This window comes from Streptomyces sp. BK239 (genome assembly GCF_004217285.1).
Taxonomy (GTDB): Bacteria; Actinomycetota; Actinomycetes; order Streptomycetales; family Streptomycetaceae; genus Streptomyces.
Window position 1 is genome coordinate 795,555 of the sequence record NZ_SHKS01000002.1, and the last position, 115,343, is coordinate 910,897.

Sequence of the window (115,343 nt, forward strand, 5' to 3'; positions counted from 1 at the left end):
GGAGTTCCTCCAGGGCGGGGGTGTCGACGGCGGCGGATCCGCGCCAGCCGAACAGGAGCGGGGCGGTCCGGATGGAGCGGACCAGGGAGGCCGCGTCGCGGTCGGTGACGGGGACCAGGCGGTGGGCCATGTCCCCGAGCAGTTGGGAGGCGGCTCCGGCGAGACCGAAGGAGAGCACCGCGCCGGCCGCCGGGTCGATCACCGCGCGGACGACCGTGTCGACTCCGCGCGGTGCCATCGCCTGGACGACCGGGCGCAGTTCCTCGGCGCTGCCGAACAGCTCCGTCAACTCGGCGTAGGAACGCCGCAGTTGCTCCTCGTCGGCGAGGTCGAGGCGGACGCCGCCCAGGTCGGCGCGGTGACGGAGGTGGGGAGCGGTGGCCTTGAGGGCGACGGGGTAGCCGAGGGCGCCGGCGGCTCGTGCGGCCTCGTCGGGGGTGGGGGCGGGGACGGCGGGGCGCAGGTGGATCCCGTAGCGGCGGAGGAGCTCACGGGTCTCGTCGGCGCCGAGGGTGAGGCCCTGCCCGCGCGCGAGGAGCCCGTCGATCAGCTCGGCGGCTCCCCTCTCGTCGATGTCGTCGTACTCGGGCACCTTGCCGGGGTCGGCGGCCTCGCGGCGCCAGTGCGCGTACTTCACGGCTTCGGAGAGGGCGCGGACCGCGCGTTCGGCGGCGGGATAGGCGGGGATGAGGTGAGCGCCCTCGGGGGCTGCGGCCGGGGAGGTCGCGGAGCCCGGCGGCTGGGGGGCGGGGGGCACGGGCGCGTCGGGCGCGGGCGCGTCGGCTGTGTGACCTTCGGCTCGGGGCGGAGCGGGGTGGGCCTGTGGGTCCGTGGTCGCGGCGGCACGCGCGCGGGGGGCCGTGCTGGAGGCCGCCGACAGGGCCTCCGCGAGGCCGCCGAGTTCCACGTGCACGACGAGCACCGGCTTGGCGGGGCCGGCGGCCGCGGCCGTGCGCAGCGCCTCGGCCAGTTCCGCGTCCCCGGGTGACGCCTCGCCGATCGCGGGGATCGCCGTGACCACCACCGCGTCGCAGGCGTCGTCGGCCAGGGCGCGGGCCAGTGCCGCGTGGAAGTCCTCCGCCGTGGCCTGGGTGGTCAGGTCCCTCGGCCGCAGCGGGCGCAGGCCCTGCGAGAGGCACGCGTCGTACGTCAGCAGGCCGAGCGACTCGGAGTTGCCGAGGATGGCCACCCGGGGGCCGTTCGGCAGCGGCTGGCGGGCGAGCAGCAGACCGGTGTCGACGAGTTCGGTGATGGTCTCCACCCGGATCACCCCGGCCTGCCGCAGCAGCGCGGACACGGTCGCGGGCGGCAGCCGGGTGGCCCGTACCGCGTGGCCCTGCGGCGCGGATCCGGCGCCCTGCACGACCACGAGGGGCTTCGCCGCCGCCGTACGGCGTGCGAGGCGGGTGAACTTGCGGGGGTTGCCGATGGACTCCAGGTACATCAGGGCGACGTCGGTGTCGGGGTCGTCGTACCAGTACTGGAGGACGTCGTTGCCTGAGACGTCGGCGCGGTTGCCGGAGGAGACGAACGTGGACACGCCGGTGACGCCGGTGACGCCTCCGCCGCGCCGGTGCAGACGGGACAGGAGGGCGACGCCGATGGCGCCGGACTGGGCGAACAGGCCGATGCGGCCGGGCCGCGGCATCTCCGGCGCCAGTGAGGCGTTGAGCCGCACCGCCGGTGCGGTGTTGACGATCCCGAAGGCGTTGGGGCCGATGATCCGCATGCCGTACGCGCGCGCGTGGCGGACGAGTGCGCGCTGGCGCTCGCGCCCTTCGGGGCCGCTCTCGGCGTAGCCGGCGGCGAGCACGACGAGTCCCTGCACGCCGTGCTCACCGCACTCGGCGACGACCTCGGGCACGCGTTCGGCGGGGACGGCGACGACCGCCAGGTCGACGTGTCCGTCGATCTCCCCCACGGAGCGGTGGGCGGGTACCCCGTCGATCTCCTTGAGGTCCTCCGGGAACGCCTTGTTCACCGCGTACAGGGGCCCGGTGAAGCCCGCGTCCCGCAGGTTGCCGAGGACGCCGCGGCCGACGCCGCCGGGCGCGCGTCCGACGCCGACGACGGCGACCGAGCCGGGGGCCAGGAGCCGTCGCACGGAACGGGCCTCGGCGCGCTGCTCACGCGCGCGCTGCACCGCCAGGGAGCGCTCGGTGGGTTCGAGGTCGAACTCCAGACGGACGACGCCGTCCTCGAAGCTGCGCTTCTGGGTGTACCCGGCGTCCGTGAACACCTTGATCATCTTGCTGTTGGCGGGGAGCACCTCGGCGGCGAACCGGCGGATCCCGCGCTCGCGGGCGACGGCCCCGATGTGCTCCAGCAGCGCCGAGGCGACGCCCCTGCCCTGGTGGGCGTCCTGCACGAGGAAGGCGACCTCGGCCTCGTCGGCGGGTGCGGAGGCGGGCATGCCGTCGGCGCCGATGCGGTCATAGCGTACGGTGGCGATGAACTCGCCGCCGACCGTGGCCGCGAGTCCCACCCGGTCCACAAAGTCGTGGTGCGTGAAGCGGTGGACGTCCTTGGCGGACAGACGCGGGTAGGGCGCGAAGAAGCGGTAGTACTTCGACTCGTCCGAGACCTGCTCGTAGAAGCTGACCAGGCGCTCGGCGTCATCGACGGTGATGGGGCGGATGCGCGCGGTGCCGCCGTCGCGCAGCACCACGTCGGCTTCCCAGTGGGCGGGGTACTCGTGCCGGTCCGGCGCGCTCTGCATGGGGCCCAGAGTACGGCTCGCGTACGACAACGGCGCGAGGCAGTCTGTGAGGACGAAACCGTGGGGTCGAGGCCGCGATCCCACGTCCACCGGCAGAACGGGGCGACCCCGTTCCAAGGTGCTTCACGTGTGGAACACTGGTCTAGACAACCCTGAACAGCGAAGGGCAGCATCACATGGCTGAGCGCCGCGTCAACGTCGGCTGGGCCGAGGGCCTCCACGCCCGCCCCGCCTCCATCTTCGTCCGAGCCGCCACGGCCGCAGGCGTCCCGGTGACGATCGCCAAGGCGGGCGGCGACCCCGTCAACGCGGCGTCCATGCTGGCCGTCCTCGGTCTGGGCGCCCAGGGCGGCGAGGAGATCGTCCTCGCCTCCGACGCCGAGGGCGCGGACGCCGCCCTGGACCGGCTGGCCAAGCTGGTCTCCGAGGGTCTCGAGGAGCTTCCCGAGACCGTCTGAGCCATGCTCGCGGCACCCTTGAAGCCGCGTCGCCCCACCCGGGCGGCGCGGCTTCGCCGTTTGTGCCCCGTACCGGTCACTCGCCGGTCAGCCGCAATTTCGGCAATTTTCAGCGGGGGGAATCCCGTCCCTGCGATAGGTACAGAAAAGGCCGGCGGACGGGTTCGCGGACGCACGGAAAGCGCGACCGGTCAATTCCGGGCGCGCAACGTGAAAAGGCAGCGGAAATACGTCTCCGCCGAATATTGCCTCTTTGTATACGGCTCCCGTGTTAATGCCGGCGGCCTGACATGTTGACGGCGTGTTGCGAAGTCCTCACACGCTCCGCCCCGCCCCCGCCGGCGAAGCGCAGCCGGTGCGCGGCGGCGGCGCGCTCGGTGTGCAACGCCGTGATCGCCCGCGCGCGCTCCCCGTCGCCGCGAGCCACCGCGTCCACGATCGCGCCGTGCTCCGCCCAGGACTCCACCGGGTCGGCCGGCGTCTCCACCGTGTACATCCAGGCGATCTTGTGACGCAGCCGGGTCAGGGTGGAGGACAGGGCATGGCTGCCGCAGGCCTGGGCGAGCGTCTCGTGGAACCAGCCGCCCAGGGAGCGCAGATCCTCGCTGCCTCCCCGCCTGGCGCGCTCCTGGCCCAGCCGGACCAGGCCGCGCAGCACCTTCAGATGCGCCTCGGTGCGCCGCTGGGCGGCCCGGGACGCGCCGAGCGGCTCCAGCAGCAGGCGCATCTCCAGCAGGTCGGCGGCCTCCTGCTCGGTCGGTTCCGCCACGCACGCGCCCGCGTGCCGTCGCGTGACGACGAAGCCCTCCGCCTCCAGCGTGCGCAGGGCCTCGCGGACGGGGACGCGCGAGACTCCGTAGCGGCGGGCGAGGGGTTCCTCGGTGAGGCGGCTGCCGCGCTCGTAGACACCTGCGACGATGTCGTCCCGGATCGCCGTGCACACCGAGTGCGCCGGAATACGCATGACCGACCTCCGCCTTTGTCCCCGCGAAACGTCGACGAGTGACGTCCGTTCCGTGACTCTATTGCAATGTGCGGGAATTTCCGACGGCGGGCCGGAATCCATGGATATTTTTTGGACAGCGGAGGCGGTGAAGCGGGGAAAACGGCAAAAGCCCGGCCCCCGGGGGACGCTGTCGGTGCGTCCCCCGGGGGCCGGGCTGTGGGTTCGGTGCGCCGTGCGCGTCAGACGTTCACGCCGTGCTTGCGGAGGTAGGCGACGGGGTCGATGTCCGAGCCGTACTCCGGGCTGGTGCGGGCCTCGAAGTGCAGGTGCGGGCCGGTGACGTTGCCGGTGGCGCCCGACAGGCCGATCTGCCGGCCCGGGGTGACCTGCTCGCCCACCGAGACGCTGATGGACGACAGGTGGCCGTACTGGGTGTACGTGCCGTCGCTCATCCGGATCACGACCTGGTTGCCGTAGGCGCCGCCCCAGCCGGCCTCGACGACGGTGCCGAGTCCGACGGCGTGCACGGTGGTGCCGCTGGAGGCGTGGAAGTCGATGCCGGTGTGGCTGCCGGAGGACCACAGGGAGCCGCCGGACTTGTAGCTCGTGGAGACGTACGAGCCGCTGATCGGCGGGACGAAGGTGTTCAGGCGCTTGCGCTCGGCGGCGCGGGCGGCACGCGCCCTGGCCGCGCGCTCCTCCCTGACCTTCATGGCTGCCATGACGGCGGCCTTCTTCACCTCGGCGGCCTCCTGGGCCGCCTGCTGCTGGGCGGCGGCCTGGTCGTCGACCTGCTGGGCGACGGAGTCGCCGACGGTGACGACCGGGACGAGGCCGGTCTGCTCGACGGAGGGCGTGGGCTCGGCGGCGACGGCGGAGCCGGAGGCGACGGTGGCGATGACGCCCGTGGTGGTGAGTGCGGCGATGCTCGCCGCGCGCGCGGAGGTGCTCCGCATCCGACCGGGACGACGGTGCTTCCCGGTGGCGCAGGTGAACGCCATGAAGTTGAGCGGTCCTTTCCTTCCCTCTCGCCTACCGGGTTAGCTGACGGGTTCGGAGCAGGAAGGTCTCCTACGGGCCCCCTCGCGACTCGCGCGGGCGTCCGATTCACCCCAGGGACTTCACAGTTGGGTCCCCGGCTCCCCTGGCTCGCGCCGTACGGGGACTCGGCGATGACTGTCCGGTGCCGCGGATGCGGCGCAATGCCTGACGGACAGCCCGGACGAACCTAGACGGGGCCGCTGTCAATTCCCAAACGGAAGCCGCTCTTTGTAGCGCATCCCACAGGGCAGACGGGCAGTCACTCCCTCAATTCGGACATCGTCCGGACAAGACGGAGTCCCGGTGACACATCCGTCACCGGGACTCCACGCGCGCGTGCGGGTAGGTCAGTCGGCCGTGACGACCTTCACCTCGCCGATGCCGAGAGCCTCGACCGGCTCCTTGATCTGCGCCGCGTCACCGACGAGCACGGTCACCAGACGGTCCACCGGGAAGGCGCTCACGGCGGCCGCCGTGGCCTCCACGGTGCCGGTGGCGGCGAGCTGCTGATAGAGCGTCGCCTGGAAGTCGTCCGGCAGGTGCTGCTCGACCTGGTCGGCGAGCGTGGCGGCGACGGCCGCGGCGGTCTCGTACTTCAACGGCGCCACGCCGACGAGGTTCTGCACGGCGACGTCGCGCTCGGCGTCGGTCAGCCCGCCCTCGGCCAGCGTGCGCAGCACCTTCCACAGGTCGTCCAGCGCGGGGCCGGTGTTGGGGGTGTCGACCGAGCCGCTGATGGCGAGCATGGCGGCGCCCGAGCCGTCCGGAGCGGACCGCAGGACCTGCCCGAAGGCGCGCACGCCGTAGGTGTAGCCCTTCTCCTCCCGCAGGACGCGGTCCAGACGGGAGGTGAGGGTGCCGCCCAGGCAGTACGTGCCGAGCACCTGCGCGGGCCACACGCGCGCGTGCCGGTCGGGTCCGATACGGCCGATCAGCAGCTGCGTCTGGACGGCGCCGGGGCGGTCCACGATGACGACCCGGCCGTTGTCGTCGGCGGTGACCGGCGGCACCGGGCGCGGCTGCGCGGCGGAACCCGTCCACGCGCCCAGGGTGTCGCCCAGGAGCGCCGCCAGGTCGACGTCGGTGAGGTCGCCGACGATCACGGCGGTGGCAGTGGCGGGGCGGACGTGCTTCTCGTAGAAGGCGCGCACGGCCGCGGAGTCGATGTTCTCGACCGTCTCCGCGGTGCCCTGACGGGGGCGCGACATGCGCGCGTCGGCCGGGAACAGCTCCCTGGAGAGCTCCTTGGCCGCACGCCGGGAAGGGTTGGCCAGCTCGTGCGGGATCTCGTCCAGGCGGTTGCGGACGAGGCGCTCGACCTCGCTGTCGGCGAACGCGGGCGCCCTGAGGGCGTCGGCGACCAGCCCGAGGGCCTTGGCCAGCCGGGAGGCGGGCACCTCCAGGCTCACGCGGACGCCGGGGTGGTCGGCGTGGGCGTCGAGGGTGGCGCCGCAGCGCTCCAGCTCGGCGGCGAACTCCTCGGCGGAGTGCTTGTCGGTGCCCTCGGAGAAGGCGCGCGCCATGATCGTGGCGACGCCGTCCAGGCCGGCCGGCTCGGCGTCCAGGGGCGCGTCGAGCAGGACCTCGACGGCGACGACCTGCTGCCCGGGGCGGTGGCAGTGCAGGACGGTCAGCCCGTTGTCGAGGGTTCCGCGCTCGGGCGCCGGGAACGCCCATGGCTTGGCGTCGCCCGCCTGCGGCTGGGGGTGGAAGTCCATCGTGGCGAGCTCGGTCACTTGGCCGCCTCCTCGTCGTGGTCGTCGGCGGTGGTCGCGGCGCCTTCGGCGCTCTCCGTGCCCTCGGTGGGCTCGGTGGGCTCGTACACCAGCACCGCGCGGTTGTCGGGGCGCAGCCGGGCCTTCGCGACCTCGCGCACCTCCTGCGCCGTCACGTCCAGCACGCGCTGGACGGCGGTCAGGGCGAGCTGCGGGTCGCCGAACAGCACGGCGAACCGGCACAGTTCGTCGGCGCGGCCGGCGACCGTGCCCAGGCGGTCCAGCCACTCGCGCTCCAACTGCGCCTGGGCGCGCTCCATCTCCTCGTCCGTGGGGCCCTCCTCGGCGAACCGGGCGAGCTCCTCGTCGATGGCGGTCTCGATGACGGGCACCTCGACGTCGCCGGAGGTCTTCACGTCCAGCCAGCCGAGGGAGGGCGCTCCCGCGAGCCGCAGCAGGCCGAAGCCGGCCGCCACCGCGGTGCGGTCGCGGCGCACCAGGCGGTTGTACAGGCGGGAGGACTCGCCGCCGCCGAGGACGGTGAGCGCCAGGTCGACGGCGTCGCACTCGCGCGTGCCGTCCTGCGGCAGACGGTAGGCGGCCATCAGGGCGCGCGCCGGGACCTCCTCCTCGACGACCTCGCGCAGCTGCTCGCCGATGACGTCCGGCAGGGAGCCGTCCCGGGGCGCGGGCTTGCCGTCGTGGCCGGGGATGGACCCGAAGTACTTCTCGATCCAGGCGAGGGTCTGCTCGGGGTCGATGTCGCCGACGACCGACAGGACGGCGTTGTTCGGCGCGTAGTACGTGCGGAAGAACGCGCGCGCGTCCTCCAGGGTCGCCGCGTCCAGGTCGGCCATGGAGCCGATCGGCGTGTGGTGGTAGGGGTGGCCCTCCGGATAGGCGAGGGCGGTGAGCTTCTCGAAGGCGGTGCCGTAGGGCACGTTGTCGTAGCGCTGACGGCGCTCGTTCTTGACGACGTCGCGCTGGTTCTCCATCGACTCGTCGTCCAGGGCGGTCAGCAGGGAGCCCATGCGGTCGGCCTCCAGCCAGAGGGCGAGCTCCAGCTGGTGCGCGGGCATGGTCTCGAAGTAGTTGGTGCGCTCGAAGCTCGTGGTGCCGTTGAGGGAGCCGCCCGCGCCCTGGACCAGCTCGAAGTGCCCGTTGCCCTTGACCTGGGCGGAGCCCTGGAACATGAGGTGCTCGAAGAGGTGGGCGAGTCCGGTGCGCCCCTTGACCTCGTGGCGCGATCCGACGTCGTACCAGAGGCACACCGCCGCGACGGGGGTCAGGTGGTCCTCTGAGAGCACCACGCGCAGGCCGTTGGCCAGGCGGTGCTCGGTCGCTGTCAGGCCCCCGGAGCCTGCCTGGGCTGTGGCCGTGTGACCCATGGGCATGTACGTCCCTTCCGATCGCGGACGCGGTCGTCGAAACCGCGGTTTTCCTGCCGGTCCTGCCACTGTATGCAAGCGCGCGGAGCGTCGGCGAAGTTCCCGGACGACGTACGCCGAGAGCGAGATCGCGTAGCCTGCGGGCAGCCGTGGAGAAGGTGCCTCCCCCACAAGGCGCCGGGCCGACGCCCGGGTCCCGGCCCGCACTGTCAGTGCCACGGTCCACAATGGTCCGCGTCAGATCCCGTCACACGCCTCAGCACGCGAGCGCCCCGCAGGCGAGCGACCAGAACACAGGAGGAGCCGGCAGCGATGGCCCGCCGCAGCACGAAGACCCCGCCTCCCGACGACTCGTACGAGGAGAAGATCCTCGACATCGACGTCGTCGACGAGATGCAGGGCTCCTTCCTCGAGTACGCGTACTCGGTCATCTATTCGCGCGCCCTGCCGGACGCCCGCGACGGCCTCAAGCCCGTGCACCGCCGCATCGTCTACCAGATGAACGAGATGGGCCTGCGCCCCGACCGAGGCTATGTGAAGTGCGCCCGTGTCGTCGGCGAGGTCATGGGCAAGCTGCACCCGCACGGTGACGCGTCGATCTACGACGCGCTGGTGCGCATGGCCCAGCCCTTCTCCATGCGCGTGCCGCTGGTCGACGGCCACGGCAACTTCGGTTCGCTGGGCAACGACGACCCGCCGGCCGCCATGCGGTACACCGAGTGCCGTCAGGCGGCGGCGACGAGCCTGATGACCGAGTCGATCGACGAGGACACCGTCGACTTCGCGCCCAACTACGACGGCCAGGAGCAGGAGCCGGTCGCCCTGCCGGCCGCCTTCCCCAACCTCCTGGTCAACGGCGCCTCCGGAATCGCGGTCGGCATGGCCACCAACATGCCGCCGCACAACCTGGCCGAGGTGATCGCGGCCGCCCGCCATCTGATCCGGCACCCGAACGCGGATCTGGACGCCCTGATGCGGCACGTCCCGGGTCCCGACCTGCCCACCGGCGGCCGCATCGTCGGCCTGTCCGGCATCCGCGACGCCTACGAGACGGGCCGCGGCACCTTCAAAATCCGCGCGACGGTGTCGGTGGAGACGGTGACGGCCCGCCGCAAGGGCCTGGTGGTGACGGAACTGCCGTTCGCCGTCGGCCCCGAGAAGGTCATCGCCAAGATCAAGGACCTGGTCGGCTCGAAGAAGATCCAGGGCATCGCCGACGTCAAGGACCTCACCGACCGCGAGCACGGACTGCGCCTGGTCATCGAGATCAAGAACGGCTTCGTGCCGGAGGCGGTCCTGGAGCAGCTCTACAAGCTGACGCCGATGGAGGAGTCCTTCGGCATCAACAACGTGGCGCTGGTGGACGGTCAGCCGCTCACGCTGGGCCTGAAGGAGCTTCTGGAGGTCTACCTCGACCACCGCTTCGAGGTCGTGCGGCGGCGCAGCGAGTTCCGTCGCGGCAAACGGCGCGACCGCCTCCACCTGGTGGAGGGCCTGCTCACGGCGCTCGTCGACATCGACGAGGTCATCCGGCTGATCCGCTCCAGCGAGAACAGCGCCGAGGCCAAGCAGCGCCTGATCGAGCGCTTCTCCCTGTCCGAGGTGCAGACGCAGTACATCCTGGACACGCCGCTGCGCCGGCTCACCAGGTACGACCGCATCGAGCTGGAGGCGGAGAAGGAGAAGCTCAACGAGGAGATCGCCGAGCTGACCCGGATCCTGGAGTCGGACGCGGAGCTGCGCAAGCTGGTCTCGGCGGAACTGGCGGCGGTGACGAAGAAGTTCGGCACCGAGCGCCGTACGGTCCTGCTGGAGTCGTCGGGCACGCCGGCGGCCGTCGTGCCGCTCCAGGTGGCCGACGACCCGTGCCGGGTGCTGCTCTCCTCGACGGGCCTGCTGGCGCGTACGGCGAACGGCGAGCCCTTCGCCGAGGACGGGGACGTCCGGCGGACCAAGCACGATGTGATCGTCTCCGCGGTGCCTGCCACCGCGCGCGGGGAGATCGGCGCGGTCACCTCGGCGGGCCGTCTGCTGCGGATCAACGTCGTGGACCTGCCGCAACTCCCGGACACCGCCTCGGCGCCGAACCTGTCGGGCGGCGCGCCGGTCGCGGAATTCGTCTCCCTGGAGGGCGACGAGACGCTGGTCTGCCTCACCACGCTCGACGAGTCCTCCCCAGGGCTGGCGATCGGCACCGCGCAGGGCGTGGTCAAGCGGGTGGTGCCGGACTATCCGTCCAACAAGGAGGAGCTGGAGGTCATCACCCTCAAGGAGGGCGACCGGATCGTCGGCGCGGTGGAGCTGCGCACGGGCGAGGAGGACCTGGTCTTCATCACGGACGACGCCCAGTTGCTGCGTTACCAGGCCGGGCAGGTCCGTCCGCAGGGCCGCGCGGCGGGCGGCATGGCCGGCATCAAGGTCGCCGAGGGCGCCAAGGTGATCTCGTTCACCGCGGTGGACCCGGCGGTGGACGCGGTGGTCTTCACCGTCGCCGGCTCGCGCGGCACGCTGGACGACTCCGTGCAGACGACCGCCAAGCTCACCCCGTTCGACCAGTACCCGCGCAAGGGCCGCGCCACCGGCGGTGTGCGCTGCCAGCGGTTCCTCAAGGGCGAGGACTGCCTGTCCCTGGCCTGGGCGGGGCCCGCCCCGGCACGTGCCGCGCAGAAGAACGGCCTGCCGGCCGAACTGCCGGAGATGGACCCCCGCCGCGACGGCTCGGGCGTCTCCCTGGCCAAGACCGTGTCGGTGGTGGCGGGGCCGGTGTAGTACCGCGTCCCTTCCCTCGGGCAAGTGGCCGGCCCCCACCGGGGGTCGGCCGCCTCGGCGGTCGGCGGCCCGCCGTCTCAGGGCTGTGCGAGGCCGGGCTCGAGGCTTTCGACGTCCTCGAACGCCTGCGGCTCGGGATCCCGTACGTAGCGCAGGACGCCCCACATGGCGTGCTCGTCGGGTTGCCGGGCGTCGCTCACGCAGGCCTCCAGTTCGCCCGTGAGGGCGGTGGCGTCGATGCCGGCGCCGATCAGGACGAGCTGGGTGAGGCGTGGCTCGGCGGGTGGCCAGGGCTCGGGGTGGAAGCGCAGGAAGCGGCCCACGGCGTGCACGGCGTAGCGGTTGTGGGGGTCGTGCGGACCGAAGTCGACGTACCCCTTGATCCGGTACAGGCCCTCGGGGCGGCTGTCCAGGAACGACATCGTCCGGCGCGGGTCCAGGGGCGCTTCGCGGGCGAAGGAGAGGCTGTCGTAGGCGGCGTGCAGATGGTCGGCGTGGCCGGCCTCGTCCGTGTGGCGATGCAGGTCGTCGAAGGACAACTGCCCGACGCGCTCCTCGCTCGGCCGGCAGTCGAAGAGGAGCTCGGGGTCGATGCGGCCGTAGGTGGCCGGGACGACGGCGGCCCCGTCGGTGAGGGACCGGACGAGGCCGAGGACCCGGTCGGCGTCGGGCGCCCGGTCCAGCTTGTTCACCACGACCAGGTCGGCGAGGGCGAGGTGCCGGTCGATCTCCGGGTGCTTGGTGCGGGTCTCGTCGAACTCGGCGGCGTCGACGACCTCCACGAGTCCGCCGTACACGATCGCCGGGTGCTCGCTGGCCAGCACCATCCGGACGAGTTCCTGGGGCTCGGCGAGACCGCTGGCCTCGATGACGATGACGTCGACGCCGGTGGCGGGCCGGGCGAGCCGCTCCAGGTAGACGTCGAGTTCGCTCGCGTCGACGGCGCAACACAGGCAGCCGTTGCCGAGGGAGACGGTGGAGTCGCCGAGCGCGCCGGCGACGGCCATGGCGTCGATCTCGATGGCGCCGAAGTCGTTGACGAGGGCGCCGATCCGGCTGCCTCCGCTGCGGTGCAGCAGGTGGTTCAACAGAGTCGTCTTGCCGGAGCCCAGGAAGCCGGCGAGAACGACGACCGGGATCTGCTGCGGGGTTCGGCTCTGCGTCAACGTGCGACCTCTCTGACACCTGGGGGCATGCCGGGCCAGGATACGAGCCGGTGAAGACACCGCGAGACGATCGCCCGTCAGCAGCGTCCGGCCGCTTTCGGAGCGGTCCGGCTCACCCCGCGCCGGGAGTCGCCGCCGGCACCTCCACCGGCGCCGCCGGGCCCACGTACCGCGCGGCCGGGCGGATGATCTTCGAGTCCTGCGCCTGTTCCAGGATGTTCGCGCTCCAGCCCACCGTCCGGCCCGCCGCGAAGGTCGGAGTGAACATCTCGCGGGGCAGACCGCACAGTTCCATGACGACGCCGGCGTAGTACTCCACGTTGGTGTGCAGTTCCCGGCCCGGCTTCAGCTCGGCGAGGATCGCCTCGACGCGTCGCTCGACGTCGACGGCGAAGTCGACACGCGGGCCTCCGAAGCTCTGGGCGATCTCCCGGAGCATCCGTGAGCGCGGGTCCTCGGTGCGGTAGACGGCGTGCCCGAAGCCCATGATCCGCTCACCTGCGAGGACGCGGTCCCGGATCCAGGAGTCGACGCGGTCGGGCGTGCCGATCGCGTCCAGGGTGTCCAGGGCGCGGCTGGGCGCGCCGCCGTGCAGCGGCCCCGAGAGGGCGCCCACGGCTCCGACGAGACAGGCGGCGACGTCCGCGCCGGTCGAGGCGATGACCCTGGCGGTGAACGTCGACGCGTTGAAGCCGTGGTCGATGGTCGATATCAGGTACTGCTCGACGGCCCTCGCCTGCTCCGGCTCCGGCTCCGCCCCCGTGAGCATGTGGAGGTAGCCGGCCGCGTACGGCAGGTCCTCGCGCGGCTGCACGGGCTCAAGCCCCTTCCCCAGCCGGTACAGGGCGGTGAGCAGCGTCGGCACGGCCGCGGCCGCCACGACGGTGTCCTCGCGGCGCTGGTCCGCGTCGATGTCGTACACCGGGCGGAAGCCGCGTGCCGCTCCGAGGAGGGAGAGCGCCGTGCGCATCCCGGCGAGGGGGTTGCCGTTCGCGGCGGCGGCGATGGCCGGCAGCGCCCGCGTCACCTCGTCGGGCAGGCGGCGAAGGGCCGCGATCTCGGCGGCGAAGGCGTCGCCGCGCGGCCCGTCGGGCAATTCGCCGTGGACGAGGAGGTGCCAGACGTCCTCGAAACGGCGGGTGCGCGCGAGTTCCACGGCCGAGTACTGCCGGTAGTGGTAGAAGCCCTCGCGGCCTCGGACGTCGCCGACCTCCGTGTCGGCGACGACGACTCCGGCGAGTCCTCGCGGTACCTCGACGGGTGTGGCTGCGGACCTGTTGACGGACATGTTTTCCTCCCTGAACTTGATTCGACTGTCCATGATTGACTCAACAGTGTCAATATTGATTGAATCAATATAACGACCTCCTGGATACGGTGATCCCATGCGCGATCAAGAACACGGCCGGACCGGCGGTCCCGGCCGCCCCGAGCGGCGGCTGAGCACGAAGGAGGCCGCCGAACTGCTCGGCGTGAAACCCGAGACCGTGTACGCCTACGTCAGCCGCGGCCAGCTCAGCAGCCGGCGAGCGGCAGGCGGCCGGGGCAGCACCTTCGACGCCGACGAGGTCGAGGCGCTCGCCCGGCGCAACCGGCGGGACAGCGGTACGGGCCAGACGCCCGGCGCCGAACTGTCCGTGCGCACCCGCCTCACCCTCATCGAGGACGACCGCTACTACTTCCGCGGCGTCGACGCCGCCGAGCTCGCCGTCCGGCACTCCTACGAGGAGGTCGCCGAGTGGCTGTGGACCGGGCGGATGCACCGCGGGGCCACCTTCACCGCGCCGCCCGCCTCCATCGACGCCGCCCACCGCGCGGCCAACGCGCTGCCCGCCCACACCGGCCCCACCGACCGGCTGCGCGTCGCCGCGGTCGCCGCCGCCGTCGCCGACCCCCTGCGCTTCGACCTGTCCGAGGACGCGGTCCTGGGCACCGCGCGCACCCTCATCCCCACCCTGGTCGCCGCCCTGCCGCCAAAGAACCCCGCCCATCAGGACGGCCGGTCCATCGCGCACCGCCTGTGGGGCCGGCTGAGCCGCCTGCCCGCCACCGAGGCCTCGCTGCACGCTCTGGACACGGCCCTCGGCCTCCTCGTCGACCACGACCTGGCCGCCTCGACGCTCGCCGTGCGCGTCGCCGCGAGCGCCCGCGCGCACGCGTACGCGGCCATCTCGGCGGGTCTGGGCGTGATCGAGGGGCCGCTGCACGGCGCGGCCAGCGGGCTCGCCCACCGGTTGCTGCGGGAGGTGCTCGACCAGGGCTCGGCGGCGCCCGTGATCGCCGAGGAGCTGCGGGCCGGCCGCCGCATCCCGGGGCTCGGACACCGGCTCTACCCGGGCGAGGACCCACGCGCGCGCGTGCTGTTCGCCCTCCTGGAGGAGATCCCCGAGGCGGCGCCCGCACTGGCCGCGGCCCGGGACGTCGTGATCACGACCGCGCGGCACACCTCGTTGCACGCCAACGTCGACCTCGCGCTCGCCGTGCTCACCGTCTCCTGCGGCATGGCGGCCTCGGCCGGCGAGGCCGTCTTCGCCGTCGCCAGAACGGCGGGCTGGATCGCCCACGCTCTGGAGGAGTACGGCGAGCAGCCCCTGCGGATGCGCCCGAGCGGCCACTACGTCGGGCCGAAACCGACCCGTGCGCTGCCGGAATGACACTCGGGGCGTCACCGGTGGGTCCGGCGAGGAGCACCGGGCAGGCGAGTGCGACACCGGCTGACCTGGGGTCATGTGCAGGCCGCCGGGGCGGTGCGGGGCACGCGTACGTGCCGCCGCGCCAGGACACTCGGCGGACCGGGAAGTCGCTCCGGGCGAAGTCAGGTTAGGCTCACCTCTGTGAGTACGTGCACGTCTGTCGCGCGGGACCTCGACGAGCCCATGTCCGGGACCGCGCCCACGGCGAGGACCTGGCTCCTGGTGGAACAGCCCGGCCCCTGGGGCGCCAAGGCGCTCGTGTCGAGCCACCTCGACCCCGTGCTGGGCCGCGCCCTGGAGGCCGCGGCGAAGGACACGGGCGTACGCGTCGTGCTCATCCGGCGTCCCGGGCCGCACGCCGACTTCCGCACACCGCGGCTGCGCCGCGTGTACGCCGCCCACACGGTCCCCGGACGGGTGTGGATCCGCAGCGCCACGACCAGCGACCCGAGCCGGCTGCTGGACCTCGACTTCGCCGCCCTCGGCCGGGGCGAGGCCCGCTCCTTCGACGCGGCGCTGGACGGCCGTCCGCACACCGGCGGTCCGCTGGCCCTCGTCTGCACCAACGGCAAGCGCGACCGCTGCTGCGCACTGCTGGGCCGTCCGCTCGCCGCCGAACTCGCCGCCTCGGACGTGGACGGCGTCTGGGAGGTGACCCACCTGGGCGGGCACCGCTTCTCCCCCACGGCGCTCGTGCTCCCGTACGGCTACGCGTACGGCCGTGCCGAGGCGCACGCCCTCAAGGAGGTCCTGTACCGGGCGCAGGAGGGGCGGATCGTCGTGGAGGGAAGCCGCGGCTGCTCGGCCTGGGAGCGGCCCGGCCAGGCGGCGGAACTCGCCGTGCGCGCGGCGGCCGGCGAGTACGCGGCGCAGGCGCTCACCGTCGTCGCCACCCAGGGCGGGGCGCCGCGCTGGGAGGTGACGGTCGCGCACGCCGACGGGCGGCACTGGCGGGTCGTCGTGGCGCAGGGCGCGTCGCTGCCGCCGCGTCCGGAGAGCTGCGGGGCGTCCGTGCTGGGCTCCCCGGCGCGGATGGACGTGGAGTCGGTGCGCGAGCTGACGCCCGCCGGGGCGCTGGCGGGCTGACGCCGCCCCGCGTGTCCCCGGGCCCACCAGACGCCTTCACAGGGCCGCTCGGGAGTCGCCGCGGCGGCCGCTCGGCAGCCGCCCGGCGGAGACCCTCGCGAGATCCCCGCCACACACCCCTACGGCTGGACCGGCACGTCCACGTACCGTCATGGGTATGAGCCCCGCTCCCCCCGTTCGACGCCTGCGCCTCGGCATGCCCCGCCGCATGGTCTCGCAGGTGCTGCTCATGCAGCTCGCGATCGCCGCGGGCGTCGTGGTGCTCGCCACCGGGCTGTTCCTCGCCCCGCTCAGCGACCAGCTGGACGACCAGGCGATGCGCCGCGCGCTCGCCATCGCCCAGACCACCGCGGCGGTGCCCCAGCTCGCCGACGACCTCCGCGACACCCCGCCCACGGTCCACGGGCCGGTGCAGCGGGAGGCCGAGCGCATCCGCGAGGCCAGCGGGGCCGAGTACGTCGTGATCATGGATCTTCACGGCACGCGCTGGTCGCACCCCGACCCCGCGCAGGTCGGCGGCCATGTCTCGACGGACCCCAGCGAGGCCCTCGCCGGCCGGGAGGTCATGGGGATCGACAGCGGCACCCTGGGCCGCTCGGCACGCGGCAAGGTGCCCCTGAGGGACAGTGACGGCAGGATCGTCGGGGCGGTCTCGGTCGGCATCGAGTACGACAGCGTGCGCGCGCGGCTGATCCACGCCATACCCGGACTCTTCGCCTACGCCGGGGGCGCCCTTGCCGTGGGCGCCCTGGCCGCCTGGCTGATCTCCCGGCGGGTCCACCGGCAGACCCGTGACCTGGCCTTCTCCGACATCTCGGCGCTGCTCTCCGAACGCGAGGCGATGCTGCACGGCATCCGGGAGGGCGTCGTCGCCCTCGACCGCGCGGGCCGCGTCCGCCTCCTGAACGACGAGGCGCAGCGGCTCCTCGGCATCGGCGAGGAACGGGCGGTCGGCCGCACGCCCGACGAGGCGCTCGGCGAGGGCCGCACCGCCGACGTCCTGGCCGGCCGGGTGACGGGCACCGACCTGATCACCGTGCGCGGGCAGCGCGTCCTGATCGCCAACCGCATGCCCACCGACGACGGCGGCGCGGTGGCCACCCTGCGCGACCGCACCGAGCTGGAGCAGCTCGGCCGTGAGCTGGACTCGACGCGCGGCCTGATCGACGCGCTGCGCGCCCAGGACCACGAGCACGCCAACCGGATGCACACCCTGCTCGGACTGCTCGAACTGGAGCGGTACGACGACGCGGTGGAGTTCGTCGGCGAGGTGGTCGGCGACCACCGGGCGACCGCGGAGCAGGTCACCGAGAAGATCGAGGACCCGCTGCTCGCCGCCCTCCTCGTCGGCAAGGCGACCGTCGCCGCCGAACGCGGGGTGGCGCTACGGGTGTCGGACCGCACGCGGCTCCCGGACCGGCTGGTGGATCCGCGCGGGCTGGTCACCGTCGTCGGCAACCTGGTGGACAACGCGCTCGACGCCGTCGCCGGGACCGCGCACGCACGCGTGGAGGTCGAACTCCGCGCCGAGGGACGCACCGCCGTCCTCAGGGTGCGCGACACAGGGCCCGGAATCCCGGTGGAGCACCGCGAGTCGGTGTTCACCGAGGGCTGGTCCACGAAGAAGCCGCCCGCGCACGGCAAGCGCGGCATCGGCCTCTCCCTGGTGCGCAGGCTCGCCGAACGGCAGGGCGGCAGGGCCTGCGTCGACGAGGCGCTCGGCGGAGGCGCCGAGTTCACCGTGGTCCTTCCCGAGGCACTGGCCGATCCCGCCCCCGAACCGGCCCTCGAACCCGCCCTGGCCGCATCCGCGAAGGGCACAGCCGAAGAGGAGTCGCGATGATCGAGGTCCTGGTCGTGGACGACGACACCAGGGTCGCCCAGGTCAACGCCGCGTATGTCGAGAAGGTGCCGGGCTTCCACGTCGCGGGCGAGGCGCACAGCGCCGCTGAGGCGCTGCGTCAACTGGAGTCGCTGCCACGGCTGGACCTGGTCCTGCTGGACCACTACCTGCCCGACGAGACGGGCCTGGACGTCGTCCAGGAGATGCGCCGGCGCGGCCACCAAGCGGACGTGATCATGGTGACGGCGGCGCGGGACGTCACGACGGTGCAGTCGGCGATGCGCCACGGCGCGCTCCAGTACCTGGTCAAGCCGTTCAACTTCGCCGGTCTGCGAGCCAAGCTGGAGGCGTACGCCGAGCTGCGCCGCACGCTCGACGGCGGCGGTGAGGCCGAACAGGCGGACGTGGACCGCATCTTCGGCGCGCTGTCCGCCCCTTCGGAGCCGGGACTGCCCAAGGGGCACTCCCCCACCACGGCCGAACTCGTGCGCCAGTCCCTGATGAGCGCCCAAGGGCCTCTGTCGGCCCAGGAGATCGCCGACCGCACCGGGGTGAGCCGCCAGACCGCCCAGCGCTATCTGAAGCTCCTGGAGCGCACCGGGAGAGCCCGGCTGACCCTCAAGTACGGCGACGCGGGCCGCCCGGAACACCGTTACGTGTGGGTGACCCGCGCCTGAGGACAACAGAAGCCGGGGGTGATGGAGCTAGGCCGCTCCCGCTCCCGTCAGTGAGCGGACCTCGGTCTCCGCGTGCTTGGCCTCGTCCGGCCGCTCGCCCGAGGTCAGGGTGCCGAGCCAGCCGGCGAGGAAGCCGAGCGGGATCGAGACCAGGCCGGGGTTCTGCAGCGGGAAAACCTGGAAGTCGGCGGCCGGGAAGAGCGATTCAGGGCTGCCCGACACCACAGGCGACAACACCACGAGCGCCACGGCGGGGATGAGCCCGCCGTAGACGGCCCACACCGCGCCGCGGGTGGTGAAGTTCCGCCAGAACAGCGAGTACAGCAGGACCGGCAGGTTCGCGGACGCGGCGACGGCGAAGGCGAGGCCCACCAGGAAGGCGACGTTGAGGTCGCGGGCGAGGAGTCCGAGGCCGATGGCGACCGCGCCGACCCCGACGGCGGCGAACCGCGCGACCGCGACCTCACCGCGGGGGTCGGTGTGCCGGCGCCGCAGCGAGGCGTACAGGTCGTGGGCCACGGACGCCGATGAGGCGAGGGTGATCCCCGCGACCACCGCGAGGATGGTGGCGAACGCGACGGCCGCCACGACCGCGAACAGCACCGTGCCGCCCGTGGAACCGGCTCCGCCGCCCAGGTCCAGGGCGAGCAGCGGCACGGCGGTGTTGCCGGCCGCGTTCGAGGCGCGGACGGCGTCGGGGCCGACGATCGCCGCCGCGCCGAAGCCGAGGACGATCGTCATCAGGTAGAAGCCGCCGATGAGCCCGATCGACCAGACCACGGAACGCCGGGCGGCCCGCGCGGTCGGCACGGTGTAGAAGCGGGACAGGATGTGCGGCAGACCGGCGGTGCCCAGCACCAGCGCGAGCCCGAGGCTCATGAAGTCGCACCGCGCCGTCCAGTCCCCGCCGTACTTCAGCCCGGGGGCGAGGAACGCGGCGCCGTGCCCGCTGCGTTCGGCCGCCGTCAGCAGCAGCCGGTCGAAGTCGCCGTGGAAGCGCAGCAGGACGAGCACGGTGAGCGCGATGGTGCCGCCGAGCAGCAGGACCGCCTTCACGATCTGGATCCAGGTGGTGGCCCGCATCCCTCCCAGCGACACGTAGATCACCATGAGCGCGCCGACGCCGATGACGGTCCAGGCCCGCGCCGCCTCGCCACTCTGGCCGAGGAGCAGCGCCACCAGGCTGCCCGCGCCCACCATCTGCGCCACCAGATACAGAACGGACACCGTGACCGAGGAAGTTCCCGCCGCGATCCGTACCGGCCGCTCGCGCATGCGTGCCGCCACGACGTCGGCGAGCGTGAACCGCCCGCAGTTGCGCACCAGTTCGGCGACGAGGAGGAGCACCACGAGCCAGGCCACGAGGAAGCCCACCGAGTACAGCAGGCCGTCGTAGCCGAAGAGGGCGATGAGTCCGGAGATGCCGAGGAAGGAGGCGGCCGACATGTAGTCGCCGGCGATGGCGAACCCGTTCTCCATCGGCGAGAACAGCCGCCCGCCGACGTAGAACTCCTCCGCCGAGCCGTGCCGGTCGCGGCTCACCCAGGTCGTGATGCCGAGGGTGACCGCGATGAAGGCGCTGAACAGGGCCAGCGCCAGCGTCTGGTGGTTGCCGGTCACGAGGCACCGCCCCGCGCCCCGCGCGTCAGTTCCTGGGTGTCCCAGCGCAGTTCGAGGGCCGCGCGGTCCCTGCGCAGCCGTGCGTGGCGGGAGTAGGCCCAGGTGAGCAGGAAGGTCGTGAGGAACTGGCCGAGGCCGGCGAGCAGCGCGACGTTCACCGCGCCGGCGACGGGCCGCGCCATGAGACCGGGCGCGGTGGTCGCGGCGACCACGTAGGCCACGTACCAGAGGAGGAATCCGGCGGTCGCGGGGACGACGAACCGCCGGTAGCGGCCCCTCACCTCCTGGAAGGCCTCGCTGCGCTGTACTTCGAGGTAGACCTGTGCGGCCGCCTCGGCGGCGTCCTCACGCGCCCGGCGCGCGGCAGGGACGCCGGTCGCGGGCGGGGGCGCGGTGGGGGCGCCCGCCTCGGCCCAGGCGGAAGCGAGCGCGTCGTACCAGGGGTCGTCGTAGCGCACGTCCGCCGGCGCTTCGTCGAACGCCAGACCGTGGCCCTGCCGATGGTCGCCCGGACTTTCGGAACCGTCCCCGCTGCCGAGGGCACGTCTGTTGCTTGACTGCATGCCCAAGGATGGACAGAACGGGAAGATCCCTGACTTCTCTTCCCCGCGCTCTTCACTCCATCAGGTGACCAGGAGCCTGAGCGCCGCCCCGGGACGACGACGAACCGGGGCGTCGCGGGCTAGGCGTCGATGCGGGAGCGGTCCAGGGTCGCCGCGGAGCTGGAGATGAACTCCTTGCGCGGCGCCACGTCGTTGCCCATCAACAGGTCGAACACCTGCTCGGATGCTTCCAGGTCGGAGAGGTTGATCCGGCGCAGGGTGCGGTGACGGGGGTCCATCGTGGTCTCGGCCAGCTGGTCGGCGTCCATCTCGCCGAGGCCCTTGTAGCGCTGGATGGAGTCCTTGTAGCGGATGCCCTTGCTCTGGAACTCCATGAGCTTGTCGCGCAGTTCGCGGTCCGAGTACGTGTAGACGTACTTGTCCTGGCCGCGCTTGGGCTGGATCAGCTCGATGCGGTGCAGCGGCGGGACCGCGGCGAACACCCGGCCGGCCTCGACCATGGGCCGCATGTAGCGCTGGAACAGGGTCAGCAGCAGGCACCGGATGTGGGAGCCGTCCACGTCGGCGTCGGTCATCATGATGATCTTGCCGTAGCGGGCCGCGTCGATGTCGAACGTGCGCCCGGAGCCGGCCCCTATGACCTGGATGATCGCGCCGCACTCGGCGTTCTTCAGCATGTCGGTCACGGACGACTTCTGGACGTTGAGGATCTTGCCGCGGATCGGCAGCAGCGCCTGGAACTCGGAGTTGCGGGCGAGCTTGGCCGTGCCGAGCGCGGAGTCGCCCTCGACGATGAACAGCTCGCTGCGGTCGACGTCGTCGCTGCGGCAGTCGGCGAGCTTGGCCGGCAGCGAGGACGACTCCAGGGCCGTCTTGCGGCGCTGAGCGTCCTTGTGCTGACGGGCCGCGATACGCGTGCGTGCGGCGGCGACGGCCTTCTCCATGACGACCCGCGCCTGGGCGGCGGCATCGCGCTTGGTGGAGGTCAGGAACGCCTTGAGCTCCCGGGCGATCACCGTGTTGACGATCCTGCGGGCGGCCGAGGTGCCGAGCACCTCCTTGGTCTGGCCCTCGAACTGCGGCTCTGCGAGCCGGACGGTGACGACGGCGGTCAGGCCCTCCAGTGCGTCGTCCTTGACGATGTCGTCCTCGGCGACGCGCAGCATCTTCTTGGTGCGTAGCACCTCGTTCATCGTCCTGGCGACGGCCTGCTCGAAGCCGGCGACGTGGGTGCCGCCCTTGGGCGTGGCGATGATGTTGACGAACGACCGCAGCGTCGTGTCGTAGCCGGTGCCCCAGCGCATCGCGACGTCTACGCCGAGCTCACGGGTGACCTCGGTCGGCGTCATCTGACCGTGGTCGTCCAGGACGGGCACGGTCTCCTTGAAGGTGCCCTGCCCGGTGAAGCGCAGCACGTCGCAGACGGGCTTGTCGGTGGCGAGGTACTCGCAGAACTCGCTGATGCCGCCGTCGAAGCGGAAGGACTCCTCGCCCTTGCTGCCGCCCTCGCCGAGGCCGTACTCGTCGCGGACGACGATCGTCAGGCCGGGCACCAGGAACGCGGTCTGGCGGGCCCGCTGGTGGAGCGTGTCCAGGGAGAGCTTGGCGTCCTTGAGGAAGATCTGCCGGTCGGCCCAGTAACGCACGCGCGTGCCGGTGCGGGTCTTGGGGATCCGCTTGGTCTTGCGCAGGCCGCCCGCGGCCTCGAACTTCGCCTCCGGTCCGCCCGTGGCGAACGCGCCGGGGACGCCGCGGCGGAAGCTGATCGCGTGCGTGCTGCCCCCACGGTCGACCTCGATGTCCAGGCGGGCGGAGAGGGCGTTCACCACGGAGGCGCCGACGCCGTGCAGACCGCCGGAGGCGGCGTAGGAGCCGCCGCCGAACTTGCCGCCGGCGTGCAGCTTGGTCATGACGACCTCGACGCCGGAGAGGCCGGTCTTGGGTTCGACGTCGACCGGGATGCCGCGGCCGTTGTCGCGTACCTCCACCGAGGCGTCGTCGTGGAGGACGACCTCGATGTGGTCGCAGTAGCCGCCCAGGGCCTCGTCGACGGAGTTGTCGATGATCTCCCACAGGCAGTGCATCAGGCCACGGCTGTCGGTCGATCCGATGTACATGCCCGGGCGCTTGCGTACGGCCTCGAGCCCCTCGAGGACGAGCAGGTGCCGCGCGGTGTAGTTGGAACCGTCCCGGTCTGCTCCTGCCAGCAGCGCAGTGGACGGCACGGACGTATCGGCGGTCACGCGGTTCGCTCCTCGCTGAATTTCACGGTGGGCCCTTGTGGGTAAGGGCGCGGCTTCGGTCGCCGCCAAGAGGGTACCGAGGCCTGGTAGAGCCGTTGTAACGCCACCCTCGTCCGAAACTCACAGTAGTCCAGACTCGCATGGATGTTCGATCCCTCGATGGGGTGAAGTACATATCACGTTCCCTTCGAGGCATGAACCATTTAGGCTCCGGGCACGTCCTCATGAGCAAACCGGCAATCCAGCCGGGAGGACCGGACCATGACCGACAGCGCGAAACCGTAAGACACATCAGACACGCAATACGGCACATTCGCCGCCAAACCGGCAGCAGACGGCCGCCTCGGAAAGAATTTTCCGAGGAGAAGCCACGAGCGGGAACGTTTTGGGGCTGGTTGGATGTTGACCCTGGTACGACAGCTCGTCGAGCTAGAGAAGAGGCGACGTGACTACTGTTCTGACCCCCGCGAGCCCGCTGACGGCCGCTGACCGCTGCGACCGCTGCGGCGCACAGGCGTACGTGCGCGTCGTCCTGCTCAGCGGCGGAGAACTGCTCTTCTGCGCCCACCACGGCCGCAAGTTCGAGCCGGAACTCAAGAAGATCGCCGCTGAGATACAGGACGAGACGGAGCGGCTGACGACCGTTCCCGCATCCGCCTCCGAAGATGAGCGCTGACAACCGACGCGTTCGACGACGAGCCAGATCCGGCTAGGCCGGCACGCGGGCGGCCGCCCCTGATCGCCAGGGGCGGCCGCCCGCACTCGTGTTCCCCGCTTCAGCGGGCCGCGCCTTACCGGCCCACGGCTGCGCCCCCGGCGGGCGTGGAGCCGGAGCCGGTGGCCAGAGCCTCCTTCCAGGCCCGTACGACGTCGGACACGCGCGTGTAGACGCCCGGGTTCCCCGCCTCCCCGCAGCCACTGCCCCAGGAGACGAGCCCGATCAGCCGGCCCTGCGCGATCAGCGGGCCGCCGCTGTCGCCCTGGCAGGAGTCGTGCCCGCCCTTCGCCTCCCCCGCGCACACCATCGTCTTCGCCATGTACTTGCCGTCGCGGCCGCCGGGGTAGGCGGACTCGCAGGAGCTGTCGGGCAGGACGTGCACACGGGCCGCTCTCAGGCTGTGCGGGTAGGAGCCGCCGCCCGTGGTGTCGCCCCAGCCGTAGACCAGGGCCTCCGTGCCGGGCTGGTAGGCCGGGTCGCCCGCAGGGGCCATGGCGACGACCGAGGCCTGCGGCAGGGATTCGGCGAGCGTGAGGACGGCGAAGTCCCCGGAGTTGCTCTCACTGTCGTAGGCCGGGTTCACCCAGACGCCTTTCACGGCGATCTCCCGGCCCGCGCCGGTGGAGAGGTCGGTGCGGCCCTCGACGACCTTCAGATCGCGCGCTCTGGGCGCTCCGAGCACCTCCTGCCCCATACAGTGGGCGGCGGTCAGCACGGCGGACGTGCCGACCACCACGCCTCCACAGAACTGCCCGGACCTCGTACCTCCGAACCGGTCACGGCTGGACAGCGCGACCGTCCACGGCGAGGTGGACACATCGACCGGGAACCCACCCACGACCACCCCGTCGGCGGCCGCCGGCACGGCTGTCACCAGGGGTATGGCCATCGCCGCGGTCGCCAGGACCAGCGGCCGGGTCAGCGCCCGGACCAAGGGACGACGCATGCGCGCTCCTCACTCTGAAGTGATCGATGAACACCCAGGGTGATCCAGCGCGCGCCGACGCGCACCCGCGCGCCGCACGGCAGGCCGAAGGCCCGGTTCCCCAGGGGAACCGGGCCTTCGGCGCCGGGCTGTGACGATCGACGCCGGCCGGGCGGCGTCGGTCGCCGTCTAGTCGAGGTAGTCGCGCAGCACCTGCGAGCGCGACGGGTGGCGCAGCTTCGACATGGTCTTCGACTCGATCTGGCGGATGCGCTCACGCGTGACGCCGTACACCTTGCCGATCTCGTCGAGGGTCTTCGGCTGACCGTCGGTGAGACCGAAGCGCATGGAGACGACGCCGGCCTCGCGCTCGGAGAGGGTGTCCAGGACGGAGTGCAGCTGCTCCTGGAGGAGTGTGAAGCTGACCGCGTCGGCCGGGACGACGGCCTCGGAGTCCTCGATGAGGTCACCGAACTCGCTGTCGCCGTCCTCGCCCAGCGGGGTGTGGAGCGAGATGGGCTCACGGCCGTACTTCTGGACCTCGATGACCTTCTCCGGGGTCATGTCGAGTTCCTTGGCCAGCTCCTCCGGGGTGGGCTCGCGGCCCAGGTCCTGGAGCATCTGGCGCTGCACGCGCGCGAGCTTGTTGATGACCTCGACCATGTGCACCGGGATGCGGATGGTGCGGGCCTGGTCGGCCATGGCGCGGGTGATCGCCTGACGGATCCACCACGTGGCGTACGTGGAGAACTTGTAGCCCTTGGTGTAGTCGAACTTCTCGACCGCGCGGATCAGACCGAGGTTGCCCTCCTGGATGAGGTCCAGGAAGAGCATGCCGCGGCCGGTGTAGCGCTTGGCCAGGGAGACCACCAGACGGAGGTTTGCCTCCAGGAGGTGGTTCTTGGCGCGGCGGCCGTCCTCGGCGATGATCTCCAGCTCGCGCTTGAGCTTCGGGGCGAGCTTGTCGGCGTTGGCGAGCTTGTCCTCGGCGAACAGGCCGGCCTCGATGCGCTTGGCGAGCTCGACCTCCTGCTCGGCGTTGAGCAGCGGGACCTTGCCGATCTGCTTGAGGTAGTCCTTGACCGGGTCGGCGGTGGCGCCGGCCGCGGCGACCTGCTGCGCGGGCGCGTCGTCCTCGTCCTCGTCGGAGAGGACGAAGCCGGCGTTCTCGGTGCCCTCGGGCTCGTCGCCGGCCTTGGGGGCGGCTTCCTCGAGGACCTCTTCCTCGATGAGCTCGACGTCGTCCTTCTTCGCGGCGGTCTTCTTGGCCGCCGTCTTCTTGGCGGGGGCGGCCTTCTTCGCGACCGTCTTCTTGGCGGTGGTCTTCTTGGCGGCCGCCTTCCTCACGGGGGCGGCTTCCTCGGCGGGGTCGTCCACAGCGGGCGCGGCCGGGACGGCCGGGGCTCCGGCGGTGGCCTTCCTGGTGGTCACCGTCTTCGCCGCGACCGTCTTGGTGGCGGTGCGCTTGGCCGGACTCTTCGCTGCGACGCTCTTTCGGGTGCGCTTGGGCTCCGCGGCACTGACCATCAGCGTCACACCCTCTTCCTCGAGGATCTGGTTGAGGCTGCGCAGTACGTTCTTCCACTGAGTGGCCGGAATCTGGTCAGCTTCGAAGGCCCGACGCACATCGTCGCCGGCGATCTGCCCCTCAGCCTTTCCCCGCTCAATGAGCGCCATGACAGAGACGGACTCGGCGATCTCCGGCGGGAGCGTACGGGATGTGCTGGCCGACACGAACAACCTCTCGGAACGTTGGAAAACGACTTCCGGCCCCGTCCACTGCGGACAGGAGCCGACCACCGGCCTCGGGGACGGGCCGACGGTGCGGGCGGGGGGCCGGGAAGATGCACAGCGCCTTGTACGGCGTCCGTATTCCCTCCGCGGCTGTCACCTCTTAGGTCATCGCGTTGTTTCCATGAGCGTTACGCCTAATCTTCGTGGCCCGAGTCACACCGCGTAAGCGCTCAAAAACGGTCAGACGCGGGCACTTAAGGTCACCCGCGACGTCTACCCACGCGACCGCCGTCCAACCGGCCTCTTCGCGCCGTCGGACCCCGCGGTCCCGGAGGCGGGCACTGCGGGGTCCGACGGACGGGGCGGGGCGCCGGCCGGGAAGAGGGGCCGGGAGACGACGGGAGACGAGACCCCGACCACACCGCCCGCGGGGCGGGTGCGGTCAGTGCTCGCGCGGCGCCGGCACGACTCGCTCGACCTCGGGGTGGACGGTGAGGAGCTGGCGCATGGCCACCTCGGCGCCGGTGCCGTCGCCCGCGGCGAGGGCGTCGACGATTCTGCCGTGGTGCGACAGGGACGCCTCGTTCGGCCGGTCACAGCCGGTGACCGGTCCGCCGGAGACCTGGAGGGCGGCCGACACGATTCCGGAAAGGTGCTCCAGCATGCGGTTGCCCGCGATCTGGATGAGCAGGGAGTGGAACTCGGCGTCGGCACGGGAGTAGGTGAGCGCGTCGCCCTGACTCATGGCATGCCCCATGATCTCGACCATGTCGGACAGCCGCCGCTGGACGTCCTCGCGGCCGTGCCCCGCGGCGAGGCGGGCGGCGAGCGGCTCGATCGTCCAGCGCAGCTCGGTCAGCTCGCGCCGCTGGTCGTCGCGCTGCGGACCGAAGGCCCGCCATTCGATGATGTCGGGGTCGAGGAGGTTCCAGTCGCTCACGGGACGCACGCGCGTGCCGACGTTCGGCCGGGCGCTGACCAGGCCCTTGGCCTCCAGGACACGGAGCGACTCACGGACGACGGTGCGGGACACCTCGAAACGCTGGCCGATCTCCTCCGGCACGAGCGGGCGGTCGGCGCCCAGGTCACCGGAGACGATCATCTGGCCGAGCTGCTGGACGAGTTGGCCGTGCAGCCCGCGGCCGCGGCTGCCCGCGGCACGCCGGCCCACACGGCCCAGCTCGGGGTCCGCGCCCTCCCAGACGGGAGCTCCGACGCGCTCGGTGACGGGCGGCTCGGCATAGGGGTAGCGGTCGAGTTCGCCCGGGCCGGCCAGACCGGAGTCGGCGGAGCGGGCGGCGGTCATCATGGTGTGCGCAAGGGTACTCACGGATCCTTTGTCGGCGCTGCCTCCAACTGCCTTGAGGGCTTTGGTGAAAAGCACACGAAAGGGTGATCGCTCACCCCGTCGGAATTGACGCCTTATCGGAAAGAAATGGGCTTTCTGTGGGGAAGTTGCGCACACGTCGGGATCGGGTGCGCACGGTCCGCGGTCATCGCGCGCGGCTCCGCACGGTCGTGAGCAGGTAGGCGCCGAGCAGGCAGGTCAGCGACAACGCCAGTGCGCCGCCGAAGGGTTGACCGATCACGCGGACCACCGCGGCGAGGTAGCGCTCGCCTCCGAAGGGCCACTGGAGCAGGAACACCTCGCGCATCCGCACCGAGAGCCCGGCCGCCGTCCGCACGGACACGCCGTGGACGACCTTGTGTACGACGGGTACGACGACCACCGGCACGGCCGCCACCGCGGCGAGCCCGGCCGTGGTGGAGCGGAAGACGCCGGCCGCCAGGACTCCGGCCCAGGCGCAGCCGACCACGAGCCCGATCCAGCTCACGCTCAACTGGGCCCAGTCCGCGGGAACCTGTGCGTGCTCCCGCCCGTAGAGGAGGTAGAGCACCTCGGCGTCGCAGCCCACGGTGAGGAAGGCCAGCGCCAGCGCGGTGAACGCGGCGACGGCCAGCTTCGCGGTGAGCATGCCCAGCCTGCGGGGGACGGTGCCGCGGTCGGCGGCCAGCGCGGGGTGGCGGAACTCGTCGCCGAAGGCGAGCGCCCCGAGCAGTCCCGCGCCGAGTGCGGCGGGGGGCAGCGGCAGTTCGACGGGCCAGGCGGCCAGCAGACGCGCCTGCGAGGTGTGCCCGGCGCGCGCCAGGAACACGGCGGTGACGGCGGAGAGGAGGAGAACGACGGCGCCGGTGACGAACCCCGTGCCGACGCCGGCGGCGCGGCGGAGTTCGTAGCGGAGGGGGCGAAGGGGGCTGGGGGCGGGGCGCACGGAGATGGGGGGCGGCAAGGTGACACCGCGGCCGCCGGGGTGGCGGCGGGCGGCGGTTCTCGGGGAGTGCTGCGCCGGGGGGCGGATGGCGCCGTGGGCGGAGTCGGGTGAGCGGCCGGTGCTGTCGGCGTCGGTCGTGGTGGAGGGGGTTGCGGCAGGCGTTTCGTCGGGCGACGCGCCGGATGGTCGGGTCGCCGCCGGGGCGTCGGCGGCCGGCACGGCGACCAGGGAACGGCCTGGGGCGCTCGTGGCGGCATCGGGGCGGGCGTCGGGGCTCTCGTCGGCCGGGGCGGCGGTCACGGCGGGGGCCGAGGCGCGTGCGGAAGGGGCGTCGGACGACGGGCGAGCCAGGGATTCGGCGGTTGCTGCGACCGGGGTGTCGGCGATCGGAGCGTCGGCCAGGACGCCTTCGACTGAGGCGTCGGCCGGGTCGGCGGCCGAAACGCCTGAGGCTGAGGCGTCGGTCCGGGCCGCGGACTGGGCGGCTGTGGCCGCGGCGCCGGTCGAATCGTCTGCAGGGCGGGTGCGGGCGGTCGACGGAGTCGCCGGGCGGGACGGTGCCGGCAGAAGTTCGGCGAGCTCCGGGTCGGCCGCTCCGGCTCCTGGGCCCATGTCGCCCACTTCATCCGCGAGTTGATGGACGAGAACGCCGTGCCGGAAGGCGGTGTCGCCGACGGCGGCGCAGGTGCTGCCGTACACCGACAGCCGGTTGCCGTCCTCCTGGACCACCTCGACGGAACGGTGTCCGGTGCGGGCCTCCTTGGTCAGGAGGGCGGCGAGACGGGCCGCGTGGGGGCTGCGTACGGCGACGCGTGGACGCAGCCGGGTACGGGCGAAGTCGCCCACCTCCTGGTCGGCGACGAGCCGGCCCTCGTCCAGCGTGACGACCCGGTCGGCGATGCGGATGGCCTCCTTGGGGTCGGTCGTGGTCGACAGGACCGTGCCGCCGTGGTCGGCGTGGGCGCGCAGCATGCCGTGCAGCCAACGGCTTTCGCGCTCGGAGAGCCCCTCGGCGGGCTCGTCGAGCACGAGGCTGTGCGGGTCGGCGAGGAGCGCGCAGGCGAGTCCGAGGCGGCGGTCCATGCCCCGGGAGAGGGTGCCGAGTCGTTCCTCCCGGAGGCTGACCAGCCCGACCGCTTCCAGGACTTCGTCGGCCCGCCGGGCGGGGACGCCGGCCGCCGCGCACAGCATGCGCAGATGACCGCGGACGGTGCGGCCGGGATGCCCGGGCACGTCGCCCAGCAGGACGCCGACCTCGCGTGCGGGGTGAGCGACGCGGTGCAGAGGCCGGCCTCTGAAGTAGGTGATGCCACAGCCCTGTTGGAGTTCGAGCATGAGTCTCAGCGCCGTGGTCTTCCCCGCGCCCGGCGTGCCGAGCAGAACGGTGACGCGCCCCGGGCGCGCCTCGAAGGACACGTCGTCGAGGGCGGGCGGGAGCTCCTTGCGCGGTTCGCTGGTCAGTCCGAAAGCCTGGATCACCCGTAGCAAGATAGCGCGTTATGTCCGTTTTCTTCGGTGCGACTCCCGTGTCACACCTCGGGCCGCAGCATCGGCGGATTGAGCAGGGTCGCACCGCCGGCGCGGAAGAGTTGGGCGGGGCGGCCACCCTGCCGCGTGGTGGTGCCGCCCGTCGGCACCAGGAAGCCCGGAGTGCCGGTCACCTTGCGGTGGAAGTTGCGCGGGTCCAGGGACACCCCCCACACCGCCTCGTAGACGCGGCGCAGTTCCCCGACCGTGAACTCGGGGGGGCAGAACGCCGTGGCCAGCGAGGAGTACTCGATCTTGGAGCGGGCGCGCTCCACTCCGTCCGCGAGGATCCGGGCGTGGTCGAAGGCGAGCGGCGCGACCGGTTCGCCGTCCCGGCCGTGACCGCCCTGCTGGAGCAGTTCATCGACGGGCGCCCAGCGGGCGTTGCTGGCGTCGCCGCCGGCTCTGGGAGCCGGCAGGTCGGGGGCGAGCGCGAGGTGGGCGACGCTGACGACACGCATCCGGGGGTCGCGGTCGGGGTCGCCGTAGGTGGCGAGCTGTTCCAGGTGGGCGCCGTGATCCTGGGCGGGGGCGGAGGGATCGTGCGCGTGCAGTCCGGTCTCCTCGACCAGTTCGCGTGCCGCCGCCTGGGAGAGGTCCTCGTCGGCCCGTACGAAGCCGCCGGGGAGAGCCCACCGGCCCTGGAACGGCGGCTCACCCCTGCGGACCGCCAGAGCGCACAGGGCATGGCGGCGCACGGTCAGTACGACCAGGTCCACGGTGACGGCGAAGGGCGGGAACGCTGACGGGTCGTAGGGCATGCGGCGATCATAGTCGTCTTCCTGACGATAAACAGGCCACGCTCCCCATTTGCAGTCCGTCGGGCGCTTCCTCGACGCGTGCGGTTCCGTCCGTCAGGGCGGGTGTGTCCCCGGGTGTGCTCCCGCGCTCACCCCGTGCCCTCCGGGCAGTTGTCGCGCCGCCGGGCGGCCTTGCCCAGGGGGCGTGTGCGCGGGTGTGCGGCGGGGCGCCCTGGGACGGGGCGATCCGCGCCCGGGCGTTGCGCGGCCGCACGCTCCGAGGAGGCGGGGCGGGGTCGGCGGCGTCGGCGGTCGGGCCGGGGGCCGCTCCGGGGGCCCTCCCCGTCCTCGGGGCCGTCGTCTTCCGGTGCGGTCCGCTGGGCGCGGTCCTGCCGTTCGGTGCGCAGGAAGCTCCGTACAGACTCGGGGTCGAGACCCTCGTTGCAGGCCTGGTGCAGGAGCCGGGCGAAGAGGTAGCCGGGGTCGGCGCCGAGAGCCATGGCGAGGGCCTCCCGGGCTTCGAGTTCGTCGCCGGCGGACCAGGCGACCCAGCCCGCGAGGGTGAGGGGCGCCGCCGCGTGCTCGCCGTAGGGGCCGACGCAGCGGCGGGCCAGGGCGCGCCAGAGACGCAGTGCGGGGGTCGCTTCGTCGCCCTCCATCCACTGGGCGGCACGGTCCCGGGTGGTGCGGTCCTGGAGGCCCAGAATCAGCGCGGCCGCCTCGTCGGCGGAGAGCAGCCGGTCATCCCGCCGGTCCGCTTCCAGGGCGTCCGCCACCGGAGGAGCCGCCGCCAGGCGGCGCATGATCAGTTCGGCCAGCTCGATCGTCTCGTCGGCCACGATCGCGCGATTGTCGTCCTCGACGATCCTGGGCACCATCGCCATGCTCGCGGTGTCGAGCGCGACCTCCTGCTCCAGCGCCGTGCCCGTCTCCAGCGGGAGCAGCCGGGCCCGCAGCTCGCGCAGGGTGCCCCGGACCTGGATGCCGGCGTAGGTGGCCGCGGCGGCCACCACGGACGTGCCCGGGAGGCCCATCGGGGCGCCCTCGGGTGGGCAGCAGCCCTTGCCGCCGCAGCAGTACGACCAGAATCGGCCGTCGGAGATGCACAGCGCCTCGATCACGGGGACGTCCAGGTCCCCGCACTCCTCGCGCAGCCGCTGGGCCAGCGGACGCAGCCGTTCCATGATCTCGCGCCCCGTCTCGCCGTCGCCCGGCTCCTGACAGAGGTAGGCGACCATCTGCGCGGGCCGGGTTCCGCGGCGTTCGCTGCCCCGTACGAGGCCCTGCGCCAACTGACGTGCCGCGGCCCGCCAGTCGTCCGGGTTGGGTGGGATGCCCAGGCGGGCCCGGCCACCGAACCTGCCCCGCCCGCCCCGGTCGTGCAGGGCGACCAGGACGATGCTGTCCTCGGGCCGGTATCCGAGCAGGTACGGGATGGCGTCGGCGAGTTCGGCCGGGGTGCGCAGGGTCACGTGGTGGGGTGCCAGGGTGTCCCCGTCGCCCATCGGGCCTCCGTGGAACGGGACATGGCTTCCGGTCGTTTCGCTGTGATTCGTCATGCCCAGACGATCTCGCGGATCGCGATCCTCCGCTTCGACCTGTGGATAACTCCGGTCAGGGTCACGTCACAGCGGTTCCCGCCCCTGCCCTGTGAGCGCGACGGCCTTCGGCCGGACGTTCAGCGGGCGGCGCTCCCGCTGTCGGCGGCGTCGGCGCGGGCCTGTTCGTCGATGCGCCGCTTGGCTTCCTTCCAGTCGATCGGCAGCCGTTCGACCGGCGTCTCCCAGAAGGTGAACGTCGACTCGCGCATCGTGGAGCGCAGCCCGGCCATGATGCTCCTGTGGGGTTCCGCCCGCGCGTACGCGTACAGGGCATCGCGGCCCTCCCACGCCGACAGCGTGAAGAACACTCCCTTGGTCAGCTGGGCCTCCAGCGACGCCCCGAGGACGCCGGGCGCCTTGCGGACCTGCCTCCAGGCCGACAGGGACTTGAGGAAGAAGCGCGGCACGTCCTTCAGGGACCGCACCTCGAACCGAGAGGCCATCACGAAGGCGGTGGTGTGGGGTCGGGCCGGGTTCGGCTTCACCCAGGGAAGAGTGGGCACGGTAGTCTCGCCTCCACATTTGGTGAGTGACACTATCCATATTAGAGAGTGCCACTTCCCAATGACAGGGGAAGGAACGGAAAACCTGTGCGCATCTCAGAGCTGAGTCGTCGCAGCGGTGTGCCCACCGCGACGATCAAGTACTACCTGCGAGAGGGCCTGCTGCCGCCCGGTCGCGCGACCGCCGCCACGCAGGCGGAGTACGACGAGCACCATGTGCGCAGACTGCGGCTGATCCGCGCCCTGATCGGTGTGCGGGGACTGTCCGTCAGCGCGGCCCGCCATGTGCTGGACGCCCTCTCCGGGTGCCCGACCGACATGCACTCGCTGCTCGGCCTCGTCTTCGGACTGTCGCCCACCGGGAAGCCCGGCGAGGAGAGCGTCGAGAAGAGCGCCGACGAGGACTCCACCGACTCGGGCGGCTCCGAAGCGGGCTCGCTGCTGGCCGAGTTGGGCTGGGACGTCACCGAGCACAACCCGGCCCGGCACGTCATCGACCAGACACTTGAGACGCTGCGCTCCCTGGGCGTGGACTACCACTGGCAGTCGCTCCTGCCCTACGCACGGCTCGCGGAGCAGACCGCCGTCCTCGATCTGGACCAGCTGCAGGAGCCGCTGGACCCGCTCGAGAAGGCCGAGCGCGCGGTGCTCCTGACGTTCCTCCTGGAACCCGCGCTGCTCGCACTGCGCCGGCTCGCCCAGGAAGCCGAGTCCCACACCAGGTACGCCAAGCCCGGACCGAGTGAGTGAAAGGCACTCGACCACACCCGTTGGCTTCCCATGTCACCGGCGCGGGCGTCGACGCTCAGGCCCCCTTGCGACACCGCCAAGGTCACTCCTGCGGCCGCTCAGCCCGCGGTGGCCAGGACCAGCGGCAGTACCGGTCCGCTGCCCGCCCGGCGCAGCAGGCGCGCGGCGACAGCGAGGGTCCAGCCCGAGTCCGTGCAGTCGTCGACGAGCAGCACGGGCCCGGGGGCGAGGGTCAGCGCACGCGACAGTTCCTCGGAGACGGTGAAGGCGTCGGTCAGCGCCCGTAGCCGCTGGGCGGAGTTGCTGCGCCGCGCCGCGTGCGCGCCGTCCGGCCCGACGTGGCTCAGGGTGCCCAGGAAGGGCAGGCGGCCGACCCTCGCGATGCCCTCGGCGAGGGAGCCGACGAGTTGCGGGCGGGACAGCGACGGCACGGCGACGACGCCGACCGGCCGGGCGGAGGAGTCCGGGCCTCCCGACGCCCATCCTCCCGGGGAGCGCGCCCAGTCGGCGAGGACCGCCACCGCGGCCCGCAGGACGTCGTCGGGGACCGGTCCGTCCGGCGAGTTCTCCGCCAGCAGCGGGCGCAGCCGGTTGCCCCAGCCGATGTCGGAGAGCCGGCCCAGGGCCCGCCCGGTGGAACACTGCTCGCCCGCCGGGATGCGCCCCTTGAGGTCGACGCCCAGGGCGGGCATGCCTGTGGGCCACATCCGCCGCGGCTCGACTTCCACTCCCGGACGGTCCAGCTCCTTCACCGCCCCCGTGAGCGCGTCGGCGGACACGGCGGCGTCGGCCCAGGCGCCCACGCAGGTGTCGCACCGCCCGCACGGGGCCGCGCCCTCGTCGTCCAACTGCCGGCGCAGGAACTCCATGCGGCACCCGGTCGTGCTCACGTAGTCCCGCATGGCCTGCCGCTCGGCAGCCCGCTGCTCGGCGACCCAGGCGTAGCGCTCCGTGTCGTAGACCCACGGCTCGCCGGTGGAGACCCACCCGCCCTTGACCCGCTTGACCGCGCCGTCCACGTCGAGGACCTTGAGCATGGTCTCCAGACGGGTGCGCCGCAGGTCGACCAGGGCCTCCAGGGCCGGCACGGACAGCGGCCGGCCCGCGTCGGCGAGGGCCGAGAGGGTCTGGCGGACCTGCGCCTCGGGCGGGAAGGCGGTGTCGGCGAAGTAGCGCCAGATGGCCTCGTCCTCCTTGCCCGGCAGCAGCAGCACGTCCGCGTGGGCCACACCGCGCCCCGCACGCCCCACCTGCTGGTAGTAGGCGATCGGCGAGGAGGGCGAGCCGAGGTGCACCACGAAGCCCAGGTCCGGCTTGTCGAAGCCCATCCCGAGCGCCGACGTCGCCACCAGCGCCTTGACGCGGTTCCCCAGCAGGTCCGCCTCCGCCTGCAGCCGGTCCGCGTTCTCCGTGCGTCCCGTGTACGACGCCACCCGGAAGCCGCGCTGCCGCAGGAACGCGGTGGCCTCCTCGGCCGCCGCCACCGTCAGCGCGTAGACGATTCCCGAGCCCGGCAGCTCGTCCAGGTGCTCGGCGAGCCAGGCCAGCCGGTGCGCCGCGTCCGGCAGGCGCACCACCCCGAGCCGCAGGCTCTCACGCTCCAGCGGGCCGCGCAGCACCAGGGCCTCGCCGGCGCCGGTTCCCAACTGCTCGGCCACGTCTGCCGTGACCCGCGCGTTGGCCGTCGCCGTCGTCGCCAGCACGGGCACCCCGGGGGCCAGCTCGGCGAGCATCGCGCGCAGCCGGCGGTAGTCCGGGCGGAAGTCGTGCCCCCAGTCGGAGATGCAGTGCGCCTCGTCGACGACCAGCAGACCGGTCGTCGCCGCGAGCTTGGGCAGCATGTGATCGCGGAAGTCCACGGAGTTCAGCCGCTCGGGACTCACGAGGAGCACGTCGGTCTCGCCCCGCTCGACCTCCTCGTGGATGGTGTCCCACTCCTCCGGATTGGCCGAGTTGATCGTCCGCGCCCGGATGCCGGCCCGCGCCGCCGACTCGACCTGGTTGCGCATCAGCGCCAGCAGGGGCGAGACGATCACGGTCGGCCCGCCACCGCGTCGGCGCAGCAGTGCTGTGGCGACGAAGTACACCGCGGACTTGCCCCAGCCGGTGCGCTGCACCACCAGGGCGCGCCGCCGCTCCCGCACCAGCGCGTCCACCGCCTGCCACTGGTCCTCCCGCAACCGCGCCTCCCCCGGGGAGGCGCCGACGAGCTCGGCGAGGATGGCATCGGCTTCGGCGCGCAGCTCCGTAACGTCCATGCCCCCATGCAACCCGACGCCACGGACAATCGGCCACTTCACCCGACTACCGTGCGCAACCGGCCGGGTGCTCTCACGGCTCTCCCGCACCACCTTCCAGCGTCCGGACCGGGGGAAACTCACCTCCCACACGGGGTTAACTGAGCGTGTACGGCGGGCACACGCGTCACGGCGCACCTCATTGGGTAGGGATATATGACTCGCACCGCCGCATAACGGTCGGTGGCCCCAATTGCTCGTTGCCGCATCCAAGTTCGACAGGAAGAATTGAGTTCCGCTCCCCGCACGGCTCGTCCGTGGTCCGGCAGGGCCTTGCTGCGGTGTGCGCTCCCCCCGAATCCGACCCGCCCCCTGTGTGGGCCGTAGCCGAAGGGAGGCTCGTGACCTTCGGATTCGCTCCGTCCTCGGCGGCATCATCGTCATCGTCCACGTCCACCGCTTCCGCCAACCGCTTGCTCGAGCCTGCTGAGTGGGCCGCGGCGGGGATTCCGCTGCTGCGCAACCCACGCGAGGTCGTCAGCGGGCTGCACGCGCGGCACCGGCCCCGGCCGGCCACCGCGGTCGTGGCCGTGCTCGATCCGGACGAACGGTTGCTGGCCAGCGCCTCGTTCACCCGCCGCCAGGCTCCCGCCGACGGCTGGATGTTCCGCAACGCGCTGCTTTCGCAGCTGCGCCGGGTCATCCCGCACGACCTGCGCCGCCGCACCCCGGTCCGCACCGCCGTGCTGCTCTACTGCCGTGACGGCGACGCCCGCTGGACGGAGGAGGACGGCGCGTGGATGTGGGGCCTGCGTGACGCCTGCACACTGCACGGTCTGCGCTGCGGCTCGTACATCACGCTGACCCGGGACGGCTGGCAGGTCCTCGGCGAGGGCCGCGGCGGCCGCCGCCCCAACGCGGACTCCTCTCCGGAGCCCTTCGCCCTGTCCGAGGCGCCGCCTCCGCTGCCCCGCACAGGCGGCGCCGCCTCGGAGGTCCTGCGCCGCGCCGCGGCCCGCTGAGCGCAGACGCCGGCGCGGTCCGGACGCGACACGGGCGCCCCGCCCTCGTACCAAGCAGCGACCCGCACCCGGAAGGCCGACCGTTGTCACGGCCACCTTCCGGGCAGAGGGAACGGCTTGTGCAGGCAGGATCGCCTTGCGGCGGGACGCAGACCCGTTGCCCACGCCCGGCGCTCACCGTCGCACGGCGCTGCTCACGGCAACCCCGCACGATCCACCGCCGACCCGGCGGACCGGACGGAGCCACCGTGATCGGCTACGCGGCTGCCCGAGTCGCCCTCGACCGGACGCCGCGCCCCGTCCACCGGCTGAGACATGATCCCCCGTCAACCGGGCGCGTCCGGTGGCGCCTTGGAGGCAGCCGCGACCGCGACGCCTCCTCCGCCCCGCTTGCGCACCCCGGTGTTCACGCCCGGCGTGGCCGCAACCGGTTCGCCTCAGACGCCCGCGCCCAGCACGGCGTTGATCTGCTGCGGGTCGCCGCAGACGATCAGCAGCGTGCCGGCCCGCTTGTGGGCGAGGGGCAGAGCGGTGGCGGCCACCGCGTCGGGTCCGCCGTTGACGGCGACCACGACGACGGGCCGTACGGCTGCGCGGTCCACGGCGGCGGCAGCGGCGTAGAAGACGTCGTCTCCCGCGTCCTGCTGCGCCCAGTAGGACGCCTCGCCGAAGCTCAGCTCGTGGGCCGCCCAGGGGTGCTGCTCGCCGGTGGTGAGCACGAGCACCTCACCCGGGGCCCGCCCCGAGTCCAGGAGCAGGTCCACGGCCTCCTCGGCGGCGTCCAGTGCACCTTCGGCCGAGGCCGGGATGAGCTGGATCTGAGGAGTCGCCGGAGCGGCCGGCGGAGCGGCGTGGGCGGCCGGGGCCGAGGGCCCGGGCTTGACGGCGTCACGCTGTGCGCGCTGCGCGGGCGGCGTGGGCCGGACGGGACCAGGACGTCCCGGACGCGACGGAGCCGCGGGACGGGGACCAGGTACGGGTCGAGGGGTCGGCGCGGTGCGGCCGCTGGCCGGAGTGGCGCGGGGACCCTGGGCACTCTCGTGAATCTGAGGCTCCTCGGGAATGAGAGGCATGGGCTGTTGTCTATCAAACGTTGGTGCGGCTCGCGCCAGCAGGTGGCACATCAGTGCGAGCGGAATCGTCAGAAGTCGAAGCCGAGCTGACCCTCGATCTCCGGAACGCTTCCGTCCGCCCAGCTGCGGGTCTTCTTGAGGTGCCGCCACTGGGGCAGCGCATCAAGATACGCCCACGACAACCGGTGGTACGGGGTGGGTCCCCGTTCCGCCAGTGCGGCCTTGTGCACGGGTGACGGATACCCGGCATTGTCCGCAAAGCCGAAGTCTGCATGGTCGATGCCCAGTTCGGCCATCATTTTGTCGCGCCGAACCTTGGCGATCACCGATGCCGCCGCGACCGCGACGCACGACCGGTCCCCCTTGATGACGGTGCGGACCTTCCACGGAGTGCCGAGGTAGTCGTGCTTCCCGTCGAGGATCACCGCGTCGGGGCGTATCGGCAGAGCGTCCAGTGCGCGCACCGCGGCGAGCCGCAGCGCGGCCGTCATCCCGAGGTCGTCTATCTCCCCCGGAGAGGCGTGACCCAGGGCGTAGGACGTGACCCACTCCTCCAAGGCCACGACGAGCTCGTTGCGGCGCTTGACGGAGAGGAGCTTGGAGTCGGTGAGGCCGACGGGCGGCCGGCGCAGTCCGGTGACCGCCGCGCAGACGGTGACGGGTCCGGCCCAGGCGCCTCGACCCACCTCGTCGACACCGGCAATGACCTTCGCTCCGGTCGTGGCGCGAAGGGAGCGCTCGACGGTGTGAGTGGGTGGTTCGTACGGCATGGCGACCTTAGGGTACGCCGCCGGGATCCCCTCGCGACACCCCGGTTTCCCCACACGCGCGTGGAAGGCGGCGGGAGCCCTCCACAAACCACCCCAACTCCCCTCCAGGGCATCACAGTTGCCCAGCCGATCACACCCCGGCCACCGCCCTCGGCCCGCCCATCGACGGGACGCCGGGGAGGCAGTCGCCCGGCCTTTCCCGCGGCGATCGCCCCGACGGCGGGGCGAGTTGGCGGACCCGCCGCCGACCGCCCGCGCTCCACGAAGATCTGACCGCTTACCCGACGCCACCGCCCCCAGTCCCCGAACAGAACGAACACCACCGCACCCCACAGCGCCCGCAACAACGACACCGACCGCATGACCATTCCCCGACGCTCCGCATCACTTCTCACCGCTTCGGACATCACCGCCGGTGCGGCACTCGCAGCGCGCGCAGCGGATACTCGAAGAACGGATACCGATCACGCAGAGTTCCCATTGAACACGGAGAGTTGTCGCCTATCCGGTCCGAGGCGTCCATCCGGGCAGTTGCTCCACCTGTTCCACCCAAGCGCCGGGAGGGGCCCCGGCCTTGTCCGACGCCAGCACACCGCCCACGATGGCGCAGGTCGTGTCCACGTCCCCGCCCACCTGGGCAGTCGTCCAGAACCCGTTCTCGTAGTCGCCGAGAGCCCGGGCGGCGGACCACAGCGCGAAGGGCACGGTGTCGTGCGCCGTCGTGCGCCGGCCGCAGCCCAGAACGGCCGCCACGGTGCTCGCGTCGCCGTAGTCGAGCATGTCGCGGGCTCGCCGCAGACCGGCGCCGACGGCGCTCTTGGGGACGAGGGCGATGACGCCGTCGAGGAGGGCCTCCGGAGCGGGCGGACCGCCCGGAGCGCCGACCAGCGCGGCCGCCGCGGCGACCGCCATGGCCCCGACCACGGCCTCCCGGTGCTGGTGCGTGGGGTAGGCGGAGATCTCCGCCTGGTGGGTGGCCTGTTCGGGATCGTCGGCGTACCAGGCGCCCAGCGGGGCGATCCGCATGGCGGCGCCGTTGCCCCAGGAACCCTGTCCGTTGAAGAGGGCGGCGGACAGCTCACGCCAGTCGCCGCCCTCCCGGACCAGCCTGAGGAGCCGGTTGACGGCGGGGCCGTAGCCGCGGTCGAAGTCGTGGTGCTCGGCGAACGAGCGGGCCAGCGCGTCTTGGTCGATGCGGTGGTGGGCGGCCAGCACGGCGACCACGGAACAGGCCATCTCCGTGTCGTCCGTCCACTGCCAGGGGCCCGGCGGCGGTTCCCGGCGCTTGAGCAGCGGATAGTTCACCGGCACGAAGAACTGCGAGCCCAGTGCGTCCCCCACCGCGAGCCCACACAGGGAAGCCAGAGCGCGCTCCAGGCGCCCCTCATAAGAGAAGTCAACGGTCATCGCTCTGCCACTCTAATTCGTCACCGCAAAATCGTCACCGAGGAATCCGGCACCACAGCGCAGCTCCACCGATCCCGGCCCTGCCCCTCAGCCCAGGTCAGCGCAGGCCGAAACGCCACCGGAAGCGCCGCTTCGCGGGGGTCCGCGACTGCGGCGACATGTCGAGCCCGAGGGCCGCCCCGTACCCGACGACGCTGTCCTCGGGACCGTTCTCGAATCGCTTCATCAAGCGTTGCACCGGCCATATGACGGCCCCTTCAGGCAGCCGAAGCCTTACGTTGATCTCGCCTTCCGGATCGCCGTCGTCCGCCTCCCAGCTTCCGCCAAGGGCGCGCCGCACAGTCTCACCCACGTAGCAGCCCAGGGCGAACAGTCGGGACCCCAGGCCGGTGGCGAGGAGCCCGCCCTCGACCGCCGTTCCCGCGTCGCTGTGGTCGATCATGAACTGTTCGACGTCGCGCAGACTGGCCGGCGAGAAGTCGGCGCGGTAGCCCGAACTCTTGAGCGCTCGCGCGACCCATCGCGCGCTCGCGTCCACATCCTCAAGCAGAGCGTTCACCGGTGCCGTCCTCGCGCCAAGCAGGGCCGTCAGAAGGGGCCGGGGTGCGGCCCATGGGAGCGACTATCCGGAGATCCCGTACGGCTCCGGGTCTCGCCAGCGGGCGAAAGGGCGGTTCAGGGTGTATTTGCCGTCGTCTCCGAGAACGAGCATCCGCATCTCGGCGTTCCCGGGGTTCGACAGTGACTCGAATTCGGCGACGGTCCAGTGGAACCAGCGCATGCAGAACAGGCGCATGGCGAGGCCATGGGTCACGATCAGGACGTTCGGCGGGTGGTCGGGGTCCTCGAAGCTGCGGAACAGGCTCTCCAGGAAGCCGCCGACCCGGTCGTACACGTCGGCCCCGCTCTCCCCCTGCGCGAACCGGTAGAAGAAGTGCCCGTAGGCGTCGCGATAAGCCTTCTGCAGACGGACGTCGTCGCGGTCCTGCCAGTTGCCCCAGTCCTGCTCCCGCAGCCGGGGCTCCTCACGCACCCGTATGCGGTCCGGGTCGAGGTGGAAGGCCTTGAGGGTCTCGTGCGTGCGTCTGTAGGGCGACACGTACACGCTGACGCGCTCGCGGCCGAACAGTTCCCGCAGGGTCTCGCCCGTCTTCTCCGCCTGCCGCACACCCCGTTCGGTCAGGGCCAGAGCGTGGTCGGGTTCACGCTCGTACACGCTGTCATCAACATTGCCCGTTGACTCCCCGTGCCGGACAAGGACGATGCGCCGTGGTCGTGCCATGCCAAAACCCTAGATCGGATGGCGGCCGATCGAGCACTTGTAAGCCCTTCATACAGCGTAGGTCACACGAAGTCTGCACCGTGTGACATCGCTGAACGCTCGCGTGGGCGGCCGGCGATCAGACCGTCCAGGCCGGTTCGAGCCGCACGATGTCGCCGGTGAGCGAGGAGATGTCCGCCTCTGTCTGGGCCCGCAGCGCGAGTCGCTCGATGCGTTCGGTCCGGTACTTGCCGTGCTCGGCCTCGGAGCGCCACATCGACAGCACCAGGAACTCGTGTCCCGGCGCCTCCGCGAACAACCCGCGGATCATGCCCGGCGAACCGGCCATCGCCGGGTTCCACACCTTCTCCTGCATCAGCGTGAAGTGCTCGGCGCGCTCCTCGCGCACCCTGCACAGAGCGACCCGGAGCAGGTCGGAGTCGGTGAAGCGGGGCTCGAAGCCCGTCTTCACGTCGAAGCGGTAGTCGAAGAGCCGCACCTGGGCGTCCTTGAAGGTGCCTGCCTGGGCCGTCGCGAGCCGGTCGTGGGAGCGCGCCATGAAGGAGTCGTAGAAGGCGCGGCTCTCCCAGAAGGCGAAGACGTGCGCGACCGAGGGCCGCGCCCTGCTCCAGCCGCCGCCCTGCCCCCGGAACCCCGGCTCGCCCAGAAGCCCCGCCCATTTCCGCTGCCCCCGTTCGAAACCGCGGCGGTCCACCACGGTGCAGCGAATCCACTTGACCAGCACCGCGCCATGGTAAGGCCCCAGGACGTGGCGTCGGTCACGTTCGGATGGGAAGCGGCCGTGCGGGCGCTCGCACGCGCGTGGCAGGATGGACAACCGGCCCTGGTGATCAGGGAGTTCAGGGCGGCACACCCGCGACGGGGAGGGAAGTGACGGTGAACGGCCTCAACAAGGCGATCGGCAAGGTCGAGACGGCGGTGAAGTGGGACCCGAGTCCGGCGGGGGAGCCACCCACCGACCTGGATCTCGTCGCCGCGACCTACCTGAGCGAGGACCCTGAGGCGGAGCCCGCCTACGTGGTGCACTTCGACAGCCGCTCCCCCGACGGCACCATCTTCCTCAACCGGGACAGCAGGGACGGCAAGGGCTTCGGCTGGGACGAGGTCATGACGCTGGAGCTGGACCGGCTCGACGCGCGGTACGTGCGCGTGGTGGTCGGCGTGGTCATCCAGCAGCGCCCCGCGCACCGCACCTTCGTCAGCGTGATCAACCCCGCCGTGCGCATCCGTGAGGGTTACACGGACCTGGCGACGGACGACTTCGGCGGCGTCCTCGGTTCGACGGCCGCGACGATCGCGGAGTTCGTACGCGTGCCCCCCGTCGGTTGGACGTTCCGCCCCGGAGTCCGGGGCTACGAGGACGACCCGACGGACTTCAGCCGCATCATGGGCCGTACGCGACGCGCCTGAGCCCGCGCCACCTCACTACCTGAACCGCGCGAGGGCGGTGGAGCCGTACATCGGCTCCACCGCCCTCCGCCAGGTCACTCACCCCTGGCCGGCGTGCCCGTGATCAGCTGCAGCCGCTGGTCGAGCCGCAGCCCTCGCAGATGTAGCAGGAACCGGCGCGCTGCATCTTCGTGCCGCAGGAGAAGCACAGCGGGGCGTCGGCCTGGATGCCCAGCTGCATCTCCACCAGCTCGGCGCTGGTGTGGGCCTGCGTCGGGGCGGGCTTGGCCGCCTCGGACTCGGCCTTGGGCGTGGCGACGGCCTTCAGGTCCGTCTGGCGCGGAGCCGACTGGGCCAGACCCTCGACGTCGACGTCCTCCTCGGCCGGCTCGTACGAACCGGTCTCCAGGTGACGCTGACGCTCCTCGGCGGAGTGGATGCCGAGCGCGGAGCGCGTCTCGAAGGGCAGGAAGTCGAGCGCCAGACGGCGGAAGATGTAGTCGACGATCGACTGGGCCATCCGCACGTCCGGGTCGTCCGTCATGCCGGCCGGCTCGAAGCGCATGTTGGTGAACTTCGAGACGTACGTCTCCAGCGGCACACCGTACTGGAGGCCGACGGACACCGCGATGGAGAAGGCGTCCATCATGCCCGCGAGAGTCGAGCCCTGCTTGGACATCTTCAGGAAGACCTCGCCGAGACCGTCGTCCGGGTAGGAGTTGGCGGTCATGTAGCCCTCGGCGCCGCCGACCGTGAAGGAGGTGGTGATGCCGGGACGGCCCTTGGGGAGGCGCTTGCGGACCGGGCGGTACTCGACCACCTTCTCGACCGCGGTGCGGATCGCGTCCTCGGCCTTCTCCGTGATCTCGGCCTTCTCCTTCTCCTTGGTCTTCGCGGAGAGGGGCTGGCCGACCTTGCAGTTGTCGCGGTAGATCGCGAGCGCCTTGACGCCGAGCTTCCAGGCCTCGAAGTAGATCTCCTCGACCTCCTCGACGGTCGCCGACTCCGGCATGTTGACCGTCTTGGAGATGGCGCCGGAGATCCAGGGCTGGATCGCGGCCATCATGCGCACGTGGCCCATCGGGGAGATGGCACGCTCGCCCATGGCGCAGTCGAACACCTCGTAGTGCTCCGGCTTGAGGCCCGGGGCGTCGATCACATTGCCGTGGTCGGCGATGTGGGCGACGATCGCCTCGATCTGCTCCTCCTGGTAGCCCAGGCGGCGCAGGGCCTGCGGGACGGTGCCGTTGACGATCTGCATCGAGCCGCCGCCGACCAGCTTCTTGAACTTGACCAGGGCGAGGTCGGGCTCGACGCCGGTGGTGTCGCAGGACATCGCCAGACCGATGGTGCCGGTCGGGGCGAGCACGGACGCCTGGGAGTTGCGGAAGCCGTTCTTCTCGCCGAGGCGCAGCACGTCCTGCCAGGCCTCGGTGGCGGCCGCCCACACCGGGCTGTCGAGGTCGTCCATGCGGGTGGCGGCGCCGTTGGCGTCGGCGTGCTGCTTCATGACGCGCTTGTGGGCGTCGGCGTTGCGGGCGTAGCCGTCGTAGGGGCCGACGACCGAGGCGAGTTCGGCGGAGCGCCGGTACGACGTGCCGGTCATCAGGGAGGTGATGGCGCCGGCGAGGGCGCGGCCGCCGTCGGAGTCGTAGGCGTGGCCGGTCGCCATCAGCAGGGCGCCGAGGTTGGCGTAGCCGATGCCCAGCTGGCGGTACGCGCGGGTGTTCTCGCCGATCTTCTGGGTGGGGAAGTCCGCGAAGCAGATGGAGATGTCCATCGCGGTGATGACGAGCTCGACGACCTTCTGGAAGCGCTCCGCCTCGAAGGACTGGTTGCCCTTGCCGTCGTCCTTGAGGAACTTCATCAGGTTCAGCGAGGCGAGGTTGCAGGACGTGTTGTCCAGGTGCATGTACTCGCTGCAGGGGTTCGAGCCGTTGATGCGGCCGGACTCCGGGCAGGTGTGCCAGTGGTTGATCGTGTCGTCGTACTGGATGCCGGGGTCGGCGCAGGCCCACGCGGCGTCGGCCATCTTGCGGAAGAGCGACTTGGCGTCGACCTCCTCGATGACCTCGCCGGTCATGCGGGACGTCAGGCCGAACTTGCCGCCCTGCTCGACGGCCTTCATGAACGTGTCGTTCACGCGGACCGAGTTGTTGGCGTTCTGGTACTGGACGGACGTGATGTCGTCCCCGCCCAGGTCCATGTCGAAGCCCGCGTCGCGCAGTGCGCGGATCTTCTCCTCTTCCTTCACCTTGGTCTGGATGAAGTCCTCGATGTCGGGGTGGTCGACGTCGAGGATGACCATCTTGGCGGCACGGCGGGTGGCGCCGCCCGACTTGATGGTGCCGGCGGAGGCGTCGGCACCGCGCATGAAGGAGACCGGGCCGGAGGCGTTGCCGCCGGAGGAGAGCAGTTCCTTGGAGGAACGGATCCGGGACAGGTTCAGGCCGGCGCCGGAGCCGCCCTTGAAGATCATGCCCTCTTCCTTGTACCAGTCGAGGATCGACTCCATGGAGTCGTCGACGGCCAGGATGAAGCAGGCGGAGACCTGCTGGGGCTGCGGGGTGCCGACGTTGAACCAGACGGGGCTGTTGAAGCTGAAGATCTGGTGCAGGAGGGCGTAGGCCAGCTCGTGTTCGAAGATCTCGGCGTCGGCGGGCGAGGCGAAGTAGCTGTAGTCCTCGCCGGCCTTCCGGTACGTCTTCACGATCCGGTCGATCAGCTGCTTGAGGCTGACCTCGCGCTGCGGGGTGCCGACGGCGCCCCGGAAGTACTTGCTGGTGACGATGTTGACCGCGTTCACCGACCAGAAGTCGGGGAACTCGACGCCACGCTGCTCGAAGTTGACCGAGCCGTCGCGCCAGTTGGTCATGACGACGTCACGACGCTCCCACGCGACCTCGTCGTACGGGTGTACGCCGGGCGTGGTGTGGATGCGCTCGATACGCAGCCCCTTGGTGGCCTTGGCGCCCTTCGCTCGGGAACCTCGTGCCGGACCGCTCGCCGTCTCTGTCATGCCGCCTCCCTGTACAGGCAAAAACGCCCTGAAATGCCACGATGTTCCCGTGGCACGGTGTTGTGTCTGTGATGTCGCGGGCGCCCTCGCCTGTCGCCCGTGACACGTCTTCGTCCGCCGCCGCCCGGCCGGCCCGGGGTGTCCGCCCGGTTCCGGCCCGTCGGTCAGTCGGCGGCGTGCGCGGGCTCGGGGACCTGGACGGTCCCTCCGGGTCCCGCGTCGTCTTCCCGGCTCCCCGTGACAGCGCCCTTGTCGTCCGCACGGTCGTCGTCGTCCGCGGCGGCGCGCCCCGTCTGCCTGAGTTCCGTGATCGCGGTCTCGAAGTCCTCGAGCGAGTCGAAGGCCCGGTAGACCGAGGCGAACCGCAGATAGGCGACGAGATCGAGTTCCTGCAGCGGACCGAGTATGGCCAGGCCCACGTCGTGGGTGGTCAGCTCGGCGCTTCCGGTGGCCCGCACCGCCTCCTCGACCCGCTGCCCGAGCTGGGCGAGCGCGTCCTCGGTGACCGGCCGTCCCTGGCATGCCTTGCGGACGCCGTTGATGACCTTGGTGCGGCTGAACGGCTCGGTGACTCCGGACCGCTTGACCACCATGAGCGAACACGTCTCCACGGTCGTGAAACGACGGGAGCAGTCCGGGCACTGGCGGCGCCTGCGGATCGACGTGCCGTCGTCGGTCGTACGACTGTCGACGACGCGGCTGTCGGGGTGCCTGCAGAAGGGGCAGTGCATGGAACTCCAACCCTCCTCACAGCAGACTCAATAGCCTCGCCGGGCCTCAGGAGCCCCGCGAAGCAGCTCCAGCATAGGCGATCCGCGACCATCCGAAGACCCGGGGGACCACAACACTTGGGCTGCTGCCGCAATCCAACCACTACATATGGGGCTTGGCCCATACGACCAGGCAGTAGCGCGTGTCGCAGGCACACGGTCTCACCGCACGCGTTCTCGCTGTCACGCGCAGCACCCGGCGACGCACAGGCACGCGCACGCGTACACGTGCACGCCCGTGTCGCGGGCGCGCTTGCGGGGATAGCGTGAGCGCCACAAGGGGGAGAGGTGGGACTCTCGGGCAGAGCCAGGCCTGATCCCCGGCCCGAGGAAGGACCGATGGCAGACTGAAGCGACACCCCCGAGGAGATGTCGTCGGCCCGGCGGTGAAGAGTACAACGGCGAGCGCGCTCAGACCTGCCGGGAAGCACGTCAGCTATACACCCAGACACATGATCAAGTCAGACAGTCCACACTTTTTCACTCGAACGTGTGTTTGGCGCAACCTTTCGAAAGCAACTACCGTTGTCCAGCAGGGAGACAACCGAGAGGGGCCGACGTGACCACCACCGCAGACAGTGCCACCATCACTGCCCAGGACCGCTCCCAGGGCCGAATCGATCCGGTGCACGCGATGAACGAAGCCACGAATCCCGAGGGGCACAAGCGCTCCCTGCCGGGCCGACCTCCAGGCATCCGGGCGGACAGCTCGGGGCTCACCGACCGGCAGCGCCGGGTGATCGAGGTCATCAGGGATTCCGTGCAGCGGCGCGGATACCCGCCGTCCATGCGGGAGATCGGCCAGGCGGTCGGACTGTCCAGCACGTCGTCGGTCGCACACCAGCTGATGGCGCTGGAGCGCAAGGGTTTCCTGCGCCGCGACCCGCACCGCCCCCGCGCGTACGAGGTGCGCGGCTCGGACCAGGCGGCCTCCGTCCAGCCCACCGACACCGCAGGCAAGCCGGCCGCTTCCTACGTCCCGCTGGTCGGACGGATCGCGGCCGGCGGCCCGATCCTCGCCGAGGAGTCCGTCGAGGACGTCTTCCCGCTGCCCCGGCAGCTCGTCGGCGACGGTGAGCTCTTCGTCCTGAAGGTCGTGGGCGACTCCATGATCGAGGCCGCGATCTGCGACGGCGACTGGGTCACCGTCCGCCGCCAGCCGGTCGCGGAGAACGGTGACATCGTGGCCGCCATGCTCGACGGCGAGGCGACCGTCAAACGCTTCAAGCGCGAGGACGGCCATGTGTGGCTGCTCCCGCACAACGCGTCCTACGAGCCCATCCCCGGCGACGACGCGACCATCCTCGGCAAGGTGGTGGCCGTACTGCGCCGCGTCTGAGACGGCGGCGGACGGACCTCCTCGATCCGCCTCCCTGACTGGGCCCCGGAATCCCTGCGCCGATTCCGGGGCCCTGTGCCGTTCGGGGACCCGTCCCCTGTCACCCCACGCCGTCAGCCGGGTCTCGCTCTGTTCGGGGCAGGTCGAACGCCGTCAGGCCTCAGCCACCTTCGCCGCCGCGTCGATGGCGGCGAGCGACTTGCGAACCTGGTTGCGGTCCGTCGTGTACCAGAAGTCGGGCATGGACGCTTTCAGATAACTGCCGTAGCGGGCCGTCGCCAGCCGCTGATCCAGCACGGCCACCACACCACGGTCCGCCGACGCGCGCACCAGCCGCCCCGCGCCCTGAGCCATGAGCAGCGCGGCATGCGTCGCCGCGACGGCCATGAAGCCATTGCCGCCCGCGTCCTCGACCGCCTTCTGGCGGGCGCTCATCAAGGGGTCGTCCGGACGCGGGAACGGGATCTTGTCCATCACCACCAGCTGACAGCTGGGACCCGGCACGTCCACTCCCTGCCAGAGGGACAGCGTCCCGAACAGACACGTCCTCGGGTCGGCCGCGAAGTTCTTGATCAGCTCACCGAGGGTCTCCTCGCCCTGGAGCAGGATCGGGAACTCGGGGATGCGCGTGCGCAGTTCCTCGGCCGCCAGTTGAGCGGCCCGCATGGAGGAGAACAGCCCCAGGGTGCGCCCGCCGGCCGCCTGGATCAGCTCCGTCAGTTCGTCCAGCATGTCCCCGCGGTCTCCGTCCCGCGCGGGGCGCGCCAGGTGCTTGGCGACGTACAGGATGCCCTGCTTGCGGTAGTCGAAGGGCGAGCCCACGTCGATGCCCTTCCACGGCGGCACGTCCTCGCCTTCCGTGCCCTCCGGCGCCAGGCCCAGGGAGGCGCCCACACCGTTGAAGTCGCCGCCGAGCTTCAGTGTCGCGGAGGCCAGGACGACGGAGCGATCCGCGAAGAGCTTCTCCCTCAAAAGGCCCGACACGGACATCGGGGCGACGCGCAGAGAGGCCCCGAAGCGGTCGTGCCGCTCGTACCAGACGACGTCGTACTCGGAGCCGTTCACGATGCGCTCCGCCACGTCATGCACGCTCTCCACGGAGGCGAGCGCCTGCTTGCGGACCGCGTCCTCGTCCTGGACGGACTTGTCACGGGTCGCGCCGATCGCGGAGATGACGGTGCGCGCGGCGTCGCGCAGCGCCATGAGCGCGTAGCCGAGATCCTCCGGGATCTCCTCCAGGCGGCCCGGCAGCGCCAGCTCCATCAACCGCTCGAAGCCCTCGGCCGCCGTCTGGAGCTGGTCGGCGGCCTTCTCGTCGGCCAGCTTCGCCGCCCGGCGCACCGCCCGGTTGACCTGGCCCGGCGTCAGCTCGCCGGTGGCCACTCCGGTGACCCGCGAGACCAGCTCGTGCGCCTCGTCGACGATCAGCACCTCGTGCTGCGGGAGGACCGGGGCGCCCTCGATGGCGTCGATCGCCAGCAGGGCGTGGTTGGTGACGACGACCTCGGACAGCTTGGCCCGCTCACGGGCCATCTCCGCGAAGCACTCGGCGCCGTAGGCGCACTTCGAGGCGCCCAGGCACTCCCGGGAGGACACCGACACCTGGCTCCAGGCGCGGTCGGAGACGCCCGGCGTCAGGTCGTCGCGGTCTCCGTCCTCCGTCTCGTCCGCCCAGTCGCGCAGCCGCAGCAGGTCCTGGCCCAGCTTGCTGGTGGGGGCGGCTGCCTCGAACTGGTCGAAGAGTCCCTCGTCCTCGTCCTGGGGCATGCCTTCGTGCAGGCGGTGCAGGCACAGATAGTTCGAGCGGCCCTTGAGCATCGCGAACTCCGGGCGGCGGCGCAGCAGCGGATGCAGCGCGTCGACCGTGCGCGGCAGGTCCCGCTCCACGAGCTGGCGCTGCAGAGCCAGAGTCGCGGTGGCCACGACGACACGCTCCCCGTGGGCGAGGGCGGGCACGAGGTACCCCAGGGACTTGCCGGTGCCGGTGCCGGCCTGCACCAGCAGGTGGGTGCCGTCGTCGATCGCCTCCGCGACGGCTTCGGCCATGGTCACCTGGCCTGGGCGCTCCGTGCCGCCGACGGCGGCGACGGCGGCATGCAGGAGTTCGGGGAGTGAGGGCTTCGTCATAGCGCGACCACCCTACGGCGCGGCACTGACAAACGTGTGGTCGCGCAGGTGGACGGAGGTGCGGACGGGGACGGAATCAAGGTCGGGCGCTTCCCGGATCGAGGGGACGGAGGAGGAAGGAGACAGAGGGGAGCGGGGGGAGGGAGAAAGGGAGGGAATGGGTCGAAGGGGCGGGCCGAGGGGAGATGGGAGGCCCGAAACGCTCGCTCGAGCCGCCCGAAAAAAAAGTTGCGGGACATCGGGCCACCGGGAACCCGGCAGCGCACCGGACCGTTCCACCTGTGACGATACAATCACTCAGCGTCACACATAGAGGAGGGCGGCCGGTCTCTGATCATGAGGGCCGCCCGTTTGTCGGGGAGGTCGATCTCGGTGGAGAAGCGGAAGCCGGCGTCGAGGAAGGCGGCGATGGAGGGGATGTTGCGGAGGTCCGGTTCGGCGATGACACGTGCGCAGGCGGGCCGCCTGTCCAGTACGAGGCCGACGACGGCCCTGAGCAGACGGCCACCGAGGCCCCGCCCGCGGTCGGCGGCGCCCCCGATGAGGAGGTGGACGCCGGTGTCGTGCGGCCGGGCGCGGTAGTGCATGGACAAGGGGTCGAGGTCTGCCCTGTAGATCTCCCAGTAGCTCATCGGTGTGCCGTCCAGTACGCCGAGACAGGGGACGCTGTGCCCGTGGCCGGCCGACTGGCGGCGCAGGTGGGCCTCGGTCACGGACTCGGGCCCGGCCAGTTCCCAGAAAGCGGCGACCGCGGGGTCGTTCATCCACGCGGAGATGAGGGCTAGGTCGCGCTCGGGGTGTACGGGTACGAGGCGGAAGTCACCGGCGGGGGTGACGGCAGGCCCCCAGTCGCCGATGCGGTCGAGCGGGTCCGACACGTCGAGGCGGGACATCGCGCGGCTCCTCTCGTCAGCGGGTGTCGGCAGGTGCGTTCGACAGGGGTGTGTTCATACGTGCAGGGGGTTGGCGATGGTGACGTACACGGACTGGGTGTCGACCGGGCCGACGAGCTCGTCGAGACCGTGCAGCCGGGTCAGCAGATTGGCCTTGCAGCGCAGGACGGGTGAGTCGAGCAGAAGGCCGGGCAACGAGCTGCGCATGCGGCCGGGGCCGCACGCCGCGCCGGTGAGGAAGTGGCGGAAGGCGGCGAGCAGCAGGCGTTCGTCGGCGAGCCGCTGGGAGCCGAACGCGCCGATGAGACCGAAGACGTTGTTGATCGCGAGGTAGTAGGCGAAGCGCTCGTCGGTGACCTCGTCGGAGACGAAGGTGTCGCTCGCCGCGCCGATGCCCGGCAGCCGGTGCTCCAGGTCCCCGTGGTGGGACGCGCGGAAGTAGTAGCCCTGATTGTCGCGGTACCGGCCGCCTCTCGGCCAGCCGTCGCGGTCGAGCAGAACCAGCGTGTTCTGCTGGTGCGCCTCCAGGGCGATGCCCGCCTCCCCGTCCAGCCAGAGCACGGGGCGGACGACGTGCTCCAGGTACCTCAGGAACCATTCGACGGCGACGGCTGGGCGCTGACGAGCGGTACTGCCGGTGAGACGTGCGATGAGTTCGGCGAGTCGGGAAGGAGGGAGGTCGCGCTCCCGGTCGGCGCCCTGTCCGACATTCGGCCGATGGGCGACGAGACCGGCGACGCATGCAACGTCGTCGCCGGGGCTGAACGGGTTGTGCCGGATCACCGCGTCGAGTCCGGTCACCGGGAGACCGTCCGACCCGTCCACGGCGATCCAGGCCGGGTCGCGGACGATGTCGAAGCCCGGGTGCGCCGTTTGCCACTGCCGACTAAGGCCGGCACGCAGGAGCCGGTGCACCTCGACACCTCGGTGGAGTTCCTTGCGGAGGTTGTGGCGAAGGGAGTTGGTGATGCGCAGCCCCAGCGACAGTTTGAGCATGGCCGGGGCGTCGGAGCTGTGGACGGTGCGCACGGAGGAGGTGGGTTGCCAGGGCGAGCCGTGGGCGCCGAGGTCACGAAGGAGTCCGGAGTCGAGCAGGGCGGCGACCTCCGGCCGGTGACGGACCTCGCGCGCCTGCCAGGGGTGCAATGGCAGGGCGGTGTGGCCGGCGGGCAGCGCGAGCCCGGCGCCGGCGAGCCGGAGGGTCAGCCGGTCGGCGCTGACGGGACGTCCGCGCTCGGTCCAGGCGGAGTCGGTGGCGAGGACGGAGGGGGCGACGGCGAACCAGTGCAGGGCGAAGGAACCGTGCGATTCGGGTGAGTACAGGAGCGCTTCGGCGTCGGAGAGGCCTTCTCGGCTCTTGGGTGTCGGGTGGAGGGGGTGTCCGAGCAGCAGCGCCTGCTCGGCGGAGAGGAACAGGTGGGGCGGGTCGGCGGGGCGTTCCCTGCGCGCGGTGACGAACGCCTCGGTGCGGCGTACGGAGTCGGCGACCCGGGAGACGAGGTCGACGGCGTCGCGGGGCGTGCCCGCCGTCGGGGCCTCGCGGGTCAGCAGGGCTGCGAGGGTGACGGCGTCGACGGGCGGGGCCGGTTCCGGAGCGGCGGCCAGGTGAGGGGGGCCGAAGCGGTGCCAGCCGGTGGGTGACCAGTAGCGAACGGGGACGAGCAGCGCGGTGCCGGAGGCGGGCAGCGGAACACGCAGCACTCCGTCGACGGGGGCGGACAGGCCCTTCTCGCGGACCCAGCAGCGCAGCAGGTTCTCGGCGGCGGCCGCCTGGGCCGCGGTGTGCGGGTCGGGATGGTCCAGGAGGTCGGCGGCGGCCTGGGGCGACGGTTCGTGCAGGGCGGCGAGTGCCTGCTGGTGCGGGACGAGTCCCTGCTGGTGGGGGGCGAGTCCCTGCTGGTGAGGGATGCGGACGGGTTCGGACGAGGGTGACGGAGCGAAGGAGGTTGACGTCTGTGTGGCGGAACTGGTGGAGGTCAGCGCCGGCGAAATGGCGTGCTGTGGGGGCGTGTGCAAGGTCGCTCCTCGTCGAGTGGGGGGTGAGGCCGATGGTTCACGCGGGTCGGTGGGGACCGCCCGGGGCGTGCCTAGGCAAGCGCGCGGGCGACCGCCTCCAGCGCGTCCGCGAGCCGGTCGAGCAGGGCGTCCACCTGCTCGTCGGTGATCGTCAGGGGCGGGAGCAGGCGGACGACGCCGGAGTTACCTGGGCAGCGGTCGACGATCAGTCCGCGTTCGAGGCACTCGTGCTGGACGGCGACGGCCAGTTCGGAGGCGGTGGCGTGAGGACGGCCGACGGAATCGGCCAGGGGCCTCGGTCTGACGGATTCCGGCAGGGCCCTCGACGCGTGCGCCGGCGGGCCGAGGTCCGGCATCGAACCGCCGATCAGCTCACTGGCCCCACCGAACCCGCTCGCATCCCCGCCGGCCCGGCCGCCCGACCGTCGTGTGCTCCGATCCCCGGGGCCCACTGGAGCTGCCATCTCGACGCCGATCACGAGCCCTCGGCCGCGCACCTCGCCCACGCAAGGGAAGCGCCGGGCGAGCGCGCGCAGTTGGTCCAGCATGCGGGCGCCCAGGACGGCCGCGCGGCCCGCGAGGCCATGGGTGCGGACGTAGGCGAGGGTGGCCGTGCCGGCGGCCATGGCGAGTTGGTTGCCACGGAAGGTGCTCAAGTGGACGCCGGGTTCGCAGACGTCGAGGTCCTCGTGGTGGACGATGACCGACAGGGGCAGGCTGCCGCCGATGGCCTGGGAAAGGACCATCACGTCGGGGACGATCCCGCTGTGTTCCACCGCCCAGAAGGCGCCGGTCCGCCCGACGCCCGTCTGGACTTCGTCGGCGAGGAGGGGGACGGACCGGTCGGCCGTGATCTGCCGTACGCGCCGCAGCCAGGCGTCCGGCGCGGGAACGACCCCGGCGTCACCCTGGACGGCTTCGATGATCACCCCGGCCGGGGGCTGCCGTCCCGGCCCGGAGTCGTCGAGGGCGGACTCGGCCCAGCGGGCGGCGAGTTCGACGCCGCGTTCGTCTCCGATGCGGAAGGGACAGCGATCGTCCTGCGGGCGGGACGACCGAGGCCCCCCTACGCCGGCGTCGGCATCGAGGGAGCCCGCGCTCAGATCGTGGCAGGTGTCCGTGAACCCCAGGATGCGGCTTCGGCCGGTGGCGGTGCGGACGAGTCCGAGGGCGGTGTCGACGGCGTCCGCGCCGGTCGGCCCGCAGAACCGCACCCGGGCGCGGTCGGCGAGGCCGGGCGGCAGGGTGTGGAGCAGTTCGGTGACGAAGGCGTCCCTGACGGGGGTGGCGAGGTCGGGCGCGTGCAGGGGCGCGCCGGAGTCGAGGACGTTGCGGATGGCCTTCAGCACGACGGGGTGGTTGTGTCCGAGCGCGAGAGTGCCGCCGGAGAGGCAGTCGAGGTAGCGGCGGCCGTCCGCGCCCTCGATGGTCAGTCCGCGGGCCCGCACCGGCACGATCGGCAGGGCGCGTGCGTAGGTGCGAGCCGCCGACTCGCGCGGGGGCTGCCGTCGAAGCACGCCCGAGCCGGCGGGACGCCCGCTCACGCCGGCGAGAGCCTCGCCGCCCACGCCGTCGTCCTCGGGAGCATCGCCCACGCCGGCGTCCTCGGGAGCATCGCCCACGCCGGTGGAGCGACCTCCGGGTGCCTGCCCCCCAGGCGCAGGCTCGGTCACGGCCACGGCCACGGCTCTCCGTCCTCCCGCCCCCCGCATCCCGTCACACCGAGGGCAGTTGGCCCCCCTTGGCTACCAACCCCGGACGGTGCGACGGGTTACGGGTTGCTTCAAGATCCGTGCCGTGACGGAACCGTTGCCGTCCCGTCGGAAGTCCCCCACGGCGAGCGCATATCGTGTGAGGCCGTTCCACAAGGCCGGGAGGCCCGCGTGAACCCTGGGTGAGATCTCGGGAGTTCTCGAGGTGGGGACGGCCACCGCTCCAAGTTCATTGACAGCAGGGGGAGTCAGACCATGCGATCCATACGCCCGTCGTCCGGGATTCGACGGGGGAGGAACGCCCGCCGCAGAACCTCCCCCATGCTGGGCGCCGTGGCCCTCGTCTCGGCGCTCGCGCTCACCGCGACCGCCTGCGACTCGGGTGAGGCCGACGCGGGAGGCCGCGCGAGCGCGTCGGCGTCCGCCTCGGCCGCAGGCGACGGGAAGATCACGATCCCGGACGACATCAAGGACCGGCTCAAGGAGCACGGGATCGATCTCGACAAGTGGCGCAACGGCGCCTGGAAGGACTGGAACAGGGACGACTGGCTGCGCGAGGCCAAGGACTACGTCAACCCGATCATCAAGGGCCTGTGGGACCCGGACCGGATGCGCAGGGCCGAGGAGCCGGACCGTGCCGTCGACGACAGCGACCTCTCGGGCGACCAGGGCGTGACCGACCCGACGCCGGCGGCGGTGGAGGCGGCGGCCGTGCCGACCACGTACCACGCGAACACGCCCGAGGCGGGCAAGCTCCTCTTCGACTCCCCCGAAGGCACGAGCGTCTGCTCGGCGACGGTCGTGGAGGACCCGGCCCACCCGGGGAAGTCCAACCTGGTGTGGACGGCGGGGCATTGTGTGCACGCCGGCAAGAAGGGCGGCTGGTACCGCAACCTCGCGTTCGTGCCCTCGTACAACGACGCGGGCATGTCGGCGAAGCAGTTGGAGACGGCCTCCAAGAAGCAGGTCGCGCCCTACGGGGTCTGGTGGGCGGACTGGGCGCAGACCTCGGACCAGTGGATCGCGCAGGGCGGGCCGACGGGCGGTGACGGCGCCTCGTACGACTTCGCGGTGATCCATGTGACGCCCGAGGAGGGCGACTCGGGCAAGTCGCTGGAGGAGACGGTCGGTTCGGCGCTGCCGGTGGACTTCGCGGCGCCGGCGGTGCCGAAGGTGCGGAGCATCACCGCCACCGGCTACCCGGCGGCCGCGCCCTACGACGGGCAGCGGCTGTACCGGTGCGAGGACAAGCCGGGGCGGCTGTCGCTCAACACCACGGATCCCACGATGTACCGCATCGGCTGCACGATGACCGGGGGCGCCTCCGGCGGCGGTTGGGTGGCGACCGGATCGGAGGGCGAGCCGGCGCTGGTGTCCAACACGTCGATCGGCCCGGTGAAGGCGGGCTGGCTCGCGGGCCCGCGGCTCGGCGGGGTGGCCAAGGGCGTGTACGACTCGGTGAGCAAGAAGTTCGCCGGTCAGTGATCGCGGCGCGGTAGCCACGACGAGGGCCCGCCCCTGCGGAGAGCAGGAGGCGGGCCCTTGTGCGAGAGGCGTCAGGCGAGCTGGGCGGGGACGTACGGCGTGAGGTCCGCCGCCAGTTCCTCGTGCACCCGTGCCTTCAGCAGGGTGCCCTCCGCCGTGTGCTCCGCGGAGATCACCTCGCCTTCGGTGTGGGCACGGGCGACCAGCTTGCCGTGGGTGTACGGCACGAGCGCCTCGACCTCGACCGACGGCCGGGGCAGCAGGTCGTCGATGAGGGTGAGCAGTTCGTCGATGCCCTTGCCGGTACGGGCCGAGACGGCGATGGAACGCTTCTCGATCCGCATCAGCCGCTGGAGCGTCAGCGGGTCGGCCGCGTCCGCCTTGTTGATCACGACGACCTCGGGCACGTCGATGGCGCCGACGTCCCGGATCACCTCGCGCACGGCGGCGAGCTGCTCCTCCGGGTTGGGGTGCGAGCCGTCCACCACGTGCAGGATCAGGTCGGACTCGCCGACCTCCTCCATGGTGGAGCGGAACGCCTCGACCAGGTGGTGCGGCAGGTGCCGGACGAAGCCGACGGTGTCGGCCAGCGTGTAGAGGCGGCCGCTCGGGGTCTCGGCCCGGCGCACGGTCGGGTCGAGGGTGGCGAACAGGGCGTTCTCGACCAGGACGCCCGCGCCGGTGAGGCGGTTGAGCAGCGAGGACTTGCCGGCGTTGGTGTAGCCGGCGATGGCGACCGACGGCACCCTGTGACGCTTGCGCTCCTGGCGCTTGATCTCGCGGCCGGTCTTCATCTCCGCGATCTCCCGGCGCATCTTGGCCATCTTCTCGCGGATCCGGCGCCGGTCCGTCTCGATCTTGGTCTCACCGGGACCACGGGTGGCGAGACCGCCGCCCTTGCCGCCGCCCATCTGACGGGACAGCGACTGACCCCAGCCTCGCAGCCTCGGCAGCATGTACTGCATCTGCGCGAGCGCCACCTGCGCCTTGCCCTCTCGGGACTTGGCGTGCTGGGCGAAGATGTCGAGGATCAGGGCCGTACGGTCGATGACCTTGACCTTGACGACGTCTTCGAGGTGGATCAGCTGGCCCGGGCTGAGCTCACCGTCGCAGATGACGGTGTCGGCGCCGGTCTCGAGCACGATGTCGCGCAGCTCGTCGGCCTTGCCGGAGCCGATGTAGGTGGCCGCGTCGGGCTTGTCGCGGCGCTGGATCACGCCGTCGAGCACGAGCGCGCCCGCGGTCTCCGCGAGGGCGGCGAGCTCCGCGAGGGAGTTGTCCGCGTCCTCCGCGGTCCCCGAGGTCCAGACGCCGACGAGCACGACCCGCTCCAGGCGGAGCTGACGATACTCGACCTCGGTGACGTCCTCGAGTTCGGTGGAGAGGCCCGCGACGCGGCGCAGCGCCGCCCGCTCGGAGCGGTCGAACTGATCGCCGTCCCGCTCTCCGTCGATCTCGTGGCTCCAGGCGACGTCCTCTTCCATCAGGGCATCGGCCCGAAGACCCTCGGGGTGGCTGTGCGCGAAGCGCTTGGTGTCCTGGGAAGGGGATGAAGAGGAGGTCATTGGGTCCTTACGTCGTTGGGGATGCCGTTGTGGCCGTCTGCACGGCGGTCACTGTTGACAACGCACGAGTACCCCGGGAGATTCCCGTGTCCCGTGCCGCGCCGACCTGACGATGTTCGCACGGTACGGCCCGTCTCGTCATCGCCTTATTCCGGGGTTCAGGCGGCGGGTGGCGCGGGCTTCCAGTCGGGGTGGCCGGGCATGGGCGGGGTCTTCTCGGCGTACAGCCAGTCCTTGAAGAAGGCGCCGAGGTCGCGTCCGGAGATCCGTTCGGCGAGACTCCGGAAGTCGGCCGTGCTCGCGGTGGCGTCGCGGTGCTCCTGCACCCAGGCCCGTTCCACCTGCTCGAACGCCTGCTCGCCGATCTCCTGGCGGAGGGCGTACAGCACGAGGGCCGCGCCGTCGTAGACGTTCGCGCGGAAGATGCCGATCTTCTTTCCGGGCTCGGGCGGCTTGGGTGCTCCGGGCGGGCCGCCTGCGGCACGCCAGCCGTCGGAGGCGCCGTAGGCCGCCTTCATACGCGCCTCAAGCGTGCGGCCGGCCTTCTCCTGCGCGTACAGCGCCTCGTACCAGGTGGCGTGGCCTTCGTTGAGCCACAGGTCGGACCAGGTGCGGGGGCTGACGCTGTTGCCGAACCACTGGTGGGCCAGCTCGTGCACCATGATCGACTCGATGTACCACTGGGGGTAGGCCGGCTCGGTGAACAGGCCTTTCTCGAAGAGGGAGAGGGTCTGCGTCTCCAGTTCGAAGCCGGTGCTGGCCTCGGCCATGAGCAGGCCGTACGTCTCGAAGGGGTAGGGGCCGACCCTGTTCTCCATCCACGTGATCTGCTCGGGGGTCTTGGCGAGCCAGGGTTCGAGGAGGTCGCGGTCCCCGGCGGGGACGACGTCGCGGAGCGGCAGCGCGTGCGGTCCCTCGCGGTGCACGACGGTGGAGCGGCCGATGGAGACCTGGGCCAGTTCGGTGGCCATGGGGTGCAGTGTGCGGTACGTCCATGTGGTCGCGCCCGCGGCCCTGTGCACGCCGGTGGGCACGCCGTTGGCGACGGCCGTGTAACCGTCGGGCGCGGTGACCCGGATGGTGAACAGCGCCTTGTCGGAGGGGTGGTCGTTGGACGGGAACACCAGGTGGGCGGCGTCGGCCTGGTTGGCCATCGCGAGGCCGTCGGAGGTGCGCAGCCAGCCGCCGTCCCGGTCCGCGCTCACCGGGTCGCTGGTGTGCCGCACGGTGACGCGCATCCAGTCGCCCCGGGGCAGCGGGTTCTGCGGGGTGATCACCAGGTCCTCGCCGGCGCTCGCGAAGGCGGCGGGTTTGCCGTCGACCTCGACGGAGGAGACCTCGCCGTGGGCGAAGTCGAGGTTGATCCTCTCCAGTGCGGCGGTGGTCCAGCCGTCGATGACGGTGACCGCCTGGAGCGGCTCGCTGTTGCTGCCGGAGTAGGTGAACGACAGGTCGTACGAGGCCACGTCATAGCCGGGGTTGCCCAGGTGGGGGAAGAGGCGGTCGCCGACGCCGAGCGGGGTTGCCGGGGCGCTCGCGGCGACGAGGCACACGGCGACCGCCGAGGCGAGGAGGGCGGGCTTGAGCCTGCGACGCCGGGAGGGGGCGGGGCGCGGGCCCGGTGACGCGGGGAGGCCGGTGTGGGCACGAGGGGTGAGCAGCATGCCCCACCGCTATCAGCGCGCGCGTGCGCCTCGGCGACGGCGCGCGACCGGCCCACCCGAACGGGTTGTCCGGGTGCGATGGAGGCCACCGGGGCGGACGCCCGCCACCTCACGCCCCAACAGCGGACGCCCGCCACCGTCCGCCCCCGGCGAAGCGTCACAGCGGACGCCCGCCACCACACACCCCTCGGCGCGTGTCCGCCTCAGGACGCCGGCGCGTGGTGCGGGGTGCGGCTCACGTCGTACACGCCGGCGACGTTGCGCATGGCGCGCATCAGGGTCGGCAGGTGCGCCGCGTCGGGCAGCTGCAGGGTGTAGGTGTGGCGTACGCGCTGCTGGCTGGGGGGTTCGACGGTCGCGGAGACGATCTCCGCGCCTTCCACGGCGATCGCCTCGGTGAGGTCGGCGAGCAGATGCGGGCGGCCGAACGACTCGGCGACCAGGGTGACACGGCACTCGGTGGTGTCCCCCCAGCGCACGTCGACCTCCGTGCGCCCCGCCTTCGCCAGCCGGGCCACGGCGGCGCACTCGGCGCGGTGCACGGTGACCACTCCCCCGCGCACGGCGAAGCCGGTCACCTCGTCGGACGGCACGGGCGTACAGCAGCCGGCGAGCCGCACGCCGGCGTCCGGGCGGTCCGCGACGGTGATCGCGGTGTCGGGCCGCGCCCCGGGCTCCCCGGAAGCCGCACGCCCGCCCGCGGGCCGTTCGGTCGCAGGACGCCCGGCGCCGCCCCCCTCGCCGTCCGTCCCGTCGGCCCCGCCGGGCACGGCCCCGTCGACGGGCTCCCCGGACCCGGTGTCCGCCCCGGGGTGCGCCGCCAGCCACCGCTGGATGGCGATGCGGGCGGCCGGGGTCTGGGCGTGCTCCAGCCACTGACTGGAGGGCCCTGAGGCCGGGTCCTGGCCCATCAGGAGCTGGACGGTGTCGCCGTCGCGCAGGACGGTGCTCAGGGTCGCCAGGCGGCCGTTGACGCGCGCCCCCATACAGGCATGGGCGTCGTCGCCGTACTGCGCGTAGGCGGCGTCCACGCAGGTGGCTCCCTCCGGCAGGCCGAGGGTGCCGCCGTCGGGACGGAACACGGTGATCTCCCGGTCCTGGGCGAGGTCCTCGCGCAGGGTGGACCAGAAGGTGTCGGGGTCGGGCGCGCCCTCCTGCCAGTCGAGGAGCCGCGAGAGCCAGCCCGGCCGGGTGGGATCGACGCGCTCGCCGTCGCCGGCCGGGCCCCCCTCTGCCCGGGAGCCCTCGGCCGCGCCCCGCTCCGTCCGTCCTGCCTCGCCGCCCGAGTCCTCGGTGGGCTGGGCGTAGGGGTTGCCGAGCGCGACCACGCCGGCCTCGGCGACCTTGTGCATCTGGTGGGTGCGGATGAGGACTTCGGCCACCTGGCCGTCCGCGCGGGCGACCGCCGTGTGCAGCGACTGGTACAGGTTGAACTTGGGGACGGCGATGAAGTCCTTGAACTCCGAGACGACCGGCGTCATGCAGGTGTGCAGTTCGCCGAGGACCGCGTAGCAGTCGGCGTCCTCGTTGACGAGGACGAGCAGCCGGCCGAAGTCGCAGCCGCGCATGCGCCCGCGCTTGCGGGAGACGCGGTGGACGGAGAGGAAGTGCCGTGGCCGGATGAGGACTTCGGCCTGGATGCCGGCGTCGCGCAGGACCGTGCGCATGGCCTCGGCGAACTCGGTGAGGGGGTCGTCCGCACGGGAGGCGTTGTCGGCGATCAGCTCCCGGGTGTGCGCGTACTCCTCGGGGTGCAGGATCGCGAAGACCAGGTCCTCCAGCTCGGTCTTGAGGGCCTGCACGCCGAGGCGTTCGGCGAGCGGGATGAGGACCTCGTGCGTGACCTTGGCGATGCGGGCCTGTTTCTCGGGGCGCATCACGCCGAGGGTGCGCATGTTGTGCAGGCGGTCGGCGAGTTTGATCGACATCACGCGGACGTCGTTGCCTGTGGCGACGAGCATCTTGCGGAAGGTCTCGGGCTCGGCGGCGGCCCCGTAGTCGACCTTCTCCAGCTTGGTGACTCCGTCGACCAGGAAGCGGACCTCCTCGCCGAACTGCTCGCCGACCTGATCGAGCGTCACATCGGTGTCCTCGACGGTGTCGTGAAGCAGCGAGGCCGTCAAGGTGGTGGTCTCCGCGCCGAGTTCGGCGAGGATCAGCGTCACGGCGAGCGGGTGCGTGATGTACGGCTCGCCGCTCTTGCGCATCTGACCGCGGTGGGAGGACTCGGCCAGGACGTAGGCGCGGCGCAGCGGTTCGAGGTCGGCGTCGGGGTGGTGGGCGCGGTGCGCCTCCACGACGTGGCTGATGGCGTCGGGGAGGCGGCCGCGGGAGGTGGGACCGAGCAGCGCGGCCCGGCCCAGGCGGCGCAGGTCGATCCGGGGGCGGCTGCGCCTGCGGGAAGCGGCAGGCGCTACCGGGCCTGGGGTCGCGGGGTTCGTGGCCTCCGCACTCATGGGCACCTCCGGCTGCGTGGACCGGCGGACGGAGTGCCCCAGGGCGGACACGGCTCAGGGGGCTGGCGTCTCCCCCGTCCGGGCCGGTGCTTGATGCTACCGAGCCCATCACGCCCAACTGGCCGCCTCTCGCCGAGCGTGAAACGGATCACCCATTCGAGCGACGATTTCGAGGTTTACCTTTTACGCCAGCCGACTTTGAGCCTGTCGTGCTTTCCAACTCGTGACAGCGTCCAGGGCGGCGGTCTCGCGCCCCGGCGGGCCCTGCCGCCTGCGATGCCAAGCCGACGGCCGGCTCAACGGGCGGCGGTTTCCAGCCATTCGGGTTCGATCTCGCCTTCGGCGACGATGACCGCGGGTCCGGTCATCTCGATCTCGCCGTCCGGCTGCTCGGTGATCACGAGGCGTCCGCCGGGGACGTCCACGGTGTAGGTGACGGGGGATCCGGTCGCGGTCGGGTCGGCGCCGTCCCGGCGCGCGGCCGCCACGGCGACGGCGCACGCGCCCGTGCCGCACGACCGGGTCTCGCCGGACCCCCGCTCGTGCACGCGCAGCGCGACGTGCCGCGGGCCGCGGTCGACGACGAACTCGACGTTCACGCCGTCCGGGTAGGCGGAAGCGGGGCTGAAGGGCGGCGGGGAGAACAGGTCGCCCGCGTGGGCGAGGTCGTCGACGAAGGCCACGGCGTGCGGGTTGCCCATGTTCACGTTGCGCGCGGGCCAGCTGCGCTCGCCGACGCTCACGGTGACGTCTCCCTCGGGCAGGCGCGCCCTGCCCATGCCGACGGTGACGTCGCCGTCCTTGGCGATGTGCACGCTCTTCACTCCCCCGCGCGTGGCGATCGCGAGGTCGCCCTCGGGGACGAGACCCGCGTGCTGGAGGTAGCGGGCGAAGACGCGGACGCCGTTGCCGCACATCTCGGCGACGGAGCCGTCGCCGTTGCGGTAGTCCATGAACCACTCCGCCTCGGCCGCCATCTCCTTCGCCTCGGGATGGGCGGCGGAACGCACGACGTGCAGCAGCCCGTCCCCGCCGATGCCCGCACGGCGGTCGCACAGGGCGGCGACGGCGGCCGGGGGGAGGTTCAGGGCGTTCTCGGGGTCCGGGACGATCACGAAGTCGTTCTCGGTGCCGTGCCCCTTGAGGAAGGCGATCCGCGTGCTCATTCCTCGATCGTACGGGGTGGGTACGACACGGCACGCGGGACGGGCCTCAGCGCAGCCTGGCGACGCGCAGGACCGCCAGGACCACCACGGCGGCCACCAGGACCACGTAGGCGAGGACGACGCGCCAGTCGGGTCGGCGGCCCGAGCCGCGCGGGGGGAGCCCGGGCCAGGTGTGGCCCACGCGGCGGGCGGCCGTCATGCCCCACCCGGCCGCGCAGAAGCAGATCAGCAGCCCCAGCATGGCGATCACGGCCCCGCTGTCACCGAAGTCGAAGGCGAGGGGGAACGCGAACATCAGGGAGCCGGTGGCGGCCAGGGCCACGATGGGGGCGAGCTGCCAGATCCGCAGGCGGCGCTGCGGGCGCAGTTCGACCTCGACCTCGGGGCCGCTCGCGAACATCTCGTCGGGCTCGGGACCGTCCTCGGTCACGCCGTCCAGAGTGTCGTCCACACCGCTCCCGGCGTCGTCCGGCCCGTCGGGGCTCAGACGCACGTCCTCCGGCTCCGGTTCCACCGGCTCGGTGGTCAGGTGCTCGGTGCCTTGTGCGGTGTCACGAGGGCCGGCCTCCATCGCCACGCGCCCTCCCAGTTCGGACTCCACTTGGTCGATCGAAGCTCGATGATGGCACGCTGCCGGGGGCCCGGATGACGGCCTGAGCGTCCCGATGCCATGACGTGATCAGGCTGTGACCGGTCGTTCGAGCAACGTCAGTGCGAGCCGCGGAAGTTCCGTGCGGTCCGCGGCGGCCCCACTCAACCAGTGCACCCGCGGGTCGCGCCTGAACCACGAATCCTGACGGCGCGCGAAGCGCTTGGTGGCTCGCACGGTCTCGGCGCGCGCCTCGTCCATCGTGCACTCGCCGGCCAGCGCCGCCAGGACCTGCTGGTAGCCGAGTGCGCGCGACGCCGTACGCCCCTGGCGCAGGCCCCGCGCCTCCAGCGCGCGCACCTCGTCCACGAGTCCCGCGTCCCACATGCGGTCGACGCGGCGGGCGATGCGCTCGTCGAGTTCGGGGCGGGCCACGTCGACGCCGATCTGGACGGTGTCGTAGACGGAGTCATGGCCCGGCAGGTTGGCCGTGAAGGGCCTGCCGGTGATCTCGATCACCTCGAGGGCGCGGACGATGCGGCGTCCGTTGCTGGGCAGGATCGCCTGCGCGGCCTCGGGGTCGGCGGCGGCGAGGCGGGCGTGCAGCGCGCCGGAGCCGCGCAGAGTGAGTTCCTCCTCCAGCCTGGCGCGGACCTCGGGGTCGGTGCCGGGGAACTCGAGGTTGTCCACGGCGCCGCGGATGTAGAGCCCGGAGCCGCCGACCAGGATCGGCCAGCGCCCCTCGGCGAGCAGCGCGTCGATCCGGGCGCGGGCCAGCCGCTGGTACTCGGCGACGGAGGCGGTGACGGTGACGTCCCAGACGTCCAGGAGGTGGTGCGGGACCCCGGCGCGTTCCTCGGGCGTCAGCTTGGCGGTGCCGATGTCCATGCCGCGGTAGAGCTGCATGGAGTCGGCGTTGACGACCTCGCCGCCGAGCCGCTGGGCCAGGAAGACGCCCAGATCGGACTTTCCGGCCGCTGTAGGGCCGACGACCGCGATGACGCGAGGGGTGGAGGATGCGCTGCTCACCGTGACAGTCTCCCAAACCTCGCACCCTGCCCCCGAACGAGTGAGGTGACGGGGCCGGTCCGGCGTCGTTCCAGCCCGCACCGGGCGACGCGGGAAGCCGCCCGCGCGAGTACCGTATGGAGTGATTGCGGGCGTTATCGCACATCTCGTTCTGCTTCTGCGGAGAAGGTGACCCATGGGTCTTCTGCACAACCTGAAGTCGAAGCTCGCCCCGGCCAAGGACAAGGTCTCGGACCTGGCGCACCGGCACGAGGGGAAGATCCATCACGGGATCGACAAGGCCGCCAGGACCGTCGACGAGAAGACGAAGGGCAAATACAGCGACAGGATCCACTCGGGCACCGGCAAGGCGAAGGGCGCCATGGACCGGCTCGCCCACAAAGACGGACCCCGCGCGCACAAGGACGGGCCGGGAGCGGGCGACACGTTCACGCCGCCGACCACACCGCCGCCGCCGAGCTCCTGAACCTCACCCGCTCGCCTCGGAAAAGCGTCAGGACCAGGCGGCGACCACGTACCCCACGCCGTACGGGGCGTCCTCGTACAGCAGCGTGCCCGTGAGACCCGCGGCCTCGGCCGCGCCCGCGAGCACCTGCCACGGGGCCCGGCCGGAGGCTTTCAACTCGCCTGCCACATGGACGTCGAGCGCCTTGAGCGCCTCGACGTCCGCCGTGCCGAGCGCCCGTGCGACGGCGGCGTCGAACGGGGCGGCGCGCTCGTCGAGGTAGCCCGGCGCCTTCACGGTCCGGCAGGCGCTGGCGTCGCCCATGACCAGAAGGGCGATCCGTCCCGACCGCGCGCCGATGTCCCTGCCGACCTCGACGCAGCGCTCGGCGGCCAGGGGCTCGCCCACGCCGAGACCCTCGACGGGGACGTCGGGCCGTCCGGCGTGCTCCAGCAGCCAGGCGCCGACGGCGAGGGACGGCGGCAGCTCCGCCGCGGGGCCCGTGTCGGCGACGGCGCGGCCCAGGCGTACGGAGAGGTCCACGCCGAAGCCGCGGAAGGAGCCGTGCGCGCCCTCGGGATGCGCTCCTCGTCCGGGCTCGTCGGCGGGGCCGACGATGACGAGGCGGTCCGGCCGGGCGGCGGCGAGCACGCCCACCGCTTGGGCGCACGCGGCGCGCGCGTCGTCCAGCTCGGACGCGGCGCCCGCGGCCACCTCGGGCACGAGCAGGGGCGGGCAGGGGCAGACTGCGGCGGCGACCAGCATGATCAGTCGCAGCCGCAACCGCTGCCGGCGGCCACCGGGAGCGGCGCGGGGGCGCCGATCCCGGGCAGGCCGAGCATGACGCCGGCGGACCGGGCGGCCTTCTCGGCGTGGCGCTTCTCCCAAGCGTCGCCCGCGCGCGTGCGGCGCACGTCCAGGACCGCGCCCTCGGCGAGGAGGTGGTGCGGGGCCGCGTAGGTGACCTCGACGGTCACGACGTCGCCGGGGCGCACCTCCTTCTCCGGCTTGGTGAAGTGGACCAGACGGTTGTCGGGGGCGCGTCCGGAGAGGCGGTGGGTGGCGCCGTCCTTGCGGCCCTCGCCCTCCGCCACCATGAGGTCGAGCTTGCGGCCGACCTGCTTCTTGTTCTCCTCCCAGGAGATCTCCTCCTGGAGGGCGACGAGACGCTCGTAGCGCGCCTGGACGACTTCCTTGGGGATCTGGTTCTCCATGGTCGCGGCGGGGGTGCCGGGGCGCTTGGAGTACTGGAAGGTGAACGCCTGCGAGAAGCGGGCCTCGCGCACGACGTGCAGGGTCTGCTCGAAGTCCTCCTCGGTCTCGCCGGGGAAGCCCACGATGATGTCGGTGGTGATCGCCGCGTGCGGGATGGCGGCGCGCACCTTCTCGATGATCCCGAGGTAGCGCTCCTGCCGGTAGGAGCGGCGCATCGCCTTCAGGACGGTGTCCGAGCCGGACTGCAGCGGCATGTGCAGCTGCGGCATCACGTTCGGGGTCTCCGCCATGGCCGCGATGACGTCGTCGGTGAAGTCGCGCGGGTGCGGGGAGGTGAAGCGGACGCGCTCCAGACCGTCGATCTTTCCGCAGGCCCGCAGCAGCTTGCTGAACGCCTCGCGGTCGCCGATGTCGGAGCCGTAGGCGTTGACGTTCTGGCCGAGCAGGGTGATCTCGCTGACGCCCTCGCCGACCAGGGCCTCGATCTCGGCGAGGATCTCGCCGGTGCGGCGGTCCTTCTCCTTGCCGCGCAGCGCGGGGACGATGCAGAAGGTGCACGTGTTGTTGCAGCCGACGGAGATGGACACCCAGGCCGCGTACGCGCTCTCCCGGCGGGTCGGCAGGGTCGAGGGGAACGCCTCCAGGGACTCGGCGATCTCGACCTGCGCCTCCTCCTGCACGCGCGCGCGTTCCAGCAGGACCGGCAGCTTGCCGATGTTGTGCGTGCCGAAGACGACGTCCACCCAGGGCGCCTTCTTGACGATGGTGTCGCGGTCCTTCTGGGCCAGGCAGCCGCCGACCGCGATCTGCATGCCGGGACGGGAGGCCTTCTTCGGCGCGAGCCGGCCGAGGTTGCCGTACAGCCGGTTGTCGGCGTTCTCGCGGACCGCGCAGGTGTTGAAGACGACGACGTCCGCGTCCCCGTCCGATCCCTCGGGGGCGCGCACGTATCCGGCGTCCTCGAGCAGCCCGGACAACCGCTCGGAGTCGTGGACGTTCATCTGGCACCCGTAGGTGCGGACTTCGTAGGTCTTCACGCCCTCTGCCCGGGTCCGGTCGCTGCTGCTGGTCATGGGACAAGGGTAGGCGCTCACGAACGGTGCCCCGGATCGCCGTTCGCCGAAGGGGCCGGCTGGGCCTCAGGGGTCGATCAGGCCGGCGCGGATCGCGTAACGGGTGAGCTCCAGGCGGTCGCGCATGCCGAGCTTCTGGAGCAGGTTGGCGCGGTGCCGTTCGACCGTCTTGGCGCTGATGAAGAGCAGCGCGCCGATCTCCTTGGAGGTGTGGCCCTCGGCGACGAGCTTGAGGATCTCCTCCTCGCGTTCGGTGATGGGCCGCGCGGGGAGGCCGTCGACGCCGTCGCCGCGGTGCAGGCGGTCCAGGTAGGAGCGGACGAGGGCCCGCTCCGCGCCGGGGTAGATGAACGGTTCGTCGCGCATGACCGCACGGCACGCCTCGACGAGGTCGCGGTCGGCTACGGACTTCAGCACGTAGCCGCCCGCGCCGGCCTTGAGCGCCTCGAAGAAGTACTGCTCGCTGTCGTACATCGTGAGGATCAGGATGCGCAGGCCGGGGAGGCGGCGGGAGAGCTCGCGGGCGGCCTGGAGGCCGGTCGTGCGGGGCATGGCCACGTCGAGGACGGCGAGGTCGATGTCGCCGGCGCGGGCCCGTTCGACCGCCTCCGTGCCGTCCCCGGCCTCGGCCACGACCGCCAGGTCGGGCTCGCCATCCAGGATGAGCCGCACCCCTCGGCGCACCAGGGTGTGGTCGTCGGCGAGGAGGACGCGGATGACGCGGCCGTCGGGCTCGGCGTCCCGCGGGGACTGCTGACGGGTCATCAGGGGGCTCCGGAGGTGGCGGCGGTGGGCGGGGCGCCGGAAGGGCGGGCACGCGCGCGTGGGTCCGCCGCGTCGCCCGCGCCGGGCGTCCGGGCCCGGAGCCGCACCCGCGTCCCCGCGTCGTCGCCCGAGCCGACGGTGAGGTCCGCTCCGATCAGCAGGGCACGTTCGCGCATGCCCCGGATGCCGGTTCCCTCCTCCGTCGTCGGGCCGAGGCCGGCGCCGTTGTCCCCGACGAGGAGTTCGACGCCGTCGGGGGCCGGGCGGAGGCTGAGTTCGGCGCGGTCGGCGCCGGAGTGGCGAGCGGTGTTGGTGAGGGCTTCCTGGGCCACGCGGTAGAGCACCAGTTCCGTTTCCGGGGTGAGCGGCGGCAGGCCGGGCCGCAGGTCCGAGCGCACCGTCAGGCCGTGGGCGGTGAACTCGGCGGCGAGCGAGCGCAAGGCGCTGGGCAGGCCGAGTTCCTCCAGGACGCCGGGGCGCAACCGACGGGCGATGCGGCGGACCTCGTCAAGGCCGGCTCGGGTGGCCTCCTGTGCCTGGCCCACCTCCTCGCGCAGGTCGTGCGGGGCGCGGTCGGCGACGCGCTTGAGCTGGAGCAGTACGGCGGTCAGGGTCTGGCCCACCTCGTCGTGCAGTTCGCGGGCGACGCGGCGGCGTTCGCGCTCCTGTGCTGAAAGGGCCCGGCCGGCGCTCGCGGCCCGCTCGGCGCGGAGCCGGTCGAGCATGGCGTTATAGGTGGCGATCAGCTCGGCCGTCTCCACCGGGCCGGAGACGACGGGCCTGGGCCCGGGGTGCAGCAGGTCCGCGTCGGCCATCGACCGGCCGAGGCGTGCGAGCGGGGCGAGACCGACGCGGAGCACGACCGCGTTGACGGCCAGCAGCGCGGCCAGGCCACCCACGACGACGAGCACCTCGGCCGGCAGGACGGGCGTGGAGACGGTGACCGGACCCAGGAGCATCGCGGCGGCCACGACCAGCCCCACTGCGTTGAGGGCGAAGATCCGCCAGAACAGCGACACGTGCGTGATTCCCCCTCTTCCCTCGGGTACCCGTAGCACCGCCCTGACCAGTCTCCGCGCGGGTCGTCGGCGTCGTCCATCCGTCATGACACCCATGTCGCCACCGTACGGCGGGATGGCAGCATGGGCGGCTCCGTGCACCCGTGACCGGCGGCTCCGCGGGCCGTCGGCCGGGACGATTCGAACGTCGACGGGCATCGAACGCCTTCGAGCCTCGCACTCGAGCATCAAGGAGTAGAGAAACGTGTCTGCCCCCCGTCTCCGGACGACGCCGCTGCCAGGGATAGGCGTCCAGTACGACCTCGTGACGCGGGAGCAGCGCCACCTGTCCGTGGTGGCGCACCGTGACGGCGCCCGGACGCTGAGCGTGTACAGCGCCGACGACCCGGACTCCTGCGCCCAGTCGCTGCGGCTGACCGTCGCCGAGGCGGGCTCGCTGATCGACGCGCTGATGCCGTCGCACCACAGCGCGAGCCTGCTCTACACCACCGACCTGGGGCTGGTCGCCGAACGGGTCGAGGTGGCCGCCACCTCGCGCTGGAACGGGCGGGTGCTGGGCGACACCCGGATGCGCACGGAGACGGGAGCGTCGATCGTGGCGGTGCTGCGGAGGGCGGAGGCGATCCCTTCGCCGGCGCCGGACTTCCGGCTGGCGGGCGGGGACACCCTCATCGTGATCGGCACCCGTGAGGGCGTCGACTCGGCCGCGGCGATACTCGGTCGGGAGTGAGAGGGTGCACTCTTCCGCAGTCCTGTTGATCGAGTTCGGTTCCATCATCCTGGGTCTCGGCCTGCTCGGCCGGTTCGCGGCCCGGTTCCGGTTCTCCCCGATCCCGCTGTATCTGCTGGCCGGTCTGGCCTTCGGCGAGGGCGGGCTGCTGCCGCTCGGCGCGAGCGAGGAGTTCGTGGCCATCGGCGCCGAGATCGGCGTCATCCTGCTGCTGCTGATGCTCGGCCTGGAGTACACGGCGAGCGATCTGGTCTCCAACCTGAAGGCGCACTATCCGTCCGGGCTGGTGGACTGCGCCCTGAACGCGGTGCCGGGCGCGTTGGCCGCCCTGCTGCTGGGCTGGGGTCCGGTGGCGGCCGTGGTGCTCGCCGGCGTCACCTGGATCTCGTCGTCCGGGGTGATCGCCAAGGTGCTGGGCGATCTGGGCCGGGTCGGCAACCGGGAGACGCCGGTGATCCTCAGCGTGCTGGTGCTGGAGGATCTGGCGATGGCGGTCTACCTGCCGATCGTCACCGCGCTGGTGGCCGGGGTGGGGCTGGCGGCGGGCAGCGTGACGCTGGCGATCGCGCTGGGCGTCGCAGGTCTCGTGCTGTTCGCGGCGGTGCGCTACGGGCGGCTCATCTCCCGTTTCGTGTCCAGCGACGACCCCGAGAAGCTGCTGCTGGTGGTGCTGGGGCTGACGATCCTGGTCGCGGGTGTGGCGCAGCAGCTCCAGGTGTCGGCGGCGGTGGGCGCGTTCCTGGTGGGCATCGCGTTGTCCGGGGAGGTCGCCGAGGGGGCGCACACTCTGCTGAGCCCGCTGCGGGACCTGTTCGCCGCGGTGTTCTTCGTGTTCTTCGGGCTGCACACCGACCCGGCCAGCATTCCGCCGGTGCTGCCGCCCGCGCTCGCGCTGGCCGTCGTCACCGCCGGCACGAAGATTGCCACCGGTTACTGGGCGGCCCGGCGGGCCGGTGTGTCGGTGAAGGGACGCTGGCGCGCGGGCGGTGCGCTGGTGGCGCGCGGGGAGTTCTCGATCGTCATCGCCGGGCTGGCCGTCACCGCCGGCATCGAGCCCTCGCTCGGCCCGCTGGCGACCGCCTATGTGCTGATCCTTGTCGTCCTCGGTCCCCTCACCGCCCGCTACACCGAACCGCTGGCCCTGTGGTGGTCGCGGCGGCGCGGCGACCCCGACCGGGGTGTGCCGGAGCGTGCGCCCGAGGTGCGGGAGGAGACACCTGTCGGCGACTGAGACGGGCCCGCGCGCGACGAGCGATCACCTCGTCGAGGCCGATGCCGTGGACCAGGGCGGTGCCGTAGGCGACGTGGACGACGTCGGCCAGTTCGTGCGCGAGCCGGTCCAACGGGCCGTCCACCGCCCACTTCGGCCGCTTCTCATGCACCCATTGTGACGACGGCCACTGACAACGCCTCCCGCCCCGACTCCGGGGCCCGCCCTCGCCCCCCTGTGACCCTCGCCCTGGTCACCGTCGCCTCCCGCCTGGCAGGATCGCGCGCATGTCCAAGGTGTTCCCCCGTGCCGGCCGGGGCCGCGTTCTGTCGGGTGCGGCCGGCGTCGTCGTGCTCGGGCTTCTGCTGTGGTGGCTGCTGCCGCTGGGCGAGGAGCCGCCGAGCGGCGCGGTCACCCTCAGCACGGGCACCACGAGCGGCGTCTACTACGAGTACGGCAGCCGCCTGCGCAACGAGCTCGCCGAGGACATGCCGGACCTGGACGTGGACCTGACCGCGAGCAACGGCTCGCAGGAGAACGTCGCGCGCGTGGCGGCGGGCCAGGCCGACTTCGCCATCGCCGCCGCCGACGCCGTGGAGACGTACGAGGCGCAGCACGCCGACGCCACCGCCCGGCTGCGCGGCGTGGCCCGGCTGTACGACGACTATGTGCAGCTGGTCGTGCCGCGCGACTCCGCCGTCCGCTCCGTCGCGGACCTCAAGGGCAGGACGGTCGCCACGGGGCTGGCCCGGTCCGGGGTGCGGCTCATCGCGGAGCGGGTGCTGCGGGCCGCGGGGCTCGATCCCGCGAAGGACATCACGGCGATGGCCGAGGGCATCGACACCGGGCCCGAGCAGCTGCGGCAGGGCAGGATCGACGCGTTCTTCTGGTCCGGCGGGGTGCCGACGGCCGGTCTGCAGGACCTCGCCAACCGGTTCACCTTCCGGTTCGTGCCGATCGGCCCCGAGCTCGTGGCCAAGATGCACGAGCAGGACGACGCCACCGGTTACTACCGGGCGACGAACATGCCCGAGTCGGCTTATCCGACCATCCAGAACGGCGCGACGGTGCCGACGATCGCGGTCTCCAACCTGCTGATCACGCGTACGGACGTGGATCCGAGGCTCACCGAGTGGCTCACCAGGACCGTGATCAAGAGCCGGGACGGCATCGGCCGGCATGTCCACTCCGCGCAGCTGGTCGATCTGCGCACCGCGATCTACACCGACCCGCTGCCCCTGCACGAGGGCGCCAAGCGCTACTACAAGTCGGTCAAGCCGTAGCACGCTCTCGCTGAACGCACCTCGTTCTCACGACGTGGGAGGCCTCAGGCCGTCGGCCGTGACCTGGGCACCGACACCGTCACCCTGAGGCCGCTGGGCTCGTGGTGCTCGTAGGTCAGGGAGCCGCCGCCGGCCGCGAGAAGGGTGCGGGAGATGGACAGGCCGAGTCCGGAGCCCTTGATGTTCTGGTGGCGGCCGCTGCGCCAGAAACGGTCACCCACGCGCGTGAGTTCCTCGTCGGTCAGCCCGGGGCCGTTGTCGGTGACGACGACGGTCGTGGCGTCCCCGTCGCAGGCGACCGCCACCTCGACGCTCTCACCCTCGGGCGTGAACTTCACCGCGTTGTCGATCACCGCGTCCAGGGCGCTGGAGAGCGTGACCGGGTCGGCCCAGGCGGTGGTGGGCGGGCAGTCCCCGACCAGGCTCACGCCCTTGGCCTCCGCGGTCGGCGCCCAGGCCGCGACGCGCTCGGCGGTGAGCGCGCCGATGTCGGTGACCCTGAGGTCGGCCTCGGTGTGCTCGGCCAGCGCCAGGTCGAGCAGGTCGTCGAGGACCTGGGCGAGGCGCTTGCCCTCGCTCTGCACGGAGGCGATCTCCTCGTTGCCCTCGGGGAGTTCGTAGGCCAGCAGTTCGATGCGCAGCAGCAGCGCCGCGAGGGGGTTGCGCAGTTGGTGCGAGGCGTCGGCGACGAAGGCGCGCTGCTGTTCCAGGACGTCCTCGACGTTGTCCGCCATCTCGTTGAACGACCGGGCCAGCCGCCGCAGTTCCGGCGGTCCGCTGGCGACGGCGACCCGGGACTTCAGGCGGCCGGTGGCGATGTCGTGGGTGGTGGCGTCCAGGACGCGGACCGGCCTGAGCACCCACCCGGTCAGCCGGAGGGCCGCGCCGATGGCGAGGAGCATCGCGGCGATCTCGCCGGCGCCGATGACGAGCCAGCCGTGCAGGATCCGTGAGCGCATCGCCCCGGTGGGCGAGTCGGTGACGACGACGGCGACGACATCGCCGTCGCGGATGACCGGTGACGCCACGACGAGCCGGTTGCGCTGCCATGGCCACACCTGTCGGGGGTCATGGCTGCGGCGGCTGAGGAGCGCCTCCTCGAAGGCGTCCCGCACCTCGCCCGACTTGGGGAGGTACCAGTCCCTCGGCGCGTGGGCCATGGGGGCGTCGGTGCCGTAGAAGACGCCGGCACGGATGCCGTAGACGTCGTAGTAGCTGGCCAGCTCGCGGACGAGCGCCTCGCGCCGTTCGTCGGGGGACGTGGGCTCGGCGGCGCTCGGCGCGGTGACGAACTGGGCGAGGGCGGCGAAGCGGGCCGTGTCGTCGATGCGGTCGACGACCACGTCCTGCTGCTCGGCGCGGGCCACGCTGACGGCGAGCGGGACGCCCAGCGCGAGCAGGACGGCCGCCATCAGGACGATGAGCAGGGGGAGCAGCCGGGTCCGCACACCGTCCCCGCTAAGCGGCCGGGGCGACGAGCCGGTACCCGACGCCGCGCACGGTCTCGATCAGGGCGGGCATGCGCAGTTTGGCGCGCAGCGAGGCGACGTGCACCTCCAGGGTGCGCCCGGTCCCCTCCCAACTGGTGCGCCAGACCTCGCTGATGATCTGTTCCCGGCGGAAGACGACGCCGGGGCGCTGGGCGAGCAGCGCGAGCAGGTCGAACTCCTTGCGGGTGAGCTGGATCACCGAGCCATCGACGGTGACGCGCCGGGTGGGCAGTTCGATGTGGACGGGGCCGAGGCGCAGTTCGTCCTCGCCGGCCTCGGCCGGGTCCTCGGGCGCGGTGCGCCGGCTGACGGCGTGGATACGGGCGAGGAGTTCGCCGGTGTCGTACGGCTTCACCACGTAGTCGTCGGCGCCGAGGTTGAGGCCGTGGATGCGGGAGCGCACGTCGGAGCGGGCGGTGACCATGATGACCGGGGTCGAGGTGCGCTTGCGGATCTTGCCGCAGACCTCGTAGCCGTCCTGGTCGGGCAGCCCCAGGTCGAGCAGGACGACACCGAAGCCGGGGCCTTCCGGGACGAGCGCCTGGAGCGCCTCCTCGCCGCTGCGCGCGTGGGTGACGTCGAACCCGTGCCGCTTGAGGACCGCTGACAGCGCGGCGGCGACGTGGTTGTCGTCCTCGACGAGCAGCAGTCTCACCCCGGCCTCCTTCGGTTCATCGGGCGTACGATCTGATTCTGTAGAAAGTCGTACGAAGTGGACGTGTGGTTTCAGCACACCACCGGCGCGGCGCACACGCGCGTGCACGGTGGAAGTCACGCTGATGGACGAGGACGCCGTCAAGTGGGTTCCGGTTGCGTGGAGCTTCCGTTATCCGCCCGATACGCGCCCAGGTCACAAGTGCTACGACACGTGTCCGATTGCTATCGGATCGTGATGCTCAGATTCCCCTCAGATGTAATGACGCTGGTCGCGAGTGGTTACTACTGTCCTCCGAAACCGAGGAGGACGGAGCCTTAGAGCGATGACCGAAGTATCGGTGGCCAAGGAAGACGCGGCCGCGCCCGGCGAACTGGTCGTCCTGAAGAGCGTCAACAAGCACTTCGGCGCGTTGCACGTTCTCCAGGACATCGATCTGACGATCGAGCGCGGTGAAGTGGTCGTCGTCATCGGACCCTCCGGGTCCGGCAAGTCCACCCTGTGCCGCACCATCAACCGCCTGGAGACGATCGACGCGGGGACGATCACGATCGACGGGAAGCCGCTGCCCCAGGAGGGCAAGGAGCTGGCCCGGCTGCGCGCCGACGTCGGCATGGTCTTCCAGTCGTTCAACCTGTTCGCGCACAAGACCGTGCTGCAGAACGTGATGCTGGGCCAGATCAAGGTCCGCAAGGCGGACAAGAAGAAGGCGGAGGAGAGGGCCCGCGAGCTCCTCGACCGGGTCGGCGTGGGCACCCAGGCCGACAAGTACCCGGCCCAGCTCTCCGGCGGTCAGCAGCAGCGCGTCGCCATCGCGCGGGCCCTGGCCATGAACCCGAAGGTCATGCTCTTCGACGAGCCGACCTCGGCCCTCGACCCGGAGATGATCAACGAGGTGCTGGAGGTCATGCAGCAGCTCGCCCGGGACGGAATGACCATGATCGTCGTCACCCACGAGATGGGCTTCGCGCGATCGGCCGCGAATCGCGTCGTCTTCATGGCGGACGGCCGGATCGTCGAACAGGCCACGCCCGACCAGTTCTTCAGCAACCCGCGCAGCGACCGCGCCAAGGACTTCCTGTCGAAGATCCTGCACCACTGACGGCGCGCCGCCCGGCACACCGCCCCGGCGCATCCCGCGCCACCCCGACGACGATCCGCGCCACAGCACGTGGAACACCGGTCCGCGTCACCCGGCCCGGACCACCGGCCCTCGTCATCCGCCTTTCGACGGCCCGCATTCCTTCGTCTCCCGAAGGCATCATCCAAAGGAAGTTCACCATGAAGCTTCGCAAGGTCACCGCCGCCTCGGCCGCCGTCCTCGCCCTCACCCTGAGCGCCACCGCGTGCGGCGGCGGCGACAAGGACTCCGGGTCCGGAGGCGACAAGGTCAAGGTCGGCATCAAGTACGACCAGCCCGGCATCGGCCTGAAGAAGCCCGACGGCTCCTTCTCCGGCTTCGACGTGGACGTGGCGACGTACGTGGCCAAGGAGCTCGGCTACGAGCCGAAGCAGATCGAGTTCGTCGAGACCAAGAGCGCCGACCGCGAGAACGCCCTCTCACGGGGCGACGTGAAGTTCATCGTGGCCTCGTACTCGATCAACGACAAGCGCAAGGCCAAGGTCGACTTCGCCGGCCCCTACCTGCTGGCGCACCAAGACCTGCTGGTCAAGGCCGACTCCAAGATCGCCAAGGGAGCGGACCTCAACGGCAAAAACCTGTGCTCGGTCACCGGATCGACCTCGGCGCAGAACATCAAGGACAAGATCGCCCCCAGCGCCAACCTGCGGCAGAACCCGGGCTACTCGGAGTGCCTCGCCGCCCTCCAGAGTGGTTCGGTCGACGCGGTCACCACCGACGACTCGATCCTCGCGGGCTACGCCGCGCAGGACAAGTTCAAGGGCAAGTTCAAGCTGGTGGGCGAGCAGCTCAGCAACGAGAACTACGGCATCGGCGTGAAGAAGGGCGACAAGGCCACCGTCGACAAGATCAACGCCGCGCTGAAGAAGATGGTCGACGACGGCTCGTGGCAGAAGGCCGTCGACAAGAACTTCGGCCCGGCCGGCTACAAGAACGAGCCCGCCCCGAAGATCGGCGTCGTCGTCAAGTAACCCGGCGCCCGCCGCCTCAGGAATCCCGCGCCCGACGTGGGGTTCCGCGGGCGGGCCGCCCGCCGTCGCGATCACGGCGGGCGGCCCGCCACGCCCTCCACGTACGCCACCCACCCGGAAGCGCGGGAGATCGTGTTCGACTTTCTTGAAGGCTACGACGTCCTCGGGGCGTTCTGGGTGACGGTCAAACTGACCGTCTTCTCCGCCGTCGGCTCCCTTATCTGGGGCACCCTGCTGGCCGCCATGCGGGTCAGCCCCGTACCGATGATGCGCGGCTTCGGCACCGCCTACGTCCACATCGTCCGGAACATCCCTCTGACCGTCATCATCGTCTTCACCTCGCTCGGCCTCGCCGACATCTTCGGTATGACGATGGGCGCGTCGAACGACTTCGAGCTCCAGGGCTTCCGGCTCGCGGTGCTCGGGCTGGTCGCCTACACCGCGGCCTTCGTGTGCGAGGCGATCCGCTCCGGCATCAACACCGTGCCCCTCGGCCAGGCGGAGGCGGCGCGCGCGATCGGTCTGGGCTTCGTCCAGACGCTCACGCTCGTCGTGCTGCCGCAGGCGTTCCGCGCCGTCATCGGCCCGCTGACCAACGTCCTGATCGCCCTCACCAAGAACACCACCGTGGCGGCCGCGATCAGCGTGCCCGAGGCGGCGTTCCTGATGAAGGGAATGATCGAGAACGAGGCCCAGACCCTGGCCATCGGCGCCGTCTTCGCGTTCGGCTTCGTGGTCCTGACCCTTCCCACCGGCCTGCTGCTCGGCTGGCTCGGCAAGCGACTGGCGGTGAAGCGATGAGTTCCGTCCTGTACGACTCCCCCGGCCCCCGCGCCAAACAGCGCAACGTCATCCTCTCCGTCCTCTTCGTCGTCCTGCTCGCGGCGGCCCTGTGGTGGGTCTGGACGAAGATGGACGACAAGAAGCAGCTCGAATGGGCGCTGTGGGAGCCGTTCACCACCTCCGAGGCGTGGACGACGTACCTGCTGCCCGGCCTCGGCGACACCCTGAAGGCCGCAGCCCTCGCCATGGTGATCGCCCTCCCGCTGGGCGCGTTCTTCGGCATCGCCAGGATGTCCGACCACCGCTGGGTGAGCGTCCCGGCCGGCGCGGTGGTCGAGTTCTTCCGTGCCATCCCGGTGCTGCTGCTGATGCTGTTCGCCAACGAGTTCTTCGTCCGCTCGACGAACGTCAGCAGCGAGGACCGGCCCCTGTACGCGGTCGTCACCGGCCTGGTGCTCTACAACGCCTCGGTCCTCGCCGAGATCGTGCGGGCCGGCATCCTGGCCCTGCCCCGGGGGCAGACGGAGGCCGCGTACGCCATCGGTCTGCGCAAGGGGCAGACGATGAGCAGCATCCTGCTGCCGCAGGCCGTCACCGCGATGCTCCCGGCCATCGTCAGCCAGCTGGTCGTCATCGTGAAGGACACCGCGCTGGGCGGCGTGATGCTCGGCTTCACCGAGCTGCTCAGCGCGCGCAGCACGCTGGCGGCCAACTACGCCAACGTGGTGCCCAGCTTCGTCGTGGTCGCGATCATCTACATCGTGCTGAACTGGCTGCTGACCTCCTTCGCCTCCTGGCTGGAGGGGCGGCTGCGGCAGAGCAAGCGCGGCACGGGCGCGGTGCTGGCTGCGGACGACGTCGAGGACAACCCTGCCGCGGTCCCGGGCACCGCGGGCACGGGCGCGGGCGGCGGAGGGATGTGACACCCGCTCACCGGATGTGACCTGTGAGGGCTCCTAGGCCCTAAGGAGGCAGTGGCGTGCGCGCCGCTGCCTCCTTCGCTTGACGCGGGAACCGGCAATAGGTTGCATACGTTCTGTGATCGTGCACCCTGCTCCTACCTCTTGTTCGCTTACGTCCCCGAGGACACCGTCGCAGGCAGGGGGCATCGCACCGTGGACCCGGTGATCATCGTCGGAGCGGGGCCGGTCGGGCTCACGCTGGCCCTGGCGCTGGCGCGTCAGGAGGTGCCGTCGATCGTCCTGGACGAGGGCCCCGGCAAGGACGAGCCGCGGCTGGCGCGCACGGTCGTGCTGCGCGAGGACACCGCCGCCCTGGTGGAGCGGCTCACCGGCGCGTCCCTGGCCGGGGCCGGCGTCCGTTGGTCCGGATGGCGGGCGATGCGGCGCAAGCAGGTGACGCGCGAGATCGTCTTCGGCGACGGGGAGCCGGCTCCCCTGCACATCGCCCAGCACGTGCTGACGGGCGTCCTGCGCACGGCCCTCGCGGACGAACCGCTGGTGCGGATCGCCGTGGACAGCCGCCTCGACACCGTCGAGCAGGAGTCCTCCGGAGTCAGCGCCCACACCCGCGGTCCTGGCGGCACCTGGTGGCGCGGCAGTTACCTGGTCGGCTGCGACGGCCCCCGCTCCACGGTCCGCAAGCTCCAGGACATCCGCTTCCCCGGGCGCACGGCGGTCGAGCGGCACGCCGTCGCCGCGCTGCGCACCGAACTGCCTTGGGAAGACGAGGCGCTGGTGCACCGGGCGCCGCCGTGGCGCATGTCGGGCCCCTCCGCCGGAGAGGTCCTCGGACGTCCGCTGCCGGACGGCGTCTGGCGGCTGGACTGGCTGCTGCCGCCCGGCAACGACCTCGTCACACCCGAACTGCTGGTGGCGCGGGTCCGCGAGACCCTGGCGGGCTGGAGCGGCGGCTCGACCCCGGCGTACGAACTGCTCGACACCGGCGTCCACACGGTCCACCACCGGCTGGCGCGCCGCTGGCGCGCGGGACGGGTCTTCCTCGCCGGGGACGCGGCGCGTCTGCTCGGAGCGCTGGGCGCCCAGGGTTTGGACGAGGGGCTGCGCGACGCCGACAACCTCGCCTGGAAGCTGGCGCTGGCCTGGCACCACGGGCCGCGCGAGGCGCTTCTCGACAGCTACCAGACGGAACGGCGGGCGGTGGTCGCCGCCCGGCTGCGCGCCGCCGACCAGGCGCTGCCGCTGCTGCGCGGCGGCAAGGGCATAAGGGCGTACGTGCCGGGCGCGGCGCGGGGTCACGACGCACTGCTCACGGAAGGCCATGTGGGGCGCGGCGCGCTGGGCGCTCCGGGCACGTACGCCGACTCCCCGCTCTCGCCCCTCCGGCTGGAGGGCGAGACGCCGGTGGACACTCCGGCGGGGTCACCGGTCGAGGACGTGCGGGTGACCGCGGAGGACGGTTCCTTCGTAAGGCTGCGGGACCGGCTCGGGCGTGGCGCCCTGCTCGTGGTGCTGGTCGCGCCGGGCACGGGCGTCTGGGAACGCAAGCACTGGGTGGGTGCGGGCGTCATGCCCCGTCTCGCCGCGGCGGTGACGGCTCTGCCGAGCCCGGCCGAACTGCTGGTGGCCGAGAGCTACCCGGGGGCGGCCGCGCACACCGTGCTGCTGGTCCGCCCCGACGGGCACCTGGTCACCGCGCTGAGCGGGGTCCGCCCCGCCGAGCTGCACGCGGCCGCGGAAGCGGCGGTGGGCGGGGCGGTCGGCCCGGAGACGAAGGGGCAGGGGGAAGCGAAGGGGCAGGGGGAAGCGGAGGCTCGGAGCGAGGCGGGAGCGGGAGCGAAGTGAGGGCGGGAGCGAAGTGAAGGCACTCACCGTCACCCTGGGGTCCACATGGTGACAGTGAGTTGACCGGTGTGCACCGGCGTGGTCTACTCCGAATCGTGACCGACACCGATGTGCGCCTGTGGCGGAGGGTCCATATGGACCTCGTCCGCTATGCGGGCTGCGTGTGTCGTCCGTCCTGCTGACTTCGCATCCCCTTCTTCACCGGCGCGCGCCGTCGAGCGCTCTCGCGCTGCCGCGCGCCGTCCGCGAACGCTTTCAGGACGGTACTCGTGTCTGCCTCTCTGTCTCCCATTGTCTCCTCCACCCCACTGTCTTCGGCCGTGTCCGCCCCCGTCCCTTCTTCCGCGTCCACCGCCGGCGCGGGAACCGGACCGACGCAGGCGGAACTCCTGGACTTCGTCCGCAAAACGGCCGCCGACGCCGAGCTGATCGCCTCACTCCCCCTCGATCCCGAGGGCCGCACCTGGGTGCGCCTGGAGGGGCCCGGCGGCAGTGAGGCCTGGCTGATCGGCTGGCCGCCCGGCACCGGCACCGGCTGGCACGACCACGCCGACTCGGTGGGCGCGTTCCTCACCGCTCGCGGCGAGCTGCGGGAACACGCGCTGGCCGTGCGGCTGCCCACGGACGGCTGGCAAAGCCTGGAGCTGTCCGAGGGCGTGGACCGCGAACGCCGGCTCGGAGCAGGCCAGGGCCGCGCTTTCGGACGCCACCACGTCCACGAGGTGCTCAACGCCTCGGCCGACGAGCACGCGGTCTCCGTCCACGCCTACTACCCGCCGCTCCCCCGCATCCGCCGCTACAGCCGCACCGGCCAGGTGCTGCACCTGGAGCAGGTGGAGCGCCCGGAGGACTGGCAGTAGGCACCCCGGGCGAACGGGCACCCGGCGTCAGCGAGTTCGAGGGCAGGGCTACCGCCCCTCGCGGGGCCCGCGTCAGAGCTCCCCGTCCTCCCCCAGGAACTCCGTGTCCTCCCCCTCCTCCTCGAGCGCCTGCCGGACCACGCGCAGGGCCATCCCCTGCGAGTAGCCCTTGCGCGCGAGCATCCCGGCCAGGCGGCGGATCCGTTTGTCGCGGTCGAGGCCGCGGGTGGACCGCAGTTTTCGGGCGACGAGTTCGCGCGCGGTCGTCTCCTCCTGCTCGGAGTCGAGCTGGGCGACGGCCTCGTCGATCAGTGCGGGGTCGACGCCCTTGGTGCGCAGCTCCTGCGCGAGCGCCCGCCGGGCCAGCCCCCGGCCGTGATGGCGGGACTCCACCCAGGCGTCCGCGAAGGCGCTGTCGTCGATCAGTCTGACCTCCTCGAACCGCGACAACACCTCCTCGGCCACGTCGTCCGGGATCTCCCGCTTGCGCAGGGCGTCGGCGAGTTGCCTGCGCGTGCGCGGGGTCCCGGTGAGCAGGCGCAGGCAGATCGCCCGCGCCCGCTCAGCCGGGTCCCCTGAAGACGCCTCCCGCTCGGCCCTCGACGAGGAGGGAGCGCCTTCGTCCTCGGCGGACGGTTCCCCGAAGCCGCGCCGACGGCGTCCGCGCCCGCCGCGCGGACGGGAACCGCCCTCGCCGTCCCCCGCTCGGCGGCCGTCGAAGGAACGGCCCTCGCCGTCCTCGCGCCCGCCCCCGTGCGGGCCGTCCCATGAACCGCCGTCCGGCCAGGTCTCACCGACCCCGGCGGGTCCGCCGGGGTGCGCGTCGCTCTCGGCCCAGTCCGTTCGTCGTGTCACGGCTCAGCTCTTGGCAGTCGCGGCCTTGTTCCTGGCGGTTTTGGCGGCGGGAGCGGTGACGGCCTTGGCGGCGTCGTCCGCCGGCGCGCCCGTGGCGGCAGGGGTGTCCGCGCCCGGCTCGGCGGCGGGATCCTGCGGGCGCACGCCGACGCCCAGCTTCTCCTTGATCTTCTTCTCGATCTCGTTGGCGAGGTCGGGGTTGTCCTTCAGGAAGTTGCGGGCGTTCTCCTTGCCCTGGCCCAGTTGGTCGCCCTCGTACGTGTACCAGGCGCCGGCCTTGCGGACGAAGCCGTGCTCCACGCCCATGTCGATCAGACCGCCCTCGCGGCTGATGCCCTGGCCGTAGAGGATGTCGAACTCGGCCTGCTTGAAGGGCGGCGCGACCTTGTTCTTGACGACCTTGCAGCGGGTGCGGTTGCCGACCGCCTCGGTGCCGTCCTTCAGGGTCTCGATGCGACGGATGTCGATGCGCACCGAGGCGTAGAACTTCAGCGCCCGGCCACCGGTCGTGGTCTCCGGGGAGCCGAACATGACGCCGATCTTCTCGCGGAGCTGGTTGATGAAGATGGCGGTGGTCTTGGACTGGTTGAGCGCGCTGGTGATCTTCCGCAGGGCCTGGCTCATCAGGCGGGCCTGCAGACCGACATGGCTGTCGCCCATCTCGCCCTCGATCTCCGCGCGCGGGACGAGCGCGGCGACGGAGTCGATGACGATGAGGTCGAGGGCGCCGGAGCGGACCAGCATGTCCACGATCTCCAGGGCCTGCTCGCCGTTGTCGGGCTGCGAGAGGATCAGGTTGTCGATGTCGACGCCGAGCTTCTTCGCGTACTCGGGGTCGAGGGCGTGCTCCGCGTCCACGAAGGCGACCTGGCCGCCGGCCTTCTGCGCGTTGGCGACGGCGTGCAGGGTCAGCGTGGTCTTACCGGAGGACTCCGGTCCGTAGATCTCCACGACGCGGCCGCGCGGCAGGCCGCCGACGCCGAGAGCCACGTCGAGGGCGGTCGAACCGGTCGAGATGACCTCGATGGGCTCCATCGACCGCTCGCCCATGCGCATGACCGCGCCCTTGCCGAATTGCCGTTCAATCTGTGCGAGAGCGGCGTCCAGGGCCTTCTCGCGGTCGGTTCCTGCCATGGGTTCCACCCGGTTTGCTTGAGTCGATCGCTTCACGTCAAAGACGCTAACGCCTGCCACTGACAATGCGCCCCGACGCTGGTCCGGCCTGTGGATAACTCGGGCACTCATCCCCTCGAACCGGGACGAAGTCCCCGTCGAGAGGCTCGCCGGAGCCTCCATAAGAATGGATGTTCGATTTTCGTGTCAAGCGCGACCCACGCCCCCGAGCGGCGCCCCTCGACTCCCGACATAACCCCCGGTGCCCGCCTGCGCCGGGAGGCTCCTCGCCCCCGTCGGCCCTCCCCCGCCGCCGCGGTCAGCCGGACCGTTCCCCCCGGCCGCCCGCGCGTTCCCTCGTCGCCGTCCACGCCTTCCGCGCCCGGTCGAGCAGCCCCGGCCCCTCGCCCCGGCGGCGGTGCCCGTGGACACGCGGGTCGTCCGTCACGTCGTACCGCTTCACATAGGCGCCCAGGAAGGCCTGGAGCGTGGCGACGGCCGGGATGGAGATCAGCGCGCCGACCGCGCCGAGAAGCGCGGTGCCGGCGATGACCGAGCCGAAGGCGACGGCGGGATGGATGTCGACGGTCTTCGACGTCAGCTTCGGCTGCAGCATGTAGTTCTCGAACTGCTGGTAGACGACGACGAACACCAGCACCCACAGCGCGTACCAGGGGTCGACCGTGAAGGCGATCAGCATGGGCAGCGCGCCCGCGAGATACGTGCCGATGGTGGGGATGAACTGCGAGACCACGCCCACCCACACCGCGAGCACGGGCGCGTACGGGATGCCCAGGGCCTCCAGGAGGATGTAGTGCGCGATGCCGGAGATCAGCGCCATCAGCCCGCGTGAGTACAGGTAGCCGCCGGTTTTGTCGACGGCGATCTCCCACGCGCGCAGCACCTCCGTCTGCCGGGCGGGCGGCAGCACCGAGCACAGGGCGCGCCGCAGCCGGGGCCCGTCGGCGGCGAAGTAGAACGAGAACAGCGCGATCGTCAGCAGCTGGAAGAGACCGCCGAGGACCTGGGTGGAGACGTCCAGGACGCCGGCGGCGCTGTTCTGGGCGTACTTCCGCAGCCAGTCGGAGTGGAGCAGGCCCTCCTGGATGTCGACGCGCCGCAGTTCGGTGTGGAACGTGGTGTTGATCCAGCTGATCACGGAATCCAGGTAGTCCGGGAAGTCCTCGATCATCTTGATGATCTGCCCGGCGAGCATCGAGCCGAGCAGCGTGAAGAAGCCCGCGAACGCGATCAGCAGACCGAGGAAGACCAGGAAGGCCGCGAGGCCCCGGCGGACGCCGCGGGCGGCCATCCGGCTCACCGCCGGTTCCATGGCGAGGGCCAGGAAGAACGCGATGAGGATGTTGATCAGCAGGCCGATGAGCTGGTGGAAGGCCCAGGTTCCCAACTGGAACAGGGCGACCAGGGCGAGCGCGAGCACCATCGCGCGCGGCAGCCAGCGCGGCATGCGCGCGCCCGGCGCGGTGTCGGCGCCGACGCCGGGCCCAGGCCCGGCGGGCGGCGCGTTGTCCGACGGGGCCGCGGGTGGGGCGACCTGCCCGTTCTCGTCAGTGGGTGCCACGGCTCAAGTCTCGCCCACGGCACCGACAACCGGGGACCCCGGTGCGATCTTCACCTCGGATTCGGCACAACCGGCACGGCCGGCTGGGATCAGCGCTTCTCCTGCGGCACGTTCATCACCGCGCACACCACGCGCCACACGTCCTTGGCGTCCCAGCCGGCCGCCAGCGCCTCGTGCACGGTGCGCCCGCCGAGCTCCGTCATCACGTGATCGCGCGCGAAGGTGTCGGCGTACCCCGCGCCGAAGTGCTCGTCCATCCGCTGCCAGAAGACCGTCAACCGCATGGTTGCAGAGTAAAGCCCTCACCCGTTCACGTTGGAGGCACCGCCTCCCGGGGCGATCAGTCCCGTTTCGTAGGCGAAGACAACGGCCTGGACCCGGTCGCGCAGATCCAGCTTCGACAGGACGCGGCCGACGTGGCTCTTGATCGTGGTCTGGCTGAGATGGAGACGGGAGGCGAGTTCGGCGTTGCTGAGGCCCGTGGCGAGCAGACGGAGCACCTCCAGCTCACGCGGGGTCAGGGTGGACAGGTCACGGTGGGGGGCGACGGCCTGAGGTTCGTCGTGCTCGGCGAAGCGCTCGATCAGGCGGCGGGTGATCGTGGGTGCGAGGAGAGCGTCGCCGGACTGCACCAGACGCAGCGCGGCCACCAGGTGCTCCGGGGAGACGTCCTTGAGCAGGAATCCGCTGGCGCCGGACGTGAGGGCTGCGTAGACATAGTGGTCGAGGTCGTATGTCGTGAGGATGATGACCCGGGTCTCCTCCAGGCCCTCACTGCCCAGGATGCGCCGGGTGGCCTCGATACCGTCCATCTGCGGCATCCGGATGTCCATGAGAACGACGTCGGGCCGCGTGCGACGGACTGCCGCGACGGCCTCGGCACCGTCAGCCGCCTCAGCGGCCACCTGGATGCCGTCCGCGGCCAGAATCATCTTGAAGCCGGTGCGCACGAGGGCCTGGTCGTCCGCGATGACCACGCGCAACGGCGGCTTGTCCGCCGTCATCCCGCGCTCCGCGGGATACGGGCCGTGACCCGGTAGCCGCCGGTGTCTGTCGGTCCGACCGTCAGCCGGCCTTCGTAGACGGCCAGTCGCTCACGCAGGCCCAGGTGGCCACGGCCGTTGCTCTCCGTCGGTGAGCAGCCCTTCTCACCGCCCGTGTCCGTGACCTCGATCTGCAGACCGGTGTCGGTGTAACCGATGGAAAGCGTCGCCTCCGCGCCGCGTGCGTGTTTGACGGTGTTGGTCAGCGCCTCCTGCACCACGCGGTACGCCGCGAGGTCCACGCCCGGCGGCAGCGGTTCCGGCGGCAGCGACAGCACGACGCTCACGGGCGTCCCGGCAGCACGTACCCGCGCGACCAGCGCGTCGAGCTGCGCCAGCCCGGGTTGGGGCTCCAGACCGTCGGGCTCGTCCTGATCGGCGGCTGCCAACAGGCCCATGACGTGCCGGAGTTCCGCCATGGCGGCCCGGCCTCCCGCCTCGACGGCCAGCAGAGCCTCCTTGGACTGCTCCGGCATCACGTCCATCACCTTGCGTGCCGCGCCGGCCTGGATGACCATCACGCTCACATTGTGAGTGACGACGTCATGCAGCTCGGCGGCGATACGGGAACGTTCCTCCTCGACGGCCCGGCGCGTGGCCCGCTCCTGAGCCTCCTGCAGTTCGGCGACCCGGAGCCTGCCGGACGCCAGACGCAGGTGCAGGAAACGAACGAGGCTGGCCAGCATCCCGGCCACCAGCAGCACGAAACCCGGGCTGGACCATCCCGGGACCACTGGATCGGCATGCCGGAAGGCGAAACCGGACAGTACGGCCGCGATCACCAGTACGGCGATCGACAGGATCCTGTATCGGCTGTGGACGACGGCGCTGTACGCGGCGATGACACAGGCCAGGACGGTGATCCAAGAGGCCGAGCTGCCGATGGCCAGGCTTGCGCCCAGCACCGTCGTGAAGACGGCCAGCGGGTAGCGGCGCCGCAGGACGAGCGGCAGTGTCGACAAGAGGACCAGGGCCCAGGGCACAGGAGAAAGGCCTTCCTCCACAGGCGCCTGATCGGGGCCGGGCGGCGGCGGGGACGGGATTCCGGTGCCGACCTCGATCTTGGGTGGGTCGACGGACGCCGGTCCGTTGCCGGGATAGCGCACCGCGACGAACACAGCGACGGCGGTCAGGACGATGGCCAGCACCGCATCGGCGCGCGCCGCCCGTCCGGACAGCGTGACCTTCGCCTCGGGGCGTAGCGCGTCCATGAGCTGTCGCTGCCGGCCGCGCCAGTCATCCGTCTCCATCCGCACATTGTGCTGGGTTCCGCACTCGGCCCACGTCCGTCCGGCTGACCACGGCCCCCTCCTCGGGTCCTCATCCTCAAGGAGGAGTCCGCGGCCGGATCGTCCGAAGGAACGGGCGGGTATCGGTTCCGCGGCCGACGCGCACCGCCGTTGCCGCCCCCTAGGTTCACAGGGCCGGCAACAGCACGCGCCTCTCGCGACCGTAAGGACGGGCCTCCCGCATGAACCAAGTGATCGAACTGGAGGGCGTGGCCAAGCGCTACGACAGCGCCGGCGCGCCCGCCCTCGGACCGCTCACGCTGAGCGTCGCCAGGGGCGAGGCCCTTGCCGTGACAGGTCCGTCCGGCAGCGGCAAGTCCACGCTGCTGAACCTCGTCGCCGGCCTGGACAAGCCGACGGACGGCGCCGTGATCGTGGCGGGCCGACGGATCGACCAGCTGAGTGAGCACGCCCTGGCCAGGTTCCGCCGCGCGCACATCGGCATGGCCTTCCAGTTCTTCAACCTCCTCGACGACCTCACCGTCGCCGACAACATCCAGCTCCCGGCACAGCTGACCGGCACCAGCCGTCGCGAAGCCGCGTCCCGCGCAGGCGAACTCATGGAGATGCTCGGCATTCAGAGGCACGCCCGCGCCTACCCTGGCCGGCTGTCCGGAGGCGAACGCCAGCGAGTCGGTGTGGCCAGGGCGCTGATCAACCGGCCCGAGCTGCTGCTCGCCGACGAGCCGACCGGTGCGCTCGACACCGCGTCGGGCCACGACGTCCGCGACCTGCTGACGGACCTGCACCGCGGGGGCCAGACCATCGTGCTGGTGACACACGACCTGTCACTGGCGGAGGCGGTCGCGAGCCGCACCATCCACCTCGTGGACGGTCGCCTCGCCCTCGACACGTATGCGAAGGCCGTCCGATGAGCCTGTTCGGCAGCGGCGCGCTGAGCCGGGTCGTTCGCTCCGGGGTGAGCCGGCGCCGTGTGCAGTCCGTGGTGATCGCCGTCGCCACGATGATGGCGGTGGCTTCGGCCGTGGTCGCCGGGTCGCTGATGGTCGCCGCGGCCGCGCCCTTCGACCGTGCCTTCGACAAGCAGCGAGGCGCGCACATCACCGCGCAGTTCGATCCGGCCAGGGTGAGCACGGCGAAGCTGGCGGAGACCGGGAAGCTGGACGGCGTCACAGCGAGCGCGGGGCCGTACTCCGCCACGGCGTTCCGCCCGGTGGCTCAGACGGGCTTCCGGCTTCCGACTCTCACCCTTGTCGGGCGGTCCGGTACGGACGACGCCGTGGACCGGGTGGAGCTGAAGTCCGGTCAGTGGGTGCGGAGACCGGGCGAGATCGTGCTCAGCACGTCCTTCGAGGGGCCGGGCATCGAGATCGGCTCCACTCTCAGGACGTCGGACGCCGCGGGCTCCCCGGCCCTCAAGGTGGTCGGCTTCGCCCTGTCGGCCGGCAAGACCGCCGGCTCCTGGGCGACGCCGACGCAGGTGGACGCGGTGGCGTCGCAGGGGCACCCCCTCATGCGTCAGATGCTCTACCGCTTCGACTCCGCGGACACCACGGCACAACTCCTCGCCCACCGGGCGGTCCTCGCCTCCGCCACGGGCTCCGGAGCGCTGCTCGGTACGCAGTCCTGGCTGGACACCAAGCGTGCCGCCGACCAGGCCGCGGCGGCGACCGTTCCGTTCGTGACGGCTTTCGGTGTGCTCGGCATCGTGATGTCGGTGATCACCGTGAGCAGCGTGATCAGCGGTGCGGTCGGCACCGGTCTGCGCAGGATCGGCATCCTCAAGGCCATCGGCTTCACTCCGCGCGAGATCGTCCGCGCCTACGTGGCCCAGGCGATGATCCCGGCCGTCGTCGGCATCGTTCTGGGTGTCCTGCTGGGCAACCTCCTGGCCGTGCCGATGCCGGCGGACACGCAGTCGGTGTACGGCACCGTCTCGCTCGTGGTGGCCTGGTGGGTGGACGTCGCGGTGCCTGCCGCCGCCCTGCTCGTCGTGGGGCTCGCGGCTCTGATTCCCGCGCGGCGGGCCGGAAAGCTGCACACGGTCGAGGCCATCGCGGTCGGCCGGGCGCCGCGCACGGGGCGCGGACAGCGGGCGCACCGGGCGCTGGGCCGGCTGCCGCTGCCGCGACCGGTGACCTACGGTCTCGCGACCCCCTTCACGCATCCGGTCCGCGCCCTCGCGATGCTGCTCGCGGTGGCGTTCGGCACGATCGCGGTGACCTTCGCGGTGGGGCTGACCTCGTCGCTGGGCGCGATCAGCGCCTCGCAGGATCCCGAGAGCCGTGCCTCGGTCACGGTGACGACGGTCAGGATGAACACCCTTGCTCCCCCGCCGCCTCCCCCCGCAGGCGGCGCGGGGAGCCGGCCTCCCGTGGCCGGCGGCATGCCGGACCCGTCCAAGGCCAAGCCCGCTGACCCGGCGAAGGTGAGATCCGCCATCACGTCCCAGACGGGCCTGGACTCGTACTACGGCAAGCTCCAGACCGAGGTCGTCGTTGCCGGCGTCTCCGGGTCGGTTCAGGCGAGCCTCTACGAAGGCGATTCCCGCGACGGCAGCTACGAGATGCTCTCGGGGCACTGGCTCACCGGTAAGGGGCAGGTCGTGGTGCCCTCCCGCTTCCTGCAGCGGACCAGCACCAAGATCGGCGACACCGTGCGGGTGACCTACGAGCAGCAGAGCGCCGACCTGAGGATCGTGGGCGAGTCCTTCGACACTTCGGGCAACCAGCTGGAGATCCACGCGAACATGTCGGACTTCCCGGCGGCCACGCCCAGCACGTTCCTCGTCAAGCTGCCGGCCGACGTCTCGGCGGACGACTACGCCCACAAGCTCGCGTCGGTGGTGCGGCCACTGGGCGGCGACGCCACGACCATCCCCCCGGACGAGCAGAAGGGGGTCATCCTCGTCATGAAAGCGATGGCAGTGCTGCTCACCCTCATGCTGGTCGCCGTGGCGGGCCTCGGCGTGCTCAACTCCGTCATCCTCGACACCCGGGAACGCGTTCACGACCTGGGCGTCTGCAAGGCGATCGGTATGACGCCGCGGCAGACCGTCAGCCTCGTGCTCGCCTCGGTGACGGCGATCGGTGCACTCGGCGGGCTGCTGGGCGTGCCTGTGGGATACGTCCTGCACGGATTGGTCATGCCGGTGATGGCACACGCCGTGGGCACCACCATGCCGTCGTCCGTGCTCGATGTGTACGGGCCGGCTCGGCTGCTCATGCTGGGCCTCGGCGGCGTCGTGCTCGCCGTGCTGGGTGCGCTGGTCCCGGCCGGCTGGGCGGCCAGGACCCTGACGGCCACCGCGCTGCGCACCGAGTAGCACCCGCGGTCGGTCGGGCGAAGACACAGGTCTCCGCGCAGCCGGGACGGCTCTGACGAGCCGGTTTCACTCCTCTCGCCGACGCGGCCGGCACCGCGTCAGGGTCGGATCACGGCGACGACGTCCCCGACGCCGATGGCGCCGGGCGTGGTCACGGTGCCCAGGGCGTCCAGGCGCATGCCGTGCGCTTGGGCGACGGTCCTCAGCACGAGCGGGGAGTGCGGCAGGTCCTGCTGGGACTCGTTGACCATGACGCAGCGCTCGCTGGAGCGCACGAACGTGACGCACGCCGTGGTGCCGATGCGGACCTCGGCACCGAGCCACTGGTCCTCGACGAACGCGGGTGTGCCCGGGGGTGTGCGGATGAGGAGGTTGGGCCGGAAGCGGCGCTCGTCGACCGGAATGCCGGCAAGGGCGGTGCGCATCCAGTCGAGGGTGGCGGTGCTCAGCACGCTCAGCGGCAGCTGGTCGAAGTGTGAGACGGCCCCCTCACGGGCCACCTCGACGTCATGACGCTGGAGGTAGCGGCGTAGGTAGGCGGTGGCATCGGCCACCGGTACCCCTTCGGGGTCGAGCAGTTCGGGCTCGGCCAGGGTTCCCGCTGCCGGGTAGCGGGAACCCAGCCGCAGCAGGCCGGGCATCCTTCGGAACCGGCGCGTGTTCTTGCCCGAGCCGAACCTGCCCTCGGCGTCCCGCACCGCATACAGCCGGTCACCCAGCAGGCCCCGCTCGTCCACGCCGACCGACTCCAGGCGCTCTCCGCCCGTGGACTTGATCGGGTATCGCCAGATCCGCTCGATGGTTCCCAGTCTCATACGCACCCCCATCCGGCCGACGGCCGGCTCGGCACTTCGTGAACACTCAGTTGGCCCGTGGCGCCGGCACGGTGATCACTCCGTGGCATCGTCGGGCCCGGCACCGGCGCCGGCTGTGGCCAGGCGCAGGGACTCCGCCACGGCGGCGGGGATGTCGTCCACGGGGAACAGCACGTGCCGGACAGTCCCTTCCGGGCCGAGGACGAGAATGAGCCGCTTCAGCCGCAGTCGGCCCGCGCCCCGGAACGTCGGCAGCCGCAGGGCCGCCGCCAACCGTTGCCCGGCATCGGAGAGCAGAGGAAAAGGCACCGCTTCGGCGCGTGCGAAGTCCGCCTGTTCATGGGGAAGCTGGGTGCTCACCCCACGCACCTCCACCCCCGCCCGCTGGAAGTCGGGCCAGGCATCGGTGAACAGCCGGTTCTCCAGCGTGCAGCCGACGGCCCCGGGGATCGGCTCGTCCCACTCGATCCCTGTGCCGGGATACGTGAACAGGACGGTTGCCCCACGGTCGGGCGCGACGACAGGCAGGTCGCTGCCGTGCGTACTCGGCAGCACGAGCCCTTGCGGCACGCGCGTGCCGACCTGGGCGTGTACGCGAGCGTGTTCCCCTCCGTCTCGTGCCGCCGTCCCGGTGACCGTTCCGTCACCGAGCACCCACCGGTCACCCCAGTCCTGCATCGCGACCAGCAGCGGCAACAGCGCCGATCCGGCGTCGGTCAGCAGGTATTCGTAACGCTCCGGGCGACGCTGGTAGAGGCTACGGCGCAGCACACCATGATCGACCAGCCGGGCCAGGCGCTCGGCGAGAACCTTGCGCGAGAGACCGAGTTCCGCGGCGAGTGCGTCGAAACGGACATGTCCGCGAGCGATCTCACGCAGCAGCAGCACGTTCCACCAGTCGCCCATGACGACGGCGGTCTGAGCGATTCCGCAGGTCTCGTCCACCCGGCGCGTTCTCATGCCCACATACTAAGTTTCTTTTCGGAACTCTCTCTGTTCTTCGCCGAATGCTGCCGGAAGACCGTCAACCGCGTGACAGCGGTGTCCCGCGCGCGGGGGTGGCCCCGGCCGGGACCGCCTGCCGGGACCGCTTCGCGGCCTACGGTCTGATCCATGGCCGACTCCGGAGCATCCCCACTCCCCCCGACGACCCCGGCGCGTTCCCCGCTCTCCCGCGCCGAGCACTTCGTCTGGCTCACCGCGCGCGTGCTCGAACAGCGCCTCTTCGCCTACCACTTCCTGCACGGCGGCGCTGACCCCGTGGAGACCGCGCTCGACGCCTACCGCAACGAGGACGGCGGTTACGGCCACGCGCTCGAACCCGATCTGCGCGGCCCCGTCAGCCAGCCCCTGCACACCGCGCGGGCGCTGCGCGTCCTGGACCGTCTCGGGCGCTGCGACGGCCGGCGCGTGGAACACGTGTGCCGCTACCTCACCGCCGTGTCGACCCCCGACGGAGCCCTGCCCGCGGTCCACCCCAGCCAGCGCGGGTATCCCGCCGCCCCGTTCGTCCCGATCGTGGACGACCCGCCCAGCGCACTCCTGGCCACCGGCCCGGTGGTGGGCCTGCTGCACCGCAACGAGGTGTGGCACGCATGGCTCTTCAGAGCCACGGACTTCTGCTGGCACGCGGTGGACTCCCTGGAGACGTCCCATCCCTACGAGATCGAGGCGGCCGTGGCCTTCCTGGACTCCGCCCCCGACCGCCCGCGCGCGGAGGCGGCCGCCGACCGGCTGGGCCGCCTGGTCCGCGAACGCAGGCTCGCCGTGCTCGACCCGGACCGCGCGGACGCCTACCCGGTGGCGCCCGGCTACGCCCCCGGCGAGCACCACTTCCCCCACGACTACGCCCGTACACCGGGCTCCCTGGCGCGCGCGTGGTTCACGGACGACGAGATGGCCCGCTCCCTGGACTTCCTCGCCGGCGACCAGCGGGACGACGGCGGCTGGCCGATCCGCTGGCGCGCGTGGGAGCCGGGCACCGCCCTGGAGGCCCGCCCCATGGTGACGATCGACGCCCTGCACACGCTGCGGGCGCACGGCCGCACGATCGACTGACAACCGGACGATCGGCTGACATCCGGACGCACGGATCACCCCACGCGCACGATCGCCTCGCGCGGCCGCCGGCGACCCCGGCGACCGCTCAGCCGCCCAGTGCCCGCACCCCCGCGGTCACCGCCACGGCCGCCGCGACGACCAGCAGGAACGGTGCGCGCAGGACGACCGCCACGGCGGCCGCGGCGAGCCCCGCCGCCCTCGCGTCGAGCACGAGCGCGTGCCCGTCGGCGAAGGTCTGCTGGGCTGTCAGAGCGGCGAGGAGGGCGACCGGGAGCAGTGCGGCGAGCCTCCGGACCAAGGGCCGTTCCAGAGCGCCCGCCGGGACGAGCAGCCCGGCGAGCTTGACGGCGTAACAGGCGACCGCGGTCACCCCGATGGCGATCCAGACGTTCACCGCTCCCCCTCCGCGTCGCGCTCCGCGGTGGCGCGCTCCGACGTGTCACGGCCCTGCCGCGCACCGCGGCGGCCCTCGGCCCACAGGGCGACCGGCGCGGCGAGCGCGGCCACCAGGACGGGCACCCCGGCGGGCAGCAGGGGCAGCAGGCCGAGCCCCAGCACGACCGCGAGAGCAGCCGTGAAGCGCTCGGTGGCGGTCTTCAGCATCGGCGCGAGCAGCGCCAGGAAGACGGCGGGACCGGCCGCGTCGAGCCCCCACGCGTCCGTGTCGCCGATGGCCTCGGCGCCCAGGGCGCCCAGCAGCGTGGTGAGGTTCCACAGCACGTAGAGGCTGACGCCGGTGACGGCGAACCCGAGGCGCGCCCCGCGCCGGTCGCGCTGCGCCAGCGAGACGGCGGTCGTCTCGTCGATCACCCACTGTGCGGCGAACGGGCGCACCGCGCGCGGGAGGGCCAGCACCTGCGACAGCCGCAGGCCGTAGAAGGCGTTGCGCACGCCGAGGAAGAAGGCGCCCGCGGCCGCCGTGAAGGGGTTGCCGCCGGCCGCCAGCGCGCCGACGAGCGCGAACTGGGACGCTCCGGTGAACACCAGCAGGCTGAGCGCACAGGTCTGCCATGCCGTGAGCCCGCTGCCCGCCGAGGTCACCCCGAAGGCGAATCCGGAGAGTCCGACGGCGATGCCGACGCCGAGGGCGTCCCGTACGACAGCGGCGTCCGGTCTGCCTCTCCCGCCGGGTCCTGTGTTCGCGCGCGCTGTCGGTGCCACTTGTCCTGTCCGAGCTGTCTGTTCTGCCACCCGTCGGACGGTAGGAGCAGCCGGCGCCGCACGTCTTGTACGTTCTTGCGCTCGCGTACGTCCTCGGGCTCGACTACGTCCCTGTGCTGCCCGGCATCCTGGCGGCCGCGCTGGTACGCGCCAGGGGGCACGCCCACGATCCGTGTGAAGTGCCGGTTGAGGTGGGGCTGGTCGGTGAACCCGACGGCCACGGCCGCCTCCGCGGGCGGGATCCCGGTGTCCAGCAGCCGCCTCGCCCGACGGACCCGGGCGTCCGTCAGCCAGGTGTGCGGCGGCATCCCGTAGGCGTCCCGGAACGCCCTCAGCAGGGCGAAGGGGCTGGTCCCGAGATCCTGCGCGAGGTGTTCCAGGGTGGGCGGGCCGGTCATCCGCTCCTCCAGCACGGCACGCGCGCGTGCGGCGATCCGCCCTCCGGCCGTGCGCACCGCCCGCTGCGGCGCCGGTCCGCCGTTGAGCCGCAGCAGCCGGGTCACGGCCACCCGCAGCAGCGTGTCGGCGGCCAGCGCGTCACCCTCGTCGGCGGCCCGCAGCACCCGGTGCACCAGCGCCGCGGCGTACGGGTCGTCGAGCACCGGGCTCACGAACCCCGGCGCGCCCTTCAGCGTCGTCGTCTCGGCCGCGATCGCCGCCACCACCTCCGGTGACGGATACACCGCTCCGTACCGCCAGCCCTCGGGCACACCGGCCCGCCCGGTGTGCGGGGTGTCCGGGTTGACCAGCGCGAGCGCGCCGGCTCCGGCGTACTGGTCGCTTCCTCGGTGATGGAACACCTCGACCCCGTCGGCGATGGCGGCGATGACGAAGTGCTCGTGGGTGTGCCGGACGAACGTCTTGCGGACATAGCGGGCACGGAGCAGGTCCACCTCGGGCAACTCCGCGTACCGCCAGTGCCGCGCCACCTCTCCGGAACCCGCCATACCCCCATTCTGCGCGACCGCCCGCCGCCCGACGGGATCCGGGCGGCGGGACGGGCCGCAGGTCGGCGCCGTTGTCAGTGCTCGGGTGCAGGATGGACGCATGGTCAGCGACGCACACCGAGCCATGGACGGCTTCTCCCCCGCGACCCGCGGCTGGTTCACGGGCGCCTTCTCCGCGCCCACCGCGGCCCAGGCGGGCGCGTGGCAGGCCATCGGCGAGGGCTCGGATGTGCTGGTGGTGGCTCCGACCGGGTCCGGCAAGACCCTGGCCGCGTTCCTCGCGGCCCTGGACCAGCTGGCCTCGACGCCCCCGCCGGCCGACCCGAGGAAGCGCTGCCGCGTCCTGTACGTGTCACCGCTCAAGGCCCTCGCGGTCGACGTCGAACGCAATCTGCGCAGCCCGCTCACCGGCATCCGCCAGGAATCCGTGCGGCTGGGACTGCCCGAACCGGAGATCAAGGTCGGCATCCGCTCCGGGGACACGCCCGCCGCCGAGCGCCGCGCGCTGTCCACCCGCCCGCCGGACATCCTGATCACCACTCCGGAGTCGTTGTTCCTGATGCTGACGTCGGCCACGCGCGACGCGCTGACCGGCGTGGAGACGGTCATCTTGGACGAGGTCCACGCCGTGGCCGGCACCAAGCGCGGCGCCCACCTCGCCCTCTCCCTGGAGCGGCTCGACGAGCTCCTGCCGGCGCCGGCCCGCCGGATCGGCCTCTCGGCGACGGTCCGCCCGGTCGACGAGGTGGCCCGCTATCTGTCCCCGCGCCGCAAGGTGGAGATCGTCCAGCCCGAGTCGGGCAAGGAGTTCGACCTGTCCGTGGTGGTCCCGGTCGAGGACCTGGCCGAGCTGGGCGGCTCCCCGGTCGCCGACGGCTCCGAGGGCGCGGAACGCCCGTCGATCTGGCCGCACGTCGAGGAACGCATCGCCGACCTCGTCCAGGCCCACCGCTCCACGATCGTGTTCGCGAACTCCCGCCGGCTCGCCGAGCGCCTGTGCAACCGCCTCAACGAGATCGCCTACGAACGGGCCACCGGCGAACCGCTCGACGAGCACCACGCGCCGGCCGAGCTGATGGGCGGCTCGGGCGCGGCGCAGGGCGCGCCGCCCGTCCTCGCGCGCGCCCACCACGGCTCGGTGTCCAAGGAACAGCGCGCGCTCGTCGAGGAGGACCTGAAAGCCGGCCGTCTGCCCGCCGTGGTCGCCACCTCCAGCCTGGAACTGGGCATCGACATGGGCGCCGTCGACCTGGTCGTCCAGGTGGAGTCCCCGCCCTCGGTGGCGTCCGGGCTGCAGCGCGTGGGCCGCGCGGGCCACCAGGTCGGAGCCGTGTCGACCGGTGTGGTCTTCCCCAAGTACCGCGGCGACCTGGTCCAGGCCGCGGTGGTCACCGAGCGGATGCGCACGGGCGGCATCGAGTCCCTCAAGGTCCCGGCGAACCCCCTGGACGTGCTCGCCCAGCAGCTCGTCGCGATGACGTCCATGGACACCTGGCAGTTCGACGACCTGCTCACCCTGGTCCGCCGGGCCGCGCCCTTCGCCTCCCTCCCGGAGTCCGCCTTCACGGCGGTCCTCGACATGCTCGCCGGCCGCTACCCGTCCGACGCGTTCGCCGAGCTGCGCCCGCGCGTGGTGTGGGACCGGGTCGCCGGCACGATCACCGGCCGCCCCGGCGCCCAGCGCCTGGCCGTGACCTCCGGGGGCACGATCCCCGACCGGGGCCTGTTCGGCGTCTTCCTGGCCGGAGCCGACCCCAAGAAGGGCGGCGGCCGCGTCGGGGAGCTCGACGAGGAGATGGTCTACGAGTCCCGGGTGGGCGACGTCTTCACACTCGGCACGAGCTCCTGGCGCATCGAGGACATCACCCGCGACCGCGTCCTGGTCTCGCCCGCGCCCGGCGTCCCGGGCCGGCTCCCGTTCTGGAAGGGCGACCAGCTGGGCCGGCCGCTCGAACTCGGCCGCGCGGTGGGCGCGTTCCTGCGCGAGGTCGGCTCCCTGCCCGAGGAGGACGCCCGGCTCCGTCTGCTCACCGCGGGCCTGGACGCCTGGGCCGCCGACAACGTGCTGTCCTACCTGGACGAGCAACGCCAGGCCTGCGGCCATGTGCCGGACGACCGGACCATCGTCGTCGAACGCTTCCGCGACGAACTCGGCGACTGGCGCGTCGTCGTGCACTCGCCCTTCGGCGCCCAGGTGCACGCCCCCTGGGCGCTCGCTCTCGGCGCCAAGCTGTCCGAGCGGTACGGCATGGACGCCCAGGTGATGCACGCCGACGACGGCATCGTGCTGCGCCTGCCGGACGCCGACCTGATGAGCCTGGACCTCCTCGACCGGGAGCCCACAAGGGCCGGCTCCGAATACGACGCCGAGCAGGCGCCCGTCGGCGCGGCGGACGTCGTCTTCGACAAGGGCGAGGTCGACCAGATCGTCACCGACCAGGTCGGCGGCTCGGCGCTGTTCGCCGCCCGGTTCCGTGAGTGCGCCGCCCGCGCGTTGCTGCTGCCGCGCCGCAACCCGGGCAAGCGCACACCGCTGTGGCAGCAGCGTCAGCGCGCCGCCCAACTGCTTCAGGTGGCGAGCGAGTTCGGCTCGTTCCCGATCGTCCTGGAGGCGGTCCGCGAGTGCCTCCAGGACGTCTTCGACGTCCCGGGCCTCGTGGAGCTGATGGGCGACCTGGAGTCGCGCAGGGTGCGCCTGGTCGAGGTCACCACCCCCGAGCCGTCCCCCTTCGCCCGCTCCCTCCTCTTCGGCTACGTCGCCCAGTTCCTCTACGAGGGCGACTCCCCGCTCGCCGAGCGCCGCGCCGCCGCGCTCTCCCTGGACTCGCGTCTGCTGGCCGAACTGCTCGGCCAGGCCGAGCTGCGCGAACTGCTCGACGCGGAGGTCCTCACCGAGCTGGAGCGGGAGTTGCAGTGGCTCACCGAGGACCGTCGTGTGAAGGACGCCGAAGGCGTCGCGGACATCCTGCGCCTGCTCGGCCCGCTCACCGGAGCCGAACTGGCCGAACGCGGCGCCGACCCCGCGTGGGCCGAGGAACTGGCGTCCGCCCGCCGGGCGATCAGGGTCCGCATCGCCGGCGCGGACCACTGGGCGACCATCGAGGACGCGGGCCGGCTGCGCGACGCGTTGGGCACCGCCCTGCCGGTCGGCGTCCCGGAGGCCTTCACCGAGCCGGTGAAGGACCCCCTCGGCGACCTCCTCGCCCGCTACGCCCGCACCCACGGCCCGTTCACCTCGGCCACAGCCGCCGCCCGCTTCGGTCTGGGCGTGGCGGTCACCGAGGGCGCGCTCCAGCGGCTCGCGGCCGGCGGACGCGTCGTCCAGGGCGAGTTCCACCCCGCGGGCATCGGCCAGGAGTGGTGCGACGCGACCGTGCTGCGCAGGCTGCGCCGGCGCTCCCTGGCCGCCCTGCGGCACGAGCTGGAACCGGTCCCGCCCCCGGCCTTCGCCCAGTTCCTCCCCCAGTGGCAGCACATCGGCAAGGGCCACGCACTGCGCGGAGTCGACGGTCTGGTCCGCGCGGTCGAACAGCTCCAGGGCGCGTCGGTGCCCGCGTCCGCCCTGGAGAAGCTGGTGCTGCCGTCCCGGGTGACGGACTACACCCCGGCGATGCTCGACGAACTCACCGCCTCCGGCGAGGTGGTGTGGGCCGGGGCCGGGTCCCTGCCCGGCAAGGACGGCTGGGTCTCGCTGTATCTGACGGACGCGGCCCCGCTGCTCCTGCCGCCGCCCCACCCGCTGGAGCTGACGGAGTTGCACCGCCGTGTCCTGGACGCCCTCTCGGGCGGCTACGGCCTGTTCTTCCGTCAGATCGCCGACCAGGTCCGCGCGAGCGGCCACCCCGAGGTCACCGACCCCCAACTCGCCGACACTCTCTGGGATCTCGCCTGGTCCGGCCGGCTCACCAACGACACCCTGGCGCCGATGCGCGCCCTCCTGGGCTCGGGCCGCACCGCCGGCTCCACGGCGCACCGCGCCAAACGCGCCGTCCCCCGAGGACGGTACGGCTCGCTGACGGCCGCCGCGCGTGCCGCGTCCCGCAGCGGCCCCCCGACCGTCGGAGGCCGCTGGTCGCTTTTCCCGGCGCAGGAGGAGGACCCCACGGTCCGCGCCCACGCCCTCGCCCGCACACTCCTCGACCGGCACGGAGTGGTCACCCGTGGCGCGGTCGCCGCCGAGGGCGTCGAGGGCGGCTTCTCGGCGACGTACCGGGTTCTGTCCGCCTTCGAGGACAGCGGCCAGGCCCGGCGTGGATACGTCGTGGAAGGCCTGGGGGCCGCGCAGTTCGCCATGGACGGCGCCGTGGACCGCGTCCGCGCGGTGGCCAACGCCCGCGACCGCGGCGAGACCCTGCCCGGCCCCCCACTCGGGTCCGGCGCTTCCGGCGGCGTCGCCGGGACGACCGACGGCTTCGCCTTCCCCGACGCCTCCCCGTCCGACGATCCCGGGTGGGAGCTGCTCGGCCCGGACGATTCCTCCGGCCCCTGGGTCACGTCCACCTCGCCGGACGACCTCGTCTCGCCGCACGACTTCGACTCCCCCGGCGCGGGCGGCCCCAGAGGCGGCTCCGGGCCCCCGTACGGCGCGCCCTACGGATCCGGATCCCGCCACTCCGCCCAGCGGGCCTCCGGCTTCGCCGACCGCGGTCGGCGTACGCCCTCGCCCGCTTCCCGTGCGGTGGTTCTCGCGGCGGCCGACCCCGCGAACGCCTACGGCGCCGCCCTGTCCTGGCCCGAGCCGCCGACCGGCGCCGGGCACAAGCCGGGCCGCAAGGCGGGCTCCCTGGTGGTTCTCGTCGAGGGCGAGCTGACCCTCTACATGGAGCGCGGCGGCAAGACCCTGCTGGCCTGGCCGACCACCGCCGAAGGCCAGGACTCCCCGGCCGACGACCCCCGTCTGCAGGCGGCGGCGCAAGCCCTGGCCGAGGCCGCCCGCGCGGGCTCCCTCGGCACGGTCACAGTGGAGCGCGTCAACGGCGCCTCGGCGCTGACCTCCCCCCTGGGCGCCCTCCTGGAGCAAGCGGGCTTCATCGCGACCCCCCGGGGACTGCGGCTACGGGCATGACGAACAGCCCCGCAGCCCCTCTCCCCGTGCCACCCTTGACCCATGCCCGAAGGTGACACGGTCTGGCAGACCGCGCGGCGACTGCACGGGGCCCTCGCCGGCAAGACGCTGACCCGCTCCGACCTGCGGGTGCCGAAGCACGCCACCGCCGACCTCACCGGACGCACTGTTCTGGACGTCACCGCGCGCGGCAAGCACCTCCTCACCCGCGTCGAGGGCGGCCTGACGCTCCACTCGCACCTGCGCATGGACGGCTCCTGGCGGGTGTACACGAACGACCAGCGCTGGACCGGCGGCCCGGGGCACCAGATCCGCGCGATCCTCGGTACCGAGGACCGGACAGCCGTCGGCTACCGCCTCCCCGTCCTGGAACTCCTGCGTACCGCCGACGAGGAGCGGGCGGTGGGGCACCTCGGCCCGGACCTGCTGGGTCCCGACTGGGACCCCGAGCGGGCGCTCGCCAACGTTCTCGCCGACCCCGGCCGTCCCCTCGGCGAGGCCCTCCTCGACCAGCGCAACCTCGCCGGCATCGGCAATGTCTACAAGTGCGAGCTCTGCTTTCTCCTAGGCGTCAGCCCCTGGCTTCCCGCGGGCGCGCTCCCCGCCGACCGCGCCGCGAAGCTGCCCGCCCTGGCCAAGCGGCTCCTCGAGGTCAACCGCGACCGCCCCGTCCGCGCCACGACCGGCCGGCGCGGCCAGGACCTCTTCGTCTACGGCCGCGCGCACCGCCCCTGCCTGCGCTGCGGAACTCCCGTCCGCCTCGCCGACCAGGGCGACGGCTCCCGCGAGCGTCCGACGTACTGGTGCCCCACCTGCCAGCCCGGCCCCGCCCCGGCCCCGGGATCTCCGGCTGCCCGCCGTATCCGCCCTCGCACCGGTAATTGACGACCCGTCAGAAGCTCTCGTACGGTCCCCTCATGGCCGTGAAGGCGTACGACCTCACCGGACGCACCGCATTCGTCACCGGCGCCGCCAGTGGCATCGGCCGGGCCTGTGCCGTGCTGCTCGCCGAGGCCGGCGCGCTCGTCCACGGCGCGGACCGCGACGCCACGGGCCTGCACGAGACGGCGGCCCTCGTCAAGGACCGGGGCGGCATCGCCCGCACCCACCTCCTCGACGTCACCGAGCGCGCCCAGGTCCGGCAGGCGGTCGAGTCCTGCGAGCGCCTGGACGTCATGGCCGCCGTCGCCGGGATCATGCACAGCAGTCCCGTCCTGGACACCCGCGAGGAGGATCTCGACCGGGTGTTCGACGTCAACTTCAAGGGCGTGCTGTACGCCTGTCAGGAAGCCGCTCGCCTGATGATCTCGACCGGCACGAGGGGCAGCATCGTCACCATGGCCTCGGGCGCCGTGGACACCGGCGGCCCCGGGCTCCTGTGCTACGGCGCAGCCAAGGCCGCCGTGGTCCAGCTCACCAAGACCCTGGCGACCGAGGTCGGCCGACACGGCATCCGCGTCAACGCCGTCGCCCCGGGGTGGATCCGCACACCCATGACCGACCGCCATGACCCCGGCGCACAGGAGCGCACGGAGGCGCTCATGTCGCGTATGTCACCGCTGGGCCGGGTCGGCGAACCCGACGAGATCGCCCACGCCGTACTGCACCTGGCCTCGGACGCGTCGTCCTTCACGACGGGCCAGATCCTCCGCCCGAACGGCGGGGTCGCGATGCCCTGGTAGCCGCCCGCACGACGAGCCGCCCCGTACGACGGATGCCCGCAACCGGGGTAGCGAGCGAGACTCCGCGACACCGCCTCCCCTGCCCGCACCCACCTCTCCGCACCCCCCGCCAGGCATCCTTCCACCGCCCCACAGCCACCGCGCCCACCACCCGCCCCTTGGCCGCGCAGTGCACCGGCAGCAGGCTCAGCCCCCACCCGCCGGCGACGACGGCCCCTTCGGCCACTCCCGCGTCCGGGCTGACCGCGAGCCTCAGCACGGCCCACCACCACAGCGCCCCCAGCCCCAGAGCGACCCCGCGCCGGGCTATCACGCAGACTCCGCCCGGCAGGGACGGGAACACTTCACGACGTCGCTCATCGGCACCTCCGGTGGTCAGGCCCGCACAGCCACTCCCCCGTCCAGCCCCTCCACGATGACCGCCGCGCCCGACCCCGGCAAACGGACCCGTCCCCCGCACACCGAACGGTGGACCGCCCCCGGGCATGCAAAAACCCCGACCGCACTCCCCGGGTCGCCCCGGAGCACCCCGGCCGGGGCCTCCACAATGTCGTCGTCCTGTGTCTTGCTCGTCGTGCGCCCCGCCGCCCGGACAGGCAGGTCAGGCGGCGACCACGTCCACCGCTTCGGCGGGCGCCTTGATGGTCACCCGCTCCGGTGGCACACCGGTCACCGACACGGAACCCAGCATCGGGCGGACCGGCGTGGGCACGGACTCGCTGGGGGTGGCGGCGGCAGACTGGGCCAGCTCGGCGAGGGCGAGCTCGTCGCTCACTTCCCGCATGAGCTCGGACATCCGTACGTCCAGCGCGTCGCAGATGGCGGACAGCAGCTCGGAGGAAGCCTCCTTCTGCCCCCGCTCCACCTCGGAGAGATAGCCGAGTGAGACTCGGGCGGACGAGGAGACTTCGCGCAGAGTACGGCCCTGGCGCTGGCGCTGCCGACGCAGCACGTCACCCAGCAGGCGACGGAGCAGAATCATCGGTGGCTCCCTCCTCGGACCGCGTAGCCGCATCCTTCACGCCCCACCGTACCGCCTCGCGCTGCGGCCGTGCGGGGAGCGATGTCGTGTTCACTCAGGGCTGCAAACATCAAAACCCCCCGTTCTGTTCCGTATCCTGTGCCCGCTCGTTCCCGGTCTGTTCGTCCGCAAGCGCCCTCAGAAGCACTGTGAGTACGCTCCGTACACTCTCTCTACGAATTTCCGCACGGCTGCCGTTCAACCGCAGCGCCTCCACTTTTCCGCCAGAGGCAGAACCAGGTCCCGCCCCGAACGGCCCGTCCACCGCCACGAAGACCGTGCCGACGGGCCGGCCGTCCTGGGGGTCGGGGCCGGCCACGCCGGTGGTGGCGATGCCCCAGTCGGCGCCCAGGGCCTTGCGCACCCCGGCCGCCATCTGGGCCGCGACCTGCGGGTCCACGGCTCCGCGGGCGGCCAGGAGGCCGGCGTCGACGCCGAGCAGTTGCTGCTTGAGACCGGTCGCGTAGGCGGTGACCGATCCGCGGAAGGCCCGGGAGGCGCCGGGGACCTCGGTGATCTCCGCCGCGACCAGTCCACCGGTGAGCGATTCGGCCACGGCGAGCGTCTCACCCCTCACGGTGAGTAGTCGCACGACTTCGGCGGCCGGGGAACTCAACGCTGCGTCTCCTCCAGTGCCGCCTTGCGCTCGGCGATGCCCTGCCGGCGCAGCACGACGGCCTGCCGGACGTAGTCGAGGCCGGTCACCACGGTCAGCACGACAGCGGCGCCCATCACCCAGAATCTGAGGGTGGCCAGCCATCCCGTCAGCGCCAGCACGTACATCCCGACGGCCACGCCCTGGGTGAGCGTCTTGAGCTTTCCGCCCCGGCTGGCCGGGATCACGCCGTACCGGATGACGAGGAAACGCATCAGGGTGATGCCGAGTTCCCGCCCGAGGATCACGCCCGTGACCCACCAGGGCAGGTCGCCGAGGGCGGACAGGCAGATCAGGGCCGCCCCCATGATGGCCTTGTCGGCGATGGGATCGGCGATCTTCCCGAAGTCGGTGACGAGGTTGTAGGTCCGCGCCAGGTGCCCGTCGAACAAATCGGTGATCATGGCGATGGCGAAGGCGGCCCAGGCGAGAGACCGCCAGGCCGGGTCGTAGCCGCCGTCGGCGAGCATCAGGGCGACGAAGCCGGGCACCAGGAGCAGCCGGAGCATCGTCAGCATGTTGGCGATGTTCCAGACGCTCGCCTGGTTGACGGCCGCAGCGGCCAGTTTGCCCCCGCGCGCGGGCCGCAGGGTGCCTTGCTCGTCGGGGGCGGCGCCGGTCACGTCGGCGCCGACCTCCGCGGCCGGGCCGTCCGCGCCCATGGCCACGGGAGCGGAGGCGGGCCTCGCGGCCGGCCCCTTCGCCTGCGAGGGGCCTCCTGCCGCCGACGCCGGGACACCCGTCATCTGGCTGCCTCCTCACTACACCCGATCGAGCCCGCGAGCGGCTCGGCCACCAGGTCGACGCCTTCCGTGCCGACCACCTTCGCCTCGACCATACGGCCGACTGCCAGTCCCTCGCCCGACGTGAGCAGCACCTGGCCGTCGGTCTCCGGCGCCTGGTGCTCGCCCCGGCCGTGGACGCCCTCGTCGTCCATCGACTCCACGAGCACGCGCACGGTCTCCCCGACCCGCTCCTCGGCCCGCTGCGAGACGAGTTCCTCGGCGAGCCGGGACACCCGGGCGAGCCGCTCGGCGACGACGTCCTCGTCGAGCTTGTTCTCGTACGTGGCGGCCTCGGTGCCCTCCTCGTCGGAGTAGCCGAAGACGCCGATGGCGTCCAGCCGCGCGTGGTTCAGGAACCGCTCCAGCTCCGCGAGGTCGGCCTCTGACTCGCCGGGGAAGCCGACGATGAAGTTGGAGCGCACACCGGCCTGGGGCGCCTTGGCGCGGATGGTGTCGAGCAGTTCCAGGAAGCGGTCGGTGTCGCCGAAGCGGCGCATCGCGCGCAGCACGCCGGGCGCGGAGTGCTGGAAGGACAGGTCGAAGTACGGGGCGACCTTCGGGGTGGAGGTCAGCACGTCGATCAGGCCGGGCCGCATCTCGGCGGGCTGGAGGTAGCTGACCCGCACCCGCTCGATGCCGTCGACGTCGGCGAGCTCGGGCAGCAGGGACTCCAGCAGGCGGATGTCACCGAGGTCCTTGCCGTAGGAGGTGTTGTTCTCGGAGACCAGCATGATCTCCTTGACGCCCTGCTCGGCCAGCCAGCGCGTCTCGTTCAGCACGTCGCTCGGGCGGCGCGAGATGAAGGAGCCGCGGAAGGACGGGATGGCGCAGAAGGTGCAGCGCCGGTCGCAGCCGGAGGCGAGCTTGACCGAGGCGACGGGGCTGCCGTCGAGACGGCGGCGCAGGGGCGCGCGCGGCCCGGAGACCGGGGCGACGCCCTCGGGCAGGTCGGCCGGTGCGCCGTGCCCCGGCAGGGCGACATCCGGGGCGGACTGCCGCTCGGCCGGGCTGATCGGCAGCAGCTTGCGCCGATCGCGGGGGGTGTGGGCGGCGTGGACGCCGCCGCTCAGGATGGTCTGGAGGCGGTCGGAGATGTCGGCGTAGTCGTCGAATCCGAGCACGCCGTCGGCCTCGGGCAGGGCCTCGGCGAGGTCCTTGCCGTACCGCTCGGCCATGCAGCCCACGGCCACGACGGCCTGGGTTCTGCCGTGCCCCTTGAGGTCGTTGGCCTCCAGCAGGGCGTCGACGGAGTCCTTCTTGGCGGCGTCGACGAAGCCGCAGGTGTTGACGACGGCGACGTCCGCGTCCTCGGCGTCCTCCACGAGTTGCCAGCCGTCCGCCTCCAAACGGCCTGCGAGCTCCTCCGAGTCCACCTCGTTACGGGCGCAGCCAAGGGTGACGAGTGCGACGGTACGGCGTTCAGGCATGGGCTCAAGACTACTTCGTCCGGCTGACAGCCCCGGCCGACGGGGTTGGCGATGTGCGCCGACCCCGTACGCGCGCGTCTCACCGCTCAGCCGGCCTGCGGATCGCCCTTCGTGTACGTGAGCCGCTCCACCGCGCCGGGCTGGAAGTCGTCCTCGATCTTCTTGCCGTTGACGTACAGCTGGATCGCGCCGGCGTCGCCGAGGACCAGGTTGATCTTCTCGCTGTCCTGGAAGGTCTTGGACTGGCCCTTCTTGAGCAGCCCGTCGAACAGCATCCGGCCGTTGTGGTCCTTGGCGTAGATCCAGCTCTTGCCGTCGGTGGCGCTGACCTGGACGGTCACCTTGTCCTGGGGCGCGGCGGCGATGGCGCTGTCGGAGGGGGCGGGCTTGACGGGGGCGGGCTTGTCCGACTTGGTGGTGGGGGTGGCGGGGGCGCTGCTGGACGGGGCGGTGCCGTCGGCGACGTCCTTGATCCCGTCGTCGCCGCCCTTGAACGCGGTGAAGCCGACGAAGCCGATCACCGCGACGATCGCGGCGACCATGGCGGCGGTCCAGTTCGGGCCGCGCCGCTCGGGGCGGATACGTTCCGCCTCGAACAGGGGGGCGGCCGGGGTGGGCGCCGGACGGCCGCCGTACAGGGCGTCGAACTGCTCCATCAGCGGGGCGGGATCCAGGCGCACGGCGCGCGCGAGGCTGCGGATGTGCCCGCGCGCGTAGACGTCACCGCCGCAGGGGGCGAAGTCGTCCGCCTCGATGGCGCGCACGATGGCGATCCGGACCCGGGTGGCGGTGCTGACGTCGTCGACGGTCAGGCCGGCGGCGACGCGCGCCTGTCGCAGGGTTCGGCCGATGGAGGGGCGGGCTTCCTCGGAGACGTCTTCGAACGGACGCTCGTCGTCAGGGGAGTTGCCGATGGACACGGGGGCGCCTTTCGAGCGTGTAGCCGCCTGTGCTGGAGGTTCAGTGTAGGGGGGGTGCGAAAGGGAGGGGCAACCGGGCGGTAGCACTTTGTACGCCATCGGAATGGCCGGACACGCCGATGACGGGCCAGACGTGAACCCCGAGCTCGGAACCCTCGCCTGTCTCGCTCAACTTGACGTACCCCGAAGGGAAACGGTTGCGCGTCGCTCGCTAACGGCTCAGTCACGGACGGCCTCCCTCCCCGCGGGGAAACGCCTACCCTTCAGACTCCCCACGGATCACCGCGAGCACGCCGTCCAACTCGTCGGGTTTCACAAGAACGTCACGTGCTTTCGATCCTTCGCTCGGCCCGACGATGTTGCGCGACTCCATCAGGTCCATCAGCCGGCCGGCCTTGGCGAAGCCGACGCGCAGCTTGCGCTGGAGCATGGACGTCGATCCGAACTGCGTGGACACCACCAGCTCGGCGGCCTGGCACAGCAGGTCCAGGTCGTCGCCGATGTCCTCGTCGATCTCCTTCTTCTGCTTGGAGCCGACGGTGACGTCGTCCCGGAAGACCGGCGCCATCTGGTCCTTGCAGTGCTGCACGACGGCCGCGACCTCGGCCTCGGTGACGAACGCGCCCTGCATACGAGTCGGCTTGCTGGCCCCCATCGGCAGGAACAGCCCGTCGCCCTTGCCGATGAGCTTCTCCGCGCCGGGCTGGTCGAGGATGACCCGCGAGTCGGCGAGCGAGGAGGTGGCGAAGGCGAGCCGGGAGGGCACGTTCGCCTTGATCAGACCGGTGACGACGTCGACGGAGGGCCGCTGGGTGGCGAGCACCAGGTGGATGCCGGCCGCGCGCGCGAGCTGGGTGATCCGCACGATCGCGTCCTCGACGTCGCGCGGGGCGACCATCATCAGGTCCGCGAGCTCGTCGACGATCACCAGCAGGTAGGGGTACGGCTGGAGCTCGCGCTCGCTGCCCTCGGGCGGCTTGACCTTGCCCTCGCGCACCGCGCGGTTGAAGTCGTCGATGTGCCGGAAGCCGTACGCAGCCAGGTCGTCGTACCTGAGGTCCATCTCGCGTACGACCCACTGGAGCGCCTCGGCGGCCCGCTTGGGGTTGGTGATGATCGGCGTGATCAGGTGCGGGATGCCCTCGTAGGCGGTCAGTTCGACCCGCTTGGGGTCGACGAGGATCATCCGGACGTCCTCCGGGGTGGCCCGCATCATGATCGACGTGATCAGGCAGTTGATGCAGGACGACTTGCCGGACCCGGTGGCGCCGGCGACCAGCATGTGCGGCATCTTCGCCAGCGAGTGCATGACGTAGCCGCCTTCGACGTCCTTGCCGAAGGCGACCAGCATCGGGTCGTCGTCCTCCGCGGACTCCGCGAGCCGCAGCACGTCGCCGAGGTTGACCATCTCGCGGTCGGTGTTGGGGATCTCGATGCCGACGGCGGACTTGCCGGGGATCGGCGAGATGATCCGCACGTCGGGGCTGGCGACGGCGTACGCGATGTTCTTCGTCAGCGCGGTGATCCGCTCGACCTTGACGGCGGGGCCGAGCTCGACCTCGTAGCGCGTGACCGTCGGGCCGCGGGTGAAGCCGGTGACGGCCGCGTCGACCTTGAACTCGGTGAACACGGTCGTCAACGCGGCCACTATGGCGTCGTTGGCCGCGCTGCGCGCCTTGCCTGGCCCCCCGCGGGTGAGGAGGTCGAGCGCGGGAAGGGCGTAGGTGATGTCCCCGGACAGCTGGAGCTGCTCGGCGCGCGAAGGCAGGTCGCGCGGCGGTTCGGGAGCCGCCTTGGTCAGGTCGGGGACCGGCCCCGACGTTTCCTTGCCGCTCCGCCCGGTGCGCGCGACCGGCGCGGCGGGCGGGGGGACGGGCGTCGGCGTGGTGGGTTCGCGCTCGCTCGTCCGCACGCCCTGCGTGAGGTCGGCGACGGTCCGGGAGGGCGGCATGCCGTGCAGGACGGCGCCGTCGAGGTCGGCCGCCGCGGCCGCGGCGATGTCCACGGCGTCGAGCTGCCGGTCCATCGCCGGCTGCGGCACCGCCGAACGCCGGGGGCGGCCCCGCCGCCGGCCGAGCGCCTCCTCCTCGGCTGCGTCGGCGTCGTACGCCTGCGGGGCGCCCGCGCGACCGCGGGAGCGCGCGGGAAGCGCCTCGCGCCACTGGTCGTCGTAGCGCTCGTCGTCCGTGAGGTCGCCGTACTCGTCGTAGCCTGCGGGGTCGTGCAGCACGCCCAGGCGCACGCCGAGCTGCCGCAGCCGCTGCGGGATGGCGTTGACGGGCGTGGCGGTGACGACCAGCAGCCCGAAGACGGTGAGCAGCACGAGCAGCGGTACGGCGAGTACGTCGCCCATGGCGTACGTCAGCGGGGTGGCCGCACCCCAGCCGATGAGGCCGCCGGAGTCCCTTATGGCCTGCATGCCGTCGCTGCGGGCGGGCGCGCCGCACGCGATGTGGACCTGGCCGAGCACGCCGATGACCAGCGCGGACAGGCCGATGACGATGCGGCCGTTGGCCTCGGGCTGCTCCGGGTGCCGGATGAGACGGACCGCGATGACCGCGAACAGGATCGGCGCGAGCAGGTCCAGACGCCCGAAGGAGCCCGTCACCAGGATCTCGACGAGGTCGCCGACCGGGCCGCGCAGATCCGCCCAGGTGCCCGCGGCGACGATCAGCGCGACGCCGAGCAGCAGCAGGGCGACGCCGTCCTTGCGGTGGGCGGGGTCGAGGTTCCTGGCGCCGGTCCCTATCCCGCGGAACACCGCGCCCACGGCGTGCGCCAGGCCCAGCCACAGGGCGCGCACCAGCCGGTACACGCCCCCCGTGGGACTGGGCGCCGGCTTGGGCGCCGGCTTCTTCGCCACGGCCTTCCTGACGGGCGCCTTCTTCGCGGGCGCCCGCTTGGCCGGAGGCTTCTTCGCGGCGGCCTTCTTCGCCGGAGCCTTAGCGGGAGCGGCCGCCTTCCTGGCGGGCTGCTTCTTGGCTGCGGAGGGACGTGAGGCCATGGTGTGAGATTACCGGTGGAGACGGAAGGCGACACGTGTGGCCACCGCTTCACCCGTTCGTGTCGCCCCGGCGAAGGCGGGAAACTGACGCCCGCTCACGCGCAACTCCCGGCGCGGCACGCGTCAGTTCCGGTCAGCTCTGCGACGGCACCGACGCCGTGCCGCTGCCCGTGCCCGGCTCCAGCGCGTCCAGCGCCCGGCGCAGACCGGTGAGTTTGCGCTCCAGGTGCGCCGCCGTGGCCACCGCCGCCGCGTCCGCCGACTCGTCGTCGAGCTGCTTGGACAGCGCCTCGGCCTGCTCCTCGACCGCCGCGAGCCGCGCGGACAGCTCGGCGAGCAGCCCCGCCGACTCCTTGCCGCCCACGGCCGGCTTGCCACCGCCCTCCAACTGGAGCCGCAGCAGCGCCGCCTGCTCCCGCAGCTGGCAGTTCTTCATGTACAGCTCGACGAACACGGACACCTTCGCCCGCAGCACCCACGGGTCGAACGGCTTGGAGATGTAGTCCACCGCGCCCGCCGCGTACCCGCGGAAGGTGTGATGGGGACCGTGGTTGATCGCCGTGAGGAAGATGATCGGGATGTCCCGCGTCCGCTCCCGGCGTTTGATGTGCGCGGCCGTCTCGAAACCGTCCATTCCCGGCATCTGCACGTCCAGCAGAATGACCGCGAAGTCGTCCGTCAGCAGTGCTTTGAGCGCCTCTTCCCCGGACGATGCCCGCACCAGCGTCTGATCGAGCGCCGAGAGGATCGCCTCCAGCGCCAGCAGATTCTCCGGCCGGTCATCGACCAGGAGGATCTTGGCCTTCTGCACCATGGCCCGCCCTCCTCGCCCCGGCAGTGCACCGGGCGCCGCCCCTGGGGACGACTCCTTTGCGCCGCCCTTCCTTGTGCCGGTCATGGTAGCTGCACCCCGACCGTCGCCACACCCTGTCACCGTGATGTCACTCAGCACGTAGCAGGAACGCGGCACGAGACCAGAAGGTTCCCCGAATCCCGCCCCGCTACACGACTTCGGACACCCTGAGTCAGCAACTTCTCGCGCCGCCGCATGGTTCCCGTCACTCCTCCCGCATCCACTGCTCCATCACCGACAGCAGGTGATCGGGATCGACCGGCTTGGTGACGTAGTCCGAGGCGCCCGACTCGATCGCCTTCTCCCGGTCGCCCTTCATCGCCTTCGCGGTCAGCGCGACGATCGGCAGCCCGGAGAACTGCGGCATCCGCCGGATCGCCGTGGTCGTCGCGTACCCGTCCATCTCCGGCATCATGATGTCCATCAGCACGACCGCCACATCGTCGTGCTGTTCCAGCACCTCGATGCCCTCACGGCCGTTCTCCGCGTACAGCACCGACAGACCGTGCTGCTCCAGCACACTGGTCAACGCGAACACGTTGCGGATGTCGTCGTCGACGATCAGCACCTTCTCACCGCCGAACCGGATGCCCCGGTGCGTGTGCCGTGTCGCCTCCTGCCCCACGGGCGCCCACTGCTCGGGCCGTCCGACCTGCGGCTCGCCGCCCGCCACCGTCCGGCGCCGGCGCCGGAACAGCGCCGCCGCCCCGTTCTGCGTCTCCTGGTACGACTTCACCTCCGCCGGCGTCTCGACCTCAGCGTCGGACAGCTCCGCGGGCTCCGCAGGCCGGTTCTCCGACGCCACCAGGTCGCCCGCCTCCAGCGCGGGCACCACCTGCTGGTAGCCCTGCGGCGGCAACTCGCTCGGGTGCAGCGGCAGGTACAGCGTGAACGTCGACCCACGGCCGGGCTCACTCTGCGCGTAGATCTCGCCGCCGAGCAGCTGCGCGATCTCCCGCGAGATGGACAGCCCCAGACCCGTACCGCCGTACTTGCGGCTGGTCGTGCCGTCCGCCTGCTTGAACGCCTCGAAGATCACCCGCATCTTGCCGCCGGCGATCCCGATGCCGGTGTCCGTCACCGAGAACGCGATCAGCGGCGCGTCCGCGTCGGTCAGCGACCCCGCCTCCAGCAACTGCTCCCGGATCGCCACCGGAACATCCCCGCCGGCCGGCCGGATGACCAGCTCCACCGACCCGGAGTCGGTGAACTTCACCGCGTTCGACAACAGGTTGCGCAGCACCTGCAACAGCCGCTGCTCGTCCGTGTGCAGCGTCGCCGGCAGCTCCGGCGACACCCGCACCGACAGGTCCAGGCCCTTCTCCGCCGTCAGCGGACGGAAGGTCGCCTCCACGTAGTCGACGAGCTGGACCAGCGCGATCCGCGTCGGGGAGACGTCCATCTTGCCCGCCTCCACCTTCGACAGGTCGAGGATGTCGTTGATCAGCTGCAGCAGGTCCGAGCCCGCCCCGTGGATCGTCTCGGCGAACTCGACCTGCTTCGGCGTCAGGTTGGTGTCCGCGTTGTCCGCGAGCAGCTTGGCCAGGATCAGCAGCGAGTTGAGCGGCGTGCGCAGCTCGTGCGACATGTTGGCGAGGAACTCGCTCTTGTAGCGCATCGACACCGCGAGCTGCTCGGCGCGCTCCTCCAGGACCTGACGCGCCTCCTCGATCTCGGTGTTCTTCACCTCGATGTCCCGGTTCTGCCGGGCCAGCAGCTCGGCCTTCTCCTCCAGTTCGGCGTTGGACGCCTGGAGGGCCTTCTGCCGCTGCTCCAACTCCGCCGAGCGCTCACGAAGTTGCTCGGTCAGCTCCTGCGACTGCTTCAGCAGCTGCTCCGTCTTGGTGTTGACGGAGATGGTGTTGACGCTGGTCGCGATCATCTCGGCGAGCTGGTTGAGGAAGTCCTTCTGGATCTGCGTGAACGGCGTGAACGACGCCAGCTCGATCACACCGAGCACCTGGCCCTCGAACAGCACCGGAAGCACGATCACCTGCGCGGGCGGCGCCTCGCCGAGCCCGGAGGAGATCTTCAGATAGCCGCTCGGGGCGTTCTCGACGAGAATCGTCCGCTTCTCCTCGGCGGCCGTCCCCACCAGCGCCTCACCCGGCCGGAACGAACTCGGCATGGAGCCCATCGAGTACCCGTACGACCCCAGCATCCGCAGCTCGTACTGGTCGCCGCCGCCGTCGCCCGACGGCATCGCCAGGAAGAACGCGCCGTGCTGCGCGGCCACCAGCGGCGGCAGCTCACTCATGATCAGCGAAGCCACGTCCTCCAGATCGCGCCGCCCCTGCATCAGGGCCGACACGCGCGCGAGGTTGCCCTTGAGCCAGTCCTGCTCCTTGTTGGCGATCGTGGTGTCACGCAGGTTGGCGATCATCTTGTTGATGTAGTCCTGAAGCTCCTGGATCTCCCCGGACGCGTCCACGTCGATCTTCAGGTTCAGGTCACCACGGGTCACCGCGGTCGCCACGCGCGCGATGGCACGCACCTGCCGGGTCAGGTTCCCGGCCATCTCGTTCACCGACTCGGTGAGGTCGCGCCACGTCCCGTCGACGTCCCGCACGCGTGCCTGACCGCCGAGCTGCCCCTCGGTGCCCACCTCGCGGGCCACCCTCGTGACCTCCTCCGCGAAGGACGACAGCTGGTCGACCATCGTGTTGATGGTCGTCTTCAGCTCGAGGATCTCCCCGCGCGCGTCGATGTCGATCTTCTTCGTCAGGTCGCCCTTGGCGATGGCCGTCGTCACCATCGCGATGTTGCGCACCTGACCCGTCAGGTTGGACGCCATCCCGTTCACCGAGTCGGTGAGGTCCTTCCACGTGCCCGCCACACCCGGCACGTGCGCCTGACCGCCCAGGATGCCGTCCGTGCCCACCTCACGGGCCACCTTGGTGACCTGCTCGGCGAACGAACTCAGCGTCTTCACCATCGTGTTGAAGGTGTCGGCGAGCTGCTGCACCTCACCGCGCGCCTCGATCGTCACCGTCCGCGTCAGATCGCCGTTGGCGACGGCCGCCGCGACCTGGGAGATGTTGCGCACCTGCATGGTCAGGTTCTTCGCCATCAGGTTGACGTTGTCGCTCAGGTCCTTCCAGATGCCCACCACGCCGGGCACATGCGCCTGACCGCCCAGGATGCCCTCGGTGCCCACCTCACGGGCCACCCGCGTCACCTGCTCGGCGAACGACGACAGCTGGTCCACCATCGTGTTGACGGTCGTCACCAGCTCGAGGATCTCGCCCTTGGCGTCGACAGTGATCTTCTTCGACAGGTCGCCCTTGGCGACCGCCGTGGTGACCTCGGCGATGTTGCGCACCTGGATCGTCAGGTTGTTCGCCATGAAGTTCACCGACTGCGTGAGGTCCTTCCAGGTGCCGGAGACACCCTGCACCTCGGCCTGACCGCCGAGGATGCCCTCCGTGCCCACCTCACGGGCCACCCGCGTGACCTCCTCGGCGAACGACGACAGCTGGTCCACCATCGTGTTCAGCGTGTTCTTCAGCTCCAGGATCTCCCCGCGCGCGTCCACGGTGATCTTCTGGGAGAGGTCACCCCGGGCCACCGCCGTGGCCACCTGGGCGATGTTGCGCACCTGACCGGTCAGGTTGGACGCCATGCCGTTCACGGAGTCCGTCAGGTCACGCCACACCCCGGCCACACCGGGGACCTGCGCCTGACCGCCGAGGCGGCCCTCCGTGCCCACCTCGCGCGCCACCCGGGTCACCTGGTCGGCGAAGGCCGACAGCTGGTCCACCATCGTGTTGATGGTGTTCTTCAGCTCCAGGATCTCCCCGCGCGCGTCCACGTCGATCTTCTGCGACAGGTCACCGCGGGCCACCGCCGTCGTCACCTGAGCGATCTGCCGCACCTGGGAGGTGAGGTTGCCGGCCATGAAGTTGACGGAGTCCGTGAGCTCCTTCCACGTCCCCGACACCCCGTCCACGCGGGCCTGACCGCCGAGCCGCCCCTCCGTGCCCACGTCCCGGGCCATCCGCGTCACCTGGTCGGCGAACGACGACAACTGGTCCACCATCGTGTTCACGGTGTTCTTCAGCTGAGCCATCTCACCGGACACGTCCACGGTGACCTTCTGCGACAGGTCGCCGTTGGCCACCGCCGTCGTCACCTGGGCGATGTTCCTCACCTGCCCGGTGAGGTTGCGGAACGCCGTGTTGACGGAGTCCGTCAGGTCCTTCCACGTCCCCGCCGCACCCGACACCTGCGCCTGGCCGCCCAGCTCGCCCTCGACACCGATCTCCCGCGCCACGCGCGTCACCTCGGCGCCGAACGCGGACAGCTGGTCCACCATCCCGTTGACGGTGTTCTTCAGCTCCAGCATCTCGCCGGCCACGTCCACGGTGACCTTCTGCGACAGGTCGCCGTTGGCCACCGCCGTCGTCACCGCGGCGATGTCCCTCACCTGTGTGGTCAGATTCCGGAACACCGTGTTGACGGAGTCCGTCAGGTCCTTCCACGTCCCCGCAGCGCCCGGCACGTTCGCCTGCCCGCCGAGCCGCCCCTCGGCCCCCACCTCGTTGGCCACTCGCGTGACCTCGTCCGCGAACGTCCGCAGCGTCTCCGTCATCTGGTTGATCGTGTCGGCGAGCTGCGCGACCTCGCCACGCGCCGACACCGTCACCTTCTGCGACAGGTCGCCGTT

Annotated in this window: 89 protein-coding genes, 3 pseudogenes and 1 riboswitch (2 of these 93 cut by a window edge); of the genes and pseudogenes, 29 read left to right on the forward strand and 63 right to left on the reverse strand. The window is 71.7% G+C overall.

Annotation, left to right across the window (positions count from 1 at the left end; translation table 11 throughout):
• Positions 1-2,719 carry the 5' portion of a bifunctional GNAT family N-acetyltransferase/acetate--CoA ligase family protein gene (locus EV567_RS09415; RefSeq protein ID WP_130438194.1) on the reverse strand. The gene continues 167 nt to the left of window position 1, outside the view, so 2,719 of the gene's 2,886 nt are visible here — the first part of the coding sequence; the start codon lies at positions 2,717-2,719; its stop codon lies beyond the left edge, outside the window.
• A 176-nt stretch (positions 2,720-2,895) separates the two neighbouring features.
• Here EV567_RS09415 and EV567_RS09425 point away from each other — a divergent pair, with 176 nt between their 5' ends.
• On the forward strand, positions 2,896-3,177 hold the full coding sequence (locus EV567_RS09425) for an HPr family phosphocarrier protein (protein WP_053637259.1): 282 nt from the start codon (positions 2,896-2,898) through the stop codon (positions 3,175-3,177).
• A 271-nt stretch (positions 3,178-3,448) separates the two neighbouring features.
• On the opposite strand, the gene EV567_RS09430 is transcribed toward EV567_RS09425, so the two are convergent.
• From EV567_RS09430 to EV567_RS09445, 4 genes are all read right to left on the reverse strand, one after another.
• Entirely contained in the window at positions 3,449-4,141 is a 693-nt protein-coding gene (locus EV567_RS09430; protein ID WP_130438195.1) for a GntR family transcriptional regulator, read from the reverse strand.
• Positions 4,142-4,362: 221 nt separating this feature from the next.
• Positions 4,363-5,124 carry a M23 family metallopeptidase gene (locus EV567_RS09435; RefSeq protein ID WP_130438196.1) on the reverse strand — a complete coding sequence of 254 codons (762 nt, stop codon included), beginning with the start codon at positions 5,122-5,124 and terminating at the stop codon, positions 4,363-4,365.
• 13 nt (positions 5,125-5,137) lie between these two features.
• Positions 5,138-5,305: riboswitch (cyclic di-AMP (ydaO/yuaA leader) on the reverse strand.
• A 206-nt stretch (positions 5,306-5,511) separates the two neighbouring features.
• Complete coding sequence (locus EV567_RS09440) at positions 5,512-6,900, reverse strand: pitrilysin family protein (protein ID WP_130438197.1); 1,389 nt, start codon at positions 6,898-6,900, stop codon at positions 5,512-5,514.
• Positions 6,897-8,267: a pitrilysin family protein gene (locus EV567_RS09445; RefSeq protein ID WP_242620741.1), complete on the reverse strand. Its 1,371-nt coding sequence runs from the start codon at positions 8,265-8,267 to the stop codon at positions 6,897-6,899. Before EV567_RS09445 ends, EV567_RS09440 begins: the two co-directional genes overlap by 4 nt.
• Before the next feature lie 312 nt (positions 8,268-8,579).
• On the opposite strand from EV567_RS09445, the gene EV567_RS09450 reads away from it, so the two are divergent.
• On the forward strand, positions 8,580-11,036 hold the full coding sequence (locus EV567_RS09450) for a DNA topoisomerase (ATP-hydrolyzing) subunit A (RefSeq protein WP_130438199.1): 2,457 nt from the start codon (positions 8,580-8,582) through the stop codon (positions 11,034-11,036).
• A 77-nt stretch (positions 11,037-11,113) separates the two neighbouring features.
• Here the strand turns inward: EV567_RS09450 and EV567_RS09455 are convergent, their stop codons facing one another.
• Positions 11,114-12,202, reverse strand: coding sequence for a GTP-binding protein (locus tag EV567_RS09455; RefSeq protein ID WP_130438200.1), 1,089 nt, complete (start codon positions 12,200-12,202; stop codon positions 11,114-11,116).
• Between the two features lie 112 nt (positions 12,203-12,314).
• Positions 12,315-13,490, reverse strand: coding sequence for a citrate synthase/methylcitrate synthase (locus EV567_RS09460; protein WP_130438201.1), 1,176 nt, complete (start codon positions 13,488-13,490; stop codon positions 12,315-12,317).
• A 97-nt stretch (positions 13,491-13,587) separates the two neighbouring features.
• Between EV567_RS09460 and EV567_RS09465 the strand changes: the two genes are divergently transcribed.
• From EV567_RS09465 to EV567_RS09480, 4 genes are all read left to right on the forward strand, one after another.
• The gene (locus EV567_RS09465; RefSeq protein WP_130438202.1) at positions 13,588-14,856 is read left to right on the forward strand and encodes a citrate synthase; all 1,269 of its coding nucleotides are present in this window, start codon (positions 13,588-13,590) and stop codon (positions 14,854-14,856) included.
• 180 nt (positions 14,857-15,036) lie between these two features.
• Complete coding sequence (locus tag EV567_RS09470; protein WP_130438203.1) at positions 15,037-15,981, forward strand: sucrase ferredoxin; 945 nt, start codon at positions 15,037-15,039, stop codon at positions 15,979-15,981.
• Between the two features lie 157 nt (positions 15,982-16,138).
• Positions 16,139-17,824 carry a sensor histidine kinase gene (locus EV567_RS09475; RefSeq protein WP_130438204.1) on the forward strand — a complete coding sequence of 562 codons (1,686 nt, stop codon included), beginning with the start codon at positions 16,139-16,141 and terminating at the stop codon, positions 17,822-17,824.
• Positions 17,821-18,501 (forward strand): response regulator, encoded by a 681-nt coding sequence (locus EV567_RS09480; RefSeq protein WP_130438205.1) that lies wholly within the window; start codon positions 17,821-17,823, stop codon positions 18,499-18,501. The genes EV567_RS09475 and EV567_RS09480 overlap by 4 nt, the downstream gene beginning before the upstream one ends.
• Positions 18,502-18,528: 27 nt before the next feature.
• Here the strand turns inward: EV567_RS09480 and EV567_RS09485 are convergent, their stop codons facing one another.
• The 3 genes from EV567_RS09485 to EV567_RS09495 form a co-directional block, all read right to left on the reverse strand.
• A complete protein-coding gene (locus tag EV567_RS09485) occupies positions 18,529-20,121 on the reverse strand; it encodes a cation acetate symporter (RefSeq protein WP_130438206.1) in 1,593 nt (530 codons plus the stop codon).
• Entirely contained in the window at positions 20,118-20,684 is a 567-nt protein-coding gene (locus tag EV567_RS09490) for a DUF485 domain-containing protein (RefSeq protein ID WP_130438207.1), read from the reverse strand. Before EV567_RS09490 ends, EV567_RS09485 begins: the two co-directional genes overlap by 4 nt.
• Positions 20,685-20,803: 119 nt before the next feature.
• Positions 20,804-22,927 carry a type IIA DNA topoisomerase subunit B gene (locus tag EV567_RS09495; protein WP_130438208.1) on the reverse strand — a complete coding sequence of 708 codons (2,124 nt, stop codon included), beginning with the start codon at positions 22,925-22,927 and terminating at the stop codon, positions 20,804-20,806.
• A 445-nt stretch (positions 22,928-23,372) separates the two neighbouring features.
• Here EV567_RS09495 and EV567_RS09500 point away from each other — a divergent pair, with 445 nt between their 5' ends.
• The gene (locus EV567_RS09500) at positions 23,373-23,603 is read left to right on the forward strand and encodes a hypothetical protein (protein ID WP_130438209.1); all 231 of its coding nucleotides are present in this window, start codon (positions 23,373-23,375) and stop codon (positions 23,601-23,603) included.
• 115 nt (positions 23,604-23,718) lie between these two features.
• Here the strand turns inward: EV567_RS09500 and EV567_RS09505 are convergent, their stop codons facing one another.
• From EV567_RS09505 to EV567_RS09535, 7 genes are all read right to left on the reverse strand, one after another.
• Positions 23,719-24,591: a trypsin-like serine protease gene (locus EV567_RS09505; RefSeq protein WP_130438210.1), complete on the reverse strand. Its 873-nt coding sequence runs from the start codon at positions 24,589-24,591 to the stop codon at positions 23,719-23,721.
• A gap of 168 nt (positions 24,592-24,759) precedes the next feature.
• Complete coding sequence (locus EV567_RS09510) at positions 24,760-26,304, reverse strand: RNA polymerase sigma factor (protein WP_130438211.1); 1,545 nt, start codon at positions 26,302-26,304, stop codon at positions 24,760-24,762.
• Between the two features lie 442 nt (positions 26,305-26,746).
• The gene (locus tag EV567_RS09515; RefSeq protein ID WP_130438212.1) at positions 26,747-27,634 is read right to left on the reverse strand and encodes a FadR/GntR family transcriptional regulator; all 888 of its coding nucleotides are present in this window, start codon (positions 27,632-27,634) and stop codon (positions 26,747-26,749) included.
• Positions 27,635-27,797: 163 nt separating this feature from the next.
• Positions 27,798-30,056: an ATP-binding cassette domain-containing protein gene (locus EV567_RS09520; RefSeq protein ID WP_130438213.1), complete on the reverse strand. Its 2,259-nt coding sequence runs from the start codon at positions 30,054-30,056 to the stop codon at positions 27,798-27,800.
• A 50-nt stretch (positions 30,057-30,106) separates the two neighbouring features.
• Positions 30,107-30,865 carry an NUDIX domain-containing protein gene (locus EV567_RS09525; RefSeq protein WP_130438214.1) on the reverse strand — a complete coding sequence of 253 codons (759 nt, stop codon included), beginning with the start codon at positions 30,863-30,865 and terminating at the stop codon, positions 30,107-30,109.
• A 128-nt stretch (positions 30,866-30,993) separates the two neighbouring features.
• Positions 30,994-32,403 carry a DUF4192 domain-containing protein gene (locus EV567_RS09530; RefSeq protein ID WP_130438215.1) on the reverse strand — a complete coding sequence of 470 codons (1,410 nt, stop codon included), beginning with the start codon at positions 32,401-32,403 and terminating at the stop codon, positions 30,994-30,996.
• Between the two features lie 119 nt (positions 32,404-32,522).
• Positions 32,523-32,948 (reverse strand): DUF3291 domain-containing protein, encoded by a 426-nt coding sequence (locus EV567_RS09535; RefSeq protein WP_130438216.1) that lies wholly within the window; start codon positions 32,946-32,948, stop codon positions 32,523-32,525.
• Between the two features lie 87 nt (positions 32,949-33,035).
• Between EV567_RS09535 and EV567_RS09540 the strand changes: the two genes are divergently transcribed.
• Positions 33,036-33,698, forward strand: coding sequence for a MerR family transcriptional regulator (locus tag EV567_RS09540; protein ID WP_130438217.1), 663 nt, complete (start codon positions 33,036-33,038; stop codon positions 33,696-33,698).
• A 98-nt stretch (positions 33,699-33,796) separates the two neighbouring features.
• On the opposite strand, the gene EV567_RS09545 is transcribed toward EV567_RS09540, so the two are convergent.
• Positions 33,797-35,956 carry a RecQ family ATP-dependent DNA helicase gene (locus EV567_RS09545; RefSeq protein WP_130438218.1) on the reverse strand — a complete coding sequence of 720 codons (2,160 nt, stop codon included), beginning with the start codon at positions 35,954-35,956 and terminating at the stop codon, positions 33,797-33,799.
• A 380-nt stretch (positions 35,957-36,336) separates the two neighbouring features.
• Here EV567_RS09545 and EV567_RS09550 point away from each other — a divergent pair, with 380 nt between their 5' ends.
• Positions 36,337-36,957 carry a hypothetical protein gene (locus tag EV567_RS09550; protein ID WP_130438219.1) on the forward strand — a complete coding sequence of 207 codons (621 nt, stop codon included), beginning with the start codon at positions 36,337-36,339 and terminating at the stop codon, positions 36,955-36,957.
• Positions 36,958-37,394: 437 nt separating this feature from the next.
• Here the strand turns inward: EV567_RS09550 and EV567_RS09555 are convergent, their stop codons facing one another.
• The 6 genes from EV567_RS09555 to EV567_RS09580 all read right to left on the reverse strand — a co-directional run bounded on the left by EV567_RS09555 (position 37,395) and on the right by EV567_RS09580 (position 42,213).
• Entirely contained in the window at positions 37,395-38,030 is a 636-nt protein-coding gene (locus tag EV567_RS09555; protein ID WP_130438220.1) for a hypothetical protein, read from the reverse strand.
• 68 nt (positions 38,031-38,098) lie between these two features.
• Positions 38,099-38,800 (reverse strand): ribonuclease HII, encoded by a 702-nt coding sequence (locus EV567_RS09560; RefSeq protein WP_130438221.1) that lies wholly within the window; start codon positions 38,798-38,800, stop codon positions 38,099-38,101.
• Between the two features lie 501 nt (positions 38,801-39,301).
• Positions 39,302-40,207, reverse strand: a complete 906-nt coding sequence (locus EV567_RS09565; RefSeq protein ID WP_130438222.1) for an ADP-ribosylglycohydrolase family protein — start codon at positions 40,205-40,207, stop codon at positions 39,302-39,304.
• Between the two features lie 97 nt (positions 40,208-40,304).
• Positions 40,305-40,766: a hypothetical protein gene (locus EV567_RS09570; RefSeq protein WP_130438223.1), complete on the reverse strand. Its 462-nt coding sequence runs from the start codon at positions 40,764-40,766 to the stop codon at positions 40,305-40,307.
• A gap of 63 nt (positions 40,767-40,829) precedes the next feature.
• Positions 40,830-41,489 carry a histidine phosphatase family protein gene (locus EV567_RS09575; protein WP_130438224.1) on the reverse strand — a complete coding sequence of 220 codons (660 nt, stop codon included), beginning with the start codon at positions 41,487-41,489 and terminating at the stop codon, positions 40,830-40,832.
• A gap of 118 nt (positions 41,490-41,607) precedes the next feature.
• Positions 41,608-42,213, reverse strand: a complete 606-nt coding sequence (locus tag EV567_RS09580) for a YdbC family protein (protein WP_130438225.1) — start codon at positions 42,211-42,213, stop codon at positions 41,608-41,610.
• 77 nt (positions 42,214-42,290) lie between these two features.
• Between EV567_RS09580 and EV567_RS09585 the strand changes: the two genes are divergently transcribed.
• Positions 42,291-42,899, forward strand: a complete 609-nt coding sequence (locus EV567_RS09585) for a TerD family protein (RefSeq protein ID WP_278044743.1) — start codon at positions 42,291-42,293, stop codon at positions 42,897-42,899.
• Between the two features lie 103 nt (positions 42,900-43,002).
• On the opposite strand, the gene EV567_RS09590 is transcribed toward EV567_RS09585, so the two are convergent.
• Both EV567_RS09590 and nrdR read right to left on the reverse strand, forming a co-directional pair.
• Complete coding sequence (locus EV567_RS09590) at positions 43,003-45,897, reverse strand: vitamin B12-dependent ribonucleotide reductase (protein WP_130438227.1); 2,895 nt, start codon at positions 45,895-45,897, stop codon at positions 43,003-43,005.
• A 164-nt stretch (positions 45,898-46,061) separates the two neighbouring features.
• Entirely contained in the window at positions 46,062-46,628 is a 567-nt protein-coding gene (gene nrdR, locus EV567_RS09595) for a transcriptional regulator NrdR (RefSeq protein WP_130438228.1), read from the reverse strand.
• Between the two features lie 598 nt (positions 46,629-47,226).
• Between nrdR and lexA the strand changes: the two genes are divergently transcribed.
• Positions 47,227-48,006 carry a transcriptional repressor LexA gene (gene lexA / locus EV567_RS09600; RefSeq protein WP_130438229.1) on the forward strand — a complete coding sequence of 260 codons (780 nt, stop codon included), beginning with the start codon at positions 47,227-47,229 and terminating at the stop codon, positions 48,004-48,006.
• A 153-nt stretch (positions 48,007-48,159) separates the two neighbouring features.
• Here the strand turns inward: lexA and EV567_RS09605 are convergent, their stop codons facing one another.
• From EV567_RS09605 to EV567_RS09620, 4 genes are all read right to left on the reverse strand, one after another.
• Positions 48,160-50,133, reverse strand: coding sequence for an ATP-dependent DNA helicase (locus EV567_RS09605; RefSeq protein WP_130438230.1), 1,974 nt, complete (start codon positions 50,131-50,133; stop codon positions 48,160-48,162).
• A gap of 293 nt (positions 50,134-50,426) precedes the next feature.
• Positions 50,427-51,026 carry a GNAT family N-acetyltransferase gene (locus EV567_RS09610; protein ID WP_130438231.1) on the reverse strand — a complete coding sequence of 200 codons (600 nt, stop codon included), beginning with the start codon at positions 51,024-51,026 and terminating at the stop codon, positions 50,427-50,429.
• 54 nt (positions 51,027-51,080) lie between these two features.
• Complete coding sequence (locus EV567_RS09615) at positions 51,081-53,042, reverse strand: IucA/IucC family protein (RefSeq protein ID WP_407071572.1); 1,962 nt, start codon at positions 53,040-53,042, stop codon at positions 51,081-51,083.
• 71 nt (positions 53,043-53,113) lie between these two features.
• Positions 53,114-54,754: an aminotransferase class III-fold pyridoxal phosphate-dependent enzyme gene (locus EV567_RS09620; RefSeq protein WP_130438232.1), complete on the reverse strand. Its 1,641-nt coding sequence runs from the start codon at positions 54,752-54,754 to the stop codon at positions 53,114-53,116.
• 255 nt (positions 54,755-55,009) lie between these two features.
• Between EV567_RS09620 and EV567_RS09625 the strand changes: the two genes are divergently transcribed.
• On the forward strand, positions 55,010-56,239 hold the full coding sequence (locus EV567_RS09625) for a serine protease (protein WP_130438233.1): 1,230 nt from the start codon (positions 55,010-55,012) through the stop codon (positions 56,237-56,239).
• 71 nt (positions 56,240-56,310) lie between these two features.
• Here the strand turns inward: EV567_RS09625 and hflX are convergent, their stop codons facing one another.
• From hflX to miaA, 6 genes are all read right to left on the reverse strand, one after another.
• Positions 56,311-57,804, reverse strand: a complete 1,494-nt coding sequence (gene hflX, locus EV567_RS09630; protein ID WP_130438234.1) for a GTPase HflX — start codon at positions 57,802-57,804, stop codon at positions 56,311-56,313.
• 158 nt (positions 57,805-57,962) lie between these two features.
• Entirely contained in the window at positions 57,963-59,468 is a 1,506-nt protein-coding gene (locus tag EV567_RS09635) for a M1 family metallopeptidase (RefSeq protein WP_130438235.1), read from the reverse strand.
• A gap of 203 nt (positions 59,469-59,671) precedes the next feature.
• Entirely contained in the window at positions 59,672-61,924 is a 2,253-nt protein-coding gene (locus EV567_RS09640; protein ID WP_130438236.1) for a bifunctional (p)ppGpp synthetase/guanosine-3',5'-bis(diphosphate) 3'-pyrophosphohydrolase, read from the reverse strand.
• A gap of 296 nt (positions 61,925-62,220) precedes the next feature.
• The gene (gene dapF, locus EV567_RS09645; protein WP_130438237.1) at positions 62,221-63,090 is read right to left on the reverse strand and encodes a diaminopimelate epimerase; all 870 of its coding nucleotides are present in this window, start codon (positions 63,088-63,090) and stop codon (positions 62,221-62,223) included.
• Between the two features lie 46 nt (positions 63,091-63,136).
• Positions 63,137-63,661: a hypothetical protein gene (locus EV567_RS09650; protein ID WP_130438338.1), complete on the reverse strand. Its 525-nt coding sequence runs from the start codon at positions 63,659-63,661 to the stop codon at positions 63,137-63,139.
• Between the two features lie 108 nt (positions 63,662-63,769).
• A complete protein-coding gene (miaA, locus tag EV567_RS09655; protein WP_130438238.1) occupies positions 63,770-64,708 on the reverse strand; it encodes a tRNA (adenosine(37)-N6)-dimethylallyltransferase MiaA in 939 nt (312 codons plus the stop codon).
• A gap of 175 nt (positions 64,709-64,883) precedes the next feature.
• Here miaA and EV567_RS09660 point away from each other — a divergent pair, with 175 nt between their 5' ends.
• Positions 64,884-65,174 carry an antitoxin gene (locus tag EV567_RS09660; protein ID WP_130438239.1) on the forward strand — a complete coding sequence of 97 codons (291 nt, stop codon included), beginning with the start codon at positions 64,884-64,886 and terminating at the stop codon, positions 65,172-65,174.
• 27 nt (positions 65,175-65,201) lie between these two features.
• Here EV567_RS09660 and EV567_RS09665 read toward each other — a convergent pair whose 3' ends face one another.
• From EV567_RS09665 to EV567_RS09680, 4 genes are all read right to left on the reverse strand, one after another.
• Complete coding sequence (locus tag EV567_RS09665; protein ID WP_130438339.1) at positions 65,202-65,918, reverse strand: class III extradiol dioxygenase subunit B-like domain-containing protein; 717 nt, start codon at positions 65,916-65,918, stop codon at positions 65,202-65,204.
• Between the two features lie 2 nt (positions 65,919-65,920).
• Entirely contained in the window at positions 65,921-67,441 is a 1,521-nt protein-coding gene (miaB, locus tag EV567_RS09670) for a tRNA (N6-isopentenyl adenosine(37)-C2)-methylthiotransferase MiaB (RefSeq protein WP_130438240.1), read from the reverse strand.
• 66 nt (positions 67,442-67,507) lie between these two features.
• Positions 67,508-68,206 (reverse strand): response regulator transcription factor, encoded by a 699-nt coding sequence (locus EV567_RS09675; RefSeq protein WP_130438241.1) that lies wholly within the window; start codon positions 68,204-68,206, stop codon positions 67,508-67,510.
• A complete protein-coding gene (locus tag EV567_RS09680; protein WP_130438242.1) occupies positions 68,206-69,225 on the reverse strand; it encodes a sensor histidine kinase in 1,020 nt (339 codons plus the stop codon). The genes EV567_RS09675 and EV567_RS09680 overlap by 1 nt, the downstream gene beginning before the upstream one ends.
• Positions 69,226-69,469: 244 nt before the next feature.
• On the opposite strand from EV567_RS09680, the gene EV567_RS09685 reads away from it, so the two are divergent.
• Positions 69,470-69,955, forward strand: a complete 486-nt coding sequence (locus EV567_RS09685; RefSeq protein WP_130438243.1) for a cation:proton antiporter regulatory subunit — start codon at positions 69,470-69,472, stop codon at positions 69,953-69,955.
• 4 nt (positions 69,956-69,959) lie between these two features.
• Positions 69,960-71,186 carry a cation:proton antiporter gene (locus tag EV567_RS09690; RefSeq protein ID WP_130438244.1) on the forward strand — a complete coding sequence of 409 codons (1,227 nt, stop codon included), beginning with the start codon at positions 69,960-69,962 and terminating at the stop codon, positions 71,184-71,186.
• Here the strand turns inward: EV567_RS09690 and EV567_RS28465 are convergent.
• Positions 71,179-71,313: pseudogene (locus EV567_RS28465) on the reverse strand (hypothetical protein); the annotation flags it as partial. The gene EV567_RS09690 and the pseudogene EV567_RS28465 sit on opposite strands and share 8 nt — an antisense overlap.
• Before the next feature lie 139 nt (positions 71,314-71,452).
• Between EV567_RS28465 and EV567_RS09700 the strand changes: the two are divergent.
• Positions 71,453-72,448 (forward strand): TAXI family TRAP transporter solute-binding subunit, encoded by a 996-nt coding sequence (locus EV567_RS09700; RefSeq protein WP_130438245.1) that lies wholly within the window; start codon positions 71,453-71,455, stop codon positions 72,446-72,448.
• A gap of 44 nt (positions 72,449-72,492) precedes the next feature.
• Here EV567_RS09700 and EV567_RS09705 read toward each other — a convergent pair whose 3' ends face one another.
• Positions 72,493-73,896: a HAMP domain-containing sensor histidine kinase gene (locus tag EV567_RS09705; RefSeq protein WP_130438246.1), complete on the reverse strand. Its 1,404-nt coding sequence runs from the start codon at positions 73,894-73,896 to the stop codon at positions 72,493-72,495.
• Positions 73,897-73,906: 10 nt separating this feature from the next.
• Positions 73,907-74,593 (reverse strand): response regulator transcription factor, encoded by a 687-nt coding sequence (locus tag EV567_RS09710; RefSeq protein WP_130438247.1) that lies wholly within the window; start codon positions 74,591-74,593, stop codon positions 73,907-73,909.
• 325 nt (positions 74,594-74,918) lie between these two features.
• Between EV567_RS09710 and EV567_RS09715 the strand changes: the two genes are divergently transcribed.
• From EV567_RS09715 to EV567_RS09740, 7 genes are all read left to right on the forward strand, one after another.
• On the forward strand, positions 74,919-75,695 hold the full coding sequence (locus tag EV567_RS09715) for an amino acid ABC transporter ATP-binding protein (RefSeq protein WP_130438248.1): 777 nt from the start codon (positions 74,919-74,921) through the stop codon (positions 75,693-75,695).
• Positions 75,696-75,874: 179 nt separating this feature from the next.
• On the forward strand, positions 75,875-76,705 hold the full coding sequence (locus EV567_RS09720; protein WP_130438249.1) for a glutamate ABC transporter substrate-binding protein: 831 nt from the start codon (positions 75,875-75,877) through the stop codon (positions 76,703-76,705).
• A gap of 132 nt (positions 76,706-76,837) precedes the next feature.
• Complete coding sequence (locus tag EV567_RS09725; RefSeq protein ID WP_130438340.1) at positions 76,838-77,506, forward strand: amino acid ABC transporter permease; 669 nt, start codon at positions 76,838-76,840, stop codon at positions 77,504-77,506.
• Positions 77,503-78,411, forward strand: coding sequence for an amino acid ABC transporter permease (locus tag EV567_RS09730; protein WP_130438250.1), 909 nt, complete (start codon positions 77,503-77,505; stop codon positions 78,409-78,411). Before EV567_RS09725 ends, EV567_RS09730 begins: the two co-directional genes overlap by 4 nt.
• A 192-nt stretch (positions 78,412-78,603) precedes the next feature.
• Positions 78,604-80,253, forward strand: coding sequence for an FAD-dependent monooxygenase (locus EV567_RS09735; RefSeq protein ID WP_130438251.1), 1,650 nt, complete (start codon positions 78,604-78,606; stop codon positions 80,251-80,253).
• A 110-nt stretch (positions 80,254-80,363) separates the two neighbouring features.
• Positions 80,364-80,435 carry a putative leader peptide gene (locus tag EV567_RS28470; RefSeq protein WP_309544753.1) on the forward strand — a complete coding sequence of 24 codons (72 nt, stop codon included), beginning with the start codon at positions 80,364-80,366 and terminating at the stop codon, positions 80,433-80,435.
• Between the two features lie 138 nt (positions 80,436-80,573).
• The gene (locus tag EV567_RS09740) at positions 80,574-81,113 is read left to right on the forward strand and encodes a cysteine dioxygenase (RefSeq protein ID WP_242620731.1); all 540 of its coding nucleotides are present in this window, start codon (positions 80,574-80,576) and stop codon (positions 81,111-81,113) included.
• A gap of 72 nt (positions 81,114-81,185) precedes the next feature.
• On the opposite strand, the gene recX is transcribed toward EV567_RS09740, so the two are convergent.
• The 6 genes from recX to EV567_RS09770 all read right to left on the reverse strand — a co-directional run bounded on the left by recX (position 81,186) and on the right by EV567_RS09770 (position 86,956).
• Entirely contained in the window at positions 81,186-81,968 is a 783-nt protein-coding gene (recX, locus tag EV567_RS09745) for a recombination regulator RecX (protein ID WP_130438252.1), read from the reverse strand.
• A 3-nt stretch (positions 81,969-81,971) separates the two neighbouring features.
• Positions 81,972-83,102: a recombinase RecA gene (gene recA, locus EV567_RS09750; protein WP_130438253.1), complete on the reverse strand. Its 1,131-nt coding sequence runs from the start codon at positions 83,100-83,102 to the stop codon at positions 81,972-81,974.
• 298 nt (positions 83,103-83,400) lie between these two features.
• Positions 83,401-84,663: an AI-2E family transporter gene (locus tag EV567_RS09755; protein WP_207228717.1), complete on the reverse strand. Its 1,263-nt coding sequence runs from the start codon at positions 84,661-84,663 to the stop codon at positions 83,401-83,403.
• A gap of 89 nt (positions 84,664-84,752) precedes the next feature.
• Positions 84,753-84,947, reverse strand: a complete 195-nt coding sequence (locus EV567_RS09760; protein ID WP_130438254.1) for a DUF3046 domain-containing protein — start codon at positions 84,945-84,947, stop codon at positions 84,753-84,755.
• 18 nt (positions 84,948-84,965) lie between these two features.
• Positions 84,966-85,667: a response regulator transcription factor gene (locus EV567_RS09765; RefSeq protein ID WP_130438255.1), complete on the reverse strand. Its 702-nt coding sequence runs from the start codon at positions 85,665-85,667 to the stop codon at positions 84,966-84,968.
• Positions 85,664-86,956, reverse strand: a complete 1,293-nt coding sequence (locus tag EV567_RS09770) for a sensor histidine kinase (protein ID WP_130438343.1) — start codon at positions 86,954-86,956, stop codon at positions 85,664-85,666. The genes EV567_RS09765 and EV567_RS09770 overlap by 4 nt, the downstream gene beginning before the upstream one ends.
• Positions 86,957-87,177: 221 nt before the next feature.
• On the opposite strand from EV567_RS09770, the gene EV567_RS09775 reads away from it, so the two are divergent.
• Positions 87,178-87,870 (forward strand): ABC transporter ATP-binding protein, encoded by a 693-nt coding sequence (locus tag EV567_RS09775; RefSeq protein ID WP_130438256.1) that lies wholly within the window; start codon positions 87,178-87,180, stop codon positions 87,868-87,870.
• Positions 87,867-90,281: an FtsX-like permease family protein gene (locus tag EV567_RS09780; RefSeq protein ID WP_130438257.1), complete on the forward strand. Its 2,415-nt coding sequence runs from the start codon at positions 87,867-87,869 to the stop codon at positions 90,279-90,281. The genes EV567_RS09775 and EV567_RS09780 overlap by 4 nt, the downstream gene beginning before the upstream one ends.
• A gap of 98 nt (positions 90,282-90,379) precedes the next feature.
• Here EV567_RS09780 and EV567_RS09785 read toward each other — a convergent pair whose 3' ends face one another.
• Both EV567_RS09785 and EV567_RS09790 read right to left on the reverse strand, forming a co-directional pair.
• Positions 90,380-91,096: an MOSC domain-containing protein gene (locus EV567_RS09785; protein WP_242620732.1), complete on the reverse strand. Its 717-nt coding sequence runs from the start codon at positions 91,094-91,096 to the stop codon at positions 90,380-90,382.
• Between the two features lie 75 nt (positions 91,097-91,171).
• A complete protein-coding gene (locus tag EV567_RS09790; protein WP_130438258.1) occupies positions 91,172-92,056 on the reverse strand; it encodes a winged helix-turn-helix transcriptional regulator in 885 nt (294 codons plus the stop codon).
• A 153-nt stretch (positions 92,057-92,209) separates the two neighbouring features.
• Here EV567_RS09790 and EV567_RS09795 point away from each other — a divergent pair, with 153 nt between their 5' ends.
• The gene (locus EV567_RS09795; RefSeq protein WP_130438259.1) at positions 92,210-93,154 is read left to right on the forward strand and encodes a hypothetical protein; all 945 of its coding nucleotides are present in this window, start codon (positions 92,210-92,212) and stop codon (positions 93,152-93,154) included.
• An 88-nt stretch (positions 93,155-93,242) separates the two neighbouring features.
• Here the strand turns inward: EV567_RS09795 and EV567_RS09800 are convergent, their stop codons facing one another.
• The 3 genes and pseudogenes from EV567_RS09800 to EV567_RS09810 form a co-directional block, all read right to left on the reverse strand.
• Entirely contained in the window at positions 93,243-93,551 is a 309-nt protein-coding gene (locus EV567_RS09800; RefSeq protein WP_130438260.1) for an AzlD domain-containing protein, read from the reverse strand.
• Positions 93,548-94,318 (reverse strand): AzlC family ABC transporter permease, encoded by a 771-nt coding sequence (locus EV567_RS09805; RefSeq protein WP_130438261.1) that lies wholly within the window; start codon positions 94,316-94,318, stop codon positions 93,548-93,550. Before EV567_RS09805 ends, EV567_RS09800 begins: the two co-directional genes overlap by 4 nt.
• A 197-nt stretch (positions 94,319-94,515) precedes the next feature.
• Positions 94,516-95,478, reverse strand: a pseudogene (locus EV567_RS09810) (AraC family ligand binding domain-containing protein); the annotation flags it as partial.
• Here EV567_RS09810 and EV567_RS09815 point away from each other — a divergent pair.
• Genes EV567_RS09815 through EV567_RS09825 form a run of 3 tightly spaced genes read left to right on the forward strand, consistent with a single transcriptional unit; the run spans position 95,366 to position 102,012 of the window.
• On the forward strand, positions 95,366-100,330 hold the full coding sequence (locus tag EV567_RS09815; protein WP_130438262.1) for an ATP-dependent helicase: 4,965 nt from the start codon (positions 95,366-95,368) through the stop codon (positions 100,328-100,330). The pseudogene EV567_RS09810 and the gene EV567_RS09815 sit on opposite strands and share 113 nt — an antisense overlap.
• A 42-nt stretch (positions 100,331-100,372) precedes the next feature.
• Complete coding sequence (locus EV567_RS09820; RefSeq protein ID WP_130438263.1) at positions 100,373-101,215, forward strand: Fpg/Nei family DNA glycosylase; 843 nt, start codon at positions 100,373-100,375, stop codon at positions 101,213-101,215.
• 32 nt (positions 101,216-101,247) lie between these two features.
• A complete protein-coding gene (locus EV567_RS09825; protein ID WP_130438264.1) occupies positions 101,248-102,012 on the forward strand; it encodes an SDR family NAD(P)-dependent oxidoreductase in 765 nt (254 codons plus the stop codon).
• 97 nt (positions 102,013-102,109) lie between these two features.
• Here the strand turns inward: EV567_RS09825 and EV567_RS28590 are convergent.
• The 9 genes and pseudogenes from EV567_RS28590 to EV567_RS09870 all read right to left on the reverse strand — a co-directional run.
• Positions 102,110-102,322 (reverse strand): annotated as a pseudogene (locus tag EV567_RS28590) (hypothetical protein); the annotation flags it as partial.
• 291 nt (positions 102,323-102,613) lie between these two features.
• Positions 102,614-102,994, reverse strand: coding sequence for a helix-turn-helix domain-containing protein (locus EV567_RS09835; protein ID WP_030825954.1), 381 nt, complete (start codon positions 102,992-102,994; stop codon positions 102,614-102,616).
• A gap of 109 nt (positions 102,995-103,103) precedes the next feature.
• Positions 103,104-103,649 carry a CinA family protein gene (locus EV567_RS09840; protein ID WP_130438266.1) on the reverse strand — a complete coding sequence of 182 codons (546 nt, stop codon included), beginning with the start codon at positions 103,647-103,649 and terminating at the stop codon, positions 103,104-103,106.
• Positions 103,646-104,434 (reverse strand): CDP-diacylglycerol--glycerol-3-phosphate 3-phosphatidyltransferase, encoded by a 789-nt coding sequence (pgsA, locus tag EV567_RS09845; RefSeq protein ID WP_130438267.1) that lies wholly within the window; start codon positions 104,432-104,434, stop codon positions 103,646-103,648. The genes EV567_RS09840 and pgsA overlap by 4 nt, the downstream gene beginning before the upstream one ends.
• Entirely contained in the window at positions 104,431-105,900 is a 1,470-nt protein-coding gene (gene rimO, locus EV567_RS09850) for a 30S ribosomal protein S12 methylthiotransferase RimO (RefSeq protein ID WP_130438268.1), read from the reverse strand. Before rimO ends, pgsA begins: the two co-directional genes overlap by 4 nt.
• A gap of 86 nt (positions 105,901-105,986) precedes the next feature.
• Positions 105,987-106,820, reverse strand: coding sequence for a helix-turn-helix domain-containing protein (locus tag EV567_RS09855; RefSeq protein WP_130438269.1), 834 nt, complete (start codon positions 106,818-106,820; stop codon positions 105,987-105,989).
• 256 nt (positions 106,821-107,076) lie between these two features.
• The gene (locus tag EV567_RS09860) at positions 107,077-109,824 is read right to left on the reverse strand and encodes a DNA translocase FtsK (protein WP_130438270.1); all 2,748 of its coding nucleotides are present in this window, start codon (positions 109,822-109,824) and stop codon (positions 107,077-107,079) included.
• Between the two features lie 133 nt (positions 109,825-109,957).
• Positions 109,958-110,638 carry a two-component system response regulator gene (locus EV567_RS09865; RefSeq protein ID WP_130438271.1) on the reverse strand — a complete coding sequence of 227 codons (681 nt, stop codon included), beginning with the start codon at positions 110,636-110,638 and terminating at the stop codon, positions 109,958-109,960.
• Between the two features lie 244 nt (positions 110,639-110,882).
• Positions 110,883-115,343, reverse strand: the 3' portion of a protein-coding gene (locus tag EV567_RS09870; protein WP_130438272.1) for a HAMP domain-containing protein. The gene runs 1,005 nt beyond the window's last position; 4,461 of the gene's 5,466 nt are visible here — the last part of the coding sequence; the start codon falls outside the window, past its right edge; it ends in the stop codon at positions 110,883-110,885.

Bases quoted from the DNA above. Each gene is read 5' to 3' on its own strand.
- EV567_RS09425 (WP_053637259.1), top strand. From the start codon at position 2,896: ATGGCTGAGCGCCGCGTCAACGTCGGCTGGGCCGAGGGCCTCCACGCC.
- EV567_RS09430 (WP_130438195.1), bottom strand. From the start codon at position 4,141: ATGCGTATTCCGGCGCACTCGGTGTGCACGGCGATCCGGGACGACATC.
- EV567_RS09435 (WP_130438196.1), bottom strand. From the start codon at position 5,124: ATGGCGTTCACCTGCGCCACCGGGAAGCACCGTCGTCCCGGTCGGATG.
- EV567_RS09445 (WP_242620741.1), bottom strand. From the start codon at position 8,267: ATGGGTCACACGGCCACAGCCCAGGCAGGCTCCGGGGGCCTGACAGCG.
- EV567_RS09450 (WP_130438199.1), top strand. From the start codon at position 8,580: ATGGCCCGCCGCAGCACGAAGACCCCGCCTCCCGACGACTCGTACGAG.
- EV567_RS09460 (WP_130438201.1), bottom strand. From the start codon at position 13,490: ATGTCCGTCAACAGGTCCGCAGCCACACCCGTCGAGGTACCGCGAGGA.
- EV567_RS09465 (WP_130438202.1), top strand. From the start codon at position 13,588: ATGCGCGATCAAGAACACGGCCGGACCGGCGGTCCCGGCCGCCCCGAG.
- EV567_RS09475 (WP_130438204.1), top strand. From the start codon at position 16,139: ATGAGCCCCGCTCCCCCCGTTCGACGCCTGCGCCTCGGCATGCCCCGC.
- EV567_RS09480 (WP_130438205.1), top strand. From the start codon at position 17,821: ATGATCGAGGTCCTGGTCGTGGACGACGACACCAGGGTCGCCCAGGTC.
- EV567_RS09490 (WP_130438207.1), bottom strand. From the start codon at position 20,684: ATGCAGTCAAGCAACAGACGTGCCCTCGGCAGCGGGGACGGTTCCGAA.
- EV567_RS09505 (WP_130438210.1), bottom strand. From the start codon at position 24,591: ATGCGTCGTCCCTTGGTCCGGGCGCTGACCCGGCCGCTGGTCCTGGCG.
- EV567_RS09525 (WP_130438214.1), bottom strand. From the start codon at position 30,865: ATGCCCTACGACCCGTCAGCGTTCCCGCCCTTCGCCGTCACCGTGGAC.
- EV567_RS09530 (WP_130438215.1), bottom strand. From the start codon at position 32,403: ATGACGAATCACAGCGAAACGACCGGAAGCCATGTCCCGTTCCACGGA.
- EV567_RS09545 (WP_130438218.1), bottom strand. From the start codon at position 35,956: ATGGACGTTACGGAGCTGCGCGCCGAAGCCGATGCCATCCTCGCCGAG.
- EV567_RS09555 (WP_130438220.1), bottom strand. From the start codon at position 38,030: ATGCCTCTCATTCCCGAGGAGCCTCAGATTCACGAGAGTGCCCAGGGT.
- EV567_RS09560 (WP_130438221.1), bottom strand. From the start codon at position 38,800: ATGCCGTACGAACCACCCACTCACACCGTCGAGCGCTCCCTTCGCGCC.
- EV567_RS09565 (WP_130438222.1), bottom strand. From the start codon at position 40,207: ATGACCGTTGACTTCTCTTATGAGGGGCGCCTGGAGCGCGCTCTGGCT.
- EV567_RS09575 (WP_130438224.1), bottom strand. From the start codon at position 41,489: ATGGCACGACCACGGCGCATCGTCCTTGTCCGGCACGGGGAGTCAACG.
- EV567_RS09590 (WP_130438227.1), bottom strand. From the start codon at position 45,897: ATGACAGAGACGGCGAGCGGTCCGGCACGAGGTTCCCGAGCGAAGGGC.
- nrdR (WP_130438228.1), bottom strand. From the start codon at position 46,628: ATGCACTGCCCCTTCTGCAGGCACCCCGACAGCCGCGTCGTCGACAGT.
- EV567_RS09605 (WP_130438230.1), bottom strand. From the start codon at position 50,133: ATGACGAAGCCCTCACTCCCCGAACTCCTGCATGCCGCCGTCGCCGCC.
- EV567_RS09610 (WP_130438231.1), bottom strand. From the start codon at position 51,026: ATGTCCCGCCTCGACGTGTCGGACCCGCTCGACCGCATCGGCGACTGG.
- EV567_RS09620 (WP_130438232.1), bottom strand. From the start codon at position 54,754: ATGCGGGGGGCGGGAGGACGGAGAGCCGTGGCCGTGGCCGTGACCGAG.
- EV567_RS09625 (WP_130438233.1), top strand. From the start codon at position 55,010: ATGCGATCCATACGCCCGTCGTCCGGGATTCGACGGGGGAGGAACGCC.
- hflX (WP_130438234.1), bottom strand. From the start codon at position 57,804: ATGACCTCCTCTTCATCCCCTTCCCAGGACACCAAGCGCTTCGCGCAC.
- EV567_RS09635 (WP_130438235.1), bottom strand. From the start codon at position 59,468: ATGCTGCTCACCCCTCGTGCCCACACCGGCCTCCCCGCGTCACCGGGC.
- EV567_RS09640 (WP_130438236.1), bottom strand. From the start codon at position 61,924: ATGAGTGCGGAGGCCACGAACCCCGCGACCCCAGGCCCGGTAGCGCCT.
- dapF (WP_130438237.1), bottom strand. From the start codon at position 63,090: ATGAGCACGCGGATCGCCTTCCTCAAGGGGCACGGCACCGAGAACGAC.
- EV567_RS09650 (WP_130438338.1), bottom strand. From the start codon at position 63,661: ATGGAGGCCGGCCCTCGTGACACCGCACAAGGCACCGAGCACCTGACC.
- EV567_RS09660 (WP_130438239.1), top strand. From the start codon at position 64,884: ATGGGTCTTCTGCACAACCTGAAGTCGAAGCTCGCCCCGGCCAAGGAC.
- EV567_RS09665 (WP_130438339.1), bottom strand. From the start codon at position 65,918: ATGCTGGTCGCCGCCGCAGTCTGCCCCTGCCCGCCCCTGCTCGTGCCC.
- miaB (WP_130438240.1), bottom strand. From the start codon at position 67,441: ATGACCAGCAGCAGCGACCGGACCCGGGCAGAGGGCGTGAAGACCTAC.
- EV567_RS09675 (WP_130438241.1), bottom strand. From the start codon at position 68,206: ATGACCCGTCAGCAGTCCCCGCGGGACGCCGAGCCCGACGGCCGCGTC.
- EV567_RS09700 (WP_130438245.1), top strand. From the start codon at position 71,453: ATGTCCAAGGTGTTCCCCCGTGCCGGCCGGGGCCGCGTTCTGTCGGGT.
- EV567_RS09715 (WP_130438248.1), top strand. From the start codon at position 74,919: ATGACCGAAGTATCGGTGGCCAAGGAAGACGCGGCCGCGCCCGGCGAA.
- EV567_RS09720 (WP_130438249.1), top strand. From the start codon at position 75,875: ATGAAGCTTCGCAAGGTCACCGCCGCCTCGGCCGCCGTCCTCGCCCTC.
- EV567_RS09730 (WP_130438250.1), top strand. From the start codon at position 77,503: ATGAGTTCCGTCCTGTACGACTCCCCCGGCCCCCGCGCCAAACAGCGC.
- recA (WP_130438253.1), bottom strand. From the start codon at position 83,102: ATGGCAGGAACCGACCGCGAGAAGGCCCTGGACGCCGCTCTCGCACAG.
- EV567_RS09760 (WP_130438254.1), bottom strand. From the start codon at position 84,947: ATGCGGTTGACGGTCTTCTGGCAGCGGATGGACGAGCACTTCGGCGCG.
- EV567_RS09765 (WP_130438255.1), bottom strand. From the start codon at position 85,667: ATGACGGCGGACAAGCCGCCGTTGCGCGTGGTCATCGCGGACGACCAG.
- EV567_RS09770 (WP_130438343.1), bottom strand. From the start codon at position 86,956: ATGGAGACGGATGACTGGCGCGGCCGGCAGCGACAGCTCATGGACGCG.
- EV567_RS09775 (WP_130438256.1), top strand. From the start codon at position 87,178: ATGAACCAAGTGATCGAACTGGAGGGCGTGGCCAAGCGCTACGACAGC.
- EV567_RS09780 (WP_130438257.1), top strand. From the start codon at position 87,867: ATGAGCCTGTTCGGCAGCGGCGCGCTGAGCCGGGTCGTTCGCTCCGGG.
- EV567_RS09785 (WP_242620732.1), bottom strand. From the start codon at position 91,096: ATGAGACTGGGAACCATCGAGCGGATCTGGCGATACCCGATCAAGTCC.
- EV567_RS09790 (WP_130438258.1), bottom strand. From the start codon at position 92,056: ATGAGAACGCGCCGGGTGGACGAGACCTGCGGAATCGCTCAGACCGCC.
- EV567_RS09795 (WP_130438259.1), top strand. From the start codon at position 92,210: ATGGCCGACTCCGGAGCATCCCCACTCCCCCCGACGACCCCGGCGCGT.
- EV567_RS09815 (WP_130438262.1), top strand. From the start codon at position 95,366: ATGGTCAGCGACGCACACCGAGCCATGGACGGCTTCTCCCCCGCGACC.
- EV567_RS09820 (WP_130438263.1), top strand. From the start codon at position 100,373: ATGCCCGAAGGTGACACGGTCTGGCAGACCGCGCGGCGACTGCACGGG.
- EV567_RS09825 (WP_130438264.1), top strand. From the start codon at position 101,248: ATGGCCGTGAAGGCGTACGACCTCACCGGACGCACCGCATTCGTCACC.
- EV567_RS09835 (WP_030825954.1), bottom strand. From the start codon at position 102,994: ATGATTCTGCTCCGTCGCCTGCTGGGTGACGTGCTGCGTCGGCAGCGC.
- pgsA (WP_130438267.1), bottom strand. From the start codon at position 104,434: ATGACGGGTGTCCCGGCGTCGGCGGCAGGAGGCCCCTCGCAGGCGAAG.
- rimO (WP_130438268.1), bottom strand. From the start codon at position 105,900: ATGCCTGAACGCCGTACCGTCGCACTCGTCACCCTTGGCTGCGCCCGT.
- EV567_RS09860 (WP_130438270.1), bottom strand. From the start codon at position 109,824: ATGGCCTCACGTCCCTCCGCAGCCAAGAAGCAGCCCGCCAGGAAGGCG.
- EV567_RS09865 (WP_130438271.1), bottom strand. From the start codon at position 110,638: ATGGTGCAGAAGGCCAAGATCCTCCTGGTCGATGACCGGCCGGAGAAT.